Here is a 115,343-nt window from a genome sequence, read left to right as displayed (position 1 = left end):
GGACTATAACCGAATGGCGGAGAAAATATGGTAACTTTGATATAGACAACCATTCACAAAGTAAAGTTATGCAAACCCCAGAACAAAAAATTCAAGAGCTTCAAGAGAAAATAAAGTGTTTGGAACGTCAGAATGAATTCCTTGAAAGCCGTTTAGCAGAGTCGGAAGATAAAGCTTTGATTTTAGATAAGCTGATTGATCTGGCAGAAGAAGAATATTTAATCAAGGTAAGAAAAAACTTCTCTCCCGATCAATCCAATCTATCAGCAAAGAAAGCCAAAAAGCGATAAGCTATCTTTGTGGATTGGTCGGGATCAACCGACAGCGTTACTATCGTAGTTTTTGGCTTGTTAAAGAAAAAAGGACCAGAGCTGACCAGGTTATTAATCTAGTGAATAATTTACGGGTCATGATGCCTCGCCTGGGAACAAGGAAGCTTTATCATATGCTTCAACCCTCCTTGGGCAGGTTGAATGTGGGAAGAGATAAACTTTTCAGGATTCTAAAAGCTAATAATATGCTGATAAAGCCTAAAAGAAATTATCGAATAACCACTGATTCCCATCATCGGTTCAGAAAGCATAAAAATCTGATAGAAAAAATTTCATTAGACCAGCCTGAACAGGTCTGGATCTCAGATATTACTTATATTGGAGGCAGAGACCGTAATTGTTATCTTGCTTTGGTAACCGATGCTTATTCAAAGAAGATAATGGGATATGATGTTTCTGAGAGTCTGGCAGCAGAAGGAGCTCTCAGGGCATTGAATAGAGCCTTAAAGCAAAGAATGTATAGTAATAAAAGTCTGATTCATCATTCTGACAGAGGATTACAGTATTGTAGTACAGAATATCAGAAAGCATTGCAAAAGAAAAATATTAAACCTTCACTGACTGAAAGCTATGATCCATATGCTAATGCTATTGCAGAGAGGGTAAACGGTATACTAAAGCAGGAGTTCTTCTTAGAAGATTATCGTGTCAATATACAAACTATGAGATTACTGGTAAAAGATGCTATTGCTATTTACAATACAAAAAGACCACATTGGTCATGTTATATGAAAACCCCTGAGCAGATGCACAAACAAAATACGGTAAGAATTAGGACATATAAAAACAAATATAGTTGTCGGGATAATCCGACAACTATATCATAAATATTAGTATTTTTATATTATTAATCTGTAACGATTATTTAGGACTAGTCATCGATTAATGCCAAATATTTGTCCAAATCTGCTCTACCTTATCTTTAATAACTTAACAGCTATTGAATCTGCGGTTTGTTGAGCTGTTTGTGGATGGCAGCTACCTAATCCTCTTACTGATAATTTTTGCAATTCTAAATCTTGAGTTCCTACGCTTTTATTAAATTGATCAAGAGTTAATCTTTTTTCCATTGTTTTGAAAATTTGTTGTTAAAAGTTATTATTGAGGTCATCTTGACTTTTTAAATTTCTTGCAGGCGAAAGTAATGAAGGCTAAATAATTGAATCCAATCCAGCTGGATAAAGTAGTATCAAATCGATTAAGCAAAGATCTAAAGCTATCCATCCATGCGTTCGTTCTCTTAATGCTGTATCTTTCTTTGTATAATTCTGGATCAAAATATAATTCATGATCTACCCCTAAATTTCTTTTATTCTGAGCAATGTTGGCAATGATTCCCTTTTGTTCACAGATTCTACGTAAATTTTCGGCATCAAAACCTTCATCTGTATTCATGAAAATACCATCCACAGCTATACTTGCCTTCTGTAAAGTATTTATAATCTCATCAAAATGCAGCTCAATATCATAAAGGTGATGGTGATTTCCGGAAACGGGTTCCGAAATGGCCAGAGGAAGACCCTGCCTATCCGTAAAGTACAGAGCATTCGTTGTTTTATGTTTTTTTCCGTCCCTGGTATCCCATTTCCTCTCCGCCTCTTAAAACTATCGTATGACTATCATCCAAGTCGCTGCTGGATAAATCAACCTTACCTTTGTTCTGGCTTAGAAAGCCCGTCCAGCAAGCTTTCCATACATTTTCTTCACACCACTTTCGGTAATAACCAAATATGGTCTTATAATGTAGAGCGTTATCACTGAACAGATGGAGTATCGGTAACAAATGCCACTGAATACCTGTCTTCAGCTTATACAAAATACAATTAACGACTTCACATAAAGAAACTTTTGTTTTAAATCCTCTTTTTGGGATTGGCAAATAAGGTACTATTTCCGTTTCTATTGTATCTTTCCTTAGTACTTTGTACATGGGGTTGATAAGAAGTTTTTATGTTTTGTAACACAAATTTCTAAAACCCCTTTATATTTTCAAAAAGTCAAGACGGCTTCATTTTATCATCCAAGAAATAAAAAATAAAACTGTAATAAAAATAAAGTTCTAATTGGTTTTTGACTAACTCAAAATATGCACCTTTAATACAAACTAAATATTCGTGATTTCCTTGTTCTACAATTTTACCCCGACTTAAAACTACAATATTATCCGCATTTTTAACTATACTCAATCTATGTTTAAAAGAAGCCAAAGAAAAATGGTCGTTGCCTATACAGAATTGGGGGATTGTTTTCAACCAATTTATTCTTATTTTTGAAGAAAGGCTCAGATTATAAAATCTTAGCCATGACTTTTTAACTTACACACTTTATGGGATAGTGTCCATAATTTATTCAATTTTTTCAATTTTGTTTTCAGCAATATTCAATACTGAATTACTACCGGAATCACTAGATCTTTCAAACTTTAGTTCAGAACCGTTCCAATGTATCGGTTTACCTTTTGAAGAGGTATCAAATTCATTATGAAGTACTGAAGTCATGTTTTCATCATAATCTTTTGCAAGAATTTCTTTTGGTACCGATATTTTTTCAAAATCTTTACGAGTACCTACGGCAATATAGGAGAACTTACCTGTACTGTAATCGTCTGTTTTTACAATGAATCCCGATTTAGTAGGTTCATTTTCAAGATATAGCTTAGAACTTCGTCCTATAGGAGTAATTGTTACAACAATTGAATTGTCCGACACAAGGTCCGAGAAGTTTTTATCAAATGTAACACTTGCTCTCCCACTTTCATCGAGAGTTACAGTTCCCCTGGTATAAATGTCTGCTGTTGTAGAAGTAGGAACATAGGTGGTGATTCGTTCTGTATTTTTATCTACAACACTTACGTTTGCAATTATATTATTAGTATAAGTTGCCCCATCAATATACATTCCGTAACGACTTCCACTTGTATTTATCCCATAAATATTTCCTCTGAAAGCAGCCCCCATAAGATCTCCTATACCCATTACTCCAAATCCAGTTGCATCAGAGCCCAATGCAAACCTACCTGTTCCTGAAGACATTGCCGCACTTCCGTAAACTCCTGCATTAGCTGATGCGGAAGTTCGATATCCTAAAATCCCAAAAGTTCCTGATGCCTGAGAATTTCCTAAAACCCCTCCTGATCTGTCTACTGCTGCTGCACCTCCTACTGATAGAACTTCACCCAATATACCAAAAATATAAGAATCTGTCGTTGCTATGGTTGTTGCATTTCCCATTGAACCATAAACTGAAGTATGGGCCGAAGTTACCGCTGTTGAATTTGGTCCAGCATAACCACTTCCTGCATTATTTCCTGCGGTACTTCCAATTATTCTGTTCCCCCAAATCCCGGCTCTTTTGTTTGAAACTGCCGTTGTAGCATCAGAAGAACCTAGTGATGTTGTCGAATAAATTCCATTTCCGGCACCACTATGTAAAACATAAATCCCAGCATTATTATTTACTAAATTATTATTTTGAATTCTAAACCCTTCACCTGTTCCTGTATGGTTTATAAAACCTCCTAAGCCGGGATTTGTGGAACCCATTGTAATATTTAACCCTCTGGAATTTGTTGCTGTACCATTTTGATTGATCACTAGTGCTCTATCCAAAGTGTTAGAACTCATATCAATAAACAATCCTTTAGAGCCTGTATTATTTAAACTTCCCGTATCTGCCGCACTACTTGCCTGGCTTATAATAGCAGCAGCCTGATTAGTAATTCCTGATTCAGAAACATGAATTTTCGCTGTGGGAGCAGTTGTTCCAAATCCGGAGTTTCCATTATTGAGCAGTGATATTCCACTTCCTGCTATATTGCTCGGCTGCAACCTTGCAAAAATACCTGTTGCAGTCGTTGGTAAAGCATTATTAAAGATTCTTACTAAACCATTTGTTGAATTTAACATAGGATTTGCAGAAGCGATTTCCAATAAAGTTCCAGTTGTTAAAGCATTAGCTTTCAAAGTTAAAGGAGTTTGTATATCGGCTGTGTTCCAGTTCCACGTTTGTTCAAAATTTTTACTATCAATCGAGTTGTTCGCCGTTCCATCAATAAGACCAGAAATTGGTATTTTTGATGCAGTCCCACCATTGTTAACAGCAACCCACTTAGCTAATCCAAAATTGTAGTAATAAAAACCCGGTGATGTAATATCAATAGCACTTCCTGTAAGATTAACACTTGCACTTGTTGCATAGATCATCATAGAATTATGATAAGCACTTAACTGAGACTCCATACTTTTAATCTGATCACCAGTTAATCTCGGAATTAATATACCTTCTGGTTTTGCTCCATTGGTTTTTGCAACAATATCCAAAGTAGTATAGGGATTAGTAGTATTTATACCAACTTGGCAATAAGCTAGCGAAGAAGTAAAAAACATAATTGATAATTTGAATAATTTTTTTTTCATTTTATTTTATTATTATAGATTGAAAATATTTGTATAGTTATATAATTTAGCTTTAAAAAATATTCCTTTCTTAATCTGTTTTAAATTAACTTTTACAAAGTAATTGAACTTAAAATAAATCAAGAACTTCACTCCTGTATGCTTTCTGTGAGTTAAACATTTAGAATTACCATATGATATGTTTTAATCCGCAATATCTAATATCTAATATCTAATATTGACTATATTATGTAAAAATCCTATTTCTAAAGTGCAGATTTTTTTAAAATCTTGCTCGTGTCCTATTAACAATAAATAGTAATTTACTTAGATCATCTTGTTTTATCTTAATCAAAAAACTTTATTATTTTTTATTTCCATACCAAATAAAGCTAAAAATCAATTTATAATAAAGCCCATAAAACCAAATAAAATAAAATTAAAATAGAATTATTTGTATTTTAATTTTATTTTATTTGGTTAAAAATTAATTCCCTATAAAAATTCCTTTAAGCTTATGAAAAATTATCTTTTTAGTAACCTTCCCTGTCTCCATTTTGTATCAAAGTAGATGAGAGAAAAAGGATTGAGAAATTTTATAGCGGAAAGTTTAAATAAATTATTAATTTGGAAATAAATTAGGACTTATAACTGCAGGTTCGACCAAGTTGATCAGCCTCTGATTCTTGATTAAATTTGACCACTAAGAATGAAATAAAAAAAGGTGTCTAAAAGGTGATTTACAAATATAAAATAAATCTTTACTCTGAGCTGATTTTCTAATCAGCTTTTTTCTTATCGATTCTCCTTTAATATCTATTCTCAGAGAATTATGTACCATTATGTCAAGTTTTGCATCGGCAATTGTTTGTTCAGCAATAACTTTATGTCAGGCAGCTACAGGTAGTTGTGACCTAATAATAGTGGAACATTTTCCTTGTATCTCTTCTATAATCACTTACAACCTGCCTTTTGAGATTATCAAGGGATTGTAATCCAAAATTATCAAGGATAATAATATCCTGTTTTTTCTACTCGGTTAATATCTCTAAGATAAGATCAAAATTATATTTGTATAAAAATATTTGGAAAAACAAGTTCGATTCAAACAAGAATCTTTTGGGGTTTTGGTTCAATCTCATCTGTAAAGTAGCAATAGATTCATTACAATTTGTTGCTTTGTTTTCGAAAATCATTAGGAGACAATCCTATATTTTTTTTAAAAAATTTCGTAAACTGAAATTGATCTGAAAATCCTAATTTCACTGCAATAATTTTCATTGCGTCATTTCCAAATACTAGCATTTTTTTTGCCTCTATAATTCTTCTATAAATAATCAAATTTTTTGCTGTTCTGCCAGAATACTTACTAGTAATTGAGGTCAACTTTCTACTACTAATGCCCAAAAGATTACTATAATGTTGTATATCATAAATTTTAGTAAAGTCGTTTTCAAGCAACGTCAAAAATTGATTAAACTTATCATAATCAAAACTATAATTAACATTACGAACATCAAACATACAGTCTCTAATTGATTGAATTTTAATTAAAAGACTCTGTAATAGCACACATAAAACTTCAAATTGAGATGGAAAATAGGATTGTTTAAATTCTTCTGAAATAACAGTCAAACTTCTCCTAATCCCAATTTCATCTTTATCAACAACCAATGTATTAATAAGTAAGCTAGAATTAAACACATTTAGCGTATATGGCGAAAACTTTTTAAGTGAATCAAGCAAGCTTTTATCAAAACCAATAATGTATCCAGAGATTGAGTTGACATTTTTAAAATAGTGTGTTTGATTTTCTGAGATTAGAAATAAATAATTATTTTTTAGAGGAAAGCTACACCCATCGATTATATGATCACCTGTCCCTTCAGTTATAAAAATAATCTGATAAAACTCATGTCGATGAGGTAAATTATTACATGGGAAATCATTCTCCATATATTCTTTTACAAAAAGTAGCTTATGAAAAAGATTTTCGTTACTATCATTGCGATGCGATAATCTTTGGATATTCATCATAAAATATAGATTAAAAAGTGAACAATTTCCCTTTTAAAAATAAATCTAAACTTTTTATTAAAATTATAGACATAACAATAGTGACAACAAGCAAAATTAATAATGCGATAACCTTGCTAATTAGTGTTTGTTCAAACATTGCATACTTTAGAAAAGAATTACTAAAAGCGGCTAAAGGAAAACTAACAGCCCACCAAGTCAGCATAAATTGCAATTTTTGCAATAAGATTATTATTGAGACTATTATACATAAAAATAAACTAAAGCCTAGTAATATTAAAGAAAAAGTATCTAAATTTTTCTCCATAGCAGTATAAGCTAAAAATCCTACAGCAAAAGGCGCTATAAGTATCATTAATGTAGGCTTTAATCTACTAGGGAGGTTATCACAATACATTAATCTTGCAAATATTAATATAAAAAATGTTATTGCAAGAACCACCCCCACTCCAAAGCTTATAATTATTATTTCCCTTAATCCTGTAAAGGTATTATCTGGAATCGTTGCAACTATATCCAAAGTACCAACCCCAGGAATAAGGTAAGCTGGTGTTGCATTACTAAATTTTTGTTTAGTACTCAATATTTTATAAATTGCCGAAACGACCATTATTATCATTAATACTGCACCGACAAACCATATTACAGTTGACGTATATGGTATAAATTGCTTGAGGAACGAAGACAAAAGTAAAATCCCAATAGGTATTGTACCAAAAAAATTTCCAATTATAGGATGGTTAAATTCATCCATAACTTTTCGGGGATATTTTATTGCTTTTAAGATGTATAATATAAATAATATAACAAATGCCATCATAGCAATAAAACCAATGATATTTGCATATATTTGAGGAAAATCGAAGATTTCCGATGCTAATCTATAAGCCAAGGCTAATCCTGTCAAGCCCATCACACAACCAAAAAGATTTACTGGTAAATCAGAGTAATTATTTTTATGTAATTGTAACTTCATCAGTTATCTTTTAGAGTTTTGTTTCTTATATTCAATAACTTCTCTATTGAATATTTACCACCTCCTGTGAAAAATAAAGTTACCCCACCAAGTAAAAACATCACATTAAGTTCAATTATCCATCCTCCATGTTGGGTTAATGTCATAACTTTTTCAAAATAGATGAGCCATATACTAAATAGCATATTTATTGAAAAAATAAAGGAAGAAAATCTTACATAAAATCCAAATAAAATTGCTAGTGGTACTATCAATTCGCCAATATATACACCATTAGCAATTATCAAAGGTAACCCTTTAATTGATAAACTTTCATAAATGAAATCGATACCATTTGTTATTTTATCAACACCATGAAATAACATTAATCCACCTAACGAGATTCTGAGAATAAGTATTCCAATGTCTGGTCTAGTTCTGTATATTTTTAATTTTTTCATGCAACAAATATCATTTTATTGTAATTTAAAAGAAATGTTAGAACAAGCAATTTATTTGTCAAAATTGACATCATTTTGTAATCTTTTCCCAAAATTAGAAAGGTTAAAACTTAGTTTTAAAATCAGTAACAACCTCACCCTAAGTTCTTTGACACCCCTTCGTTAAGGTAAACTTCCCCGTTTTGGTAAGTCTTCTTGTTCTTCAATTTTTCTGTAAATATTCTTCTAAAAGCTATGGCATAAAATTCTTCCTGTATCTTCCTGTGAAAACGTTCGCAAATGCCATTGGGCTGAGAACTTTAACTTTGGTCTTTGTGTGATCAATATGTTTAGTGGTAAAATAAAGCTGGTATTCGTCATGTTCTTTTATTCCACAGTATTCCGTTCCTTTGTCTTTTTGAATTATAAGTAAACGAAGTTCCTGCTGTTCAAAGACAGGGACTACCTGATCATTAAGCATGTCAGCATCAGTAAGAGTATTTTTACGGTCATAAACTTTGCAAATAGTACTTTGGAATATGTATCAATAAAAGTTTTTGATAAACATGTCCAAATTCTTTGATATTTCCGACGTAATAAGTGTCTTGAGCTCCTAAATATCCAAGATGATGAGTTTTTTTCTCTTCCTTAGCCCTTTCTAGTGCTGAAAGTTGAGATTCAGTAAGGACTTGGATTTAGCTTGTAAAGCTTTTAATCTTAATTTAAAAGTATATAAATCGTGTCTTAACCAAATACTTCTAAATCCACCTGGTGATACAATCAAAACTTTCTTTTTAAGTTCATTACTTACTCTAAGTGACACAAAGCAGGGTTTTTAATAGTTATCAACAACAGCCTTTTCAATGACTTTGTCTACACGATTTCTTAATACGGGCTTTCTTCTGTAGATTTCCTGTAATGCTAATTCACCTCCCCCTGTTCATACAATTCTTTAAATCGATAAAAACTGTATTGAGAATAGCCCATTACTTTAAAAACTTTCGATACATTTACGAAATGTTATGCCAATTTAAGTACGCCTAACTTGTTTTTGATGATTTTTTGTTGGGTTGTAATAATACTTAATGTGTTTTAAAGTTATTCAATTTGATTAAACTTTAAAACACATTAAGTACTGACTAATTCAATTCAAAACTTTTAGCAAAAACTATACTTTTAAATGGATAAATTTTCAGGGAAGTTTACAGTAGCTCCAGATATTTTTGATATTCATTTCGGCCGATTTACAAATCATATCCATTTTGTGCTTTTAGACCTTAAAACGAATCTTTGATCTTACTTTATACCAAAATGGGTCATAAAAATAAATATATCCATATAATTTATTCTACAGCAAATAAATATACAAAATCACACATAATTATTTATATTCATTAAAACTTATTATAGTCTTTAAATACGGTAAATAATTCAATAATATTTCTAACTTTTAGCTTTTTAAATATCTTCTTTTTGTACGTGCTTATAGTAGACATTTGGATATTCATAATATTTGAAATTTCTAAGTTTCCGTTACCATCAATTAATAAATATGCAATCTCTTTTTCCTTATCAGTAAGATTTTCAATAGGGTTAATTTCTTTCTTTTTTTGGTTGATAAGAAACATTTCTTTTACTGTTTGCGGAGAATAGTAAAATCCATTTTCGAATATTGATTCGATTGCTTCAATAATTTTATCTGTTGTGCTTAGTTTACTTAAATATCCGTTTGCTCCTTCAGTCAAATATTTAATTACAAAACTGTCCTGGTACGCAGAAAATATAAGAATATTAACTTTAGAATCTATCTGTTTAATTTCACTAATCATAAGTTCATATTTTGTTCCAGGCATATCTATATCTAAAAATAAGAGATCGTAACTAAAAACTGCAATTTTTTTTAACAATTCTTGATAATTTTCGACCTGATCTATTCTAAAATTTGGATACTTTTTTGCAATAATCATACTCGTCCCTGCTCTTACAACAAAATGATCATCTGCTAATAATATACTTTTCATAGCTAAATCTTTATATTAATAATATTTTTATAGAGGTACCTCTGGGTTGATTCAATTCAATTACTATTTTTGCTCCTATCATTTTAGTTAATTGCAACACTAAGTGCAAACCTAATCCATATTTTTGTAATAAAAGTTTTTCATCTTGACTATTAGTTTGGAGAAATGTATAATAATTTATTTTTTCTTTGGACATACCTATTCCTTCATCTTGAATCTCAAGTATATTGGCGGAATTGGTATAATAAAAATTTATGTATATATTTCCATTTTGCGTATATTTAACCGCATTATCAAGAATATTATGAATAATTATTGAAAGAATATTCTTACTAATATTAGTGGTTACATCTTGTGATACGTGGTTAATAATTTTACTATTATTATATCTAGCTATATCATTAAAAAGAGATATCTTATTATCCAAGATTTCATTAAGAGGGTAACTTATATTATCATAAGTTTTATTATCTCTATAGATTTCCGAATATTCTTTAAGTGTCTGAGTAAACTTAAAAAGCTGCAGAGCATATTTATTTAAATTAAATAAATAAGATTTTTTTAATTTAATATCGTCGTCATTTGCTTCATAGAGCATTTCTGCTGTTAGAGCAAGATATTTTATAGGAGTTGTTATATCATGGCTTATGGTTCCGATCAATTTTTTTTGTTGAAGACTTTCATTTTCCAGTTTAGTCTTAGTATTTTGCAAATCTAAAACTATTTTGTTTAAGGCACTTGTTCTTTGCTTAATAACATTTTCAAGGACATCATTCATTTTTTCCAAGTAACTTACACGTAATTTGTATATGATAAAAATAAATAAAGAAAACAAAATAATTATTAAAATTTTAAACATCCATGTTTCATAGAAATAAGGTTTTACAATAATTAAAACTCTCTTGTAAGAATAAACTCCTTCAGAAGATATAAGGATTCTAAATAATAACTCATACTTTCCATGAGGCAAATTAGTAAAAGTAAATTTTCTATTTTGACCAATATTTTCCCATATTGCAGTTTGATTATTAAATTTAGCTTGAACTAATAAATTAGAAATATTACCATAATATGGAACATCTACTACAAGTGTCACTCTTGAAAAATTACGTTCAAGTATAAGTTTATCTGAAAAATATCTTTTATTATTATCAACTATAGCTGTTTCCACAAAGTAATTCCTACTGGGGTAGTATGCATGAATATCTTTTGGATTAAAAATAACCATACCCTCTAATGTAGGTAGAACAATTAATTTATTGTGTAGAGTGATTCCTACAGGATTGGCTCCGCCATTAAACTCATTAGTTATAAAACCATCTGATTTATTAAAAAGATAATAGTGAGGAATATACTTTTTTGAATTTACAAACTTTAACAGTTCAGATTCTTTAATCTGAAAAAGACCATGATTAGTAGTAATCCAAAAAAAACCATGATTATCTTCGATAATTGTATGAACCTCAGATAAGTACTTATAATAATCCAAAGGCAATTTTAATAAACGATTATTATCTAATAAAAAAAAACCATTACCGTAAGTAAGTATCCATACCCTATTGTCTCTACTAATAAAAATATTTCTAATGTTAGGTATATTTTTACTAACAATACTTAGTTTACCTGTTTTTATAGAGGCCCTATATAGAACTCTCCGGTCTGCAATTAATAAACTGTCGTGCGTGTAAAATTTAGCAAATTTAATTTCTTCATTTGTAAAAAAAGTCCTAAAAGGCTTATTAAATTGATTATTTAAATATAAATTCAAAATCCCTTTATCATTTTCGAAACTAATCATACACATATTATTGCCATAACCAAGAAATGAGATATAATATCCAAATTGTATTTCTCTTACAGTTTGATATTGCGAAAAGAAATTGGCAATATAAAGCTTACCATCTTGTTTATATAATAGATTTTTACGATTATCAAAAATAAAAGAGTATTTGTCAGATTTTCCTTTTAATTTTAATTGCTCTCTTTTACCATCAATAGAATAAATATTGCCAGTTGGCGATAAAATAGTGTTTCCTAACGGCAATAATGAATAAAATGAATTTAGATGAGGAGATCTTTTATCTTGTATAACTTTAAACTCATTAAAATTAATAACATATAAGCCTTTAACTAGACTTCCTATATATAATTTGTTATTTAACTTATCATAAAATATGGATGAACTGAAATTTAAATTTATATCTGCTTTATCAAAGTTAACTATTTTATGAACTTTGACCACATTATTATCCAAGTAAATACTATAAAGAGAATTTTTAAGATAAAGAAACGACTGATTATTTATTGAACTCCAAAAAAAATTTGCTTCTTTATCTTTTAAAATTTTATCACATTTTATTTCTGAAAATATTTTATCAGATAATTGGAACATTTTATTATTTTCTTTATTAAGAAAGAATATTTTTCCATCTATTCCAAATAAGTTATTAAGATTTTTGTGGTTTATCCCTGTTCTGTATTTAAAGATTCTTTTTTCACTATTAATATATTCGATACCATCGTTCAATATGTAATAAAATCCATTTTTAGTTTTCAAAAAATGTCCAACTTCTGAATTAACGTTACTACCTAAACTGTTTTTAACATAAAAAAGAAATTTTGTTTGCCTCCTATATCTACTAAAAGAAAAAGTCTTCTTAATTTCTTTCAAATTTCTTTTATTAATCAACAACATATTCTTCTCTCCATCATTTAAAGAAAAAATAAGATCTTTATCTACTTCCCCAAAAAAATCACCAAATCTATTATTTAAACCTTTTACTTCCGGGTTGACGAAATTTTGTCCATCAAATCTTACAATTCCAGATTCTGTTGATATCCATATAAAACCATACTTATCTTTAGTGATATCTTTAACGCTACTCTGAGGAAGACCGTCTTCTACATTGAGATTAGTAATACTATAAGATTGTGCATTTACAATATTTATACCTGCTACATATAGTATCATTAAAGTAATTTTCAACAAAATACAACTATAGGAAATCTTAACCATATACTAATAAAAACTTATTTATAAGTTATAAAAAAAACTCATCTAATTCTAATAAAATTTATTTATAAATATTATCAGAATTATAAATAATCTAACCATTTCATTTCATACAGCATTAATAGAAGTTTTACTTTATTTTTATTTAGTATAAAGCTTAGAATATTAATTTTTAATGTAACAGATAAAAGTAATTTTTGTTTTAAAATTTTTAGTTAAAAATTTAGCTAGCAATTTTTGTCCCTAAAATAATGTGAGGTAAATTGTGATTAGAGCAAATTAAAAAATATTATTTCTTATTTATCATTTGGAGTGATTATTGTAAATTTACTAACATTGAAATATAATTAAACATTTCCTTTAATTACAGCATGTGTTTAAAGGAATTATATAATAATTATTTAGGAAAAATTTGATAAATAAAATTTTTTTTCCATTTACTTATTGTATTACGACTAATATTCATTAGTGAAGATACTTGTGTGTTATTAAGATTATTTTTCCGCTGAAATTCAAGAATTTTTACAATAGCTCTTTCATCATAAGACCGATGTTTCTGATTATCTTCAAATTGTTTCTTAGATAATGAATCTTTAAAAATTGTCTGATTTAATTTAATTACGTCTAATGCTGTTAATTCTTTTTTACAAAGAATTTCTTTACATGCATCTAATTTATTAGGATGTTGCATTAATATAATGTCAGTATATATTTTTTTATAATTGGGTGAGGTTGATTTCATACTTATTTAATAGAAATTCTAATTAGAATAAAGACTGGGCTCTATTTTATTATTATTTTGCTTTTCTCTAAGTTTTACACGTTCTTCTTCTCTTCTAACAATTTCTCTCATGTCTGAAATTATTTTCCCATTTTCATCCTGAGTTATAAATCCTTTCATGTTTCTAATATCCCTTGAAGGATCTGAAAGATATTGTTTCCATTGTTTTTTAAACTGACTTTCATCTATTACAGGAAGTTGACCATCCGCCAAACCCAAACCTTTAATTATAAAATTTCCACCTTGTGGAGTTATAAATTCGCCGCCAGAAGCATCACTTTCAAAATTTGCTTGAATTTTGTTGTTTGCTATCATGGTCATTATATGTGATTTTGATGTATCTTCTATTTTAATAATAAGACCGGGTAGGCCATGAAATTTATAGGGTCCATCTTGAAAAGGAAGTTCAGAAAACCAAGCGATCCAATGTCTTCCTCCGAAATCAACAGTTGCTTTTTGGCAAATAAAATTACCTATTTTATTTTTTTCAGAATGTATTTTCCAATTTAACTTCTCATTCTCAATAATTTTATAAGTATCATTATAAATTTTATCTACTAAAAATGTTTTATAATGTGGATATTCTTTAATAACTTGGTATGATACTATTGCCCTTTTAAGTCGCCTATTCAATGAAAATAGTTCATTAAAATCATTTTTAGCTATTTGTTTTAAAGCAGAATCTCTTTTTACAATTTGTAAGCTTTGATATATTGATTGTTTTGAACTTATATCTAAAACCATGACCTCTTTAAATACATCTACTTTATTGGTAGAATCAGGAATAAATTGGTATTCGTAAATAAACCTGTTGATTTGAGCATTTACAAATGAAAATGCAAGTAAAAAAATTATTATAACTGTTCTCATATATTTTTCATTTTATTAAAACGTAAATTCATAGTTTATAAATTTAATAGTTCATGTTGTTCCAGATTATAATCTCGGGTAATTTTACTAAAATATCAGGAAGATTGCGTATTGCGGCTTGTATAAATTCTGTTTTCCCAATGCTTCGCTTTAGTTTCTTCAATTTCCCAAGTTTCTATTGAGGTAAATTCTGAGTGATGTGAAATATTTCTTAAGTAATAATATACGGTACACTGCTACTCGTTTTTATCAGTGTTATCAGCAAGCGCTTTCATAAATTCTTACTCTTCATTGAGTTTCTGTTTTTAGCTTTAAATTTTTATTTCTTTTCATGATATTATTGTTTTTAAAATTACAAGACATTTTACGTCATAAACGATAAATTCAAAAGCATAAATGCAATAAAAACAATTTTTGAAGATCAAAAATAATAGAGCCATATAAATCATGACTATATCTTTATTTGAATGCCACGTAATACTCAAAAAATTTGCATATTATTTAATATGTAAAAATAATGTGATTTCAAGATTACATCATTTTTCGAATTAATTTTTAACTGAAAGATTTTCTCTCCAGAAAATTTACTACAATCTTCATAACATTTTTATATATTGTTAATAAGATTGTAGATAGTAAAATTAAAAGGAATTTTCCAAAAATTCTCCTATCTAATTTACTGTATTAAACCACAAGAAATCAAAGTTACATAAGCTATTGTGAATTACACTCAATTTTTTCACCAACTTGTTTAAATATTCTGACAAACAAAAGACAAATGAAGAAAATTAGTAAATATACAACTGATAATACTATATTAACTAAATAAATGATATACTTTCATTCATATACAATCTGAAAGGAAATCAATAAGGTCTTAATTTGTCTTATACAAATCACTAAATCCACAGCACATTACTCTTACGATCAATAATGCATGTTACCTAATTTCAAACTAATAAAAGAATGAATGTACTTGTAAATTAAAAATATTACATAAAAATAAACCATTGTTTAAGCCAAGTTTTTTCTAGTGAAAAGCCTTAAATTTTAAATCTTATTTTTTTACTATTTACATTTTTCCTTTATTCTGTTTTTATATTAAAATTACAGTTTTCGATTCATAATAAATTTAATTAAATCATTCTAAAACTCATTTTATCTTAGGCAACTACAGACACTTTATTTAGCATAGCCTTAATATTTTTCTTAACAAACTATCAATAAAAATTAAAACTATTTACTATAAATCAGTAAAGCAACTAAATATATTGTAAAAAAAATCCTTAAAAATCTACTAATAATATCAATTTAAATATACACAAAGCTAATTACAATAATTTAACAATCAAAAACAAAGAGGTTAAAATATTTAAACACTGAATAGAATTATTTAAACAAAGACTTAAAATAATTAAGAATCAATGCTTTATCGTATATCATAAAAACAATTAGTCCACTAAATGCACTTACTAGTGACTTTTCCAAATTGTAATCGGTTTACTATTATTACAACAAATGACCTGATGCTGAAGGTTTTGATTATTTTTTAGTCCAACTATTTGAAAAAAAAAGCATAGACATTCTACAAAACAATGAGTCCACTTTAGGAATTACTGACTACCAAAGCTTTAAGTTGTCAAACAATCGTTCATTAAATGCTTTTGACGGAGATAAAAAAGTAAAAAGAATCAAATGGTATTTAGTGTAAGATCGAAACGGTTTTCTTTTGTCAATTATGGCAATGGTAGTTAATTTTTGTGATCCTACAGTCGTTAAATTGTACAGCACACATTTGCACAGTTTAATAAAATGTCTTTCCCTAAGGATGATGCCGTAATGAAGTAAGTATATCTCGCTTTAAAAGAAGCTACTAAAAATGGACGATGCCAATTCAAAATTGGGATATTGATCTTATCCAGTTAATGCTTATTTTTGAAGAAAGGCTCAGATTATAAAATCCAAACCTTCACTTTACAATTTACACAATTCGTGGGATAGTGCCATCAACAGAAAAATGAGAAAAGTTATTTACTCTTACTTTAGAAAGAAAAATCTAGTTTTAATCCAGTTCGAATTTTTTTTCAAAATTTTTGGTGCATCGAATCTATACCCCAAAAATACGTTAAGATATTGCATACTATTATTTACAGTAAAACCATTATCATTGTAATTCTGAAAACTAATATGATATTGTGATCCGAGGAAAAGATTTTTAAATTGATAGTTAATATTTAAGTTTAGGTTTAAATACAAAATATCCGTTCCGTAATTATTTCTATATCCATTGAAAGTGTTTTGTACATAACTAAAACCATAACCACTTCCAAGTTTCCCAGATAAAAGCAAATCACAATTTAATAAAACCCAATTGTACTGATAAGATATCTCGGGAATTATATTATATCTGTTTTGAGTACTTTTTAAATCTTCTTCCTTATTACTAAAATGGGAATAATTATAATTTGTTGTAACAATTAAGGAACCAGCACTTTTCCTCTGTATCTCTGTTTGATTGTTTACTGCTCTAAAAGATATTCTCTGGGCGTTGACTACATAGGAGGTACTGCCTCCTACATTTGTAACTTTAAAATCAGGAAACTGCATATAGGGTAAATCAAACATCCATTCTGTGGAAAAATCTTTTGTATTTTTTATGTAAAAGCCCTTTGTTTGATTGTAATATAGGGATTGCATCCAATAGTTTCTGAAAATGGTAAACGCAGCATCAAATCTAGTGGTACGACCTTTCTTTTCATTGTCCGGTTCTGTATTGGTCCACCTTTCGGGTAAGTCTATAGAGAAAGCTAAAAAATCATAATCTACAGATAAACTGTATTTCTGAGAATCATTAGGTATTATATTCAGGAAAACATCATTATTCTTTACATTAAAATTATTAGCTCTATTAAATGTAACTATTTTTAATACAATATGTTCATTAAGTCTTTTAACATAAGAAGAATCCTTTTCAAAATTCGTTTTTAATTTTGGGAATTGTGAAAATAGTGTTAAAGGAAATAAAAATATGCATACAGATAAAAATTTCATGTTAATTTTACTAATTAAAAAAATAGTTATATATTACTTTAAATTTATTTAAAACCATATTACTTATACCTGTCAAATTCGTAAAACATTAACTGTAATAAAGGACAAAAGACATAAAATTATTCAATTATTACTAACAACATAAGTAAAGATATATTATTATAAGAAAATGTATATGATGAAGAATTAATTTATTAGATGTGTTTGATATTACTTACAAATCAGAACTATCGTACCTATTTTTGTATGATTAGTAAAATCTTCCCTAAACTGATTTGAAATTGGATTGCCAGCTGCTCAGTATAATAATTTCTACATTAACAGAGTTTTTTCTCCAGAATCAAAAAACAATTACCATAGAAAGTTTGCTCATAAGTTTATATACATATACTTTTTTAAACCAGCACCTAAAAGGATACTAAGCAATGAACAGTAGCCAAAGCTGTAATAGAAATAAACTCTGGACCAATTCCTGATTAAAAAAATCATTTACATACATTTTTTTTATAATGAAACGCAGAGGTTAGAATATAAACTTTGAATATTTCTTTGCACGTTACTTAAAAAAATTCTACCTTTAAAGCGGACTTTGGAATACTAGTTACAGCTCCAAATTTTCTTGTGTGATGAATATTTTCTGTACTATCAGTATCACCGGATATCACTCCAAAAATAAGGCAAAATCTTCCTTTTCTACTTTCTAACAAATATCGTAGGAAAATAATAGAATATTTTACCGAACTAATATTATTCATTTGAAACGATAGCACAGGCTTTTGAAACTTGTAATGTAAACTACGACTGTTTTCTTGATCTATTTAATACATTGCTGTGTTTTACTTATTAAGTTCTATTTTATGTAATGTAGGCAACACTATATTATTCGCTACTAAAGAATATTTACAACTAAAATCTAGTGAATTTTTAGCTATAAGTCTATGATGTTCCATTTATATATTTAACAATATTATATACTGAAAGCGGAATATTGCAATACGATGTGCTTCATTAATTGTTGATGTGCAGCTGGTTGAAAACCGCCAATTATTATAATCAATCCCTTTATTTTGTCCAGCTGTTAGCTGAATTGTTGTTATTAAATTGGTTGAAATAGTATTTCCCGTGGCTTTAATGTACCATTTTCAAACTCCCAGTATAAGCCCTATACACCAATTCTAAATGCATTTACACCTGTAGTTGTTTGACAATCATTTTAAAATACAGATGCGACAATCAAATATGTTCCTGTAATTGGAACTGTATAGATACCAATATCAAAATATCAGGATGTTACATAGTTATTAATTACCATATGACGATAAGCTACAACTTTTTCTGAATTCTAAAATTGCGAATTTGAATCTGGATTTGTTCTATCTCGAATAGCTAACACAATTAATTGGGTAAAAGAAACTTATAGTCGCTATCTTCTATTTAAAATTTTAAAGTTATTTTACAAACTTTAATAGAGAAGCCGACCATATGTATTTCAAATTTTTCTGCTTTGCTCCTAAACATTCACTTGGAATAAATCATTGAAATCTATATATTGCCAAAAAATGAGCTCCTCCATAATTATTTAAACAATAAGCGGTAGATGCAGCGTTGTTATAGTCAATACCTACTTTATCTCCAGCATTCAACTTAACAGTAGCAAATAAATTTTGAACAATTCCACCTGAATTTAATACAGTAGTTTTTGTTTCTGCCAATCCAATACCCTGTCCAGATTTTGCTATTCTTACTGTATTAAAAGAACCAGTATTAACATTAGTACAACCGTTCATAAATAAACTAGTATTAATCTGATAAACACCACTAATAGGAGCTGTATAAATAGACGTCGAAGAATTATATCCTGTGCCAGGTGTATCATAATTGACTTCTACAATAGGAAATGTAGCCATCTTGAATTCTGCCGCAAAAGGACCATCAATATTAGTTTGTATTCCAGGCTCCCCCCCTTTGGCTAGTAAAATTAATTGACTAGTAGGAGCACTCACGATGGAGTTAGTAGATACTAATGATAACCAGTTTGTACCATTATAAACTTGAAATTGGTTTGACGTTGTATTATAAATAATAGACCCCGCAGTTCTTTTTGTATTATCTAAATTGTCCCTTTGGGTTGTAGTCATTCTTGGTATCGTAATTGCTCCATTGGTACCAGAAACATCTAATGCTCCTATAGGCTGCGCAGTCCCTATCCCGACATTACCGGAGTGATAGATATTTTCTGTAACCGTAGCTTCACCGGTGCCTGTAGTAGTGGAATGCCACGGTTGTAAAGTGGTAGTAACCATCTTTTGCCAAGCAGAGCCATCAAAGTAATAATAGCCAACAGAAGTAATATTAGATCTCTGACCTGTTACATTTCCTCCAGAAACATCCGTAATGTAAACCATAGCTCCTTTCTGGTCTGGGCCGTAAAGAGCATCGCCCTTATTCGTAAGCTCAGCTCTTGTAAGACGCGGAGCCTGAAGTCCTGCAATATCTGTAGAAACTGCAATTCCTGAAGTATCTTTTTTACCATTTATGTCAAAGGTACTTTTGGGAGTGGTTGTATTAATGCCCACTCCGGCAGATTGTGAATAAACTATCTGAGAAAATAGAACAATCACTGTAATAGAAATTTTTTTCATTATAATTTAGTTTAAAATTGTTTACGTGTGTCTTTAAAAAATACTAATTTCAATAAGAATACATTTTTTAGTCCTATAGCAGTTTTAATAATAGTATAGATTTAATTTATGATCTAAAACATATAAAACTACTATCTAATTTAATTATCTATAGCATTAAATTTATTTACAACAAAATTACTTGAATAACTAGATATTCCCGGAAGACAACTAGAACCAAATACGGTTAATTTTACTACACCTGATGTTACATTTACTTTGTAATTTACGTTATATTCATTCTGCGTAATATTAACTAGAGGAACTTTAGAAGAATTTGAACTTATAAATTGAAATGTTCCTGTGTTTGAAGAATCAGGGGACAGTACTACATCAAAATACGGAAGTCCCCCACTAACAGACTGCCCCCCAACCACCGACCCGGATATAAAGTTAGCAGAACCTGAATAAAGAATGCCACCGACATAAATGTTCCAAATTCCGACTGGTAAAGATATTGTTGAACCTGTAATCTGAGCGAAACTACACGTCACTAAACGAGACCCTATTGATCCCGTTATAATATTTGGAGTTACTGCATTTTGAGCAACCCATGAAGCATTGCCATTACCGTCAGACATAAGAATCTTGTTAGCGCCCTGCGTACCATCTGCATATCTAAAAGCACCAGAAGTAGAACTTTCTAAATGCAGTTTTGTAGTAGGCGACGTAGTCCCTATCCCCACGTTACCGGAGTGATAGATATTCTCTGTAACTGTAGTTGCACCGGTGCCTGTAGTGGTAGAATACCAAGGCTGTAAAGCAGTAGTGAGGCTCTGGATCGTCTGGCTGTCTGATGAAGACAGTACAGCACTCTCCTTAGCTTTAATGGCATACACCATGGCTACATTTCTTGAGCGGGTTTCCGTACCGCCATTATTTCTAATTGGATTACTTGAAACATATCCAGAATTTGGAATAGTTACTATACTATTATACTGACCTCTAACTCCAGACTCAAGAGGAGCAGTAGTAGCATCATAAACAGGATTTCTATATCCAACTACTTGTCCATTTCCATATTCAGTCTGGATATCATGCTTATGACTTTTAAAATCATCTGTTTGGGAAGTCCCTAAAGCTCTTCCCGTATCTACCCCTCTTCCAAGATCCAATCCCCGGATAAACTCTCCCCTAAGATCAGGAAGGTTGAACGTGGTAGAACCATCTCCCGATCCATACGTGGTTCCTATCTTTGCAAATAGTGCAGAATAGGTTGCCCTGCTTACCGCAGAACCATCACACACCAAATAAGAAGATGGGACAGAAGCATAAGAGAAAGCAGTAATAGAACCAATGTTTTGTTCCACATCTGAAGACATACCTATTTTCTGCCAAGCAGAACCATCAAAGTAATAATAGCCAACAGAAGAAATATTAGATCTTGGACCTGTTACATTTCCTCCAGAAACGTCCGTAATGTAAACTATAGCTCCCTTCTGGTCTGGGCCATAAAGCGTATCACCTTTACTCGTAAGCTCAGCTCTTGTAAGACGCGGAGCCTGAAGTCCTGCAATATCTGTGGAAACTGCTAATCCTGAAGAATCTTTTTTACCATTTATGTCAAAGGTACTTTTGGGAGTGGTTGTATTAATACCTACTCCGGCAGATTGTGAATAAACTATCTGAGAAAATAGAACAATCACTGTAATAGAAAATTTTTTCATTATAATTTAGTTTAAAATTGTTTACGTGTGTCTTTAAAAAATACTAATTTCAATAAGAATACATTTTTTAACTTTTTTATTCTTTTCAAGTGTAATGTCAATAAAAAAATTTATTTCTTTATATCGCTTAACAAATATAAAAATCTTTTGAACTACAACCATCCGTTTTTGACAGAATTTTCAGTCAGCGTTTGCATAAGCTCTAATTGTAAGCTCTCTAATTTTGCATTCTTTCAAGATGATGATTCTTCTTTTAAAACTTTGATTAAATTCGCTGTATTTAATCGTTACATTTGCAAAAGCTATAAATAAGATAAATATTAAATCCGAAATTTTTATAATAATACAAGTAGTGAAAGTATAAGAATAAAATCATCTTAAAAAAACTACTATTTTATTAAAAAATTAAAAGAGCTTTGAAAACTAATTAATCCTATTCATTCACAAACTATCTTATCATTGTCAAAACAAAAGAGTTTTCTCCCTGTGTATTTCTAGTTACATTCGAAGTACACCCTCCACCATACCTTGCCCTAAGTGTATAAACAGCTGGTGTAAGATAAGCCACACCCGAACTATAAATATAATCCGAAGTTACTGGAGAACATGTATTATGAATATCCTGGCCAACGAAAGCCTGAGCCCCAGTAGTTTGGTTAACAATATTTACCGCAACAAAAGCACCACAACCAGCGGGTGATTTATCGGTAATCAATTTAAATTAAATTAAATAGTAGCCTGCCTCCGTAACAGTTGCACTAGCACCTGTATACACTGCTTGCGCCTGTAAAGAAGTATTAGTCCCAGTTGACGATTGAATATATAAAGCAGCTGCAGATCCGCCAATTTTTTGCCAAAAAGAACCATCAAAGTAATAATAGCCAACAGAAGTAATATTAGATCTCTGACCTATTACATTTCCTCCCGAAATATCTGTAATGTAAACTATAGCTCCCCTCTGGTCTGTATTATAAAGCGCATCACCCTTATTTGTAAGCTCAGCTCTTGTAAGACGCGGAGCCTGAAGTCCTGCAATATCCGTGGAAACTGCTAATCCTGAATAATCTTTTTTACCATTTATGTCAAAGGTACTTTTGGGAGTGGTTGTATTAATACCTACTCCGGCAGATTGTGAATAAACTATTTGAGAAAATAGAACAATCACTGTAATAGAATTTTTTTTTTTTAATATCATACACTAAGGTTATTTTAATAAGTTATTTTATTCTATTCTATAAATTGTTAATCTTTGAGAATCCCCAAGGTTAGTAGAGCAATAACCGGCATTATTATAGTTATAATCTATCCATACCTTATCACCAGTATTTAAATAAACCGTTGAAGATAAAGAAGCAGGAACAGTTTGACCACCAGATATATATATTTCTGCTGCACCTGAACCTTGATTACTTAATGCCACTCTAAAAGTTGTCGTTACGGTCGTAACTGAAGGACAACTAGATAAGAATAGATTTGCATTAATCATGTAATAACCTGCTTTAGGCGCTGTATAAATTGAGGTATTAGCATCCCAAGCTGCACCATCACGATTTATAATTGTACTTTTAAAAAAAGCTATTTTTGCTGCTGCCCAATTTAAAGAAGTGCTATTATCATTAACACCGTTTCCTTTTGCTAATAAAACTAATTGTGGTGAAGGATTAGAAGATGTTACTACTTTTCTCCATTCCGTACCATTATTAAAATATTGACCTGGTGTAACATCAGCAGCCGTAGCTGTATTATAAACGATCATTCCCTGTACATGAGATGATAAAGGAGATGCAGATGATGTAGACGATAAAGCTACCCTTGGAATTAATAATCCTTTATTAGTAGAGTTAAGTTCTAATACAGCAGACGCATCAGGCGACGTAGTCCCTATCCCCACGTTACCGGAGTGATAGATATTCTCTGTAACTGTAGTTGCACCGGTGCCTGTAGTGGTAGAATACCAGGGTTCTGAAGCCGTAATAAGGTTCTGTATGGTTTGGCTTTCTGATGAAGAAATAACCGCACTCTCCTTAGCTTTAATGGCATACACCATCGCTATGTTTCTTGGACGGGTTTCTGTACCGCCTGTGTTTCCTATTGTTACAGTTTGTATTAGTCCATATCTGTTAGCACCAGTACTAACATTGTTAAGATTGTCATTAGCTGTTCCAGTACTAACAGATAACTGATTTGAACTCAAAGAATGATTATGACTTTTAAAATCATCTGTTTGGGAAGTCCCTAAAGCTCTTCCCGTATCTACTCCTCTTCCAAGATCCAACCCCCGGATAAACTCTCCCCTAAGATCAGGAAGGTTGAACGTAGTAGAACCGTCCCCTGATCCATACGTGGTTCCTATCTTTGCAAATAGTGCAGAATAGGTTGTCCTGCTTACCGCAGAACCATCACAAACCAAATAAGAAGATGGTATTGCAGAATAAGAGAAAGCTGTTATAGAACCAATGTTTTGTTCCACACTTGAAGACATACCCATTTTCTGTCACACGCTTCCATCAAAATAATAGTAGCCCTCAGCGGTAATATTAGCGGTTTTTGTACTTGATGATGTTACCGCTGCAGTAGCGTATATTATTGTCCCTTTCTGCGCAGTAGTATACTGAGCATCTCCTGCCTTGATCTGATCTCCGGTTAATCTGGGTGCAAGAAGCCCCTCCGGCTTGCTACCGTCGGTAGTTTTTGGGGTGATATCCACGGTCGCATTCGGGGTGGTGGTATTAACACCCACCTGTCCAGACAGCCCAAGAGAAGATAGCGTTAAAGTAAATATAATTTTTTTTATCATTTTGGTTGATTTTAGATGGTTAAATATGGATTTTTATTTAGCAAAAAAGCTGATTTGCAGTTCATCATTTCTAATGCTTATTGGTTATGCTTGGTTGTAAGTTCCTATTGCTGGCGTGGAAATCTTCGTTCGTGACCAAAACTCTGTCTTTTGATTTTTAAACCACCACGAGCGAGACGCTTGCGCCAGCTAGGGAAAGGAATTATAACTAATATCTTTACTAATAAATTATGAGTTTACAAAGAGACATTCAAAGAATTTATTTATTAATTTTGAAATTTTACAAAATCTAAGTAAAAATTTGGATTTCCTATATTAAATTCAGAAGGCACTGTACCGTTAGTTTTCTTGGCTAAAACATTATATGTCCCTGGAGCAGAAAAATATAAAACTCTCGTCTGGTCTCTGGGTACTAAAAAACCGTCTGTTGCTCCGCAATAAGCTTTCCAAACATCCCCAACACCAATTATGTAAAAAGAATAATCATTACAAGTAGAATTTATTGCTATACCCATTCGAATAAAATACCATCCTTTTGAGGGAATAGTTAATGAAAGACCTGTGGAGAAACCTGATCCCCCTATTGAACCTGTATACGGATTTACAAGTGTACCTGTGTACGAAGTCCAATTATCTGCAAATGAAGTTGGACTTGTAGAAGACCACGAAGCATTACCATTAGCATCAGAGACCAGAACTTTATTAGCACCTTGCGTACCATCTGCATATCTAAAAGCACCAGAAGTAGAACTTTCTAAATGCAGTTTTGTAGTAGGCGACGTAGTCCCTATCCCCACGTTACCGGAGTGATAGATATTCTCTGTAACTGTAGTTGCACCGGTGCCTGTAGTGGTAGAATACCAGGGTTCTGAAGCCGTAATAAGGTTCTGTATGGTTTGGCTTTCTGATGAAGAAATAACCGCACTCTCCTTAGCTTTAATGGCATACACCATCGCTATGTTTCTTGGACGGGTTTCTGTACCGCCTGTGTTTCCTATTGTTACAGTTTGTATTAGTCCATATCTGTTAGCACCAGTACTAACATTGTTAAGATTGTCATTAGCTGTTCCAGTACTAACAGATAACTGATTTGAACTCAAAGAATGATTATGACTTTTAAAATCATCTGTTTGGGAAGTCCCTAAAGCTCTTCCCGTATCTACTCCTCTTCCAAGATCCAACCCCCGGATAAACTCTCCCCTAAGATCAGGAAGGTTGAACGTAGTAGAACCGTCCCCTGATCCATACGTGGTTCCTATCTTTGCAAATAATGCAGAATAGGTTGTCCTGCTTACCGCAGAACCATCACAAACCAAATAAGAAGATGGTATTGCAGAATAAGAGAAAGCAGTTATAGAACCAATGTTTTGTTCCACACTTGAAGACATACCCATTTTCTGCCAAGCAGAACCATCAAAGTAATAATAGCCAACAGAAGAAATATTAGATCTTGGACCTGTTACATTTCCTCCAGAAACGTCCGTAATGTAAACTATAGCTCCCTTCTGGTCTGTATCATAAAGCGTATCACCTTTACTCGTAAGCTCAGCTCTTGTAAGACGCGGAGCCTGAAGTCCTGCAATATCTGTGGAAACTGCTAATCCTGAATAATCTTTTTTACCATTTATGTCAAAGGTACTTTTGGGAGTGGTTGTATTAATGCCCACTCCGGAAGATTGTGAATAAACTATCTGAGAAAATAGAAAAATCAATGTAATAGAAATTTTTTTCATTATAATTTAGTTTAAAATTGTTTACGTGTGTCCTTAAAAATACTAATTTCAATAAGAATACATTTTTTAACTTTTTTATTCTTTTCAAGTGTAATGTCAATAAAAAAAATTATTTCTTCATATCGCTTAACAAATGTAAAAATCTTTTGAACTACAACCATCCGTTTTTGACAGAATTTTCAGTCAGCGTTTGCATAAGCTCTAATTGTAAGCTCTCTAATTTTGCATTCTTTCAAGATGATGATTCTTCTTTTAAAACTTTGATTAAATTCGCTGTATTTAATCGTTACATTTGCAAAAGCTATAAATAAGATAAATATTAAATCTGAAATTTTTATAATAATACAAGTAGTGAAAGTATAAGAATAAAATCATCTTAAAAAAACTACTATTTTATTAAAAAATTAAAAGAGCTTTGAAAACTAATTAATCCTATTCATTCACAAACTATCTTATCATTGTCAAAACAAAAGAGTTTTCTCCCTGTGTATTTCTAGTTACATTCGAAGTACACCCTCCACCATACCTTGCCCTAAGTGTATAAACAGCTGGTGTAAGATAAGCCACACCCGAACTATAAATATAATCCGAAGTTACTGGAGAACATGTATTATGAATATCCTGGCCAACGAAAGCCTGAGCCCCAGTAGTTTGGTTAACAATATTTACCGCAACAAAAGCACCACAACCAGCGGGTGATTTATCGGTAATCAATTTAAATTGAATTAAATAGTAGCCTGCCTCCGTAACAGTTGCACTAGCACCTGTATACACTGCTTGCGCCTGTAAAGAAGTATTAGTCCCAGTTGACGATTGAATATATAAAGCAGCTGCAGATCCGCCAATTTTTTGCCAAAAAGAACCATCAAAGTAATAATAGCCAACAGAAGAAATATTAGATCTCTGACCTGTTACATTTCCTCCAGAAACATCCGTAATGTAAACCATAGCTCCTTTCTGGTCTGGGCCGTAAAGAGCATCGCCCTTATTCGTAAGCTCAGCTCTTGTAAGACGCGGAGCCTGAAGTCCTGCAATATCTGTAGAAACTGCAATTCCTGAAGTATCTTTTTTACCATTTATGTCAAAGGTACTTTTGGGAGTGGTTGTATTAATACCTACTCCGGCAGATTGTGAATAAACTATTTGAGAAAATAGAACAATCACTGTAATAGAAAATTTTTTCATTATAATTTAGTTTAAAATTGTTTAATTGTGTCTTAAAAATACTAATCTTACTAACAATAGATTTTTTAATTTTTATACAGAAAAACTACTACTAAATTAAGAAATATAGTAATAGTTACAATATAAAAAGTTAAACTAATTAATATTTGAATTAAGTCAATGTGTAAACTTACATACTAATAAAATGTAATTAGGAATCGAACATATAGGAGATTCTCTAATTTGTTTTTTATTACAAAAGTATAACTTGCTACACAACGGAATATTATTTTATTTAGCTATTTCAGTAATTTTAAACCAGTCAGAGCCTGGGTTTTTCATTTGAATAAAATCATCTCCATCTAATCTTGTAATATAGATATCTATGGTTATTATACTATCAGAATCATTAATATACTGTGTCTGTAAAGGAAAAAGAGTTCCAGATCTTGTACCTCCTCCTCCTGTATCATGATGATCCCATCGTTGATAGCCATAAGCATAAGTACTTCCATTTATCTTAAGCTCAGATTGAAACTCATCTCCATCATAGCCTGCTACAAAATAAGGAGTATTAAACTCAACAATAATTTTAGAGTTTGTAGAAATAGGTTTATATTTCAAAGTACATAGAATTCCATTTGTAATAGGATCTGTTCTTCTAGAATCTGGATTTAACAACTTTGTACTAAGTACAGTACCGGAATTAGAATAAGCAGATTTTTTAAGTTCACCTGTTGAGGCATCTATATATAATAGTAAATCCGACCCGTTAGCCAAATTCATTTCTCTTATACGCACTTTACCATTAACATCTAATGCAGATTCAGGAAAGATGTTTCCTACACCAATATTACCATTACTGTCTATTTTAAGTCTTTCTACATCACCAGTCTTAAAAACTATAGGAGTACTTTTAACGGTACCAATTTCAAGGCCTTTATCCCCGTTATTTTTTATTTGTGAAAATTGATCACTTTTAGTACTAAGTAACAGACGATCATTACTTAAACTTATACTAGAATTATAAGATGTCAATTCTAATCTATTTTCTCTATCAATACCAACCATAGTCATTTTCGTCATATCCTTAGTTAGATCAAACAACAACTGCGACTTATAATCTGGATCACGTAAACCGAATAGGCTATTATTAGTATTTATCCATCTAGCTGAAGTAAGAGTACCATTTGAATTATAGATATTTATATTTTTTTCCGAATTAAATTTTTGCCATATTTCTCCATCAAAGTAATAGTAACCCTTATCTTTAATATTTATTCGTTGCCCCTGTGCATTACCACCTGTAATATCTGTAATATATATAATGGCTCCCGTATGTTCTACCGTATATAGATTCTCACCTTTAACTGTAATTTCTTCACGAGTGAAACGTGGTGCCATAATACCTGCCGCATCTGTTAAAACAAAATTACCACTAGGATCTTTCTTTCCATTAACATCCAGACTGGTTACCGGTTTTTTTGTATTAATACCAACTCTCGAGGCGTCAACCTGTGTAAGCTGAGCAAAAATTGAACTTTGAGCTAGTAACAAAACTAATACAAATATATTTTTCATATTTTCGATTTCTATAATTATTTAATTAATGTTAATATAACAGAATTTTGATTTTCTTCAGCTTTTGTTTTATAATTATCACACTCCCCACCATACCTAATCAATAAATCGTATTTACCCACCTTAAGATACGCCGCAGTAGAAGAAAACATGTAATCATTTGGACCAAATGAACTGGCCATAATAACATCAGATACTGAAAGATAGCCATCTTGATCTCTTAAGTTCATGGCCAAATAAGGGCCACACGAATCAGGACTTTTATCTATAACCACCTTGAACTGAATTAAATAATAACCAGGTTCAGAAACATCTACTTGTGCCCCCGTTGGAAAAAATTTATCTCTGCTACTTTTCAAATCAACTTCCGCTGATCCAGTAGAAGCTATGTACAATGTTTTTCTGTTAACACCCGTACCAACCTTTAACCATACTGCTCCATCAAAATAATAATACCCCGGAGTATCTATATTAATTGCCTGTTCGAGTTCACCAATACCTCCAGATACATCAGAAATGTAAATAATAGCAGCTTTCTGATCCTCTGTATATACACTATTACCCTTAGCTACAAGTTCAGCCAAAGTTAAACGAGGCGCCTGTAACCCAACAGGATCTGTGGAAATAGATTTACCAGAAGAATCCTTAAGCCCGTTCACATCTAATGTAGTTCTAGGATTTGTGGTATTTATACCTACCCTACCTGACTGGGCTTGAAGCGCAAGTACAGCCAAAGCACTAAAAAGTGTAATAATTTTTTTTTTCATTGTTTTTTAGAATTGCCTGAATAATAAATTGATTTTGAAAAATTGAAACCAAAAATCAAACTTAAAAAATTAATTTTTCAATAATTAAATCACATACAAAGATAAAAATGCTTTATATTTTTTTAAGCAAAAGCTTATTAATAAAGGAATTTAATAAAGAATAATTAAAAAATTTAACTTTGCAAAATTAGACATGTTAAAAACAATAGCACATTCATTTTATATAGAATTAATTTCAAATTAAATAGAAAAAATTAATATAACTTTAAAGTTTTTCAGATATAAATATAAAAGGCTTTCGCCTGGATTAATAAGTCGTATTTTTGTAATGAACAAAAGAATATATGAATGTCCGTTTATTTGCCTAATCCTGTAATGTTAGCAATAATGAGCCTATCAAACAATTTTTCTCCAAAATATCTTCGATTCAGCTTATAAACAAACTCATTTAAGTACAATTGAAGGTATTATTTTTTATTTTATGATAATTTTCTACAAGATTTCTTTTGGCATTGCTTATTGCAATATGGACACATTTTAAAGTTTCTTTCGTAGTTTCTTTTGAGCTTTTTTCCATCACATGAAGTTCTACAAAATCCGCAATATCAACATACGATGTGCTTTTATCTGTAAACACGATACTTTGATTATCAATTGATTCTTGAATAATTTCGTTAATTTCTTCTGAATCATGACCTTGCAAAACCTTGGCTTTAAAGAAACGAACGTGCTTTTCCTTTTTGCCTGTTTCAACATCTTCCAAAAGGGTACTTTCTGTCATCATTACAACGTTCTGTTTTCCTACAGCTCCTTTTCCACGAATCCCTTTTTCCTGTTCTATTTCGCTTGATTCTACTGTGTAATAGGCTTCTTCAAATTCAATCATTCCTTCCAATGTGTACATAGAGTCACGGTTTCCCATAGCGGTTCTTAATTTGTGAACCATAGACCAACTGGTTCATATCTTTTTAATCCCAGTTGTTTTTGAATCTCTTTTGCCGAAAATCCTTTCTTAGTAGCACTCATTAAAAACATGGCTTTGTATCAAACTAAAAAGACAATTTTGAAAACTCCATGATCGTTCCTTTTCGCAGAGAAGTTCGGTATTTACAGTTTTTACATTCATAACTCCACTTATCTTTCTTCCAGTAATGATCTTTACTGTAACATTTATTACAAATAACCCCTTGTAAATCTCTCTGTTCTTTAAAATGAGTTCTGCAATCTTCTTCTGTACCAAAATGAGCTGTAAAACTAAATAAATTCATCGTTATTTATTTGACTAACAAAAAGATAGTAAACAGTAGGCAATTACACGGATATTCATAAAAGAATAAGATTTATTAAGTGATTTGATAGCTTTGTTAGGATATAATTTTTATATCAATTAAGAGTAATAGAAAAATGAAAAAAAATTACAGTTTAGAGCTCAAGATTTAGGCCGCATATATAATTGGTAGCGAGGCAATTTAGCCGCGGTAGCTGACGAGTTGAGGATCTTGAAAGAAAATCTTATTAAGTAGCGAAAACTTTACAAAGAATGCAAACTTAGTAAAGAAAAATAAATATCATCTGTTCCGATAAGTGATAAATTATTGGAACTTCGCAAGGAACTAGAAGAAAAAAAGTTTTAACGTTATATCTTAAACCGTTAGGTATCTTATTGGGAAGATTTACAGAGTATTAAAGGTAAGCAGTAGCAATTTTATAACTAGAAGAAATGAAAAGCAAGTCGTCAATCAGAAACAAGAGCTCTTTTAGCAGCAAAAATATTTAGTATTAATAATTGGAGCAGTTGAAAATATGTAAGCCCTCGTAATACCCAAGGACTAGAAACAAAAGTAATGAAAGCTGCTTACTTACTTGCTGCTGGCCAGATTAATTAGAGAACGCAACCTAAGAACTATTGTTAACAAAAAATTTAAGAAAACTACTAATTGACTCCTCCCAACCAGTTAGTTTAGGTTTCTTCTCTTCGATAAATATTTCTGAAAATTATTTGAATCAAAAAATTGAAGTTAAAAGCAGTAATGATCTCTGGGTGTATGATATTAAATATAGGTTAGGTTTGTTTAAGCTTACTACAGTTTGATAGAAAGTCTATAGGCTAGTAATTAAGTGAAACGATGATGGCTCAGGTAACTAGTAGAATATCGCTTCCTCGAATTACTAAAAGTGTTAGTATAAAAGAAAATTGTTATCATAATGCTTAGCAGAAAGCTTTTTTCAAAATTCTTAAAGAAGGCTGCATTCTGCTTTAGTAAATTTAATCCATAAATAATATGTAAAGTATCAATAGATCCGCTACAACAATAACTTAAATTTATAGTATAAAGTTTAAAACCTTTATAGATAAAGAAAAAGCAACAGTAAGTCAAGGCTCGCAAAGATTGGCTTAAAATCTATTTAGAATTAAGGTCTGTAACAAAAACAGCTTTACGCTGTTGAATTGCAAGATCAACACTTTATCATTAGATAAAAAGATATAAAGAAAAAGTATAACAAGGACTGTCAGATAAGTCAAGACGTCCAAAAACCCTTACCAATATTAAAGTTACAAAAGAAACTGAATCTGTTATCCTTGATTTAAGAGAAAAAAAAGATGGAGAGCTGCAAGAATCTCAACCCATCTCCTCCAAAAAGGAATCATACTTTCTGCAATGACTGTTTGGAGGGTACTTTTTAAACACAAAGTTAATCCTGTAGTAAAAGACGTACTGGCAAATCCGAATTCTGGTCGCTAGTGGATTTATCTGATCCTGATCTTAATTTAAATGCTTTAGCTTTTGAATGGCAGGAGTTTTACAATAAGAAAAGACTACACTTTTCTTTGAGTAGAAAAACGCCTTGGGAAAAATTAAAGTCTTCGGAACATCTTATCCCGATTCAGCATGATGTTACTGCTAAATTTTGGGACTCGAATGAAATAATATTGCCCAGAAATTATGCTTACTTAAGTAATATAAAACAAAAAAATATTAATTTCAAAGCCTAAGAGGAAGTAGGCTCTGCTGGGGAACAGAAAAGAAAAGAACGAAGTTCTTGCCGAAGACTGCGAGCGAAGCTTACGCCAGCAATAGGCTTTTAGTTATAGGAAAAGGGAGACACCAAAAGTCTCCTCTTTTTATTCTCTGTATCTTCTATGGCTAAGAAAACCCTCTCTTAATTTGTAGCGAATTTATTGTTATAGCACAAATAATATTCAAATTTAATGTCTAATCACTCTAAAAATTTAGCATGAAGAATATATAAATTTTGCCTTAAATAGTTACAAGTTCAATTCAATGTACTGCTATAAATATAAACCGATTGATTTTCATAAAATATATAATACACTTCATTTAAAGCACTTACTAATATTTAACAAGCTGAAAAATAGAATAAAAAATAATAGGTAAGTTATTATTTAAAATAACTTTTCGTAAATTATAATTTCAGATTAAAGTATTTGTAATCACTTTTTATCGTTTCTATGATGCTTCAAGTTATTCACGTTTTAATTACATTCAATTACTTAAAAAATTCTATTGTAAATCAATTTTTTTTCACTGTTTTTAATAAACAAAAACAAAAATAGAGTGTAAATTTGCAACGTTATTATTTAAAGATTTTATATTACGATTCTAAAACGCAATCTTCAAGCTTAAAGGCTTACATATATTATTACTGTAAGCCTTTTAAGTTTTATGACAAAAATGCAAGATATCCATAAAATCTAATGTTTTAATAAAATACTTGATAGAAGTAGAAATTATATAGTGTTATTTCTGCACGGATAGCTATAATACTTTTGCTGTCCGTGCTTTTTTTGATTCATCTGGGATAATTCAATGAAAAGGATCAAGGATCAAGCGCAAAAGTTGGGAGGGGCTAAGCAAAAAGTTTAGTCAACCTGAATAGAAAGAAAGTTCTGTCTTTTACTCCGCGGAGCTGCATTCTGAAGTTTTTTATTTTTGCATTGAAGGATTCAGCTGCTGCATTGGAGCTTCTTTGATGAAAATAGTTTAAAATATCACTGATTCATTATTGTTTTTTTAAGGTAGAAAAAGATTTAAAATCTGCTTCTTTCACCTCTTTGAACCAATGTGCAAGTTTAGTCATAGCCAAATATTTTGGAATATTCTGATTATAAATCTGTCGCAGTCCATCGGTCAATTGATAAGCTTTCTCCAGATCAGGATACTGAGCAAAGGAATGGCGGCTCTTTGCCTTTGGTAGAGGGTCCATTTTTCGTGGCTCTTATAAAGCAAATACCGACTTCTTGCCAAAAGCTGTTTGCGGGAATCACCGTTTTCAAATATTTCTGTGCGTAGAATTTGTTCTTCTCCCAATCCTTCCATTACCTTATTCTCCATTTCAATAGCATCCCAGCGATGTCGGATACTGATTTCCTGAAGCGCTTCTATAGCCAGCTTCTGAACATGAAATCGGTCAATCACCTGCATGGCATTAGGGAAGCAGCGTTGGGCAATACGCTTCATGGAACCCGCCATATCCAAAGTGATTTCAGTTACCTTTATCCGAAGTTTTCTGCTGATTTTTAAAAGGTGCTCTATGACAAAATCACTCTGGGTACCTTTTATAATGGCAACAAAACTTCCTTTTCTTCCTTTTCCTTTTTTGGGGGTAAGAACAGTATAAAGTTCTCCTTCACATAAGGCCACTTCGTCTAAGGATAAGGATGATGAGAGATTTTCAGGATAAATGATCCAATCCTCTGCGTGCCGTTTTTGTTCCCAGCTATAATATTGGCTAAGATTAATCTTGTATTGTCTCTGGAAAGTCTTGCCTTTGATCCCGAAAAATTCTGCTATAACTTTTAGGGGAAGAGCTTTAGTGTCGGCTAATTTTTTTTAAGAAGCCTGCCAGATCGTTTGTCATGCGTGTTCCTTTCGCTACCAGCTGCCAGTCTCTTGAAGAATTTCACCAGAGGATTTATCAATCCATCTTCTTCTTTTCACATGGAGTTTTACGATTTTACCACTTAATGGATAATCATCTACAATAATTTCAGGTAAAAAGCCCTTCGATTCAAGTAGTCTTTCTTTGAATTCATCTGGGATCATGTTTTTTTATTCAAAATAGATATAAAGTTCTGCATCATGGGGTTCTGCTTTGAGGATATCAAAGTGCTCAACTAAAAATTCCGGAAGTAATAATTTAAGAAGTTCGTGATCGCTTAACATTAGGCACAGATAAAGCTACTTAACATTCCCCCAAACTTTGAGACTGATCCAATGAAAATGGAGCAAGCGCAAAAGTTGGGTTAGTCTGAAGAGAAAAACGTTCTGTCTTTTACTCAGCGGAGCTATAATTTAAAGTTTTTATTTTAGTATTGAAAAGTTCTGCATCAGCATTAGTACTTATTTGATTAAGTAGTTCAATATATCTCTGTAATGATTCATTATTGTTTTTCTTAAGTTAGAAAAAGATGTAAAATTGGCTTCTTCCATATTCCTAAACCAATCTGCCAGCCTGGTCATTGCTGCAGATTTTGAAATATACTGGTATAAATTTTTCTAAGTCCATCGGTCAATTTATACGCTTTTTCAAGGTCCGAATACTGGTAGAAAAGAATAGAAACCCTTTGTCTTTGGAACATATTCCATTTTTCCCGACTCTAAAAAAGCAATTACCGGCTTCTTGCAAAAACTGTTTTCAGGTATGTCTGTTTTCAAAAACTTCTGTTTTTAAAGATTATACTTCAAAAGAATTTTCTATTTCAACAGCCTTCCAATAGTGTTTGATTCTAAGTTCCTGAAGAGCCTCCATAGCCAGATTCTGAACATGAAAACGATCTATCAACTGTATCTGGGAAACAACATTTGGCAATACGCTTCATGGAACCTGCCAGATCCAAAGTAATCTCCTTTACCCTCAGCCGTAGTTTCCTGCTGATCTTTAAAAGATGTTTGATTACAAAATCACTCTGAGTACTTTTTATGATGGCAACAATACTTCTTTTTCTTCCTTTTGCTTTTTTGGAGGTAAGAACAGTATAAAGTTCTCATTACCAAAAAAATTTAAGAGTACATAAAATATCTTTTTTCAGATTAGGAATATTGAGCATTATTATTCCATCGGAATCCTTGGAATTAAGTTTAAGCATTTTCAAGCTAATACTCCAATTAAATTTTTCTCTAAATTTACCATAAGAATTTCCTTTATTTATTGAAAATCTGTTTTATTATAACCAACTTGTTAAGAGAATTTGATCTACAGCTTTCTATTCGGTTTTTAGAAAACAAGGAATAGGTAGGGAGTATTTACGCAAGTATCAGTGCAAAGTCGGTCTGTTTCCTATTCCTTTTTCCAATAAGATTATTCTTAAAATTAAGTCTTTCTGATTTATTACAAACTTACCACAACAAAGAAAGCATCAAAAAGAACATATAGCAATCGTTAAAGTTAAACCTGCGTTTGCATACTTAAAATTGTAATGGATTTAAGAGATTTACCGTGAAAACTTTGAAACTTAACCACTTTTAACTACTCAAAATAAATTATACTTTTTACGATGTAATGACTATAAACTTTGATACAATATCAATATGATAAAAAAAACTGTTAATAGACTATCCCAAAAATTTAGACACTTTTAGGAGCATTTTTTATGTATAAAAAAGAAAAATTTAGTGTTGTTTTCAAATTAGAATACATTAACCTTTACAAAAATTCTAATCGTTCGATTGAATCTATAGCAATGGAGTGACGATTTAATAAAATTACTTAGCGCAAGTGAATCGGTTTTTATAGCAAGTATAGAATCTCGGGCTATATCCGATAAAAAAGAAATTATTATCTGAATTTCAAAGTTAAAGTTATAAAAATATTGAAACAGAAAATATCTCATAATGGGAAGCCTATCTCCGGTTCGATATCGCAGCTCAGTTTAACGTGTTAAATTGGCAAGGGAGAGATTACAAGCGTAAGAAAAGAAAATCTGACAAGTCATTGACACGAAAAGAAGAACTTTTATTAAGGCTCAGAAAAATCAATAATACTAAAAACCTCAATATCAACTCTGATCAAGGCTAGCAATATCAGATGAAAACTTATCAACATCTGTTAAAAGAAAAAGGTATTATCCAAAGTATGTACCGCAAAGGAAACAGTCAGGATAATGCAGTAATAGAAAATTCTTTGGATTTTAAAATCTTAAATATTCTATACCAAAAACTTTAAAACCATTGATGAACCCAAAAAATAATAAAAAGTATATCAATTACCACAGTAATGACAGGAAAAGACTGAATCTAAGTGTAAAGGAGTCCGGTACAGTACCGAACTCTTACATATAATAATATTGTTTAATTTTATTTAAAATTTTAGGTACAGTCTATTGTGTTATAACTATTCCTTGTAAAAACTCACTTTATTTATTAAATCACGTAAATTTCCTATGGTACAATAAAATAGGAATCTGCAAAAGAAATTCTATTTAAATTAGGAAATATTTTTTTTCCTAAAAAAGGATCATCGTAAACATTACTAAAATAAGAATCACCATATATCTTAATATACAATTTTTCTCCTGAATGGAAACCTCTGTTTAACAGATCACTTTTTGTTAATATTAAAGCATTATTATGTTTTTGTATCATAAGCGTAGGAGAGTAATAAGAATAAAAAGAATCGCTCACACTAGGTGAAGACGATAAAAAGTACCTGATATAATAAAATTTATTATTTTCGGCACCAATATAATTAGTAGTAAAAGATAAAGCAATGAAATCACCCTCTACTTTTGCAGTTATATTATTAATCTGGGTAGTAGATTTTTTACCAAGAGAAGGACTATGGGTAATAAAAGTAGAAGATGTATAATGCTTATGCTGATATTTTTTATATGTACCATAGCCTGTTTTCTCATAAATAAGAGTATATGTACCAAAAGGTACATCTTTAAGAGTAAAATAACCATTTTTATCTGTGGTTGCAGAAAAGGAAGATAATTCCTCAATCTTTATTTGCATTCCAGATTTATCTTCCATTGGAAATGTTCCTTCGTCATATAAATTAACATAACCACTTATACTAGATTTAGAAGCCGACTCTATTACATCATTAAAAAATAGCTCTTCGTGAGAACCGGAAGTACAAGATGATAAAAAAGAATTAACCAAAATAATTAAAAAAAAAAATCTCATGATATATTTTATTATGTGTTAAAAAACTTAGAATCTAAAATATTAATACAAACGGGTAATAGAAAATGTTGCGTACAAATTATTATGTCCTTTACCATCATCTACTAACATTAGAGTCCAAAATCCCTGGTAGTAACTTGCATCTCCTGTAGTAGTGTTATGAATTAATATATATGCTGTAGCATATTCTCCACCATTGTTTACTCCAGATCCCCAACCATCATTACCATCTACCATCCAACAAACGGCTCCAGGTTTTATCCAACATCCAGTAGTACTCATATTTGTATTATAAGAAGTGTCCGCTAACAGAGAATAAAACATGTTTTCTGATGAAGTGTTTACAAACTTAGGAGCATAGTAACCTCCAACATATCCTCCCGATGCCATATCCATTCTGAAAGCATTATTTGGCCCAAAAAACAAAAATTTAGAAATCGGAGCCACCTCAGAAAGAAGTTTATAACCAACATTTTGGGTACTTGATAAGCTTCTATTGTTCATCCAAACTTTATCTGTGCTTGTAGAACCCGCTTTAAAAGTCCCATTAGGACCGTTATCTATAACAATAACGGTAGCTCTCGTATCACCTATTTTCATTTCATTAAATAGACTGTTACTTTGACCCTGGCTGGCAGCTCCAGATAACTTCTGCCACGCAGACCCATCAAAATAATAATACCCTGTCTCTTTGATATTGGCAGTTTGCCCAGATCCCGTGGTACCAGAAATATCAGTAACGTACAGGAGAGCTCCTTTTTGGTCCGAACCGTATAGTGCGTTACCTTTATCTACAATTTCTTTAAGAGTAATCCTTGGTGCCTGTAAGCCAGTTGGTTCAGTTTTAGAAGAAATACCATCTATATCTTTCAAACCATTAATATCAAATGTAGATTTTGGATAAAATGTATTTACCCCAACTCTACCAAGTGTACTTGGTGTATTTTGATTTTGATAAATTTGTGCATTAAAATTATTGTATAAAAGATAGATAAATAATATACTGTATAATTTCATAAAAATGTTGTGATTCATATAAATTTTATAATAATCAATTAGCAACAGGTATAGCATATAATTGCGTGTATGGACCATAGGCCCCTGATAAATTATTTTGTGATACTATACCTATAGATGAATTAGATGAAGATGGTAGTGAGCTAAATATATCAGTACTTCCAAAAAGCCATAAATATAATGTAGTTGCAGATGTTAATATAACAGGAATCTCCCCGTTACCATAAAAATCACGAGTATTAGATCCAAACTGATAAAAAGGTGTAGCAAGTACAGATTTTATATTGGTATAATAGGTTGGAGGAGTATTTACAGTTGATGAAGTAGAAAAAAACAAAGAAGCAAATCCTGAAGAAGAAAATGTAGGATTGCCGATAGCAGATAGCCAAGCTGAAAACTTAATAATCCAGGTACCAGCAGGCAATGATATATAGCATCCTGTATAACCTATTTGTGAGGCGCTTGTAAGAGGCACAGTAACAGGAGCAGGAATTATGCCGTTAACAATAGAAACAGAAGATTTTTTCCACGATGCATTACCATTAACATCTGAAGTAAGTACATAGCCATTAGCCTGCGTACCATCTGCATATCTAAAAGCACCAGAAGTAGAACTTTCTACATGCAGCTTTGTAGAAGGTGACGTGGTACCTATACCCACGTTACCGGAGTGATAGATATTCTCTGTAACTGTAGTTGCACCGGTGCCTGTAGTGGTAGAATACCAAGGCTGTAAAGCAGTAGTGAGGCTCTGGATCGTCTGGCTGTCTGATGAAGACAGTACAGCACTCTCCTTAGCTTTAATGGCATACACCATGGCTACATTTCTTGAGCGGGTTTCCGTACCGCCATTATTTCTAATTGGATTACTTGAAACATATCCAGCATTTGGAATAGTTACTATACTATTATACTGACCTCTAACTCCAGACTCAAGAGGAGCAGTAGTAGCATCATAAACAGGATTTCTATATCCAACTACTTGTCCATTTCCATATTCAGTCTGGATATCATGCTTATGACTTTTAAAATCATCTGTTTGGGAAGTCCCTAAAGCTCTTCCCGTATCTACCCCTCTTCCAAGATCCAATCCCCGGATAAACTCTCCCCTAAGATCAGGAAGGTTGAACGTGGTAGAACCATCTCCCGATCCATACGTGGTTCCTATCTTTGCAAATAGTGCAGAATAGGTTGCCCTGCTTACCGCAGAACCATCACACACCAAATAAGAAGATGGGACAGAAGCATAAGAGAAAGCAGTAATAGAACCAATGTTTTGTTCCACATCTGAAGACATACCTATTTTCTGCCAAGCAGAACCATCAAAGTAATAATAGCCAACAGAAGTAATATTAGATCTCTGACCTGTTACATTTCCTCCAGAAACATCCGTAATGTAAACCATAGCTCCTTTCTGGTCTGGGCCATAAAGCGTATCACCTTTACTCGTAAGCTCAGCTCTTGTAAGACGCGGAGCCTGAAGTCCTGCAATATCTGTAGAAACTGCAATTCCTGAAGTATCTTTTTTACCATTTATGTCAAAGGTACTTTTGGGAGTGGTTGTATTAATGCCCACTCCGGAAGATTGTGAATAAACTATTTGAGAAAATAGAACAATCACTAATATACAATTTTTTTTTAATATCATACACTAAGGTTATTTTAATAAGTTATTTTATTGTGATAAAATATAATTTATATTAGGAAAGATATATATGTATATAAAGAATTATTATACACATAAATATTTTGGTAACAAAATAGTTCCACAAGGTTTTAAATTTTTAAATGAACAAAAAATTATTAAAATTGAAAAAATTATAAAAACAATACAACGTTTATTAATTACATATAAAACTACCTACAGAACACGGTAAAACAAACTAATTCGTATAGAAATAATTACAAATCAAATAGAAATAAAACATAGCAAACGCTATTATTTTTATAGCTAGAATATAAGTTCACTACAAGTACACCTAAAAGTAGAATTTTTAGTTAATAATCTTACATTTGTAGTTGAAAAAATTTGTTAAAATGTAGGAAGATTATTTGGTTACTCCTTAAAATGCGTTTAATAGTCTGCTTTAAATTTTAATTTTACAACTACTTTTTTTTTATATTAGGAAAGTCTTGTGTTTTCTTTATAACCTTGTAAATATGTTGGGGCAAAATCCAGAAGACAGTCACAAATACTCCACCTGATATTGGTGAATTTTATTGATAAAAAACATGAATTTATTTTGCTTTTATAAAAAATTCATTAACTATATTTAGGAAAAGAATTTTCTCCATTGTATTAAAATTACGTATCCGACACCATTTTACTCAAAGAAAATAAAAATTTAAACAAGTTTAATTAAAAAATAACGAATCTTCTTTTCTTTTCATTATTATTATAATGAAAATCGACAAAACTATTTCAAATAAACTAGAAAAAATATTGAAAGGCAATGCTTTTGCGGGAAATATTTCTAAATCTAATAATATTACCCACTTAATTAATATAAAAATACAGATCCAAGATAGTAATATTGCATACAAGAATTGGAACTTAATTGTAATTATATATATTGCTAAAGTAAAATAAAAAGATAATATAAACCAAAGCAAAAAACCTACCAGAAATTCGGGAAAAACCCATTCCTTAGTATTATAATGATCCTGCCAGATATCATTTAAAAAATCGCAATTAACTATATATTCTATAATAGTAATAATCATAGATATTAAAATAATCTTAGATAACTTCATATATGCTGTTCATTTTGTACTTTTGTTATTTTCTACTTTACTATTGTTAACAAATGTGTTTTTTAATTAAGCATTAAATAATATGGTTTTTAAAGTACTATTAATCTGAAACTATGTTTTTAAATATAATTAATCATATATATTGCTAGGTGCAGACCATACAATTACTTTTGCTGAGTAATAAATCTACTTTACTTATTGGTAATGTTTAATTTATACATTTAAGCAAAACACGAAAGACAGAACTTCTTAACCTCTTTGTTAATAACGAATTATATGCTAAATATTTGATACTATAACATTTTTACTACTATAGAAAGTCATGGTAGCAAATGGTTTAGTTAAAAAAATGATTTAATAAATCTTAGAAAAAATATCTTATAAATAAATTTTCCAAATAAAAAATATATCAATTAGCAAATTTCGATAAATAGCAATGATAATAAAAAAATTAAGGACATGAAACGTTGCTACAAAGCACACCATTTGTACTTGGATCTCCTTCTACATATGTTCCGCCAATAGAATTACCACTATCTCTACTCATTGGACCATCTAACAAAATTCTTATACCATTTATTCCGAATGGCATTGAAAACATATTATATTTCCATAGTGATTGTCTCCCGCCTATAACTCGATTTCCCTTAGTCATTTTACTACTGCTAAAAAAGCCATAACCAACATTTTCTACATCACCATTTATAAATATATTGGATTCATTCCCAAGTCCATTCCCTGGATCTTGTGGATTATTATCCTGTGCTCCGTCAAAATGTATTCCTACATATGCATTTCCATAAGAATAATTAGTATGTGTAACAAATAAGGATCTTCTTAATTGCACTGCAGTGCCACGGAAATCTGCTGTGCCATTTGAAACTATATTATTAATATACTGAGCAAATGCATTTGCTCTGCAATTATCAAAATGACTATTAACCATAAAATTAACTCTTAATGAAACAGGACTTCCAACAGAACTAGTATTAAAAAAACCGACTTGTCTGGCAGAAAAAACATTCAAAGGATCTGCAAGATCGTTTCTTCCCAGCTGAAATAGAACCCCGCCAAAACTACCTCTTATACTCAAATCTTCGATATTGACGTCAAACCAGTCATAACTTTTCATTTTACCATTTATTATCTGAACATCACCATTATGTGAATGCCACTCCCACAACGCTTTTGTATAAGGAACACCTACACTTTCCAACAACAAAGTTGTGGCACCAATACCCATTCCCCTCAAAGAAAAACCATCTTGGGCAATATCCTCAAAATCCCAAATTTCAGGAGTGTACATCTTTAAATTAATTACGCCAGCAGGAAGCCTTATTCTTTTTTTTGTCATCTTTGCTATGCTGAATAAATTTCTTAACGCTGGTAAATCATCTATGCCATCATTTGGTATTACACCGTAATTAGTCGCGTATAAGTCTCCATTATCCACATTAACTAATTGCCAAGAATTACTACTATCGTTCCAGTAATAAAAACCCTTTGAGATATAACCATCATCTTGCGATAAATAAACTAACATTCCATCTTGATTAGCAGTTGGCATAGTGTTAGGTAATTTATTCATCCTAGGTATGAGAATCCCATCGGTATATTTCGGATCATCTGGATTATTTAACTTTATATCCAATGTAGCTTGTGGATCAGTTGTGTTAATACCAACCTGACTAAAAAGTATATTAAAATTTAATAATTTAAAAAAAATTAGACTTTTTATTTTCATTTAGAGTCTGTTTAAATTTTGTTCAATAAAAGTTTTATAGCAGATAATTTGACCATGCTTCTTGATCTTTCCATTAAGAACTAATAATTTCTACACAGTCTTCTGTCATTATCAAACCTAGCGAATGTGCGCTCTACAATCCATCTCTTATGAACAGGTTAAAGCCTTCTTTTCTTCCCTCCGAACGCATGAACACCTTAATAAGATACCCGATTTTTTCTTTACAACCTTTTATAGTTAGTTATAAATTACAAAAAAACATATTTTAAACTCCTAACTGATGCAGAAATGATTATTATATGTTAAATAATATTGTTAAAAAAATCATAAAGCAAATTATAATATTTCAATTCAATACTATTTCTAATCCTAAAAGATTCGCTGAATTAGTACATATTTGAAAGCCTTAAATTACCAGTATTAAATTCTAATTAATTAATGTTATATATATTAAAGTAATTTTTATTTTATCTTTTGTTGAAGAAGACCAAAGTTAGCATCAGAAACCTTAATTCGAATAGGATAAATACAACTATAGTATGCCTTCTGTATTTGTACCATATATAGTTGTTGCTTCCACCTCTAATATAACTTTGTATTCTTTGTATTTATACCAACTTAGTCAACTTGAGAATTTATCTAAAAAAGATCGTATCTTTAGTGATATTATTTTTTTCATTAGTAACAGTTTAAAAATTAATAGTCATATCAATAAAATTTAAAGTTTAGTATTTTTAATTACACATTATAAAATAGTATTTTAACTATACTTGCCTATAAGTCTTTAATTGAATGAATTACTAGTTAACGTCTGCAAATTTAAATGTAAATTACAAATTATCCATTCATAAATAAATAGAAATAATTATAAATGAAATAAAAAAAATTAACTTAAAATGATTGTTATTTTACAAGCTGAACTATAACTATACTTATGTGAACTTTTTGTTAAATTACCGATCAAAATAGAGAGATTTTAATTTCATTTCGATGAACATATTAAGGAGGACATTGATTTATGAAAGTTTTACCACATTTTCGAATAGCCGTATCATCGCTATGGTGAGAATAATATAATAATCGATGATTTGATATTCAGCAAATCATAACTTTATCTAAATATTTTCTCTTTTCAAACGGTTAAGAAATATAAATTATCCTATAATGGGCAAAGATTCTTAAGTATATGGATAAGGAATAATTCCATTCAATGATTTATGAGGATGATTACCACTATAATCAACTACCACTCGTAAGCATTTACATTTACTTCTATTAGAGTTTTGAACAGATATGCATCCAAAACATTTCCCTAAATGTATAGTTTCATCGTACAATATTTGCATTTCATGTATGTCTTTCAGACTGTATATACTGCAGTTCAACATTATTATCTTTATAGAAATCTGCAAAAAGGAAAAAACTATCACTTGGAATAAGTACAAAATTAAGCAGCTTAGAAGAACGTGAAAAATTGGAGAATAACATCTTTTCAGCAATTATGAGTCTGTTTAAATTTTGTTCAATAAAAGTTTTATAGCAGATAATTTGACCCTGTTTTCCGATGTTTCCATTAATAACTCATAATTTCTAAACAGTCTTCTGTCTTCTGTCATTATCAAACCAAGCAAATATGCGCTCTACAATTCATCTCTTATGAACAGAATTAAAACCTTCTTTTATTTCGTCCGAACGCATGACGACCTTAATAAGATACCGTTTTTTTTCTTTACAGCCTCTATGATGTCCCTTCTGTATCCACCATCAGCGAGAATAACTTTTACAGGACATAGAAAGTAAGACAGGGTTCTCATGAATAATTCCACGGCTTTACCGTCATAAACGTTGGCTACCGTTACCATGATGGATAATAGAAAACCATTTTTGTCTACCACTATGTGCCGTTTGATTCCTTTTACTTTTTTATTGCCGTCAAAACCATTTAATGAACGGTGATTTCCCCATTTTACACTCTGGCTATCTATAATCCCCCAAGCTTGAGTCTGTGTTTTGGCCTTGGTTTAAACGTCCTTTTTCTCGGAGTTGGGCTAAAAAAAAAATCAAAATCTTCAAGCACCTGGCCATTTATTATAATAATACTAAACTAACTGCCATTTAGGAAAATCATTAGGAAGCATACGCAATTGGCATCCTGTTTTTTATGACGTATAATAACACATTCCAAATCGATAAAAGAGAATACTTTCTTTTTCTCTCTTTCAGATTCATCGTTTTCTATATACATTGCCACTGGCTTTCTGTTAATTCGGTTGGGTACATTTTATTTTTTTTCAAATACCCAACCTCGGAAAGCCTTTAACAAAATTTTCCATTAAAACTTAAACAGGCTCTACAAGTAACTATAAATAAATAATAATACATTTTTTTAAGATCCATATATTTCCATTTTCAATGATTATCTATGCGATTTATTGAATTAACACATGAAGGAAGTATATTGGTTGAAGACCTATATAAAATTCAGATAGCTCAGTGGTTAGAGAACGCTGTATTTTTTTTGCGACTTTCTGCTCAAAAAGTCAATGATGGAGATCTCCGGAATTATGAAGGTAGGTAGACTGAGGGTAACCTTATTTTTTAATGCTTGAGAACAGGCAGAAAATTTAGCACAAAAGAAGAAAACATTAAGCATTAAAGGAGGAAGAGGAGCGAAATTGAAATTAGAACCTGTCAAAGATATATTACCTGATTTAGTAAAACAAAACAGCCGTAATCTGAATGTAGTTTTGAGTATTTTAGAAAAAGAACAAGCCATAAAAATAACAAAACCTGCTCTTATATTTTTTTTAAAAATAGCCGTGGTTATAAATGGAAAAGATGCAGGAAATCTTTAAATAAAAAGCGTTGTCTGCTCTCATTTTCACAAGCTCAAAAGAAATTAGAAGAATTATCAAAAATCAATCCTCAGCAGTACGTTGGTATGTATTACAGGTGAAGCAAATTATTTCAGTTTAATTCCCTACGCATGGCAAACCAAAAATGATCCTGTTTTATTACCTTCACTTCGAGGAAAAAGCACCAGTTTTTTTGGGGGTTTGATGAATACTTTAGGATCTTGGTTTATGATTTTTTTGACAAAACAATGAACTCAGAAATGCTGATTGCTTTTTTTATAAATTTATGCAAACAATAGTCAAAAAAACAGTGGTTATTTTGGATAATTCTTATTTACACACAAGCAAAAGATTCAAAGAAAAAATCAAAGAGCGGAAACAATTGTATTTGCTGATTTATTCTATTCCGCCTTATTCACCAAAACTCAATAAAATTGAAATTTTGTGAAGATTTGTAAAATATAAGCGGTTGAAATTTGAAGCATATATTTTTTTTCAAAACCTCAAAGCCAACTTAAAGGACGTGTTAAATAACTTTAGAAAGAAATGTATTATTAATTTTTAGCAAGTACTTATGTATTACCTATTAGCACTTAAAAACAACCAACACGTAAAATAATTCTATATCCTTTAAATTTATTTTATGACTCTATATTTGCTTAATGAAAAATAAGAATATAAATTTACAAAAGTTTTTAGTTTTATAAAGTTATTTTAGTAACATTTTTAAAACAGATTTTTAATATTAAGGCTTGTAAAATTCATTGAATTTTATAAGCCTTTTTCAAAAACAAGATAATCATATGATATTTAGAGTTTATAGTCTACAATATACTGAAAAGTTCGAAGTATATTTCAAATAATATCACCTATCTTGCTTTGGGATCCACTCCATTTACTGCGATTTTATAAAGCAAATAGCAGCTTCGTACCAGAAATTGCTTGAGGGATTCTCCATTTTCAAAAATTCTATAAATTCTATATTTTCCCTTCTGGTGATTCTTTGATGGCTTTATTTTCTCTTTCAATGGTTTTTCCAACGATATCTGATCCAGATTTCCCAAAGGGCTTCTAGGGACAACTTTTGAACACAAAAGCAGTCATCACCTGTACTTCATTAGTCAAGCAGTGTTTAGCAATAAGCCTCATAGAACCTGCCATATCCAAAGTGATTTCATTTACCTTTGTCCGAAGTTTTCTGCTGATTTTTAAAAGGTATTTTGTTGCCACATCACTCTGATTTCCTTTTATAACAGCAACAATATTTCCTTTTTCTTTCATTTCCCTTTTGGAGGTAAGTACAGTTTACAGTTCTTCTTTAGTTAAAGCACTTCTTACGGGACAAGGATTCTGAAATGTTTTCAGGATAAACGATCCAGTACAGTCTTCCGCATGAGATTATTTTTCCAGTTATGGTATTAGTTGAGCTTATTCTGATACTGTCTCTGGGAAAGTCTTGCCTTTAATAATGAAAAACTCTATTACAAATTTCAGAGGAAGAGCTATATTGTAGGCTATTTTTTTAAGAAGCCTACCATATTCTTTGTCCTGCGTGTTCCTTTCGCTGCAAGTGCAACCTCTTTTAAGTATCAAATCAGAGGATTGATAAGTTCAACTTTATATTTTAATATTGATTTTCAGTATTTTACATCTAGAACATAATCTAAAACAATTAAATACAAAACTGAATTTAAATTTATCGGACAACAATGATTTTATTTCCGCATACATTTGACGATCTAATTCCTATTGGTCATCCTTTGCGGCTTGCAAATGAAGTTTTAGACAAAATCAGCATCACCACTTTATTAGACGCATACCGTAAAGAAGGTATCCATAGCTATCATCTCCTGATGATTCTCAAAATGATGTTTTTGCATATATGGAAAATATTCATTCTTCCCGTAAATAGAAAAGGTGATGCGGTAAAATATTTTGTTCATGTGTTTGAAATATGAATATTGCCGATCATAAAACCCACTTTTATTCACAAAATCTATTTAATAAGGATTCAAAAATTTAATAAATTCTATTTCCTCATAAAATATTTTAATCTTATATATTATCATTATACTATCTTTTAAGAATAAATTTGCAAACACTGTTATTATTACAAAATATTTTCACAATAATCATATGTAAAACTAAATTCATTACTTAACAAATCTTATTTAACATTCTCATATCAAATTTCAATACTATTACTGGTAATATACAAAAATAAATCAACTAATAAATTAGAGTTAAAATGACCGTAGATATAAAAAAAATACATATCGGAAATTGCATTCAGCAACAAATCCAATCTTTAGATATAGAAATGGAAAGAATTGTCAGATTTTTAAATATATCAGAATCTGAAGTCACAAGTATTTTATCTTCTGAAAATATTGATACACATTTACTTCTACGCTTCAGTAAGCTTTTAGAATATGACTTCTTTAGATTATATAGTCAGCACTTAATATTATACTCTCCACAAAGAAATATAAACTATAATGTGAAAAAAAATAAAACATCACTTCCTGTTTATAGAAAAAATATCTACACTCGAGAAGTTATTGATTTTATCATTAATTTAATTATCTCAGAAAAAAAAACAAAAACACAGATTATACAAGATTATAATATCCCTAAAAGTACATTAAATAAATGGATCTTTAAATATACTAAGCACGATTAATTTGGACCCATCCATATAAAAACAACAAATTAAATACATTAGATGTCTTTGAAGATTTTTACTATCACATTTCTATCCGTTTTTTTTTCAAGTACAGTTAATGCACAAAAAGTCCTCACACTACAATCTGCACTGGAAACTGCTGTTCATAATTAAGGAACCATTAAAGCCAAAGAATCTTACCGGTTATCATCGCAGGAATCGATAGAGTTGGCAAAACGGCAATATCTGCCTAACCTGAATATCAGCCTGCAGCAGGATTATGGAACCGTCAACGGACAAAACGGTCCACTGTATGGATTCGGAGGCTACGGAGTAGCTTCATCCGGACTTCCCCTCCCTGATCAAAACTGGAATGCTTCTTTCGGAGCTTTGTACCTGGCTAATGTCAACTGGGAATTTTTCGCTTTCGGAAAAGCCAGACAAAGAGTGAAAGTTGCAGAAACTAAAAACCAGAGGGATGCCAAAGATTTATCTGATGAAATCTTTCAGCACAAAATAAAAGTAACCGCCGCTTACCTGAATGTTTTAGCTGCAAAAAAATTAAAACTTTCTTACGCCCGGAATCTCGGAAGAACTGATACCATCAGAAGAATCGTTGAGGTTAAAGAAAAAAAACGGGCTCGTTCCCGGAGTAGATTTATCACTTGCAAAAGCGGATTACGCCAATACAGTGATCACTTACACCAAAGCAAAAGATAACGAACAGGAGCAGGAAAATAAACTTGCCCAGCTATTGGGAGTTCCCGCTCAGGAATTTGTACTGGACAGTACTTTACTGAAAAGAATTCCGGCAAGTTTCCCTACAGAAAAGAGTTCCTCTCTAGACAGTCATCCATTATTGGCTTTATACAAAAGCAGAATTGATGTAAGCGAGCAGGAAAAACAGTTTCTAAAGACACAGTATTATCCGTCATTCTCCATGGTAGGGATCTTTCAGACGAGAGGCTCAGGATTCGGAAGCAACTATGCACAAAACCAGAATGATTATTCCTCTTCCTACTGGGACGGGGTTCACCCTACAAGAAGCAACTACCTCTTTGGAATTGGCGTTTCCTGGAATTTTACACAAACCTACAGGCTCTCAAAGGAAATAAGCGCTCAGGATTATGTAAGCCAGGGTTTGAAACATGAATATGACCTCGCAGAACAACAGTTAAAAGCCCAGCTGGATTTATCCGATAACAAGTGGCAAAATGCCCTTCGAATTTATGATCAGGTTCCGGTTCAGCTCAAATCTGCCAATGACGCCTATATCCAAAGGTCTGTTCTATATAAAAACGGACTGACTGATCTTGTGGATCTGTCCCAGGCTATTTACGCTCTGATAAGAGCAGAAACCGACAGGGATATCGCCATCAGCAATGTATGGAATGCCTTACTGCTAAAAGCAGCAGCTATGGGAGATTTCTCTGTGTTTGAAAATGAACTGTAAGATTTAACATCAATTATAATCAATAGTATCTCAATGAACTTAATAAGATTCGCATTAAGAAAACCCATTACGATTTTAGTGATTGTTGCCGGTCTGTTTTTCTTTGGAATCCGGTCCGTGAACTCTATTACAGTCGATATCTTTCCAAAACTGGATTTACCGGTAATCTATGTTTCCCACCCTTTCAGCGGATATACTCCTCAGCAGATGGAAGCATTTTTTGCCAAACAATATATTAACATTTTCCTATTTGTCAACGGAATCAAAAGTATTGAAACCAAAAATATTCAGGGACTGACGTTAATGAAAATTAATTTCTACCCTGGAACCGATATGGCTCAGGCGGCGGCAGAATTGAATTCATTTTCCACAAGAATTCAGGCCGCTTTTCCTCCCGGATCAAATCCTCCTTTTATCATTCGCTTTGATGCATCCACACTTCCGGTCGGACAGCTTGTTCTAAGCAGTGATAAAAGATCAAACAATGAACTGCTTGATCTCGCCAACGTTTATGTTCGTTCCACATTTACTTCAATTCCGGGAATTGTTTCATCACCTCCTTTCGGGGAAATGTCCGGACAGTAGTGATTAATGCCAATCCGGACTTGCTTCGTCAACATAATATGACGTCAGATCAGCTCGTAGAAGCACTGAGGCTGAACAATCAGACCGCGCCGTCAGGAAACGTTAGAATAGGTGATAAATACTATATCACCCCTACCAATACGATGATTAAAAATGTAAAAGATTTTGAAAATATACCTCTCTATAAAGGTAGTGTTCAGAATCTATACTTAAGAGATGTTGCAACAGTAACCGACGGGGCAGATATGACTTCTGGTTATGCTCTGGTAAACGGACGCCGCTCGGTGTATCTGAGCATTGCTAAAAGTGCCGATGCCTCTACCTGGGATGTAGTTCAGAATCTGAAAAAACAGTTGCCACAAATTCAGTCTAACCTTCCTGATGATGTAAAGGTCAGCTTTGAATTTGACCAGTCTACCTATGTCATCAATTCTGTTAAGAGTTTATTGAGTGAAGGAACCATCGGAGCCATTCTCACCGGATTGATGGTTATATTATTCCTTGGAGATATCAGAGGTGCATTGATCGTAATTCTTACGATTCCGACCTCTATTATTTCAGCCGTTTTATTTTTAAACCTTTTCGGCCAGACTATTAATATCATGACTTTAAGCGGGCTTGCCCTTGCCATTGGAATTCTCGTTGATGAAAGTACTGTTACCATAGAAAATATTCACCAGCATCTGGATATGGGGAAACCTAAATCTCTTGCCGTCTGGGATGCCTGTAAAGAAATTGCTTTTCCTAAACTGTTGATTCTATTCTGCATTCTGGCTGTTTTTGCTCCTGCATTTACAATGGGTGGAATTCCGGGATCATTATTCCTCCCTCTTGCATTGGCCATCGGTTTCAGTATGATTGTTTCTTACTTCCTTGCACAGACTTTTGTTCCTGTAATGGCTAACTGGATCATGAAAGTGAAACACCACAAAGCAAAAGACGGCCATGTTCTGACAGACTCTGAAGAACTGCAGCAAGCAGGATCAAGCGATGAGAATGATACATGGAGCCAGAAAGAAATCTTATTGCAAAACGAAGACAGCAACCGTGACGGGAAAGTAAGTATGTTTGAAAAAATCCGATTCCGTTACCTGAAGTTTTTAGATAGAATGATGCCTTACAGAAAAATATTGGTTTCTGCCTATATTATCCTGATGATGATAATGATAGCCTTATTCTTAAACAGTGTCGGACGGGATGTTTTACCTCAGGTAAACGGAAGTCAGTTTCAGGTAAGAATGCGTATTCCGGACGGAACGAGAATTGAAAAAACTGAGCTGCAGACATTAAAATTATTAGATACTATTAAAGAAATTGTCGGAAAAGACAATGTTTCAATTACATCTGCATATGTAGGTACCCATCCCACTCTTTTTTCCGTAAGCCCTATTTATCTTTGGATGGCAGGCTCACACGAAACCGTTTTACAGGTGGGACTAAATGAAGACTATCATACCAATATGGATGATTTAAAAGATAAAATCAGAGAAAAAGCCAAAAGCATTAATCCTGACATGAAATTATCTTTTGAACCCATTGAACTGACAGAAAAAATTCTTAGCCAGGGATCTCCTACTCCCATTGAAGTAAGGTTATCAGGAAGGGATAAAAGTGTGAACGAGGCTTATGCTAAAAAAATAGAAACCGAACTTAAGAAAATCCACTATTTAAGAGATGTTCAGATAGGGCAGTCTATAAAATATCCTGCACTTGACATCAATGTAGACCGCGTTCGTGCAGCTCAGCTGGGTGTGGATATGTCAGATGTTTCACGTTCATTGGTAGCCTCTACTTCATCATCAAGATTTACAGAAAAGAATATCTGGACGGATGAAAAAGCAGACTACAGTTATAACGTACAGGTTCAGATTCCGGAGAACAAAATGAACAGCAAACAAGAAATTGCAAGAATTCCATTACAGAAAAATTCAAACAGACCGAATCTGGGTGATATAGCAACGATTAAAAACAGTTTCACATACGGGGAAACTAACAACCTGGGAGCAATGCCAACACTTACTGTTACAGCCAACCTTAACCATACCGATTTAGGAACTGCTTCAAAAGATGTTCAAAAAGTGATTGCTAACATGGGAGAGCTTCCAAGAGGACTCAATATACAGCTGATTGGTTTAAGCAAGACGTTAAATGAGACACTGAGCAGCTTACAAAGCAGCCTGGTCATTGCTATTGTTGTGATATTCCTAATGCTGGCGGCTAACTTTCAGTCCTTCAAAGTTTCAGGGGTAGTATTGGTAACTGCACCGGCAGTTCTTGTAGGATCTCTAGCATTATTGATCATCAGCGGATCTACATTAAACCTTCAATCCTATATGGGAATCATTATGTCTGTAGGGGTTTCAATTTCAAATGCCGTGCTGTTAATCACCAACGCAGAACAATTAAGAAAACATAATGGAAATGCTTTACTTTCCGCAAGAGAAGCTGCCGCCCTGAGACTAAGACCTATCGTAATGACCGCTTTGGCAATGGTTGTAGGAATGATTCCTATGGCATTAGGATTGGGAGAGGCCGGAGATCAGGTTTCACCGTTGGGAAGAGCTGTAATCGGTGGTTTGGTTGCGTCTACATTTGCCGTGCTTTTTATCATTCCGCTGGCATTTGCATGGGGACAAGGGAAAGCTACTACTCAAAGTGTTTCTCTTGATCCTGAAGATGAAGAAAGTATTCATTTTATGTCTGAAATTGTAAAATAACTTTAAGCTATTAAAAATAAAAGATGAATAAATTATATAAATATTTAATTCCGGCAATACTTATTTTCAGCCTTCAAAGTTGCACTAATGAGGAAAAGAAGGAAGTAAAAAAAATAATAGAAACTGCTTCACCAGAAACCGAAACTGTACATCCTAAACAGGAAGACTTTGCCTCATCTACTGTTATTCCTGGAGAATTACAGCCTTATCAGAAAGTGGATGTGTATGCCAAGGTAAGCAGTTTTGTTAAAAAGTTATATGTGGATGTTGGAAACGAAGTAAAGGTAGGTCAATTACTAGCTACATTAGAAGCTCCTGAGATCAGCTCCCAGCAGAGCGCAGCAGCATCAACTTTAAAATCAAAAGAAGCCTTATACATTGCCAGTAAAGCGAAATATGACCGTTTAAAAGAAACTAGTAAAACCCCCGGAACCATTTCGGCTCTTGATCTGGAGCAGGCTTTAGCAACGCAAAAATCTGATCTGGCTCAATTGGAAGCGGCCAAAGCATCCTATCGTGAAGTAGCAGATGTTAAAAACTATTTACAGATCAGAGCTCCGTTCAGCGGGAATATTGCCACGAGAAATGTAAGCGCAGGTGCTTATGTAGGACCATCGGGAAAAGGTTCTGACCTTCCGATGTTCAATCTTGTACAGCAGAACAAATTACGTTTGGTTGTTAATGTTCCAGAGTCTTATACCGGACTGTTGAATAAAAACAGTGATATTAAATTCTCTATTCAATCTATTCCAGGAGAGACTTTCACAGCAAAAATCTCAAGATTCGCAACAGCTTTAGACAACAAATTACGCTCTCAATGGGTAGAGATGGATGTTTACAACAAAGATAAAAGACTTTTACCGGGAATGGTTGCCAATGTCATTCTTCCTTTAAGTGCAAACAGTAAGTCATTGTCTGTTCCCACTTCTGCTGTACTCAATTCTACTCTGGGTGTATTTGTAATTAAAGTTGAAAAAAATACGGTTCATTGGGTTCCTGTGACAATAGGGATTGCAAATGGTGAGACTACAACAATTATCGGACATATATCACCAAACGATGTAATTGTTAAGAATGCATCAGAAGAAATCCGTGATGGTGAACATATCAGAGTTAAACTCCAAAGATAATTTTTCTATCACAATAGATTCGCTACAAATTAAGAGAGGGTTTTCCTAGCCATAGAAGATATGTCTTGTCCTAAAATAACCTTACACAATTCAATTAGTGTTACGAAACAAATTAAAAATCAGTATGTAAAACGGAATCAAAAGGATTACAATTTATCCTTTAAGCGGGTAGTATTACAAGAAGTTGAAAATGGCTTGGTTAGTAACCTTACTGCAATGCGGAAGTATGATATCTACGATCACGGGATTATACCCGAATGATGGAGAAAATAATATGGTAATTTAATATAGATAACCATTCGCAAAGTAAATATATGCAAACTCCAGAACAAAAATTCAAAGGCTTAAGGAGATAATACCTAGTCTGAGAACGGGGAAACTTTATCCTGTACTTCAACCCTCATTGAGCAGGTTGAAGTACAGGATAAACTTTTCAGGATTTTAAAAGCTAATAATATACTGATAAAACCTAAAAGAGCTTATCTGATAACCACTGATTCCTATCCTAATTTTCGGCAAACGAATTTATCTCAACTGGCTTTGAAGACTGTCATCGAATTAGAATAATCATTTAATTCGAAATAAGTAACGCTTAACAATATCAAACCAAACTGGAGGATAATCTTTCTGAGAAGTTGATGTTTCATGATCTCAATGGCTCTTTCTTTTTCCTCATTGCAATGTAACAGGTCTCTTTTGCTATTTGCAGCTGATAATCCCCTTTGGTAGAATACCCTATATACTTTACCAAGGTTCCAGCTCATAAAATCGGCGATCGCCCATTTATAATCAGTAAAGAACTGAAATCTATACTAGCCCCTATAGTGAAGATTATCTTCGTTTTTATACTGTTAGAATTTTCCAGTTGAGAAAATCCTCACTTTTTAAATAGACTATAGATTTTTCCTAGTAACCATAAGCAAAATAAGGACAGTCTTCAACAGCCTTATCACAGGCTTCCTGAAATTCACGACTGAACTGATAATATTTTTCTTCAATACCTTTAACCATTTTACAGGCTTTATACTGAAGCACATCCCAATAATATTTAGTCATTCCTCAAAATCCATTTACCGATTTGATTATTAATACATTACAGACTATTTTATTTATTTTTATTTGCAAGATTTTGTATCTTAAGTCTTTAAAACCTTGCACATATATTGGCGGAAAGTCCATAAAAACAGTCAGAACTGTTCCGCCCGATGTTGGTGGATTTTCTTGATAATAAACATGAACTTGTTTTGCTTTCAGAAAAAATTGATCGGAGCTATTTCTAAAAAGAATTTTCGCCATTGTATTAGAAAGTAGGCAATCCGAGCCATCCGATTCGGTTTATGGTGGGGTGTTTGCTTTTGAAGCACCTTTATAATTTAGGCGATGAAACTCTTGCTTCAGCTTAATTTCTCTTTTATAATAGGTTTACTGTCCAAAAAACGATTTTGATCTTTCGACCAAAGATCTGGCAGAGTATTATCGTAAAAGATGGGAGATAGAAGTGTTTTTCAGATTCTTAAAAGAGGAGCTTCGTGTAGGTCATCTGGTTTCAATCAACAAAAAGGTATAGAGGTAGTGATTTATATTACTCTTATTACAGCAATGCTTTTGCTTATCTAGAAAAAAACGAATAATATAGCATATAAAACTGCCAAAAGAAGATTTACAATGGAAATTAGAAATCTTGCTATTTCAATACTTATAGCAGGCGCAGGGGGTGATCCTGATAAAGTTTTTAAAAAACCTGTTTAAACTTTTTTACAGAAAGAGTATCCAGAAAATTAGCAATTTTGGATTGCAACTTAAAAGAACTAAAATCTGGAACTCATAAGCAAAGATAAACTGGAAAAATGGATAATTCCTCATCTGAGCAGGGGGAAACGTGGATTTCAACAAGATTTGATTTAGGAAAAATCTTTCAACTCATTATTAAGCGGTTAAAAACAGACTGCCAATGGCGCGAGCTGAGTATTAAAGTGTACTTTTCAAATCAGGGAATCAGTTGGCAACTGATTTATTATTATTTTAAGAAATGGAGTAAAGATGGTTCTTTCAAACGAATTTGGATTTTCCTTCTTAAATAGAATAGAAGAAATTTAGATCTTTCCTGTGTTCAGATGGACGGAAGTCATATGCGAAGTAAAACTGGTGTCGAATCAGTAGGTTATCAGGGAAGAAAATCATCAAAGACCAGTAATTGTATCTTTTTTTGTGATAATCAGGGACAAATACTTTCAATGGGAAAGCCAGTGAGCGGAAAACATCATGACCTTTACCAGATTGAAGAAACTTTAGAGGAGATTTTTGTTTTTTTGGATGAAGCTGATATAGAGTGTAAGGGATTGTTCCTGAATGCAGATTCAGGTTTCGACGGTAAAAAATGCAGAGATATTCTGGAGAAAAAAGAAATGATTGCCAATATTAAAGAGAATCCACGGAATGGAAATACAGAACATGAAAAATATTTTGATTCCGAACTGTATAAAAGAAGATTCAAAATAGAAAAAGCAAATGCATGGCTGGATAGCTTCAAAGCAGTATTAGTAAGGTTTGAAACTTTAAATATTACATGGGTGAGCTTGCATTATTTGGCCTTTTCTATTTTGTTTCTCAGAAAAATAAAAGTTTAAACAGGTTTAAAACATAAAATGTAAAGTATCAATAGATCCGCTACAAAAATGACTTAAATTTATGGTGTAAAGTTTAATAATTTTATACATGAATAAACAGCAACAGCAAATAAAGGCTCGCAAAGATTGGCTTAAAATCTATTTAGAATCGGGGTCCAGCTTTACGTTGTGGAATTGCAAGATCAACACTTCACCGATGGATAAAAAGGTATAAAGAAGAAGGAGAACAAGGACTGTCAGATAAGTCAAGACGTCCTAAAACCCCTACCAATACTAAGGTTACAAAAGAAACTGAATCTATTATCCTCGATTTAAGAGAAAAAAAAGATGGGGAGCTGCAAGAATCTCAACCCATCTACTCAGAACGGGAACTTCATTATCTGCAATGACTGCTTGGCGGGTAATCTTTAAACACAAAGTTAATCCTCTAGTAAAAAGACGTAAAAAATCTGATTACAAAAGATACAGCAAAGAAGTTCCAGGGGATAGAGTTCAGCTGGATGTTACTAAAATCAGGAGTAAGGCTTATCAATTTACAGCTATTGATGACTGCACAAGAATGAAAGTTATTAGAGTTTACCCTAATAAAAAAGCAGAAAGTACAATACATTTTTTAGGTGAAATTTTGGACTTATTCTATTTTCCTATACAGCATATTCAAACCGATTGGGGTACGGAATTTTTTAATTACTCCTTCCAATATGAGCTGCATGAACATTTTATCAAATACAGACCAATAAAGCCCAGATCCACTCATTTAAATGGTAAAGTAGAAAGAACCCAACAGACTGACAAATCCGAATTCTGGCCAGTAGTGGATTTATCTGATCCAGATCGTAATTTAAATACTTTAGCTATTGAATGGCAGAAGTTTTACAATAAGAAAAGACCACACTCTTCTTTGAATGGAAAAACGCCTTGGGAAAAATTACAGTCTTCGGAACATCTTATCCCGATTCAGCCTGATGTTACTGCTAAATTTTGGGACTCAAATGAAGAAATATTGCCCAGAAATTATACAGGAAGTAGGCTCTGCTGGGGAGCAAAAAATCCTTACTTTTGGAAGTAAGGAAAATATTGGATAACTGACAATTATTTTTAAACCCTAACTGTCAGATAAAGTATTGGCTATTAGAGATATACGGAAAGGGAGACCCAAAAGGTCTCCTCTTTTTATTTCCGGTATCTTTTATGGCTAGGAAAACCCTCTCTTAATTTGTAGCGAATCTATTGTTATAGCACACATAAAATGGTCGGAAATTTTCTTCCGACCATCTTTAGGACCAGACCTGTAACTAGTCCGAATTTCAATAGCTCATTTTCAATACTATATTTGTATAATTCTTAATCAAATAAACACATGTTCTTTTTGCCTTTTTTTGTATTTCCTAAGCCAAATTTTACTAAGAATTTTTCATCACTGCTGCGTATCTTTGCCAATAAAGAATGTACCCGCTACTGGATAATAATATATGGCGAGTTTAATGCTTTCTCATATTGCTTTTTGATGTAAAGACTTTAAGATTAGTCTCCTGTGACAACCAAGAGTAAAATACACTAAAAAATAATATTAATTTTTTTCATCCTTTCATTTAGTTTAACTGGTAAGCTAACAAAAGAGAAGCTAAACAATCTTAAAGGAATTTTTGTTTTAAAGAAATCATATCTTCACTCACTTTACTATCCAGAATCTTGGCATAATGCTGGGTTGTCCTTATATTTTTGTGACCGAGCATTTTACTCACACTCTCTATGGAAACTCCATTTGATAAGGTAACTGTAGTGGCAAATGTATGACGGGCTATATGATAGGTTAATTCTTTGTTAATATCACACAGATCAACAATTTCTTTCAAATAGGCATTCATTTTTTGATTGCTGAGAATAGGAAGTAATCTTCCACTATTTATACAGGTTGGATGGTTCTTATATTTTTCAATGATACATTCGGCCTGAGCAAGCAATGGGATGTTAGAAGTAATTCTCGTTTTTTGTCGTTTAGTAAAAATCCATCGAGTTCCATCTAATCCAATATTGATGTTATTGGTAGTTAATTTTCGAGTATCAATATATCCCAACCCCGTATAGCAACTGAATAAAAAGATATCTCTGACCAATGATAATCTCTCATTTTTGAAGTCCTTGGTTAAAAGCCTTTTCAGCTCCTGCTCATTAAGAAATACTCTTGTTACTTCATCAAATTTTGAATCATAATATATAAAGGGATCTTTTACCAACCAATCATGTTTCAAGCAGATTCTAATGATCTTTCCAAAGTTTATAATATACTTTACTGCTGTATTATTACTACAAAGTTTTTCAGTTCGTAGAAAAAATTCAAAATCATTGAGAAAGGTATAATTAATTTTCCTAATATCAATGTCAGAAATAGCATATTTCCACTGCAAAAATTCTTTGGCATGGCTTAGGCAGGTTTTATAACGGGTTAAGGTTCCCTTAGCGTACTCCTTTCCTACTAACTTCTCCATCCTGTCGTTATGATCCTGAAATATTGGGATCAGCATTCGATTTTTTTGATCCCTGCCCAATAGCCTGTTCTTAAGAATTTCACAACTTATCGGTTTACTTTCTCTTATTAGTGTATGATATGTATCATACACTTTCTGCTCAAATGTTTTAAGATAAAAATTAAGCGATTTACATTCTTCTGAAGACCCTTTTACACTTTGAGCCGGGGAGTTCCATTTTGAGGGCAATACGTTGCGTTTTGTACTAATCTCGGAGATTTTACCATCGATGGTTAATCTCATGTAGATGGGTGCCTCTCCCTGGGTGTTGATTTTAGCTTTTTTGAGATAAAAAAGCAGGTTGAATGTCTTATTCATATATGTCGTTTTTAAAAATTTCAAATTAAAATCATTAAAAACTTCCCACAAGATGTTCAATTTCTGAACAAGCCCATGAACAGGCTTTTTATTACTTTTCAGTGACCTTTTTCAACCTTTTCAACAGGTCACTGAATAGGGCACTTTCAGATTGTGGTTTTTTAGCTTCATTTGGAACAGGCACAAAACAAAAAATACTGTAAAACATCTATTTTACAGCATTTTGTACTATTTTGATTTAATAGTTGCGATCCGGACGGGACTCGAACCCGCGACCTCCGCCGTGACAGGGCGGCATTCTAACCAGCTGAACTACCGGATCAATTTTTTTAAAAAGAAATTGATAAAACTTCTGCGATCCGGACGGGACTCGAACCCGCGACCTCCGCCGTGACAGGGCGGCATTCTAACCAGCTGAACTACCGGATCAATTTTTTAAAAAGAAATTGAGAAAACTTCTGCGATCCGGACGGGACTCGAACCCGCGACCTCCGCCGTGACAGGGCGGCATTCTAACCAGCTGAACTACCGGATCAATTTTTTTAAAGTAAATTGAGAAAACTTCTGCGATCCGGACGGGACTCGAACCCGCGACCTCCGCCGTGACAGGGCGGCATTCTAACCAGCTGAACTACCGGATCATTATTTTAAAGAACGTCGTTTCTTTTTCGTGGTTGCAAAATTACAACTTTTTTTGTTACCTGCAAATTATTTTAAAAAAAATGCCTCCCAATACTGGAAGGCGTTCATTATCAAACTTATTTTTTTTATAAGTGAGCACTTAATTTTTCAGCAATTACCTCTTTTGGAGCTACACCTACTAATTTGTCTACTACTTCTCCATTCTTAAAAATAAGAACAGTAGGAATATTTCTGATACCATACTGCATAGAAATCTCCTGGTTGTTGTCTACATCTACTTTTCCAACTACTGCTTTACCTTCAAAATCTGATGCTACTTCTTCGATGATTGGTCCTAAAGTTCTACAAGGTCCGCACCATACTGCCCAGAAGTCTACTAATACCGGTTTTTTTGATTTTAAAACCGTATCCTGAAATGAGCTGTCTGTAATTTCTAAAGCCATTTTTGTTTCTTTTATTTTAATTAATATTATTTTCTTTTAATCCTTTATTGGATATTCAAAATTACGCTTTTTAGAGCACAAGCCTATCTATGCTCAACATTAGTTTTTTCTATAGTGTAATCGCTTGAAATTTCCTTTAATGCATTGACCAATTTATCAATCTCCGCTTTGGTCGTCATATGGCTGAACGAGATACGTAATGGAGTACAGTGATCCATTTCATCCTCAGAAAGCACCATCATCATGACCATTGAAGGTTTTGAAGCTCCTGATGAGCATGCACTTCCTTGAGAGATGGCAATCCCTTTCATATCTAATTGAAGTCCTATGAGTGGATTTTTATAAGGTAATAAAGCACTTAAAACTGTATAAAGACTGTTGTCCTTTTCAGCACTTCTTCCATTGAATTTAATTCCTTCTATTTCAGCAGAAAGTCTTTCAATTGCATAATCCTTTATACTCTGCATCTGGTTGGTATATTCCTCCATATGATTCAGAGAAAGTTCTAATGCTTTTCCTAATCCTACGATACCACAAACATTTTCAGTTCCCGCCCTAAGGCTTCTTTCCTGAGGTCCTCCGGTAATAATTCCTTTTAAACCTGTTGCTTTTCTGATAAACGCAAATCCAGCTCCTTTTGGCCCATGAAATTTATGGGCACTGCAGGATGCAAAATCCACAGGAATATCAGAGAAGTCAAGGTTCATATGAGCCATTGTCTGTACCGTATCTGAGTGGAAAAGTGCATGATGTTCTTTGCACAGCTGGGCAACCTGTTTAAGGTTGATGATATTCCCAATTTCGTTGTTGGCATGCATTAAGCTTACCAATGTTTTTTTATCTGAAGCTTTTAAAAGTTCTTCCAATTTAGCAAGATCAATATCTCCTTTTTCATTCGGGCGGATATAGTTTACTTCTACTCCTTTTCTGCTTTTCATATCCAGAATACTTTCAGAAACGCATTTATGTTCCAAGGGAGAGCTTATGATTCTTTCTACTCCAAGGTGTTCTACCGAGGATTTAATGATCATATTGTTTGATTCGGTACCACAGGAAGTGAAAATGATTTCAGCAGGAGTTACATGAAGATAGTCTGCAACCTGTCGTCTTACATTTTCAATAAGGATTTTTGCTTCCTGACCAAAACTGTGTGTGGAAGACGGGTTTCCGAAATTCATTTTCATTGTGCCCACCATTGCATCTATAACTTCTTCTGCAAGCGGAGTGGTTGCGGCATTATCTAAATATACTTTATCCATTATTATTTTGAATATTTTAATTCTACAGAGGTAAATTTGTAATCTGTGGGAACAGTAAATATAAACCAAGGGCTTGAGATCACCTGAATTTCCATTCCACCGGAAGGTTCGCCAGCCGGAACTTCTACATACAGAATCTGATTTTTCACAGATATACTTTTAATCTCCTCAATTTTGTGGCTACCAGATCTGAAGGTTCCCAAATTGTATAAAACGACTTTTTTATTTTTTGGAAACTGCGGATATTTGATATAAGATTCTTTTCCTATTTCTGAGATACCAAAACTTCCACTGATAATATTGCGGAAATCCTTTTCTTCCTTAATAATTCTAAAGCCAGGAGTATCTGCCCCTCCCTGGGATTCAGAGATAATAAGTTCAGCATTTCCCTGTCCAGGAGAAGACTTCTGAGATGAAGTGCTTGCACAGCTCATGAAAATTGCTGTACATGCGATTAACAGGCTTTTCATTTTTTACAATTTTATCTCCCAAAATTAGTGAAAAAATTGGTAATGTCCCTCATTTGCCCATTTCAACATTGGCCGATCTCCTGAAGTATCACCAAATGCAATAATTTTATCGTATTTAGAATCGTTGATTTCCTCTTTAATTCTTACCAGTTTTTCTTTCCCGTTACAGTTTTTTCCGACAAAATTTCCTGTGAAAACTCCGTTCTTAAACTCTGCCCGCGTAGAAACAAGCTCCATTTTCAGTTCATCAGCGAAAGGTTTCACCCAGATATCTAATGAAGCGGTTACCAATAAACTCTGTGTATTATTCCTATCGATATTTTTTATAAAGTCTAATGCATTTTCCCTCACTATTTTAGGATAATGCTGTTCAAAAAATTGTTTAGACTTTTGCTCTATTTTATCCTGGGTCTGTCCTTTTAAAATAGAACCGATAAAGCTTTTTTTCACTTTTTCTGTTTCAGCCAGTTTCAGCTTCAGCAGGATAAAAAGAGGTACATGTCTTAAAAATTGTATACGATATTTTGTAGAATCGTAAAATTTAAGATACATAAACATAGTATCTTTATACGTAAGGGTTCCGTCAAAATCAAAACAATACAATTTTTTCATTTTTTAAAGCTTTAATTTCTTGAATATAAACTCAGGGATATTCCTGATAATCATCATAATAATACTCCAAACCGGCAAAACATATGCCACATTCCTCTGCTTTTTGAAGGCTTTGTAAATACAGGAAGCAGCCTGTTTGGGAGTGGCTGTCAGTTTCGGATTTAAAGGCAGACCTTCTGTCATCTTAGTTTCCATAAACCCTGGTTTTATAGTAAGAACGTGTACTTTTTTATCAAAAAGATAGTTTCTCAAACCACTCAGATAAGCAGTAAAAGCTGCTTTTGCACTTCCATAGATAAAATTACTCTGCCTTCCCCGGTCTCCTGCCACAGATGAAAGCCCGATAATCGTTCCTGATCTTCTGCTTTCAAACTTATGGGCAAAATAATTCATCACAGGAACCAGTTTTGAATAATTGATATCAATGATACGTTCTGTATTTCTGTTATCATACAATCCTTCCTCGGTTCCTTCCCCTAAATATCCTACGGCACAAAATAATACATTTGAATTGATATAATCAAATCTATTGTAATCAATTTCTTTTGTAAGATCCAGTTCAATGACTTCCGCCTGCTGCAGAAACTTTACATCAATGTGTCTCGCAAAACGCTCTGTAGTTTCTTTATTTGAGGTGAAAAGATAGATTTTTTCAAACTTTTCTCCTTCCTGAAGTGCTTTTTCCACAAAAGCCTGTGCCACTTCAGATGTACTTCCCAGAACTATCATTATGAATTGTTATTTATGATTCTTTTGTGCTGTAAAGACACAAATTTAGGATTTTGAATATTTTTCAGGTAACTGGTAAGTGATGATCTGCTCATGCTGTCTTTGGTAAGATAGATTCTTCCCCCGAACTCCTGAACAATCGCATCCAGCTGATCTACCAGTTTTTTCAGTTTTGAATTAACTTTAAAATCAAGAGCCAATGTATACCCTTCCACAGGGAATGAGTTGTAAGCCTGCGGATTGTTCTTTCCAAAAAGTTTTAAAACTGCCAGGAATGATCCGTTTCCGCTTTTGGCAATCGTTTCAAGGATTCTTTTCATTCCTTCTTTTCCAGTCTCTTTAGGAATGACCATCTGATACTGTATAAAACCGGACTTTCCATAAATCTTATTCCAATCTGTGATCGCATCCAAAGGATAGAAAAACGTCTCATAGTCGATAAAGTTTTTCACTTCTTTTTTAGACTGTTTTTTATAGTACAACCAGTTGAATATTTTTACGGTAAGGACATTCAGTACAAATCCCGGAAAATAAAAAGGAACTGTAGGCTGCAGTTTTTTCTTTAACCGTAAAGGCGTTTTGGAAAAACTTTGGGGAAGCTCATGCTGAAATGCATGCTCTCCTCTCATGAGAATACTTCTTCCGATATTTTTTCCTTTCTGAAGACAATCAATCCATGCAACAGTGTAGGTCCAGTTTTCACTTTCATCGAACAGCTTAAATATCTCATCAAGATTGTCTGCTTTTATACTTTCCTGACGGATGTATGCGGACTCTATATTTTTAAGTTTAAATTTTGCGGTAAGAATAATTCCTGTAAGTCCCATTCCACCGATGGTAGCCCAGAACTTCTCTGAGTTCTCTTCTCTGGAACAGGTAATAATTTCACCTTTCTCAGTCATTAGCTTAAACTCGATCACATATTCGGAAAAACATCCTTCTGCATGATGGTTTTTTCCATGAACATCGGAAGCGATAGCTCCTCCTACTGATACAAATTTTGTCCCTGGAGTAACGTATAAAAAGTATCCCTGTGGAACTGCTATTTCCAGTACATCTGAAAGCAACACTCCGGATTCACATTCTATGATCCCGTTCAAACGGTCAAAATTGATGAATTTATTTAATTTTTTAGTTGAAAATATAGATTCTCCCAACGAAGCATCGCCATAGCATCTCCCGTTTCCTCTCGCAATAACCTCGTTGTGACTGAGTACAAATTCTTTTATTCTTCCGAAACTGTCCTCAGATCTCATCTCCTTCTCCACTATTGGGAAATTTCCCCAGTTTGTAACTTTCTGTATGAAATTCGGTTTCATTTCTTAAAATAAATTTGAATTAAAAATGCCACTACCCAAAGTAATAAAGTAACCTGTATATAGCGGTCTCTGTAAACAATTTTTGTAGGAGATTCCGTTCTGTTATAAACCAGTGTCTGCTGAAGATATCTTAGCAACGCGAATACCACAAAAATCACAGTATAAAAAACTCTTTCGTGAAACCTTGCCTGAACTTCCGGAGAGAGTGTAAACATCAGATAGCAGACAATAGCCAGAGTAATAGAAATGGATAAAGCAATATCTGCAAACTGCACGTTATAGCCATCCAGTGCTTTTCTTGTTTTTCCTGAAACCTGGGCATTGATAAGCTCACCCCTTCTTTTTCCTATAGCCAGTACCAAAGCCAATACAAACGTCAGGAGAATCGCCCATTGTGATATACTGATTCCGGTGATATAACCTCCAGCCAGTACACGCAGTACAAACCCTATGGCAATAATAAAGATATCAATAATAGGAACATGCTTCAACCTGAAAGTATAGGCAAGATTCATCATCACATAGAATCCTACAATGGTCGCAAATTTCCAAAGATACTCGTGGAAATAGATCTGTGTAAAAAATACAAGAGCAATATCTGTAATGACCAAGCCTATAAGAATTCCTATCGCTTTTGATTTTGAAATAGCTCCACTCGCTAATGGTCTTCTTCTTTTTTCCGGGTGCTTTCTGTCTGCTTCAATATCATTGTAATCATTCAGGATGTAGACAACACTTGCTGCAAGTGAAAATATAACAAATGCAAAAATGCTTTTGAGAAGCAGATCTATATTGGTAATATTACCTGAAAAGAACAGAGGGACAAATACAAAAAGGTTTTTCACCCATTGCTCCACACGGAGCAGTTTTAAATATTTCTTCATTTATGTTATTTCAAATACAAAAATAATAAATTCAAAATTTCTAGCATAAAAATACAAAAAAAACCGCCGGGGCGGTCTTTTACGAAAATATTTATATATTAAATTAACTATTGCCCTTGCTTGGCATCGTTAATCATTTTTTCATTGGCAGTAATAGCAAACTCCACTCTTCTGTTTTTAGCTCTTCCTTCATCGGTATCATTACTTGCTACAGGCATTGCTTCACCTTCACCTTTTGTAAACATTCTGCTTGATGCAATTCCTTTTCCGGATAAATATGCTTTCACAGCGTCTGCTCTTCTTTGAGAAAGTTTAAGGTTATAATCATCAGAACCTTTGCTGTCTGTGTGACCATAGATATTGATATTGGTATCTGGGTTATTAGCCAATACTTCTGCTAATTTATCAAGGTTTGTCTGTGCTACAGAAGTAAGGTTTGAAGAATCAAATGCAAAGTTAACAATACTTTCATTCATGGTTACTTTAATACCATCTCCTACCCTTTCTACCTGAGCTCCTGGTAAAGTTTCTTTAATATCTTTAGCCTGCTTATCCATTTTGTTACCGATAACGTTACCTGCAACACCACCGATAATACCTCCTAATACAGCTCCGATAGCTCCATTTCCACCTTTACCTACATTGTTACCAAGGATACCTCCAAGTACTGCTCCTGAAGCAACACCTACTGCTGTACCTCTTTGTTGATGATTTGAATTCTGAACCGCTTCACAGCTTGTCAATAATAATGCTGATGACAAGAAAAGGGCTCCTACGTATGTTTTTGTAAATTTCATTTTTTTTTGATCTTTTATGTTGATAAATTATTTCATTCCTGTTCTCTGGAAGTTGTAAACTACTTTTACATTACCTCCTTCAAAAGGAACATCCTGCTCCAGTGAAAACTGATCTGTACTCTGATTGATCATGGTAAGGCTGTAACCAGCTGTATTCTGTTTTGCTTTTGTACCTGAAGCAATTTTTTTAAACATAAACGTATTACCGCCTTTTACTTCAAATTTGATAGGCTGTGTAATTGCCGGGCAATCTCCACCACCGTTTAAAGTATACGCTCCTGTCCAGTTATTAGGAATCAATCTCCAGTGACTTCCTACGAAGCACTGTGCGTCTGCACCTTCGTCAAAAGGTTTAATTTTATAACCTTTATCATAATCTATGCTCACAATCTGCCAGTCTCCTTTCATTTTAAGGAAGTCGGCTCTTTGATTTTGAGATGTAGCTGCTTTGTTAACAGAGGAACACGAAACTGCAAAAAGTGATGTTCCCAACATCCCTGCAAGTAGTAACTTTTTCATTTTGTTGTTTATTATTTTGTTACTATAAAGTTACAAAAAACCGTGCCAAAATTTAAAATAAAAAATAAAAAGTCCGAAAAAATTCGGACTCTTTATGGTTTCTCCTTAAACAGAGGGAGATAAATTATTTTTTAACAGCCTTTTTTACGGATTTCGAAGGCTTGGCAGTGCCTGAAGGTTTCCCTTTGTAGAAATTCGTATATGCATATTCTGCTGCTTTTTTAAGGTCGATAACTCCACCAGCCTGAGATTGGTCTCCAAACCCATCTGCTGTACTTGGATTGCTGCTTTTCACAAGGGCTTCGATAATCTGGTAAGGTTTCAGATCAGGCATATAAGCCAGTAAAACAGCTGCTCCTCCTGCAACGACAGGCGATGCCATAGAAGTCCCCTGAAGGTATTTATATTCGTTTTTAGGAACGGTAGAATAGATTTCTTCTCCCGGGGCAAAAACGTTTACCATCTTTTTATTGTAATTAGAAAAATCCGCTCTCAGGGCATTGTTTTTATTAGTACTTGCCCCCACTACAAGAACGTTGCTTACAAACGGTTTTTCGTCTGTAACATTTTTAAAGTTGGTAGGATATGCCAGATGTTCTGCTACATCTTCATTTTCGTTACCTGCAGCCTTTACTAAAAGAACTCCTTTATCTTCAGCATATTTAAAAGCGTCCCAAACTACATTTTTACCAGGAGAAACAGGTTTTCCAAAGCTCATATTTAATACTTTCGCACCGTTATCTACTGCATATCTGATAGCATTCGCAACGTCTTTATCTCTTTCATCACCATTAGGAACTGTTCTTACAGACATGATCTTCGCTACTTTGGAAGCGACTCCGTACTGAACTTCTTTTCCTTGTGGAAGCCCTGCAATAATACCTGCTACATGGGTTCCATGTTCTGCATCCGGTCCTTCATAATGATTATTTCCGTAGATTTTTTCAGAATAGTCATCATAGTTGTCCCCTACAATTTCTTTTCTCGGATCGTATGAAAGGTCATATTGTTTTGCCGCAGGAGCAAAATGATCGATAGCTTCTTTCATTTCGTCCTTCATCTTTTTTTCAAATTCAGCTGCTGATTTTCCTTTGAATTCCGGGCTTTGTGAAATCTGGCCTAAAAAATCCAGGGCAATCGCGTCTCTCTGATCCGTTGGAGCTTTGATTGCAGCAATAGTTTCAGCGGTTACAGGCTTACCTCCTAACAGCTTTACCATATTAGGAATCAGCTCGTTCAACATTGAATAGGTCTGGAAGTTTTGTTTTGCCTCAACACTTTTTTTATTGAACATATCTTTGGCTTTCATGTACATCTCAAACTCATCCTTCATTTTAGCCTGGTTGGCTTTATTTTTTGTGGAATCATCTCCTTCGAAAATAGGCTTATATTTGGCAACAACTCTTGTTACTTCCATATTATCGATATCAATATCACCGTTTTTACCTCCTATGAAATTCCATCCGTGTACATCATCAATATATCCGTTTCCATCATCATCTTTACCATTTCCGGGAACTTCATTAGGGTTTGACCATAGGTTCTTTACCAATCCGGGGTGATCTACCTGTACTCCGCTGTCTAACACTCCCACCACTACGGTTTTCGGCTTCAGCCCTTTAGATTCCAAGTATTTATAAGCATTTGCTGTATTTACTCCATATACTTTCGAAGTTGCAAAATCTTTATGATACCATGTCATCAGATCTTTATCTTCGTTGGGATCAATACTTTTAGCTTTAGATTCCTGTGCAAAAGAGAAACTAAAACCTGCTAAAAAAACTGCAGCTAATAATACCTTTTTCATATGTTGATATTTAATTTTTTAAAGACATATTCCAATCGCCACCTTCATGTTTTCTATCCTGAAAATTTCATCAAAAGCGATTGTATGCTAATATGATTGTTTTATATTTTTTATATACACCAATGATTCCGGGCCTTTATTACAAATAAGGTCAAGAACCGAAAGATCTTCCAAAAATCCTAATTTATCAGAAAATGTCTGGTAATATTCTTCCATCTGAAATTCTGAAGGAAGCTTTGCCGAAAACTTTTCTCTGAAATTAATACTCTCCGGATTTTTGATATATTCTTCATTCAAAGAGTGTGCCTTTTCTGTTTTCAGTATCTGTTGGATCACTTCTATCCCTTTAAGGTTAAAATCCAGAAGGAACTTTTCTTTAAGGTCAAATATTTTTCTGAACTTATCTTCATAATACTCAAAATAAGGAGAGCTTTGATATGCGGTCTTAATGGATTTCCAATGAAGCGTTCTCCAGTCTTCGCGGTAAGAAATTTCAACATCTTTGAATTCTCTTTTCCCGTTATGATTGATGGGAATTATTAATGATAATTTTCCGTTGGCACCATAAATATTGGCTCTGTTTCTATACGTCTGCTTCGGAAAGTTTTCAAACTGTTCAAATACAATTTCATTCTCAGGATTCAAAAACACTGAGAACCATGAGATTGGGGGCATATAAAATGCCGGCAATAAAATATTTTGCATAATAATAAAATCTAGTTTTTAGGATAAAATACTCTTCCAATCGTTTCATTCTCATCAACAAAGCCTAGATAACGTGAGTCTAAGCTTCCATTTCTACTATCTCCTAAGAAAAATAATTTTCCTTTTGGAACAACTATTGGTCCAAAGTTATCGGCACTCCAATCTTTAGAATAAACTTTGTAAATATCCTCGTCTGTATTAGGGTTTATAAATCTTTCGTGAAAAAAGTTATTATTAAGCTCCTTTTCACTTAATTGAGTTATAAAATAATCATCATCAATTTGAATAATCTCATTATCTTCAACTCCTTTATAGATCAAATCGTTTGCATAACCTCTGTCAATTTTATAAGAATGTTTAACATTGAATTGATCTATCAAAGTATCATTAACATATAATTTTCCATTCTTAATCAAAATCTTATCATTTCCCACCCCTATCAATCTTTGTACATAGACTCCAGCAGGGTAATCTAAATTATTTTGATTATAAGCAATCATTTTAAATCTTTCATAAGGTAAGATATTAGTCATGAAAATAAACGACTTTCTTTTAATAGTTGGTTCATTTCCTGCCTCTGGTACAAAAGCATATTGCAAAACCCCGGAGAGTTTTGCAATAATAAAAAGAGTTACAATAAAGCTGCCTGTTAAAAGGACTCTATTAAATATTTTACTTTTAAACACTATTCTTCAGTTTTTTTCTTTCCAAATAATTTCATAAAATACTCCCATCCGAAGAATAAAATCAGGATCATCGCTGCAATCCACCAGTAAGAAGTTTTATTGGCTTCTCCTGTATTGGTAGCTTTGAACATTCTTTCCCAACGGATTTTAAATGGTGCCTGATAAGTAGAGCTGCTGTCCGAGAATGCACCCTGAAGACTCATCCATGTAAACATTGGTTTTCCAACAATATTTTCTTCCGGAACGAAACCAAAGAATCTTGCATCTAATGAAGCATCACGGTTGTCACCAATCATCATATAATAATCCTGCTGAATAGTATACTGATTCGCTTCCTTACCATTAATGAAGATCTTTCCGTTCTTTTTCTCCAAGCTGTTGTGTTCATATTCAGAAATAATCCACTGGTACATTGGCAGTGTTTCCTGATTGATCACTACTACATCTCCTTTTTTAGGAATTCTAACAGGACCATACCAATCAGGATTCCAAGCTTTATTAACTGGAAATATAGATTGTGCAGTATCTATACTTTTTGTATATGCTGTTCTATCTGAATTCAATTTATATTGGACAGCAGCCGTTCCTTTAGGCAAAATGCTTTCTTGCATATCAATTACACTTGGTAATTCTTTAATGTCTTTAGCAATTTTATTAGTTAATCCTTGGAAAGTATATCTAAAACCACTGTTTGTTTGTTCCTCATTTACAGGTAAAAAACCATAACCTTTATATAACGTAGGAATATCTAATTGTTCTTTAGTATTAACAACATATGCATGCTGTACTTCCTGATCTCCCAAAACAGTCTCCGGCTTTCCGTTAACGAAAAGTCTTCCGGCTCTCATTTCAAAAGTATCTCCTGCTGTAGCCACACATCTTTTTACGTAAGGGTCTTTTCTGTCAATAGCAGTATGTACTGAATCCTGAGGATAGTTGAAAACAACTACATCATTTTTCTGTGGTTTATTGAATTGTAAAATTCTTGTATAAGGAAGCTTCACTGCATCTACGTAAGATTTAGGATCATCTTTAGGATTTCCTTTCTGGCCTGTATCCATAATAGTTCCCTGAAGGAAAGGTATTGCTACCGGACGCATTGGAAGCCTGTAACCATAACTCCATTTGTTTACGAAAAGGAAGTCACCTACCAATAAAGTTCTTTCCATAGATCCTGTAGGAATCCCGAAAGGCTGTGTTACAAAAACGTGAATAATGGTAGCAAAGACTACGGCAAAGGTAATAGAACCAATGAATGTATCTTTCTTCTTATCATTTTTCTCTTCATCTGTAAGAAACAGATCGTTTGTATTTTCATCTTCTAACTCTACATCTTTAGAATAGTTGATGACCGCCATATAAATAAACGGCAGAATCACGGTAAGAATCTGATCTTTGAAAAGTGTTTTGCCGAACTTCTTCACTAAGTAAAGGTGGAAAACCGACATCATGATTGGTCCTACTATCGGGAGATAAGAAAGGATTGCCCACCATTTCGGATGTTTTGTTTCTTTAAGAATAATGAAATAGTTGTAGAAAGGGATAAAAGCAAATAAAGGGCTATATCCCATTTTTTTGAACAGTTTCCAAGATGAAATCCCCATCAACACGGATAGTATGATGACATATACTGTATAAGTTAAAAAATAATTCATAAATTTTTGTGCCTATTCTTATGATATAAAGATAAATGATGAGTAATAAATGATAAAAGCAGTCCGCTGTTACAATTCACTATTCATCATTTTCTGCTTATTGGTCTGCAATTTACAGAATTTGTTACAAATTAAAGCCCCAAAACGTCTTTCATTGCGAAGTTTCCTTTTTTATCTTTAATCCACTCGGCAGCGACTACCGCTCCCAGCGCAAAACCGTTTCTGTTGAAAGCGGTATGCTTGATCTCGATTTCGTCTACTTCGCTTCTATAATATACGCTGTGTGTTCCAGGAACTTCGTCTTCGCGTACCGCAAAAATTCCCAGCTGCTTGCCTTCTGTTTCTTCCAGTTTCCATGCATCGAATTTCGGGTTGTTTTGAATGATTCCTTCTGCTATGGAAATGGCTGTTCCACTTGGAGCATCTTTCTTGTGGATGTGGTGAATTTCTTCCAGCTGGCAAGAGTATTCATCTACGTTCTTCATCAGGTCCGCAAGCTTTTCGTTGAGAGCAAAGAATAAATTCACGCCTAAACTAAAGTTAGAACCATATAGGAAAGCAGTATCATTATCTATCGCTAATTTTTCAATTTCAGCTTTTTGATCAAGCCATCCTGTTGTTCCGCAGATCACCGGAATTTTATTTTCAAGACAAGCTTTGATGTTTTCAAATGCTACTTCCGGCAGTGAAAATTCAATCACAACATCCGGATTATTAAGATTCTCAGCAGTTGGGGTTTCCTTCAGACGGGCAACTACTTCATGACCTCTCTTCTGTGCGATCTCATCAATGATCTTACCCATTTTACCGTAACCGACTAATGCTATTTTCATATAATCTTTTTATTTTTTAATCTGCATCTGATCCTCAGAACTTCTGCAGGTGTATTGTCTTTTAAAATCTGTAACTTAAACTGAATCCTGTTTTTGGTGCGCTGTAGCCATACTGATCCTGAATAACCGATGGTTTAAAAACCAAATCCGGATCATGGCGGCTTTCGTAAAGGTGTGCATCTACTACAGCATCTACAATATTCAGGATATAGATCAACCCTGTAATGGCGATGGCATAATCCCTTTGTCTTTTGGCTCTGTCCTGTGCGTTACCTAAAGCTTTTTTGTCCAGCCACGGGTGACTGTCTACAAATTCATTAGGAGTTCCATTCAGTTTTGCCACGTAATACTCACGGTATTTTTTGTATTGATTGTCATTCCATACGGCAATACCAACCCCAGCACCTACGGCTCCCCAGACAATGGGAATTTTCCAGTATTTTTTGTTATAAAACTGTCCTAATCCAGGTAAAACTGCGGAATATAATCCCGCTCTGGTAGGGTTTAGCTTTATGGTTTTTGCTGTGGGACCGTTCGCTTTTTCAAGATCTTCAATAATCTTTGCTTCTGTTTTGCTTGGTTTTACCACACGAGGTTCTTCTTTCGGAAGAGTCTGCATCCGAACGGTATCTATAGGTTTTACTTGTGAGTAAGCCATTGCAGCGATACACAAGAAAAATGTGAAAAATATTTTCTTCATTTATTTAATATGGGATAAAATATATTCCAGCTCTTCTTCATTTTTGAAGTCCAGAACAATTTTACCTTTTTTACCATTTCCAGAAGATTTGATCTCTACTTTTACGTCTAAGATATCTGCTATGGTCTTCTGGGCTTTTTTATAGTTATTGGAAAGCTCGACTTTTGCTTTTTTGGCAGCAGGAGACTTCGGGTTCTTCAATGCAGCAGCAGCCTGTTCAGCCTGACGAACGTTTAATTTTTCTTTGATAATAAGATCAAATAAAACCTGCTGATCTTCTTCACTCTCAAGACTGATGATTGCTCTTCCGTGTCCTGCAGAAATCTCACCGCTTCTGATAGCATTCTGAATATCCGGATTTAATCTTAACAGTCTGATAGAATTGGTAATCGTACTTCTGTCCTTTCCTATTCTCTGGCTCAGGTTTTCCTGAGTAAGACCGATTTCTTCAAGAAGCCTGTGATAAGTCAGGGCAATTTCGATAGCATCCAGGTCTTCTCTCTGGATATTTTCAACAAGAGCCATCTCAAGAAGCTCCTGGTCATTGACTAAACGGATATAGGCAGGAATAGTTGTTAACCCTGCAATTTTAGTTGCCCTGTAACGTCTTTCCCCGGAAATGATTTCAAACTTTTCACCGTCTTTTCTAAGGGTAATCGGCTGGATTACGCCTAAGTTTTTAATGGACTGTGCAAGTTCGTTTAATGCTTTTTCATCAAAATAAGTTCTCGGCTGCGTTGGGTTCGGATAGATATCTTCAAGCGCAACTTCCACAATATTTCCCACAAACTTATCTGCTCCTTCATCAGTAGCGGAATTGATAGTTGCTTTGGATTCTGCACTTAAAATGGCGCCCAAGCCGCGTCCCATAGCTCTTTTTTTGTCCTTCATAGATATAATTGATAAATGATGTTTGAAAAGTGATGTCTAGCACTCACTTGTTGGCCATTTATTATTAATTTAATTCTTTATTAAGTTTTCATTCTTCAAAAGAACTTCTTCAGCTAACTGAATATACTGAACAGCTCCCTTACTTTCTGCATCATAATTCAGGATACTTTCTCCAAAACTTGGTGCTTCACTCAATCTTACGTTTCTACTGATAATGGTTTCAAAAACCATTTCAGGGAAATGTAAATTTACTTCTTCCACAACCTGATTAGATAATCTCAATCGGCTGTCATACATGGTTAAAAGAAGACCTTCTATTCCAAGATCTTTATTGTGAATTTTCTGAACATTTTTAACGGTATTCAACAATTTACCAAGCCCTTCTAATGCAAAATACTCACACTGGATTGGAATGATTACAGAGTCTGCTGCTGTAAGCGCATTGACGGTAATAAGACCTAAACTCGGTGCACAGTCGATGATAATATAATCATAATCATCTCTTACACTTGCCAGCGCTTTTTTCAGCATATACTCACGATCTTCCTTGTCTACCAATTCAATTTCCGCTGCTACCAGATCGATATGTGACGGAATAATATCCAGGTTCGGAGTTGCAGTTCTCTTGATACAAACTCTTGTATCTGCACTGTGCTCCAGAAGATTATAGGTAGAATACTGAACATCCTCAACACCCAGACCGGATGTTGCATTCGCCTGAGGGTCAGCATCAATGATTAATATTCTTTTTTCCAATACTCCTAATGCTGCTGCCAAATTTACAGCGGTGGTAGTTTTACCAACACCTCCTTTTTGATTAGCAATACCTATGATTTTTGCCATTATTAGAACTTTAAGTTTCAAAAATACACTTTTTTCTTTGCTCTCGGTGAGTGGGGAAAATCAAAATTGAGTTAAAATATTGTTAATAAGCAATTTAACGATAAAAAAAATTATCCACAAAAAAAATTCTTTGTGGATAACTATTTGAAATTTACTTTTCCGTATTAATTCTCAAATTTCATGGAGATAGGAAATTTGAAATAACTTCTTACGTATTCTCCTTTTTTGTTTTTGGCAGGGATCCATTTTCCTTTATTGGAAATCATTTTAATTGTTCTCATTGCCTCATTATTAAAATCGGCGTTGGTTCCGTTAGCTTTTACCCCTGAGATCGTTCCGTCCATTTCTACAATAAAGGTAACTGTCGTCTTTACAACATCTTCTGATTCAAATCCTGAACCATCGAAGCTGTTCATTACTTTATTTCTGAAGGAGTCTATTCCTCCTGCAAAACTAGCTTCTACACTAGGGTCCTTATCAATAATTGTAGGATCTGTCTTTTCCACTACCGGATCAGCCTTTACAGCGGGTGGCCCATCTCCTCCGATAACACGTGGAACAATTGGAATATAGGTTGTATTTGGTACTTCTTTGCCTTCCGATGTCTGTGTGCTTGCTACTGCATTAATTTTATCCTCAACTTGCTTTTCATTGGTAACAATCGCTTTAGGCTCTGGCAATCTGTCATCATAAGTTTTTACAGCAGGAGCCGGAGGAGTTGGTTTTACAATTTGTACCGGCTGATCTTTTGGCTTTTCTACCTCCTGAATTTCAACAACTCTCGGAAGTTCATATACCGTTCCTACAGGCTCGTCCACAGGTTTCATTGCAGAAATCACAAACGGCGTAATGGATACTGCAGCCATTAAACTTGCTCCGATAAAAAGCGCTTTGGTTAATATTCTATCTGATTCGTTTCTTAATACATAGGCACCATAGTCTTTATTGCGGTGCTCGAACAGGACCTCGTTGAACCGAAATTCCTGGTTTTGGTTATGTTGTTTCATCACTACTACTATTTAAACTGTTAAAAATTTTGATTATTAGTTTTATTGTTCTTATCGATAAGTAGTGTTTCAATATCAAAACATCTGCCAAAATTTTATCAAAACAACATAATATTAGAAAATTTTATGATAAAGTTTAAATTTTAACATTTACAAGTAAAAAGTTTATAGAAGAAAAAGGAGTTATTTCTTCTCAAGTAAATGAGGAATAAACTTAATGACCTCTTACCCACATCAAGGTTTAAAAACTTGACAAGCCTCATAAAAACAAAAAAAGAGACCATCAATGATGATCTCTTTTTATTGTATGTTCTAAGAAATATTAGAATAATTCTTTTCTGATGATGTTCTGACTTCTTTCAGGACCTACAGAAACTAAGTATACGTTGATTCCTAAGTATTTCTCAATAAACTCGATGTATTTTTGCGCAGTATCAGGAAGTTCATCATAGCTTCTTGCTTTGGTAATATCTTCGCTCCAGCCTGGTAAATCCTGGTAAATTGGCTCGTAGTTGTACAGCTTTTCTGTTGACGAAGTGAAATAATCGATGATTTTTCCGTCTTCAGTTTTGTAATGGGTTACTACTTTCAGGTTCTCAATTCCTGTAAGAACGTCAAGCTTAGTAATCACAAGGTTATTGATTCCGTTGATCATACAAGCATGCTTTAAGGAAACAAGGTCTAACCAACCTGTTCTTCTTGGTCTACCTGTAGTTGCTCCGAATTCACCACCGATCTGTCTGATTTTTTCACCCAGTTCGTTATCCAGTTCAGAAGGGAAAGGTCCGTTTCCTACTCTTGTACAGTAAGCTTTCGCCACCCCGATAAGGTTCTGAAGTGAAGTTGGCGGAACACCTGCTCCTGAACAAACACCTCCTGTAGATGGAGAAGATGAAGTTACGTATGGATAAGTACCGAAGTCAATATCAAGCATTAATGCCTGTGCTCCTTCGAATAAAACGTTTTTACCGTCTCTGATTGCTTCGTTAAGCTCTAATTCAGTATCAACAATTCTGTCCTGAAGCTGTTTTCCGATTGCTAAATATTCGTTGTAGATTTCTTCAACGTCTAACGTTGGTTTTCCGTAATATTTTTCAAAAAGAGAGTTCTTAACTTTTAAGTTTTTCTCAATTTTATCTCTTAAAATCTCAGGATTTAAAAGGTCTACCATTCTGATCCCGACTCTTGCAATTTTATCTTCATAACAAGGTCCGATTCCTTTTTTGGTAGTTCCGATCTGAGTTCCTCCGTGTTCCTCTTCACGGTAAGTATCCAAAAGGATGTGGTAAGGCATGATGACATGCGCTCTTCTGCTGATAAAGATATGATCTGTTCTCAAGCCTTTGCTCTCGATCTGACCAACTTCTTTAATGAAAGACTTAGGGTTTACCACTACTCCGTTCGCAATGATACATTTCCCTTTGCATTGAAGAACTCCTGAAGGAAGAAGGTGTAGAACGAATTTCTCATCACCCACATAAACCGTGTGACCAGCGTTGTCTCCACCCTGGAAACGTACTACATAGTCCGATTTTGCTGATAAAACATCCGTGATTTTTCCTTTGCCTTCATCTCCGTACTGAAGACCTACAACTACATAAGTTGACATATTTTACTTTTGTTTTTAGATTCGTGCAAAATTACTCTGAAAAAAAATGACGACCAAATTATAGAGGATATTTATTTTGAGTTGGGGTGAAAATCATGAGTTTGAATATTACTTCATTTCTACCTTTTTACTTTCACACCTATATAAAATGGATTATATTTACTATAAATTTATACAAATGAAAATTAAAATTCTGATTCTACTTTTAATAATCCCTCTTATTTATGTGAACGCTCAAAATAAAGTAAATGATTATCTAAATATACGTGGTCCCATTAAGCTAAATCAAAAGGAATATAATCTCGTATGGAGTTCGCATCCTAATGAAAATTATTTTAAACAGGAATATGTAAGCTCACATGATAACATCCATAAATACAACAGTATGGTATTGGTCGATTTTATAAAAGGTGATTTTAATATCAAGGATGTTGTGGATCAAAAAGTAGCTGAACTGCAGGAAATGAAAAAGACCAACCCAGTCGTCAATTACCAGATTTTTGAAAATAAGGAAGAATATATTTTAGATTTTCTTATCAGTGAAAATTCAAAGGACGGCAAGGAAATACTTATTGCAGAAAGAAATATTTATCGCTACAAAATCATTAGTAATGGAAAGAATAAAGGCGTTCTTCTTTTTGCACTGAGTGAAAGAGGGTATCCGGAAAATATTGATTCTTTTTTTAATAATTTAAAAACCAATTCTTCAAAATTAATTGAAACGGTTGGAAATTATAAACTTCCAGATATTGAAATAAAATAATATTCCAATTACTATGAACCCATCACAAAAGTCTGCCTATTTACCATCAAAAATAAACAGCAGTTCAGAACTTTTCTACACTCTGTTTTCTCCGGAGACAACAAAAGCCACCCTTCTCATTGTTCACGGTATGCAGGAACACAGCGGAAGATATGCAGAGATTGCAGAATATTTTGCGTCTCATGGAATTGCTGTATTGACCTATGATCACCTGGGACATGGAAAATCGGTAAAGGACAAAAAAGATATTGGTTTCTTCCAGCTTGAAAAACCGGATGAAAGGCTTGTAGCAGACGCAGAAATGATGGCAGATTATCTTGCAGAACAATATCCGGATGTCCCCCATTTTATTCTGGGACATTCTATGGGATCTTTTATTACACGATGTCTTCTTCAAAAAGCAAGCAGTAAATTTTCCGGAGCTATCATTACAGGAACCGGCGGACCTTTACCGGGAATCGATATATTGAGAGGTTATTTGTCATTAGCCACAGCTATCGCTCCTCGTCACCGTACTTTTTTGAATTCTGTTTTTACGAGCGTCAATAACAAACATTTTAAAAAGGATCAAGATTTCAGTGATACCAGCTGGCTCAGTGTAAATCCTAAAAACCGACAAGCTTTTGAAAAGGATGAACTTTGTGGAATTCCGTTTACTCATAATGCTTTTTATACTTTATTTACCATTTATAAAAAAGCGACAGCGAGAAACTGGGCTGCACCTATTTCTAAATCATTTCCTTTTTTATTCGTAAGCGGACAGAAGGATCCGATCGGTGATTTTGGAAAAGGAGTCATGCAAACCGTCAACAACTTAAAAATTGATGGTTTTCAAAATGTGGACGTGAAAATCTATCCGGATATGCGTCATGAGATTTTAAACGAATCCATAAGAGAACAGGTTCTGAAGGAAATCCATAACTGGATCTTAAAATAATAAGAACAAAATAAAAATTCCAGATAGCATTGATCTGGAATTTCTGTATAAGTTTCGGCTAGCCGATGGAGTTGTTTTGATTTTGAAGGCGGGCTAAAGCCCACCCCTATTGAATATCTAAAGGATTTTGTCTGATTTGCAAGAAATATAATAATTACCCCAGCATCAATTCTCTTTCAATTCCAATCTCCTGAAGAAAAACTTCATCATGGGAAATCACCAGTAGAGTTCCATGATAATCTTTTATAGAATTGGTGAGAATTTCCACATTCTGGAGATCTAAATTATTCGTAGGTTCATCAAGGATAATCATATCAGGTGCTTTATTACTAATGGAAAGACCGCAAAGAAGCAACCGTAAACGCTCTCCGCCACTTAGCATTCCACATTTTTTGTCCCAGGTATCTTTCCAAAATAAAAATCTGGACAGTAATGTTTTCACTTCGGATTCCTGCATGGCACAGTCATTGAAAGTCTGTACAAAATCGTAAAGCGTTGAATCATTATCAATAAGGGAATATTCCTGGTCAATATAGATACTGTTGAATTCTGTCTTATTTATTTTTCCTTCCGAAGGTTTAATATTTTCCAACAGAAGCTTTATCAGGGTAGTTTTTCCGGAACCGTTTGAGCCTTTCACTGATATTCGGTCTCCGCTTCGCACCTCCATACTGATGTTTTCTTTCCAGAGTTTTTCTTTTCCGTAAGTGAAATTAATATCTTCAACGGTAACAAGGATCTTTCCTGAATGTAGATTGGAATCATTAAAATTAACTTTCATCTGATCAGAATTCTTTAAGGAGGAACGCAGATCTCTTAAGTCACCGGAAATCCCACTAATTTTCTCTGCGTGTACACTTTTAAGTTTTGAACTGTTTTTTTCAGCATTATTCCGAAGCGTATTCATCATAATTCTGGCGACTCCGGATTTTTCCTGCTTCCCTTTACCTCTTGCATCAAGTTTTTGCTTTCGTTCCAGAGTTTCCCGCTCCTTTTCTTTTGCTTTTTTCAGAGCACGTTCTTTGGAATGGATATCATTTTGCAATGCTTCCTCCTCCACTTCTTTCTGTTTGGCATAAAAGTCATAGTTTCCACCATAAGTTGCAATTCCCTGATTGCTTAATTCGAATATAGTATCCACAAGATTGAGCAAAGTACGGTCGTGGCTTACGATAACCACTGTTGCATCTGTTTTGTCAATAAGATCATACAAGAGTTTTCTTCCTTCCCTGTCCAGGTGATTGGTCGGTTCATCCAATACGATAATATCAGGTTGGTTGATCTGAATTCCAGCGAGAAAAACTTTAGTCTTCTGTCCTCCGCTCAGGTCTTCCAGTTTTTGAGTTAATTCAAAATTTTCGAGCCCCCAATGCTCCAAAGCATTCTGGCATCTTTCTTCAATATCCCAGTCGTCATTGAGCGTTTCAAAATATATTTCGTCCACCTCTCCATTGGTAATTTTTTGAAGAGCATGGAGTTTCTGATCTATCCTCAGGCATTCTGCAATGGTAAGATCATTTAAATTTCCAAACATCTGCGGTACATAAAAGATATTACCCCGGATATTAGTATTGCCGTTTAGAGGCTGTATTTCTCCCGCGATTATTTTCAGCAGGGTTGATTTTCCCACGCCATTACTCCCTACCAGAGCAGATTTGGTATGAGACTGTATTGTTAAATTGATATGATTAAATAGAAGATTTCCTCCCGGAAACCCAAAGGATATATTTTGCAGTAAAATCATGATTTCTTTCTTAATAAAGGTTGAACACCAGCAACATTCTTGTTACCGTTTTATTGAGTCTGAAAGAAATGATATCCTACATGTCTGTTTTTTTGGGTTTTGAAAGAACAAAGATACTCATTTTTCTGAATATTTGTTTTCATCAATAATCAGGACATTTATCATTATCCTTTTCTTCCTTATTTCAAACACCTGCTTTTCAAAAGTATTTTTAAAATCTATTTTTTGAGGCTATACCATTCTATCTCATTAAAAAGCTTGTTGTTATGAATGTTTAAACAGACTTCATCAGGATATTGAATTTTGTGATCCGGAAAACATCAAACTTTCAAACTGATAAAAACAGGAAAGTATTTTAATCAAAAATCCGTAACTTTGCCAACTACTAAAAATTTTATGGAAAGCATTAAAGTTCACGACAAAACTTTCGTTCCTTATTTAAAGGATGCCGAAATTCAGGAAATTGTAAAAGAGACAGCGTTAAGAATTTATGAAGATTACAAGGATGAAGTTCCTGTTTTCATTGGGGTGTTAAATGGAGTGGTGATGTTCTTCTCTGATCTTTTAAAATATTACCCGGGAGAATGCGAAATTGCCTTCATTCAAATGAGTTCTTATGTAGGAACAGAATCTACAGGGATCGTTTATCAGAAAATGGAGCTTACTAAAGACGTAAGAGACCGTCATATTATTCTTGTGGAAGACATTGTAGATACAGGAAATACCGTTGAAAGTCTTTTCAAATATTTCAAAGAAACACAACGTCCAAAATCTGTAAAACTGGCTAGTTTCTTATTGAAACCTGAGATTTACAAGAAAGATTTCAAACTGGATTATATCGGAAAAGAAATCCCGAACAAATTTGTACTTGGATACGGGCTGGATTATGATGAATTAGGAAGAAACCTTCCGAATTTATATCAGTTGGAAGACGGACAAATCAACCATTAAATGCTGTTGGCTATTAGCTGATAGCTTTTAGCTTAAAATTATATAAAGAAATAAATTTAATAATAACTTAAAAAAGCTGAAAGCAAAAAAGCAAGCCGCCAAAAGCCACAAGCCCGAAGCAAAATGCCCATTGCTGGAAGCGTATCAACATTATGATAAACATTGTTCTGTTCGGCCCTCCAGGAAGTGGAAAAGGAACACAAGCTCAGAATCTAATCGAGAAATTCAATTTAAAACAGGTTTCAACAGGTGATCTTTTCAGATACAATATGAAAAATGACACTGAACTTGGAAAACTGGCTAAGTCATACATCGATAAGGGAGAATTGGTTCCGGATCAGGTAACAACAGATATGCTGATCGACGAGATCAAAAAACCTACTGATACCAACGGTTTTATTTTTGACGGATATCCAAGAACAACTGCTCAGACAGAAGCTTTGGAAACCATCGTTAAAGAAGTACTGAATGATGAGATTGACATCTGTCTTTCATTGGTAGTAGAGGACAAAATTTTGGTTGAAAGACTTCTGAAAAGAGGTGAAACCAGCGGAAGATCAGACGACAGCAATGTAGAGATCATCGAAAACAGAATTAAAGAATATTATACCAAAACAGCAGAAGTTGCCGAGCTTTATAAGCAGCAGGGTAAATATGTAGAGGTAAACGGTATTGGAGAAATTGATGAGATTTCCCAAAAACTTTTCGCTGAGGTAGAGAAAATTAAATAATCGGGATATGGCAAGCGATAAGAAGTTTCATCCCTGCAACCCGCAACACAAACTATATGTCTAACTTTGTAGATTACGTAAAGATCCATTGTAAAAGCGGACACGGAGGTGCTGGTTCTGCCCACCTTCGCCGTGAAAAGTATATTCCTAAAGGTGGTCCTGACGGTGGCGACGGAGGTCGTGGCGGACACGTCATCATGAGAGGAAATGCTAATGAATGGACTTTGCTTCCACTCCGATACACTCGTCACATAAAAGCTGAACGAGGTGAAAACGGAGCGAAAAACCAGCTGACAGGAGCTGACGGTTCTGATATTTATATTGATGTTCCAATTGGGACTATCGCTAAAAATGAAGAAGGTGAAATTATCGGAGAAATCCTTGAAGATAAGCAGGAAATCATTTTGATGCAGGGAGGAAAAGGAGGAAAAGGAAACGAACATTTCAAATCCTCTACCAACCAAACTCCAAGATATGCTCAGCCCGGAATGGATGGTGAAGAAGGCTATGTGGTCTTCGAACTTAAAATTTTGGCCGATGTAGGACTTGTTGGATTTCCAAATGCTGGAAAATCTACACTTTTAGCATCTGTTTCTGCGGCAAAACCAAAAATTGCCAATTATGCTTTTACCACTTTAACTCCTAACCTTGGGATTGTAGATTACAGAAATTACAAATCATTTGTAATGGCTGATATTCCCGGGATTATTGAAGGAGCAGCAGAAGGAAAAGGCTTAGGACACAGATTCCTCAGACATATTGAAAGAAACTCTATCCTTTTATTCTTAATTCCGGCTGACTCTGAAAATCATTTCCAGGAGTTTAAAATTCTTGAAAATGAATTGAAAGAATATAACCCAGAATTACTGGATAAAGATTTCATTGTTTCCGTATCAAAATCTGATCTTTTGGATGATGAACTGAAGAAGGAAATTGCAGCAGAGTTCCCGGAAAACAAACAGCCTCTGTTCTTCTCAGGTGTTACCGGAGAAGGTCTTATGGAGCTGAAAGATGCTATCTGGAAACAATTGCACGGATAGAAATACATTGATTTATCAGTTTTATTTTGAAAATAGAACTGCATTATAAAACAACAGCCTTAGGAGAACCTGAGGCTGTTTTCATTTATACAATTTCTTCTATTCAATATTTTAAACCATTAAGAATGGATATAAGAAATGAAGTAAAGTTAAGATGAATCATTCTGATTTCTTAAGCATACGGCAAAGCTTATCTTTATATTCTTAACACCTTAATACAATCTTAATGGTTCAAAAAAGCAAAGGCTTAAACAACTTTCCTTTTCTATATTTAACATAAAAACATAGTAAGATGAATACTTTTGGAACAATTATTGGGAGACCTTTTCAAATTGAAAAAACTATGAAATATTTGTTAGCCATTTATGCATTTGTGTTGTTGACATCGTGTATAACGTCTCAAAAAGTAAATTCAAAATATACTAAAATTGAATATGAGGCTACTCCATGTTTTGGATTCTGCCCTGTTTTTACAATGACAATCAATCCGGACAGAACTGCAGTTTTTGAAGCGGAACATTTTAATTTTAATGATAAGCCTTCAAAAGATGAGTTTTCAAAGCCCCGTGAAGGTACTTTTAAAGGAACCATTAAAGAAGAAGATTACAATAAATTAATCAGTTTACTTGATGACTTACATGTAAAAAGTTTGAATGATAAGTACGGTGAACACAATATTACCGATCTTCCAACGTCTTATTTAAGAATCAAATTTGCTGACGGAACTTCAAAAAATGTGGAAGATTATGGAAAACGTGGAAGTGAAAAGCTTTCGGAAGTGTATCAGTTTTTTGAAAACTTAAGAAAGAATCAACAATGGGATAAAGTGAAATAGCTTCACTAAAATATTTAAATTATCTTTGTAAAAGTAATTCCTTCGTTTGGAGGAATTATTTTTTTATAAAAACTTTTAATCATTTAAAAATAAATATGAAGAAGAACATTTTCTTTATCACAGTATTTGCTTTCTCAGCAATATTTAATGCACAAGAAAACACAAAAGATCAGGCATCTATGAGCTTTGGCGTCAAGGGAGGATATTCATTATCCAATATGAAGTTTTTTGGAACCGGGCTGGATTCAAAATCCTATTTTTATTTAGGTATTGCAGCAGAGCAGCCTTTATCTTCTAAATTTGGCTTACAGGCTGAATTACTATATACTCAATTGGGTGGTAAAGACGCTTATCCCTGGTATGAGTTGGTAGGCAATGAAGTAGTAGACGTGGGTGATATGCACTTTGATTACAAATTCAACCAGATACAGGTTCCCATTTCAGTAAAATATTATATTGTTCCAGAGCTTTCTGCTTCTGTAGGGATGAACTTAGGATTTAATATATCATCCAAAGTAAAAATGAATACTGTTTTTGATGAGGCTGAAACCCACAATTACGAATCTTTAAAAACCTTGAACTTATTTCCTTTTCTGGGTGCAGAATATAAGATTAATCAAAAGTTTTTTGTTGACGCCAGATACAATTTCAATTTTATAGAAATGAATAGAAGCAATGCTGTTCCTACTAAAATTGGATTTCTTCAGGCTGGTGTAGGATATAGATTTAAATAAACTGCGGATATGTAACAGAAAAAAATGGCGGCTCACATTCGGGTTGCCATTTCTATTTTTCAATAAGCAATAAGTCTAAAAAAAGTGGAATAAGATACTTAAAAATATTTAGACTACCTTTGCAGAATGTAATTCTTTCAGACTGAAGGAATTTTTATTTAAATTTTAAAATAATTCATTTGAATTTTACAGACTTAAACTTAATAGAACCTATTGCAAAAGCAATTCAGGAACAGGGATACACGACTCCTACTCCTATCCAGGAAAGATCTATTCCTGATATCCTGGAAGGCAGAGACTTTTTAGGTTGTGCGCAAACAGGAACAGGAAAGACAGCAGCTTTTTCCATCCCTATTTTACAGAATTTATCTAAAAATAAAATTCCCAATAAACATATAAAAGCGTTAATCCTTACTCCCACCAGAGAACTGGCGATTCAGATTGAGGAAAATATTAATGCTTACGGTAAATATCTTCCCTTAAAGCAACTTGTTATTTTCGGAGGAGTAAAACAAGGAAATCAGGAAGCAGCTTTGAGAAAGGGTGTTGATATTCTGGTAGCAACTCCGGGAAGACTTCTGGATTTTATTGCACAAGGAATCATCAGCCTGAAAAATCTTGAGATTTTTGTTCTTGATGAGGCAGACAGAATGCTGGATATGGGTTTTGTACATGATGTAAAAAGAATCATTAAACTTTTACCTCAGAGAAGACAGACTTTATTCTTTTCGGCAACAATGCCGACTGAAATTCAGAAACTGGCTAATTCTATCTTGAATAATCCGGTAAAGGTAGAGGTAACTCCGGTTTCTTCTACTGCCGATACCATCAAACAATCTGTGTATTTCGTAGAAAAAGACAACAAACTGAATTTGCTTTCTCATATTCTTCAAAATGATATTTCAGACTCTGTATTGGTTTTTGCAAGAACAAAACACGGTGCAGATAAGATTTCCAGAAAGCTTCAGAAAGACAATATCTCCGCAGAAGCGATTCATGGTAATAAATCTCAGAATGCGAGACAGAATGCGTTGAACAATTTTAAATCCGGAAAAACAAGAGTTCTTGTAGCGACTGACATTGCTGCCAGAGGGATTGATATTGATGAGCTGAAATTCGTGATCAATTTTGAGCTTTCTGATGTTTCTGAAACCTATGTACACAGAATCGGAAGAACAGGAAGAGCAGGAGCCGAAGGTAATTCTATATCTTTTGTAGACGGACTTGATCTTTTGAACTTAAAGAATACTGAAAAACTAATTGGAAAGAAAATTCCTGTAATCAAGGATCATCCGTTCCATACTGATGACCTGGTAGCACAGAAAAGGGATTCTAATAACAAACCTGTAGCTGCAGGGGGTGGAAAACCTAAAACAGGTAATGGTAACACTTCAAGACCGAATAACAACCGTAAAAAGCCTGCAGCGGGGGCTTCAGTAGGGTTTAAAAAACCTAAGAATAAGAATTTCACCAGAAAAAAATAAAAACGAAACCCTTTTCAAAAACGAAAAGGGTTTCTATTTATCTTAAAGTTCAGAACTTTATAATTTAAAAAGTTTCTTTGCATTTTCTGTCGTGATGCGGTCTATCTCAGAAAAATCTTTTCCATAGATATTTACCAGCTTTCCGGCAACCAGATCCAGATAAGAGCTTTCATTCCTTTTTCCCCTGTGGGGAACCGGTGCCAGGTATGGAGAATCTGTTTCCAAAACAATTTTATCCAACGGAACTTCATTCAGAAACTGGTCTATTTTTCCGTTTTTAAAGGTCACTACTCCACCGATTCCTAAAATGAAGTTAAGGTCAATAGCATGCTGCGCCTGTTCGAGATTCCCTGAAAAACAATGGAAAATTCCTCTTAGTTTCGGGTGCTTTTTTCGTTCTAAAACTTCAAAGGTCTCATCAAAGCTTTCTCTGGTGTGGATCACAATCGGAAGGTCTCTTTCTATTGCCCAGTCAATCTGCTGTTCAAAAGCTTTTACCTGAATATCCAATGTCGTCTTATCCCAGTACAAGTCAATTCCGATCTCTCCAATTGCTGGAAAATGTCTTTGATCAAGATATTTTTTTACAATTTCAAGTTCTTTTTCCCAGGATTCCGGTTTTACATAGCAAGGATGTAATCCCATCATTGAAAAAATCTGTCCCGGATATTCTTTTTCCAGCTGCAGCATTTTTTCATGTGATTCAGAATCAATAGCAGGAAGATAAAATTCTGTAATTCCTTTATCTACTGCTCTTTGAATAGCTTCTTTTCTGTCTTCATCAAATTCTTCTGCGTATAAGTGTGTATGTGTATCAATCATTTTATTTAAAATTTCAATAGATCTTCGTAAGGATTTTCAAGTCCCAGCAATATTCCGAAAGCGGGCTCCGTTTTTATTCCCTGTTTTTTAAGTTCTATTATTCTTTGTTTAAATTCTTCTCCTTTTTCTTTTAATATTTTGTATTCGGCCATCATATGAAGATAAGCGTTCTGCTGTTTTGTAGGCTTATTCTGTCCAAAGATCTCAATGGGAAACCCATCCAGCATAAAATTTAAAGTCATGCATTTTTCCCCGTTTACAATAGGATATTCCACTTCTACATCGTGAGGAATAAGCTGACAAAATAGTAAATCATCCAGAAAATCCTGTTCATATTTTAAATCCACCTCGAAAATAAGATCCAGATCACTTCCTTTGATATCAATCTCTATAGGAACAGTTCCTGCTAAAATAGGAGAATAGTCCTTCAATTTATCAAAAACACGATATTTTGTAAGAATTTCGTAAGCTTTTTTCTGTCTTTCATTTCCATCTTTCAGATAGTCAATTCTGGTGAAATCAAGCATTTAAAATATTTTATGTTTTACTTTTTTACGCTGTACTTCAATTCTCTGATCCAGTTTTTCTCTGAACTCGATAAACTTAGGATCTTTCTTATCACTGGTTTTATGTTCCAGGGCTCTCATAATCTTAAAGTTTTCTTTGATAAAATTCTGAGTTTCTTCTGAAAAATAAGATTTTCCAAACTTCTCAAAAATATAATTTACCGCCTGTGTACTAGGATGAATCATATCTTCTTTATAGAAACGATAGTCCCGGAGGTCATCCATCAAAATCTCATAGACAGGCAGATAATGACAGTCTTCAAAGAGAGAAATAGACTCGTGGATAGCAGTGATTAATTTGGACTTACTTAACTGATTTTCTACCATTCCATCTTTGGTATGCCTTACAGGTGAAACAGTAAATAAGATTTGTACTCCTTCTTTACAAATATCTTTAAGATCCAGAATCGTCTGGTAAATTGAAGTGGTGAGTTCCTGATGAGATAGCAGTCTTTTCTCAAAAAACTTTTGCGGAATTTTATGACAGTTGGCTACCAGCTTTTTCTTGGGAAGGAATTCATAAATAAATGAGGACCCGTAGGTAATAATAATCCAGTCGGCTTCCTGAAGAAAGGCATTTCCTGCTTCAATATCTCCATTAATTTTATCTAGGGTCTGATGAATATAACGGGTATCAAAACTGGTATGATGATCCAGAGAGATATATTCTTCATTGTAAGTGATTAGTTCCTCTTCTGCGTAAAATGCAGAGTCATGTAATCTGTTGACTGCATTATTGATAGAAAAAGGGTTAAAAATAGTCCCAAAAGGATTATTAAGGGTCTGAAGTTGTCCGTCCTGGAGTAAATCCGTCATTTCAGAGGCAAAACATGAGCCTATTGAAAATATTCTATCTTCAATTTCAATCTTCTTTTCTGATGCGGGAATATCAACTTCTGTTCTGAATTTCATTTATAAGGGATTAGGATTTAGGTATCAGGACTCAGGTCAACTAACTCCTAAGCCCTAATTCCTATAACCTTATTTAACTTTCTCTTCTCAACAAATAATTGGCCAGTTCAATAAAAGGTTTTTTCTTTTCTTCCGGCACATCAATTTTCTGAAGATAACTTTGTCCAATCTCATTATGTTTTTCAATCAGACGTAATGCTTTTTCATCTACTTTTGTTCTTCTGAAGATCTTTTCTACTCCATATACTTTATCAACATTTTCAGTCTTCTTAGAATACCAGTAGTCCAATTCTTTTCTTTCTTCGTCTGTAGCGTGTTCTCTTGCTAGCAGATACAGAACAGTTTTCTTGTTTTCGTAGATGTCTCCGGCATGTTTTTTACCAAACTGCGCCTGATCTCCGAATACATCAAGATAATCATCCATAATCTGGAAGGCAATTCCGATATGTTTTCCGAAATTGAAAATAGCTTTGGCATCTTTAAAATCTGCTCTTGCAATCAAAGCTCCGATTTCAAATGAAGAAGCACTTAATACCCCGGTTTTATAAGTAATCATTCTGATATAGTCATCAAAAGTAACATTTTCCTGAGTTTCAAAATTAATATCGTACTGTTGACCTTCGCATAACAGAAGTCCTGTATGGGTAAATATTCTGATACATGCCTTGAATATTTCAGGTTCCAGATCCTCAAAAAACTTATACGCTTTCAACATCAGTCCGTCTCCGGAAAGAATTCCTACATTAAGCCCGTGTAAAGTATGAATAGTAGGCTTGTTCCTTCTTAAAGGAGCCTCATCCATAATATCATCATGGATCAGGGTGAAGTTATGGAAAAACTCGATAGCCAATGCCGGCTTGATTGCCTGCTTAAGATCTCCACCGAACATATCACATGCCATTAACACCATAATAGGACGAAGGCGTTTTCCACCATGGGAAATAATATAGTTCATCGGATCATAGAGCTCCGAAGGTTTATCTTTAAAAGTATATTTAGTGATGGCATCTGCAACAATCTGCTGGTATCTGTCTAAAAATTCCATAAAATCTTATAATTTGAACAAAAATACGATTTTTCAAGGCTTTATAAAACAAAAAAACATCGTTTTGATGAGGATTTTTATGATTATTCGCTATTCTAAAAAATTATTAAATTTCTTCTTATTTTCTTCAATTCTTTTTCTGTACTCTGGAGTATTAATTTTACCCTGGGAAGGGTCATTAATGTATTCTTTACGCTTTTCTATGTATTGAGCTTGAGTAATCAACAATCCTTTTTTATATTCTATAGGTAAATTCGTTTTAGTTATAGAAAGAAACTCAAAATTAAAATATTTTTTTTCATCGCTGACCTCTAAAATCAATCCGGGAAGACCTTTAAACTTATAAGGACCATCATTAACAGGTATTTCATGAGTAAACCATGCTATATATATTCTCTTTCCAACTTTAGCAACAGCTTTTGTACATTTATATCCTTGAATAACTTTAGTTATCAAGTTATCAATCTTCCAATGAATGTTTTCTGTACGAAAGGTATAAAAGTCATTACCTAAGTGATTTGATATGTAGATAGAATCATTATCCTTATAAACACAATGTCTTACTTTCGATTGTAGTAATTTACCTGGTTCTACAATACTGCCAGTCTTTATTGCAGTTTCCAGCTGTTTCTTAAAACCATCAGAAAATGCTTTATAATTCTCACTATAATAAACAGATTTGTTACTATTAGCCAGGAGTATCATTGGTTCTGAAACAACGCTTTCTATATTCAAAGTATCCGTTATATATGAAAAGTTGTATCTGACTTCCAGTATAGAAATATCTCTTTCTAATTTAGGAGATTGACTTTTAATAAAGATTAAAAGAAAATAAAAAAATATACCTAATTTTTTTTTCATAAAAAAATAAATACAAGGTAGGTCAAACAGCTTCAGACAACATTAAACAGGCGGATTCTCATAGCTGGCATGGCCACAATCCTGTTGATTATACATTTCCCATTCATTATTTACACAATCATACGTATCGAAATCAGTATCTAGAACAGTTTGATAAGTAGTTCCACAAACAGTCTTTAGTGTTATTAAATAACGTGTAAATAAAACGGCTTGGGCTGTTTTTTCATTCTTAAAATTAAAATTATTGGCTTTAATAAGTGCTGCCAACATAAATGCTGAAAGAATTAATAGTTGTTTCATTGTAATTTGTATTAATAAACTTTTTTGTTCAGAAGTATTGCAAAGTGTTTATCTAATGTATAAAACAAATAAACTATAAAACAATAGAAATCAACAAAATAAGAAACTTATTTTAAACAAAACACAAAAACATAGATTACAACAATAAATATCTGTTCGTTGATTAATAATTTAAATTTCAACATTGCACAATAAAAAAACTTTGCCCAAATGGACAAAGTTTATATAATTGTATGATTTGTTTTTTTAGAAAAGGAAGGTTACTGCAAGATAAGTAATTGCTGCTACTATTGCAGAGATTGGAATGGTAAGAACCCAAGCCCAAAGTAAGCTTACAGTGATTCCCCATCTTACCGCTGAAATTCTTTTCGTTAATCCTACCCCGATGATAGAACCTGTAATCGTGTGTGTAGTAGATACAGGAATACCGAAGTGGTCTGTGATGAATAAGGTAATAGCACCTGCCGTTTCTGCACTTACTCCTTCTAATGAAGTTACCTTCGTAATCTTTGTTCCCATTGTTTTGATGATCTTCCAACCACCACTCATTGTACCTAAACCAATAGCAAGGAAGGAAACCAAAGGAACCCAGATATAATGCTGTGCAAAATAATCAAAACGTTCTGCAGAAGGAATATTCAAATACTGCGCATCCTGAAGCATATTTACGTGATAATAGATTACTGCTGCACCAATGATCCCCATTACTTTCTGAGCATCATTCAAACCGTGTCCCAAGCTGAATAAAGCTGAAGAAGCCAGCTGTAATCTTTTGAAAGACTGGTCTGCTTTGTGGGGGTTTGATCTTTTATAAAGATGTACAATAATCAGAGTAATAATGATCGAGATAATCATCCCTATGATTGGTGCCATGAAAATGAACAGGAAGATAGGAATTACTTTATCAAACTTTACGACACCCTGTTGTGTTACCTGGCTGAAAGCTTCTTTAATGGTATCCCACATCCCAAGCCCGGGTTGTGCTGCAGCTACATCATGATAATCCATCATGAAGGCATGCATAAGAGCCGCTCCTAAGAAACCTCCGATCAGCGTGTGTGAAGATGATGAAGGGATCCCGAACCACCATGTCAAAAGGTTCCAGGCAATTGCGGCGATAAGGCCGGAAAATATAACCTCAAGAGTGATAAAATTCTCATTAACTGTTTTGGCAATTGTATTACCAATTTTGAATTCTCCAATAATATAAGCAGCAATAAAGAACGCTGCAAAGTTCCAAAGTGCCGCCCAAAGTACAGCCTGGAATGGAGTTAAAACTTTTGTAGAAACTATAGTTGCAATTGAGTTGGCTGCATCATGGAAACCATTGATATAATCGAAGATCAGGGCCAGCGCAATAATAACTACAAGTAAAATCGGAAATTCCATTTTTTGCTATGTATTAGGCGTATTTAATCATGATGTTCTCAATCGTATTGGCAACATCTTCTGCTTTGTCTGTTACAATTTCAAGGTAGTTTAATACAGATGAAACTTTAATAATGTTGATGGCATCATTAGTTTCAAATAATTCTACCATTGAGTTGGAAAGCAAATCGTCAGCAATATTCTCAATAGAGTTCACCTTAATACAAGCTTCTTTCACCTGTTCCATATTTTTGAACCCTTTAAGGTTTTTCATTGCATTCTGAATTTCAAGACATGCTTTGTGGATTAATAAAGAGAAGTCTGAATAAGCCTTCATCTCCGGTGATTTGTAAAGGAAAATATATTTTGTGGATGCGTAGATATAATCAGCGATATCATCAAGTCCTGTTGCCAGTGTGTGAATGTCTTCACGGTCAAAAGGTGTAATGAAGTTCTTCCCTAATTCTACGAAAATTTCGTGAGTAAGTTCATCATTCTTGTGTTCAAAGTCGCTCATTTTCTTCAACATTGAATCGTCATTAAGATCGAAATCCTTGATTCCTGTGTTGAATTCTTCTGACATTGCAACTAGATTTTCAGTTACTTTTTCGAAAAGTACAAAGAAGATTTTATCTTTTGGTTGAAAAGCGTGGAAAATATTACCAATTCCCATTTTTTAGTATTTATAATTCGTGTGCAAATTTCTTAAAAAAGGATTGTACGTGAAACTATATAACATTAAGTTTTGTTAACATTCGCTTAACTACTGATTATCAAACAAAAAAACCGGCATCAATGCCGGTTTTGTATGGTATAAGAAGAGATTAGTTTGCTACTTCAGCTCTCATATCTTTTCCTTTGAACTTCATCGATTGAATATTGCTCAATACATTGTCTTTGAACGATTTTTCAACTTCGAAGAAAGAGAATTTCTCTAAGATTTCAATATCACCGATTTCCGCTCTTTTTTTGGTTTTTCCGCCAGCAGTAGCTTTGTTGATAATATCTAAAACATCAAGTTTCTTCAAATGGTCTTTTTTACCAAGGTTGAAGAAAAATCTTACCATGTTTTCATCTCTTCTTCTTGGCTTTCCACCACGATCTCTGTCTCTTCCACGGTCTCCACGATCTCTGTCGCGACCTCTATCTCTGTCTCTGTCACGTCCGCGATCTCTTCTAGAATAGTCATCGTCTCTGCTGCTTAATTTCTGCTCAACAAGGTCATGCTTGTCTTTGTAGTATAAAGCAAGATCTTTCAACTGAAACTGTAGAAGCTGGTGTACCAGTTCTTCTTTTGTAAAGTTGCTCAGATCCGGGATTAAGCTATCATCAAATTCAAAAAGATCTTCGTGTTCCGTTAATAATTTCTCGAATACACCACCTACCTGAGCTTTGATAATATCTTCACCTGTAGGGATGAATTTTTCGTTAATTTCAATTTTCGTTGCCGATTTGATCTGTTTCAGTTTTCTGCTTTCTTCAGGCTTTATTAAAGCCATAGAAATACCATCTTTTCCAGCTCTACCTGTTCTACCGCTTCTGTGAACGAATACTTCAGGATCATCTGGTAAAGAGAAGTGAATAACGTGAGTTAAAGAGTTTACATCCAATCCTCTTGCTGCAACGTCTGTCGCTACAAGAATATCAATATTTTTCAATCTGAATTTCTTCATTACCGTATCTCTCTGTGCCTGAGAAAGATCACCATGAAGAGCGTCAGCTGCATATCCGTTCTGCATTAAGAAATCAGCAACCTCCTGAGTTTCCATTCTCGTTCTACAGAAGATAATGGAGTACTGGTTAGGGTTAGCATCAATTAATCTTTTTAATGCTTCTTTTTTCTGACGGTATCCTACAACATAGTATTCGTGAGTAATGTTCTTCTTCACTTCGTTGATAGAACCTACTGAAATACGATGCGGCTTTGTAAGATAATTTTTGGAAATTCTTTCCACCTCTTTATTCATCGTTGCAGAGAATAAGAAAGTTTGTTTAGTTTCCGGAGTTTCGCTTAGAATGGTTTCCAATTCGTCTTTGAATCCCATAGAAAGCATTTCATCAGCTTCGTCTAATACTAACCAATGAATCGCAGAAAAGTCTAATGCTTTTCTGTTGATAAGATCAATTACTCTTCCCGGAGTTCCCACAATAATCTGTGGTTTGTCCTTCAAAGATCTCATCTGCTCTACAATACTACTTCCACCATAAACCGCAGTTGTCTTGATGTCTTTCATATACTTAGAGTAATTCTTTATGTCCTTCGAAATCTGAAGACATAATTCCCGTGTCGGACAAAGCACCAATAATTGGATTTTGCGACTCGTATCGTCAATCATATCCAAAATCGGAAGCGAAAACGCTGCTGTTTTGCCTGTCCCTGTCTGCGCAAGTGCGATCAAGTCGCGAATATCTGAAAGAATAAAAGGGATAGTCTGTTTTTGGATTTCTGTTGGGCTTTCGTAACCCAGTTCGCCAATTGCCTTAAGGATATCAGGACTTAAATTGGTTTCCGTAAATAAATTCATTAACTATTTTAAAATTTTTGCAAAGATACAATAAATATTTGATTTGTTTTTGAATAAAGTTTTAAATATACAATCTTAAATTCAGAATCTTTTAATATTTCTTTGATTTTTTAAAAATTAAATGTAAAAAAAACAGCCTTAAACTAAGGACTTGTTAAACATTATTTTTTTTTATTAAATTGGATTGATTTTTTCTGTGATATTAATGAATTTTCAAAAATAAAACCATAGAACATATATTTTTCTCTTTTTATATTATTATGCAAAACATTGAATCTATCACAAAAGACCACTTAAAATAACATAAAAATTTCTTCAAAAGAATAATGAGAGCTTCAGGCATCCGGTACCTGGCAGCACCTTACTTATCAACCTGTTTTGATTCCCAATCTGCCACTGCAAATTCCTTTATCATCTAATATCCGTCTATTATCCCTACTGAAAGTATAAAACCTAAATAGATTTTGTACATTTGAATTGTGGTATGAATTTCCAATTCTAAATTTCGGGATTGAATAGCCTACCCAAATCTGACTTAGCAACAACACTAAAAATACCTCACATAATATGTCTGCAAGCATTTCTTCTAAAACATTTGATTTTTTAAACAAATTAAATAAAAACAATAACCGCGAATGGTTTACTGAAAATAAAAACCTGTACACAGAATCTCAGCAAAATGTTGTGTCATTTCTTGATGAACTGATTAAGGAGATGTCTGGTTTTGATGAAGAACTTGCTAAAATAGACAGTAAAAAGGCCTTATTCAGAATTTACAGAGATACCCGCTTTTCAAAGGACAAATCGCCTTATAAAACCAATTTCGGAGCTTCTCTGGGAATGGGAAAAGGAAATCAGAAAGGAGGTTATTATCTTCACATGGAACCTGGAAAGTCCTTCTTAGCAGGAGGAATCTATATGCCGGAATCTTCTGTCCTGAAAGAAGTCCGCAAAGAGATTTCTTTGTATGGAGACGATTTTCTAAAAATTCTCAATAATAAAGATTTCAAAAAACATTTTCCCGAGCTTGACCAGGACGATAAACTAAAGAAAATACCTCAGGGTTTTGAAAAAGAAGATCCTATGGGAGAATATCTCAAACTTAAAAATTTTATTGTAGTATATTCTCTGAAAGATGAGGAAGTGCTGGACAAAAATGCTGTAAAAAACATGACCAAAGTTTTCAAACTGATGAAACCTTTCAATGATTTTCTAAATACACCTTTTCTCTAGATAGTTTTACTTTTTCAACTACCGCTCACTCGTTTTTCACAGATCATTGGGTGCATTCTGGTTGAAGTTCTATTTCTACAGAATGTCATAATCAGATGTTCAGGGGGATACAGGTGTCTCTGTGACAAATCAAAATTATAGTAAAACTCCCCAGGTTACAAAAACAAATTTCAGAAATCAATCCTGAAAATCAAGCCATTATAATTAACATTTTTTAAGAAAAGTTTTACATTTTTACGTATCTTTGCTGTTCGCCAAAAAGCCAAAGATGTCTTTATACCAAAAAATTGCAGAGAAACTACAATACATAAGCCCGAATTTCTACAAAAAAAGATATTTTAAAGCTCTAAATAATCTTAATAAAAATAACTTTTCGGAACGTAATGTAGAACCGGAATTGGTATGGATCAAAGAATACCTTCCTAAAAATGCTGTGATACTGGATATTGGTGCCAATGTGGGAACTTTCCTTTATCAGCTGGAAAATACATTGAAGCATGAGCATATTTATGGTTTTGAACCTAATAAAAAGCTTTACAGAAGACTGAAAAGACTGTTTTCTGACATGCATATTCTCCCTCTTGCTCTTTCGGATGAAAACAGGATTGCAGAATTCAAAGTACCCATCATTAATGGTAAAACTATTGCTTCCCGTGGTACTTTAAACACTTCTTACAAAGAAAAAGGAGAAGAGAAAAGCTATACGGAACAAGTAAAAGTTATTAAACTTGACGAATGGGCAGCACTGGAACATTTCAACAGACTTGATTTTATCAAAATAGATGTTGAAGGAAACGAAATAAAAACTCTTTCCGGAGCGAGAGAAACTATTAGGCAATTTAAGCCGACCTTAATGGTTGAAATGGAGCAAAGACACCATGAAACTCCTATATGGAATGAAATATCCGAAGTGATGAGCTGGGGATATGATGCCAGATATCTAAACAGAAACAGCTTTACGCTGGAAAATCTTACAGAAGATATTATAACACAAAATACAAACGACGAAAAAAATAAAACTCAGTACATCAACAATATTATTTTTATACCTAAAAACATTTAAAACAACTTATGAGTGTAGTAGCGAGACAAGGCTTCAAATATTCCATTATCGGTTATATTGGTTTTTTGCTGGGCACCGTTTCCGCAATATTTATATTTCCGAATGATTTTGAATTTTACGGAAAGCTACGCTACATTCTTCCCACAGCTGAAATGCTGGTTCCTTTTGTTGTTTTGGGTATTTCTTATTCGAATGTGAAATTTTTTCACAAAGTAGAAAAAGATGGTAAAAAACAGAATATGCTGTCACTGTCACTACTGACGGTTTTTATCAACTTTATTATTTTCACGGCTGTATTTTTTATACTTCCCTATTTTTATCCGAAATTCAGACATTCAGAAGCATGGAAGATCAAGGAAATGATTCTTCCATTGATTTTAATCCTTTCATTCTGTGCTATTTTCAATAAATACACATCCAATTACAAAAGAATTGTAGTTTCCAATATCTTCGACAATCTGTTTCCGAAAATAGCGAACCTGGGAGCATTCTGTCTTTTTTTCTTTGCTTTATCACAGAATGTTACAGCTTCTACGTCACAGATCATTGCATATGCTTTCTTTTTTGGAATTTTCTTTTTAATGCTTTTGGGATATATTTATTACACCAACAAACTGGAAAAAATCCAGCTGGATTTTAATACCGATTATTTCAAAAAGAATAATTTCTGGAAAGAGTTTTTCAATTACAGTTTCTTTGGATTCCTGGGAACTTTTGGAAATTATCTGGCGATCAACAGCTTTATGATCGGAGAATTTATGGGAATGGAAGAGGTTGGAATTTATTCTGTTCTGTATGCTCTGATCTCGTTAATTTCTATTCCCCAGCTTGGATTATTTAATATTTCAGCACCTATCATCAACAAAACTCTGGCAGACGGAGATATGGTGGAACTGGACAGGTTCCATAAGAAGACATCCTTGACCTTATATTTCCTTGGTGCCGTTTTATTCTCCTGTATTATGGTAGGATTTCCTTATCTGACGCAATTTATGCCAAAGAACGGAACCATGCTCAGAGAATATGAACCCGTAGTCTGGATCTGGGGTTCTGCAGTATTAATAGATCTTGCTACCGGATTCAACGGGAATATTATTTCACTCTCAAAATATTACAGATTCAATATTCTGGTGATGCTTTTGCTGGCCGGGCTGACTATCGGCTTGAATTATTATTTCATTAAAAACACGGATCTGAAGCTGATCGGAATTGCTTTATCTACGGCTATTTCACTTACTATTTACAATGTTGTGAAAATTGTTTTCAATTATATTGTATTTAAGGTTTCGCCGTTGAGTATTGAAATGATTTTCGTCTCTATTATCTGTACTTTAGCCATTACAGTAGCCATTGTTCTTCCCAACTTCAACAGCAATCTGCTTAATATGATATACAAACCTGCAGTGGTCTTAATACTGATCTATGTCGGAAATTACTTCACCAGGATTTTCCCTGTTGAGGATTACCTGAATATGAGATTTATTAAGAGTGTATTTAAGATAAAATAATTGCTTTTAAGACAGAAAATAAAATAATCTAAAGCTTTTTATAGCAAGCCTTTGAGAAATTGCTCCAGTTTTTTCTGAACTTTTTTCCTGCTGTATGTTGTATAAAAATCAAATGGATTTTCAGAAACGGTTTTTAACTGTTCGAGAATATTTTCTTTTTCAGGAATAATAAAATTCAGTTTTGAAGGATACTTTCCCGGAAAAACAGCCAGTTTTCCATAAGCTATGGCATCGCCAAGGTTTCCTGTCATTTTAGTGAGTCCATACGTTTCTTTCATACCAAAAAATTCTGTATCCTGTTGAATCGGACACCATAGGACATCTGCTTTTTGCATCCATTGTTCAAATTCTTCTGAAGAAACTCTTTCAGAAAAATAGGTGATTTTAATATTTTCAGGTAATTTTCCACACAGATTTTCAAGTTGTTTTAACTCGTGTCCGGTTGCTTTTCCAAGGAAAACAAATTGGCAATATTTATCCGGATTAAGTTTCCGAATGGTTTCGAAAATAGAATGATAATCTCTTCTTTTCTGTGAAACACCACCGGGAATCACCACCATAAGCTCTTCATTTTTTACTTTATCAAAATCTCTTGTGTAAAATAGTGGCAAATAATGATATCTCCCTGATATCAGAGCTTCATCCAGCACGAAAAGAGTTCTTGAAGTATTATACACTTTGGTTTTGTAGAACAAACCTTCTTTCAACCACAATTTTAGTCTGAAGATAACGTCTCCCTTGAAAACACTTTTCATCAGATCCAACTTGGATGCTTTTATGAAATTAAGATTATGGGAAATAACTGCCGTATTGTACCTTTTTGTGACTGCTAAAAATGTATTAAAATAACGGTGTACAGTACCTATGATCACAAGATCATATCCTTTTCCCTTTAACTGATCCAGAATCATAGAACTATCTGATAAAAACACAGCTTCATGGCGGTGGCTTACCTGATCTTTGATTCTTTTTGAAAAATAATAGTCTACCGTAAAATCCTGAGAACCTTCCATAATATCCATGAAAGCCTGGGCGATTTCTGCGTGGGTATCTATTTCTATGTAAGCTATTTTTTTCACAGTTTAACGGGAGTTATATCTTAAATTTTGGCTAAAGCCAATGGAATCTTTACTTTTTTGATTAAACGATTAAAACCCATTTCTATTGATGGGCATTTACAACGTATAAAAAATCACCTTCTACATTTTCAGCCATTTCTTTTTCAACATTCTCCAACGTTGATCATTAACGGCCTTCTGTTCTTCTTTGGTAATTTTCAGTTCTAATTTCTTTGATCTGCAGTTTTCATAAGATGTAATAATATCAAAGAAAAATGAAACAGATTTACTTTTCATAGCTTCTTTTGAAGAGGCAATATAAGCCAGAAACCTATTCAGTCCCAAGAAATAAAAATATCTTCCGTAATAATCAGCAGGACGTATGGTGTAATCGGCTCCTTTTACTTTAATCAGCTTTACATGGAGCTCCGGAAGTACAACTTCTTTCCATCCATGATTTTCCAACAGTATGGAATCAATATTATCCCAGCCCAATGTTTCCCTTAAACCACCAATCTCTACAAAGCATTCTTTACGATAAGCCTTCATAGGACCCCTCACGTGATGTTTATTGGAATTTCCTTCATACACCCAGTTCCCATCCTTTTCGATATACAAAAGTCCTCCCACAAGCCCATATTCAGGATGATTGATAAAAGCTGTTGCTACTTCCGCCAGATAATTTTCCGGAAGAATAATATCGGCATCAAATTTACAGATGATATCAAATTCATCCATAGCTTGAGTCTGAAGTCCGTTTTTAAAAGCGTGAACGACTTTAGATCCTGGCTCATGTTCAGATTTCTGTAGGTTGGTTGTTTCAAAACGGGAATCAGTTTCTGTATAGTTTCTGATGACCTCAGCTGTTCTGTCTGTAGAACCGTCATTCACTACCACTACTTTAAAATCTTTGCTGCTTTGCTGTTGCAGAGAGTTAAGAGTAAATGGGAGGTTGTCTTCTTCGTTATGGGCAGGAATTATGATTAAAAACCTCACAAATTATAGTATAAATGATGATGAATAAATGATCAATGATGAGAAGCTTTTGAGGGCATCAATTATCATTGATCATTTATCGTTGATAATTTTATTTGTTATGCGGTTTCAGCATGTTTTTCGGATCAAGAATTTCATCCAGTTTTTCCTGAGAAAGAATTCCCTTCTCCAAAACAAGGTTGTATACGCTCTTTCCTGTTTCCAATGCTTCTTTTGCAATCTGTGTTGATTGTTTGTATCCGATGTAAGGGTTCAATGCTGTAACAATACCGATGCTGTGTTTCACCATATTCAGACAAACTTCTTTATTGGCAGTAATTCCAACCACACATTTGTCACGAAGCGTATCCAAAGCATTGCAAAGGAAGTTGATGTTTTCCATGATGGCATGTGAAAGTACAGGTTCCATTACATTCAGCTGTAATTGTCCTGCTTCTGCGGCAAAAGTTACGGTAAGATCATTTCCAAATACTTTGAAACAAACCTGGTTAACTACTTCCGGAATTACAGGATTTACTTTCCCTGGCATTATAGAAGATCCTGGCTGCATTGGCGGAAGATTGATTTCAAAAAGACCAGCTCTTGGACCTGATGAAAGTAATCTTAAGTCGTTACAGATTTTGGATAACTTCACCGCAAGACGCTTTGTAGCTGAAGAATAAATTACATACGATCCCGTGTCAGGGGTAGCTTCTACTAAATCCGGTGCTGAAACAATCGGGAATCCTGTAATCTGAGCTAAGTTTTTAGCACAAAGAGTGGCATATCCTACCGGAGCATTCAAGCCTGTTCCGATAGCTGTAGCTCCCATATTTACTTCTACAAATAGGTTGGCGTTGTTATTCAGTTTGGAAATATCCTCTTCTAAAGTGGCAGCATATGCTTCAAATTCCTGTCCTAAAGTCATTGGAACAGCATCCTGAAGTTGTGTACGTCCCATTTTAATAACATCATGGAACTCCTGTCCTTTTGCACGGAAAGCCGTGATAATTCTTTCCAGTTTTTCTACCAGCCCAATGTTCATCTGAAGCAATCCCATTTTGATTGCTGTAGGATAAGCATCGTTAGTAGACTGAGAAAGGTTGATATGGTCATTGGGTGAACAGAATTCGTATTCTCCTTTATTTTTTCCTAATTTTTCCAACACGATATTGGCGATCACCTCATTCGCATTCATGTTGATGGAAGTTCCTGCACCTCCCTGAATCATATCTACCGGAAACTGCTCATGATATTTCCCTTCTACAATTTCATCACATGCTTCTGCTATTTTAAAATACAGGTTTTCGTCTAGAAGTCCTAGTTCATAATTGGTTTTAGCTGCTGCTTTTTTTACAAAAGCCAATCCTTTTATGAAGTCCGGATATGAAGACAAAAGCTGCCCTGAAATTTTGAAATTGTTAATAGCTCTTTGTGTCTGAACCCCATAATAAGCATCTAAAGGCACATTCAGTTCGCCTAATAAATCACTTTCTTTTCTGAAATTTTCCATTACAGATATTTTACTGTTTTTGATCGTTTAAAGATAGCAAAAACGCATCTAACCGATGCGTTTTAATTTGAATTATTTTGTTGGATATTTTTGATTTAAAGCCTGGAGTATTGCCCATGTTTCTCCATCCATAATTCCGTCATAATTCTGTGGACGGAAATGATATTGGAATGCTTCAATTGTTTTCTTCGTAGCATCATCCCATTTTCCGCTAAGATCAAGTGCATATCCGAATTTCTGCAATGACGTCTGAATAAGGAAAATAAAGCTGGAATCATTATATCTTGCTGTAATATCAGCCTGTGCTGCCTCAAGATAAGTCTGTTTAGCCGCTTCATCATACCACATTCCAATCTGGTACTCATCATAAAGCTTTTTCCATGGAAACATTGGCCCGGGATCCTGTTTTCTTGTAGGTGCAATATCGGCATGTGCCAATACATTCGTAGGCTGGATCTGATATCTCGTCACAATATCTTTAACCAAAGCCGCTACTTTTTTCACCTGGTCATCGCTAAAAGGAGCAAAGGTTCTTTTCCCGGTAGCATCCGTGGTATACCCTGTATTTACAATTTCAATACCGATAGAATTATCGTTGAGATTTTTGTCATTTCTCCACGCGCTTACTCCTGCATGATAGGCTCGCTTATTTTCATCCACCAATTGATAGATCTCGTTATCTCCTGTATTATTTACCAGATAATGGGCACTCACCGCCTGTTGGGTAAGAACGGTAAGAGATTTATCGTCCGGAAGGGCTGTATAATGTAATATAAGATAACGTTGTCTGAAATTCTGGGCTACCGCAGGAAAATAAGTTTTCACCACTTTATATCCGGCTGGTTTCGCAGATACAATAGAACCATAACTTGCCGTATTATCATTTTTTGTTGGGTCTGCTATATTAGTAGTAAAAAAGTCTACTCCATGATCAGATACAACTTTTGGTTTTGAAGCCACCGGAGGAGTTGTTTGAACCGTCGGTTTCGCCTGTGTTATTGGGGTTTTCGGTTTGTAAGTATTTTTTTTCACATTTTGTTGGGAAGTACATGAAAAAACAAAAGTGCTTAATCCGATGATATATAATGTTTTACGCATCAGTTTGGTTTTTGAATGATTTATTACCTCAAAAATACACAAAAATTTCTTGAATTTTATTTGGTAAATAAAGAAATCTGTTCTATATTTGCACTCGCAATAACGGAACAACGATCATTAAAAAATAAACAAAAAGGAGGGTTGCCGGAGTGGTTAACGGAGCAGTTTGCTAAACTGTCGACGCGAAAGTGTCGCAAGGGTTCGAATCCCTTACCCTCCGCTCTTATTATATATTCGGGGCGTAGCGTAGTCCGGTCATCGCGCCTGGTTTGGGACCAGGAGGTCGCAGGTTCGAATCCTGCCGCCCCGACTTTTTAATGTGCTTATTTACTAAGCGAGAATCAACTTCTAAGGGTGCGTAGCTCAGCTGGATAGAGCATCTGCCTTCTAAGCAGACGGTCAAAGGTTCGAATCCTTTCGCGCTCACAAAGACCTCACAATTTTTATTGTGAGGTCTTTTGTTTTTAGAAGGCTACAGATCTTATTTTACAATCAAACAATATCACAGAGAAATCGTACTCTTAATTTAAAACTGAAAAACTTCTATTTAATCCCTGATAAGCTGTTTAATTTCGTCATGATATTTCTTATTCTGCTTTCTGATTTTCATAACAAAATAGAAAAAGATACTCAGTATAAAAAGTCCAAGAATTATCATGCCAGCCATAAAATAATTATATCGGGTGGCTAGCTTTTTACTTTTCTTTTGAGTTTCCATATTGTGGACATCAATAGCGTGATTGATGGAGCTTAGTTCGCTCTGCTCTCTCTTAAATTTTGTTTCAAAGTATTTTCTGCTGTAGACCTGATAAAGATTAGGATTTCCCATCGCCAGATAATTATCCGCCATTTCTTTATAAATCCCTTCATTGAGGGACAGATCACCTGCTTCCTTACCTAAGTTTTCAGCTTTTATTAACAGTTTCAGTGCTTCCTGATTCTGATGTTTTTGCTTGTTCATCTCTGCAAGGCCTTTTAAAGCAAACGCTTCAAGACTTTTTGCCTTGATCATACCTGCAAGATTCATAGATTTCATAAAAGCCGTTCCGGCATTGTCCGGCTGGTTAAGATTGAGATAACAATGACCAATATTGTAATAAATGATACTCTGGTTGAAATAGGTTTTCTCTTTTTTCTCTTTTATTTTTTCAAAGTTTCTGATCGCGATTAAAAACTCCTGAAGAGCGATTTCCGGATTCGACTGGCTTTTATAGATCATTCCGCGCAGGGCAAAGCTTCTGGCTGTTTCAAAATTTTTCAGATAGGAATCTTCAGGCAGTTTTACCAAATATTCGTCAGCTTCGTCCAATGTTTCAAGGCTTTTGCTGAAAAGTTCCATCTGTTGGTACTGCACAGCTGCTGCAATTAAAAAACTGGTTTGGATCTTAGGATCATTGGTTTTCTGAACCAGTTCTCTTGCTTTCAGAATATATTGCAGAGATTCGTCAAAGTTTCTCTTGGCAATTCCTGCAGTAGATAGAATCAGATATATTTTAATGGATTTATTGAGGTCTCTTTCTTTTCGGAGCAGTTTCTTTCCAATGTTTATAGCATTGTCCGGATTATTATAAATTTCCAGATTGGCAATCTTCATCAGGGAATCATCAGAAATTTTCTGTCCGGCAAGAGTTGTCTGAAAAAGCAGAAGACTCATCAAAACAATATGGATCAAGAATTTCATCAGTTTTTATTTTTTATAATTTCCTGGATGTAGGTATTGGGAGACATTCCTGTAATAGATTTGAATACGTTCGTAAATGCACCATGAGATGAAAATCCTGCATATTCTGCCAGATAGCTTACTTTATAATTAAGATAAGCAGGATCTGTTTTCAAAAGACGCGCAATATGATCAATTCTCAGCTCATTAATGTAGCCGTTAAAGTTCTTTCCTTTATTGTTATTGATGACTTCAGATAGATATTTAGTATTTATCCCCGTCTGTGCGGAAAGAATAGCCAGTGACATGTTTTTATTCAGGTAGCCGTCAGATTTTTCCCAGTCTTTAAGCTTCTGTAAAATTTCATCTTCTTTTTCTTTTGAGATTTTAGAAGGATCCTTTTCCTTATTTTTATTTTCTTTTACAGGATCTTCTCTCGGCCCGCCAACCTCTACAGCTGAAGGCTCTTCTTTTATTTTCAGTTTTTCAAAGAAATCAAGCTGTTTTTTGAGGTGTCTACTTCTTGATGATTCGCTCAGGAGATAAGCAATCATTCCCGCAATAAGAATCAAGATAGCAATACCGGCAGTTTTAAGCTGCTTTTCTTTCTTCTGTTCCTGGAATTCAAGGTTTTTGTGATGGTAGGTTTCAAGCAATTTCACAACATATTGTATTCCTTCCTTTTTATTGGAATCCAGTTTTGCTTTTAAACCGGTATATAAATTATTGTAATAATAGTATTTCTCATCATTATTGAGGGCCAGATAGCTCCGTGCAAACAATTCATAAAATATGATTTTCAGATCATTATAAGGAAGATTTTCAATTTGAGCAAATCCTTTTTCCAATTGTTTTACAGCTTCGTTGTAATCTCCTTTTAAAAAATAATATCGGGACATACTTTCATAGGCAAATGCAGAGATAAAGGCATTATTTTCATATTTTTCAACGTCCTGAATAACATCATCAAGTAATTTCTTTGATTCTCCCAGCCTGTTCTGCCGCATCAGAAATGTAGACCGGAAAATGATATTTTCCCATTTGATAATCATGTTTTCTGCGTTATGACTGTTCAGGTAGGAGTTACTTTTATCTATATTCTGTAAAGCAGAATTATAGTTCCTCACAATCCCTGCATTTATAGCCTGAAGCTGGAATAGTTTTGCAAGCACCATCCGTTCTTTGGGATTATTGGTTTTTAACAATTCTGAATCCTTTAAAATATCTGCAATGATTTTCTTCGACTGTCCGTACAATCCTAAATTCTGATACTGATCAGCCAGATTATAATCATCAAACAACTGAATAAAATGGGAAAGACTTCCTTTTTTATCATCATCCTCTTTCTGATTGGAAATACTCACAGACTGCACATAGTTTCCCTGAAGGGCATAAGCCTGGGAAATAATGTTCCGCAGAATGACTTTATGCTCCACATTTTTATCACTGATCAGAAGGCTCTGTGAATAGCTGATACACTCTTCGGGATTCTGATATAATTTCTGAAAAGCTTTGTCGGTTAAAATACTGAAATCCGGAATCGCCTGCCCCTTTATAAAAACCGGGCACCACAGAATGAAAAACAATATTGCTATATTACTTTTCAGTATTTTTTTGAACATAAGGATCATTTCCCCACTGTTTTTATCTGATATTTCTATCATTACTCCTTTTAAAACACTCAAATACAAATTACTGATTTACAGTATTTTACTTTTCAAACTCTTGTAAATTCAACGAATTATGCAAGCGTATTCCTTGACGAAGGGCAAATATAACGCTAATATTGTTCAAACCTTTAAGTTGATTCAAAATATTAGACTTATTCTCAAATTTCAATGAAACCATCACACTTATTAAGCATTATCATTATAAAAAATTAAAGATAATCTTCTAATCATCTAAGATATGATTTTTAAGATATAATTCAATGAATCAATATTTACTGATGTAGAAAAAAGAAGTAAAAAAAATACACTGCACAATTAAGTATACCGCCCAAAATCTGACGATAAAGCCGGTACATCTAACCCTTAAAAATAGAAATAAAATGAGAAAACACTACTTATTATGGATGATTTTCCTCTTTTCAGTTTTTCAACTGAATGCACAGACCTACTGTGTTCCTACAGCCGGTACTTCCAGCCAGTCTAACTATTTAAAGAATGCCATATTTTCTGATCAGGGAGCTTTATACTATACAGCATCTTCATATCAGGCTTATGTTGACAATTCTTCCAGCCAAACAGTATCTTCATATCCTGGAGGGACAGTGAACGTTCATCTGGATTTTGCAGGATCGGGAGTAAAGTCTTATGTCTGGATCGACTGGAATAATGATGGAGATTTTGATGATTTTTATGAAAATCCACTAGGACCTTCAAGCTATTCAGTTGTGGATGATCTGTTTTTTATTCCACCTTCTCAGGCCTCTGGAATATATAGAATCAGGGTACAGAGCGGCACTTCATTCCCGAACCCTGTAACCCCATGCGGGCCTAACAATTATGGAAATTTTGTAGATTTCAGTTTGAAGATCGATGCTTCACCAACCTGTTTTGTTCCTTCAACACTTACTTCTTCCAATATAACCAACAATTCTGCAATGATTTCCTGGACTGCTCCTGCAACAGCACCGGGAAGCTATGAATATTATTATACTTCTTCCACCACTATTCCGGATACCTCTACGCCAATATCAGGGACAAGTAATACAATCTCAGCACCCATCAGCGGACTTTCACCTTTTACAACTTACTATTATTATGTAAGATCAGTTTGCAGTACATCTAATAAAAGTGCATGGTCTTTAAGGGGGATATTTAAAACCAAGTGCGATGCTAAAACTTCAATGTTTGAAGACTTCGAAAGTGCAGTAAACGGGCCTAATAATGCTGACTGCTGGGATAGAATTATTTTAGGATCAGGATACCAGACAATTGGTTCCGGTAGTGGTGTGAACAGTAGCAAAGCGATGTATCAGAGTGCCAATGGTGCAGCTAACACAGTAATTGCTGTACTTCCGATGTTCAGTAATGTAAATGCGGGAACCCACTGGTTAAGATTTAAAGCAAAAGTAAGCAGTACTGCCGGTGTATTAGATATTGGTTACGTAACCAATGATACGGATGCTTCTTCTTTTGTGAATATCCAATCTGTGAATATCAGTAATACTGTTTTCGATGGATTTGAATATAGTGTTGTAATTCCCAATACCGTTCCTGCCAATGCAAGGCTGGCCATAAGACATGGAGGTGTTCCTTCTGTAAATATTTACTGGGATAATGTATATTGGGAGCCTAAACCAACGTGCTTTACTCCAACAAATATCGTTTTATCCAATGTAACCAGCGCAACAGCGAATATAGCATGGACAGTTCCTTCACCAGCACCAGCAATGGGGTACGACATTTATTACAGTACCAACAACACCGCGCCAACCTCATCTACCGTACCTAATATAACAGGGGTAACAGCTAATCCTTATACTATCCAGGGATTAAACTCTGCAACAACCTATTATATATGGATAAGATCAAGATGCAGTGCTTCAGATCAGAGTCTATGGAGCAATATTGCATCGGTACAGACTCTTTGTGCACCAGTTGCAACACTTTCAGAAAATTTTGATTCTTATGCTACGGGATTATTAACCAATGCTCCATGCTGGGGAAGAATTGTGACAGGAATAGCAAGCTTAAATATTAATGGAAATGGTGCTCTATCCGGAACGAAACATATTTTACAACGCAGTATTTCTGCAGGAGATATATCCATTGCTGTATTACCTGAGTTTACCAACATCAATGCAGGAACTCATTCTCTGAAGCTGAATGCTTATTGCAGTGTGAATACAGGAAAATTAGAGGTGGGATATATGACCAATCCTACTGATGCTTCTACTTTTACATTGATCCAGCAATTGAATATTACCAATACCTCGTATACTCCAGCTATAGGAAGTGAGTACACTATTGTCATTCCTAATACTGTTCCGGCAGGGGCAAGACTGGCTATCCGGGATACATATGCAACCTCAGGGAATGCATTGTATTACTGGGATAATGTTTCATGGGCTCCCACACAAACAATGAATGTACAGGACAACGTAGTGAAATCAAAAGCAAGCATTTCCCCTAATCCTTTCACTGATGTAATTATGATGACTGACCATAAAAACATGCAATCCGTTATGATATATGATGCTTCGGGTAAATCCGTCACTGAGATCAGAAATCCTGACCATACAATTTCATTAAAAGATCTGGCGTCAGGCATATATTTAATAAAAATGATCATGAAAGATGGTACTTCCCACACCGTAAAAGCTATAAAGAAATAAATGTTGTCTCTGTCATCAAAAGCGGTGGAAACTTGTTCATCGCTTTTATGACAGTTTTATCCTCCTTAAACTTATTCAATGAAAGATTTTTACTTCGTTTATAAGCCTGCTTCCGAAACAGGAAAGCACTGGCTTTTATTGCTCAGAAAGCTTCTTTTTACAGTGCTCATTTTATCATTTGGAAGCAATATGCTTTTTTCCCAGAGAGATACGGAACATTGGTTTGCCCCGATGATGTCCAGACTTAATGATTCCAATAAACAGGCTTTATTTTTATCGACAGATTCTACAACTCCATTTCCCGTCACGATCTATAACAATAATACAGCCATTGGAAATGTAACAATCAGCAAAGGCAATCCCCAATCTTTTGACATTCCTATGGATAAAATGATTACGGGGTCACAATCAGAAGTTTTTAAGGTAACCGGACGAGGCATTTATGTTAAAGGAGAAAAACCTTTTTTCTGTACTTTCAGATTCTCTACAAAAAATCATGGAGAAATCCTTACGTCCAAAGGAAAAGCTGGTATTGGAAACAAATTTTATGTTGCTTATGGGCCTATTGCTACAGCTTCTTCCAATAACAATTTCACCTGTGGAGTACTTGCTACTGAAGATAATACAATGGTAACAGTATCTAATTATGGAGCTTCCGTTCAATTCTCCAATGGGACTACTGGTACCAATACGCCTTCAATGACTTTTACCTTACAAAAAGGGCAGTCGTATATTATAGAAGGTACAGGAAACCAGACAGGAAATCAAAGCGGTTTTATTGGAGCTAAAATTGAGTCTAATAAACCTGTAACTGTTACTAACGGAAATTTCAACGGTCAGATTGTTAACTCCAATAATGGCGGTGATATTTTAATGGACCAGTCGATACCGGTAGAACGTTTAGGGGATGATTTTGTCCTTGTTAAGGGCATGGCTCCGATCGCATCAAATGTAGAGGGTGCTGTAGTAACCGCTACAGAGAATAATACACAGGTATATCTCAATGATGATGTGAACCCGATTGCCACTCTTAATGAAGGGCAGTTCTATCGGATCGGCTCTTCTTCTTATATGAATCAAAATAGTACCGGACATTATAACATGCACATCCGGACTACCAAAAAAGCCTATGTTTATCAATTGATGGCTGGAACAGCAACATCATTTGTTGAAATTACCATCGGGGCTAATTATATTCCTCCTCTCAACTGTTTTCTTCCTAAGAAGATTGATGAAATAGGTATGATCAATGTATTACCTTATTATACTGCTATCACTCCTGCAGTAAAACTCAATATCATCACTGAGACAGGAGCTACAGTAACTGTTAACGGAATACCTTTACCTCCTGCACAAGGACCGTTCCCCGTAACCGGAAATACTAATTGGGTTACTTATTCTGTACCGAATGTTACAGGTAATATTACCGTAGAATCTACTAAAGCTGTGACGGCTGGTATTGCTGCCGGTGAAGGAAATGTAGGCTACGGTGGTTATTTTGCCGGATTTTCTTCTATCCCTGTTATTGCCAAGAAAAACGGAACCTGTATTCCGGGAATGACACTGGAAGTAGATGATAGCTATACAACTTATCAATGGAATTTTAACGGAAATGCTATTCCGGGAGCGAATACCAACACATATACTCCTACTCAACCGGGAAATTACACCGTTACCGTATCTGTGGGTGGAAGCTGTCCCTCTGTCACAACACCGGTTTATAAGGCATTTTCATGTCTAGCTCATACCACAAAAGCATTAACGGTGTGTTCAACAGGAACCCCGGTAAACATAACGCCTTCATTTACGAATTCATCCCAAACTCCGATTCCGGGAACGGTACAAATCATCAGTCCGCCTGCCAATGGTACACTCACAGTAAACCCTACAACAGGAATACTTACTTATACAGCCAATACCGGAGCTGCAGATACTTTCACCTACAAATTCTGCGGCAATGTTCCTGAATTTACAGATTGCGAAGAAGTAAAAGTCAATATCACCGTCCAAACAGTCACAGTAACGAATACCTCCATTAAAGCATGCAGCAATAACGGAAGCGGACTTTTTGATCTCACTTCTGCCAATGTGGGAGGACCATCGGGAAGTAGTAAGAAATATTATCCCACCGCCGCAGATCTGGCTGCCGGTACTAATGAAATTATTCCAGCCAATGCTTATGTATCATCTGTTCCTAAAGACATTTATGTAAAAGTAACAACGCTTGAAGGGTGTTCTGCCCAGGCAAAGATCAGTCTCCTGTTTAGTCCTTCCCCGCAGGTTCGGAATACATCTTTAACGTCATGTTATATTGCTTCCGCTCCGGATAAAGGAAGCTTTGATCTCACCCAGGCATCTGTTACCAGCGAAACAGGTATTGCAAAAGAATATTATAAAACACTACAGGATGCTGGAGCAGGTATCAATGCTATCCTGAACCCCAGTGTTTACATTTCCTCCGGCGGAACGGTATACATTAAAATCATCAATGCTACAGGATGTTACACTATTGCGACAGTAACTCTTACCGTCACACTGCCTCATCCTTCCCCATTGCTTAAAGATCAATTCATATGTTTTAATGCTACAACAACACTGGATGCAGGATCCGGCTATGAGTCTTATGAATGGAGCACAGGAGATACAACTTCTTCTATTTCTAATGTAAGAGTAGGAAATTACTGGGTGATTTTAGGACATGACAACTGTTTTACAAAGCAGCATGTTTCTGTAAAAAAAGCACCTGACGTTGTTATCAGGCAAATTGATTTCGACAATAATAAGGCAACACTTACTGTAATAGGAGGAAATCCACCCTACTTATATTCCATTGATGGGATTAACTGGCAAAATTCAAATGTGTTTACAGGCCTGCCTAATGGTCAGAATAAGTTTTATGTAAAGGATTCTTACAACTGCGAGCCGATACAGGTAGAACTGACAGTGATGAACATCATCAATGCCATTACACCTAATGGAGATAATGTTAATGATAGCATTTCTTACGCAGAATTTGCTTACAAGAAAGAGTTATCCTTTACGGTACATGACAGATATGGAAACAATGTTTTTACAGGTACACGTTTTAACAATTATACTTGGGACGGCATGTTCAATAATAAAAAACTGTTCACCGGAACTTACTGGTATGTAATCACCTGGAAAGAACCCACCCTGAAAGACACCATCATCAAATACACAGGATGGATCTTACTGAAAAATTAAAGATTAATCTAAACACAATCAATCAACTGTAACAAAGCTGGCTTTCATGAAAAGCTGTCTGCCTCATTTAATCTAATCTTCCTTAAAGCTTATGAAAAGGATCTTATTTATCTTTATATTACTATTTGTATCATCATCTGTTTTTGCACAAAGGGATACAGAGCATTGGTTTGCTCCTATGGTGGCGAGTTCTTCGAATGGTTCACCCAAACAGGCATTGTATCTTTCTACAGACAATACAACACCGTTTCCTGTCAGTATTTATAATAATAACACTGTAATAGGAACAGTGACTATCAGCAAAGGAAATCCGCAGACATTTGATGTCCCGATGAATCTGATGATAGGACAAAATACAACCGATGCAATGAGTGTAAAAACAAGAGGGCTTTATCTTCATGGAGACCTTCCTTTTTTTGCCACCTACAGGTTTTCGGAAGTTAATCATGGAGAAATTCTGACGTCCAAGGGAAAAGCCGGTATTGGTAATAAATTCTATGCAGTATATGCTCCATTGATGAATAACCAGTCTTCACAAAATTTTTCCTGTGGTATCCTGGCAACTGAAGACAATACCCAGATCAAAGTTTCAGGATATGGTATGACAACGTGGTTCTACAATAATTTTAACGGACTTACCCATCCCAGTATTACAATCACTCTGAATAAAGGACAGTCTTATATTTTTGCAGGCTACGCCAATAAGCCCGGAAATAAAGATGGTTTTATCGGAGCTAAAATAGAATCTACAAAACCTGTATCTGTTACCAATGGAAATTATCATGGTCAGTTTGGAATGACACCTCCTTATAA

At 33.9% G+C, this 115,343-nt stretch carries 93 protein-coding genes, 7 tRNA genes and 4 pseudogenes (2 of these 104 only partly in view); 32 read left to right on the top strand and 72 right to left on the bottom strand.

What is annotated here, in order from left to right; all coding sequences use genetic code 11:
- A protein-coding gene (locus tag RHP76_RS21365) for a hypothetical protein (protein ID WP_311229007.1) crosses the window boundary here: on the top strand, positions 1 to 290 show its 3' portion. It extends 142 nt beyond the left edge of the window; only the last 290 of its 432 coding nucleotides appear in the window; its start codon lies off the left edge, out of view; the stop codon is at positions 288 to 290.
- Between the two features lie 14 nt (positions 291 to 304).
- Positions 305 to 1,159: an IS3 family transposase gene (locus RHP76_RS21360; protein ID WP_311229006.1), complete on the top strand. Its 855-nt coding sequence runs from the start codon at positions 305 to 307 to the stop codon at positions 1,157 to 1,159.
- A gap of 84 nt (positions 1,160 to 1,243) precedes the next feature.
- Here the strand turns inward: RHP76_RS21360 and RHP76_RS21355 are convergent, their stop codons facing one another.
- The 22 genes and pseudogenes from RHP76_RS21355 to RHP76_RS21250 form a co-directional block, all read right to left on the bottom strand.
- A complete protein-coding gene (locus tag RHP76_RS21355) occupies positions 1,244 to 1,402 on the bottom strand; it encodes a hypothetical protein (RefSeq protein ID WP_311229005.1) in 159 nt (52 codons plus the stop codon).
- Positions 1,403 to 1,439: 37 nt separating this feature from the next.
- Positions 1,440 to 2,262 (bottom strand): annotated as a pseudogene (locus tag RHP76_RS21350) (transposase).
- Positions 2,263 to 2,677: 415 nt separating this feature from the next.
- Entirely contained in the window at positions 2,678 to 4,747 is a 2,070-nt protein-coding gene (locus tag RHP76_RS21345) for a hypothetical protein (protein WP_311229004.1), read from the bottom strand.
- A 1,143-nt stretch (positions 4,748 to 5,890) separates the two neighbouring features.
- Positions 5,891 to 6,763, bottom strand: a complete 873-nt coding sequence (locus tag RHP76_RS21340) for an AraC family transcriptional regulator (RefSeq protein WP_311229003.1) — start codon at positions 6,761 to 6,763, stop codon at positions 5,891 to 5,893.
- Between the two features lie 10 nt (positions 6,764 to 6,773).
- The gene (locus RHP76_RS21335) at positions 6,774 to 7,739 is read right to left on the bottom strand and encodes an SLAC1 anion channel family protein (RefSeq protein WP_311229002.1); all 966 of its coding nucleotides are present in this window, start codon (positions 7,737 to 7,739) and stop codon (positions 6,774 to 6,776) included.
- Complete coding sequence (locus RHP76_RS21330) at positions 7,739 to 8,179, bottom strand: DoxX family protein (protein WP_311229001.1); 441 nt, start codon at positions 8,177 to 8,179, stop codon at positions 7,739 to 7,741. The genes RHP76_RS21335 and RHP76_RS21330 overlap by 1 nt, the downstream gene beginning before the upstream one ends.
- 232 nt (positions 8,180 to 8,411) lie before the next feature.
- The gene (locus tag RHP76_RS21325; protein ID WP_311229000.1) at positions 8,412 to 8,639 is read right to left on the bottom strand and encodes a hypothetical protein; all 228 of its coding nucleotides are present in this window, start codon (positions 8,637 to 8,639) and stop codon (positions 8,412 to 8,414) included.
- A 913-nt stretch (positions 8,640 to 9,552) separates the two neighbouring features.
- A complete protein-coding gene (locus RHP76_RS21320) occupies positions 9,553 to 10,179 on the bottom strand; it encodes a response regulator transcription factor (RefSeq protein WP_311228999.1) in 627 nt (208 codons plus the stop codon).
- Positions 10,180 to 10,189: 10 nt separating this feature from the next.
- Complete coding sequence (locus tag RHP76_RS21315; RefSeq protein ID WP_311228998.1) at positions 10,190 to 13,150, bottom strand: sensor histidine kinase; 2,961 nt, start codon at positions 13,148 to 13,150, stop codon at positions 10,190 to 10,192.
- 439 nt (positions 13,151 to 13,589) lie between these two features.
- Positions 13,590 to 13,934, bottom strand: a complete 345-nt coding sequence (locus RHP76_RS21310) for a helix-turn-helix domain-containing protein (RefSeq protein WP_311228997.1) — start codon at positions 13,932 to 13,934, stop codon at positions 13,590 to 13,592.
- A gap of 18 nt (positions 13,935 to 13,952) precedes the next feature.
- Complete coding sequence (locus RHP76_RS21305) at positions 13,953 to 14,843, bottom strand: GLPGLI family protein (RefSeq protein ID WP_311228996.1); 891 nt, start codon at positions 14,841 to 14,843, stop codon at positions 13,953 to 13,955.
- 2,037 nt (positions 14,844 to 16,880) lie between these two features.
- Positions 16,881 to 17,894, bottom strand: a complete 1,014-nt coding sequence (locus tag RHP76_RS21300) for a DUF4421 family protein (protein WP_311228995.1) — start codon at positions 17,892 to 17,894, stop codon at positions 16,881 to 16,883.
- 1,532 nt (positions 17,895 to 19,426) lie between these two features.
- A complete protein-coding gene (locus RHP76_RS21295) occupies positions 19,427 to 20,536 on the bottom strand; it encodes a phage tail-like protein (protein ID WP_311228994.1) in 1,110 nt (369 codons plus the stop codon).
- 140 nt (positions 20,537 to 20,676) lie between these two features.
- Positions 20,677 to 22,242, bottom strand: a complete 1,566-nt coding sequence (locus tag RHP76_RS21290) for a phage tail protein (protein ID WP_311228993.1) — start codon at positions 22,240 to 22,242, stop codon at positions 20,677 to 20,679.
- A gap of 721 nt (positions 22,243 to 22,963) precedes the next feature.
- Positions 22,964 to 23,437: a phage tail-like protein gene (locus RHP76_RS21285; RefSeq protein WP_311228992.1), complete on the bottom strand. Its 474-nt coding sequence runs from the start codon at positions 23,435 to 23,437 to the stop codon at positions 22,964 to 22,966.
- Positions 23,438 to 23,464: 27 nt separating this feature from the next.
- On the bottom strand, positions 23,465 to 24,724 hold the full coding sequence (locus tag RHP76_RS21280) for a phage tail-like protein (protein WP_311228991.1): 1,260 nt from the start codon (positions 24,722 to 24,724) through the stop codon (positions 23,465 to 23,467).
- A gap of 12 nt (positions 24,725 to 24,736) precedes the next feature.
- Positions 24,737 to 24,949, bottom strand: coding sequence for a phage tail-like protein (locus tag RHP76_RS21275; RefSeq protein WP_311228990.1), 213 nt, complete (start codon positions 24,947 to 24,949; stop codon positions 24,737 to 24,739).
- A 356-nt stretch (positions 24,950 to 25,305) separates the two neighbouring features.
- Positions 25,306 to 26,772, bottom strand: coding sequence for a tail fiber protein (locus tag RHP76_RS21270; protein WP_311228989.1), 1,467 nt, complete (start codon positions 26,770 to 26,772; stop codon positions 25,306 to 25,308).
- A gap of 447 nt (positions 26,773 to 27,219) precedes the next feature.
- A complete protein-coding gene (locus tag RHP76_RS21265; RefSeq protein ID WP_311228988.1) occupies positions 27,220 to 27,957 on the bottom strand; it encodes a phage tail-like protein in 738 nt (245 codons plus the stop codon).
- A 270-nt stretch (positions 27,958 to 28,227) separates the two neighbouring features.
- Positions 28,228 to 29,517 (bottom strand): phage tail-like protein, encoded by a 1,290-nt coding sequence (locus tag RHP76_RS21260; protein WP_311228987.1) that lies wholly within the window; start codon positions 29,515 to 29,517, stop codon positions 28,228 to 28,230.
- A gap of 17 nt (positions 29,518 to 29,534) precedes the next feature.
- Complete coding sequence (locus RHP76_RS21255) at positions 29,535 to 30,284, bottom strand: phage tail-like protein (RefSeq protein WP_311228986.1); 750 nt, start codon at positions 30,282 to 30,284, stop codon at positions 29,535 to 29,537.
- A gap of 356 nt (positions 30,285 to 30,640) precedes the next feature.
- Positions 30,641 to 31,552: pseudogene (locus RHP76_RS21250) on the bottom strand (IS1595 family transposase).
- A gap of 1,475 nt (positions 31,553 to 33,027) precedes the next feature.
- On the opposite strand from RHP76_RS21250, the gene RHP76_RS21245 reads away from it, so the two are divergent.
- Positions 33,028 to 33,279: a hypothetical protein gene (locus tag RHP76_RS21245; RefSeq protein WP_311228985.1), complete on the top strand. Its 252-nt coding sequence runs from the start codon at positions 33,028 to 33,030 to the stop codon at positions 33,277 to 33,279.
- An 875-nt stretch (positions 33,280 to 34,154) separates the two neighbouring features.
- Here the strand turns inward: RHP76_RS21245 and RHP76_RS21240 are convergent.
- The 8 genes and pseudogenes from RHP76_RS21240 to RHP76_RS21205 form a co-directional block, all read right to left on the bottom strand.
- Positions 34,155 to 34,948 (bottom strand): annotated as a pseudogene (locus RHP76_RS21240) (transposase).
- A gap of 231 nt (positions 34,949 to 35,179) precedes the next feature.
- Positions 35,180 to 35,350, bottom strand: a complete 171-nt coding sequence (locus tag RHP76_RS21235; RefSeq protein WP_311228984.1) for an ISAon1 family transposase N-terminal region protein — start codon at positions 35,348 to 35,350, stop codon at positions 35,180 to 35,182.
- 297 nt (positions 35,351 to 35,647) lie between these two features.
- Positions 35,648 to 35,737 (bottom strand): hypothetical protein, encoded by a 90-nt coding sequence (locus tag RHP76_RS23485; RefSeq protein WP_409193537.1) that lies wholly within the window; start codon positions 35,735 to 35,737, stop codon positions 35,648 to 35,650.
- Positions 35,738 to 37,684: 1,947 nt separating this feature from the next.
- On the bottom strand, positions 37,685 to 38,434 hold the full coding sequence (locus tag RHP76_RS21225; RefSeq protein WP_311228983.1) for a peptidase associated/transthyretin-like domain-containing protein: 750 nt from the start codon (positions 38,432 to 38,434) through the stop codon (positions 37,685 to 37,687).
- Between the two features lie 42 nt (positions 38,435 to 38,476).
- Complete coding sequence (locus RHP76_RS21220; RefSeq protein WP_311228982.1) at positions 38,477 to 39,469, bottom strand: phage tail-like protein; 993 nt, start codon at positions 39,467 to 39,469, stop codon at positions 38,477 to 38,479.
- A gap of 16 nt (positions 39,470 to 39,485) precedes the next feature.
- Positions 39,486 to 41,099 carry a phage tail protein gene (locus RHP76_RS21215; RefSeq protein ID WP_311228981.1) on the bottom strand — a complete coding sequence of 538 codons (1,614 nt, stop codon included), beginning with the start codon at positions 41,097 to 41,099 and terminating at the stop codon, positions 39,486 to 39,488.
- A gap of 1,557 nt (positions 41,100 to 42,656) precedes the next feature.
- On the bottom strand, positions 42,657 to 43,949 hold the full coding sequence (locus tag RHP76_RS21210; RefSeq protein WP_311228980.1) for a phage tail-like protein: 1,293 nt from the start codon (positions 43,947 to 43,949) through the stop codon (positions 42,657 to 42,659).
- A 1,679-nt stretch (positions 43,950 to 45,628) separates the two neighbouring features.
- On the bottom strand, positions 45,629 to 45,934 hold the full coding sequence (locus tag RHP76_RS21205) for a transposase (RefSeq protein WP_311230274.1): 306 nt from the start codon (positions 45,932 to 45,934) through the stop codon (positions 45,629 to 45,631).
- A 690-nt stretch (positions 45,935 to 46,624) separates the two neighbouring features.
- Here RHP76_RS21205 and RHP76_RS21200 point away from each other — a divergent pair.
- Together RHP76_RS21200 and RHP76_RS23480 are read left to right on the top strand one after the other, a co-directional pair.
- On the top strand, positions 46,625 to 46,804 hold the full coding sequence (locus RHP76_RS21200; RefSeq protein ID WP_311228979.1) for a hypothetical protein: 180 nt from the start codon (positions 46,625 to 46,627) through the stop codon (positions 46,802 to 46,804).
- A gap of 286 nt (positions 46,805 to 47,090) precedes the next feature.
- Positions 47,091 to 47,252, top strand: coding sequence for a transposase (locus RHP76_RS23480; RefSeq protein WP_409193504.1), 162 nt, complete (start codon positions 47,091 to 47,093; stop codon positions 47,250 to 47,252).
- 623 nt (positions 47,253 to 47,875) lie between these two features.
- Here the strand turns inward: RHP76_RS23480 and RHP76_RS21195 are convergent.
- Complete coding sequence (locus RHP76_RS21195; protein WP_311228978.1) at positions 47,876 to 48,085, bottom strand: transposase; 210 nt, start codon at positions 48,083 to 48,085, stop codon at positions 47,876 to 47,878.
- 967 nt (positions 48,086 to 49,052) lie between these two features.
- On the opposite strand from RHP76_RS21195, the gene RHP76_RS21190 reads away from it, so the two are divergent.
- The 5 genes and pseudogenes from RHP76_RS21190 to RHP76_RS21170 all read left to right on the top strand — a co-directional run bounded on the left by RHP76_RS21190 (position 49,053) and on the right by RHP76_RS21170 (position 55,354).
- Positions 49,053 to 49,487, top strand: a complete 435-nt coding sequence (locus RHP76_RS21190; protein WP_311228977.1) for a transposase — start codon at positions 49,053 to 49,055, stop codon at positions 49,485 to 49,487.
- A 210-nt stretch (positions 49,488 to 49,697) separates the two neighbouring features.
- Positions 49,698 to 50,189 (top strand): TolC family protein, encoded by a 492-nt coding sequence (locus tag RHP76_RS21185; RefSeq protein ID WP_311228976.1) that lies wholly within the window; start codon positions 49,698 to 49,700, stop codon positions 50,187 to 50,189.
- Positions 50,086 to 50,922, top strand: a complete 837-nt coding sequence (locus RHP76_RS21180; RefSeq protein WP_311228975.1) for a TolC family protein — start codon at positions 50,086 to 50,088, stop codon at positions 50,920 to 50,922. The genes RHP76_RS21185 and RHP76_RS21180 overlap by 104 nt, the downstream gene beginning before the upstream one ends.
- Before the next feature lie 33 nt (positions 50,923 to 50,955).
- Positions 50,956 to 54,224, top strand: a pseudogene (locus RHP76_RS21175) (efflux RND transporter permease subunit).
- Between the two features lie 23 nt (positions 54,225 to 54,247).
- Positions 54,248 to 55,354 carry an efflux RND transporter periplasmic adaptor subunit gene (locus RHP76_RS21170; RefSeq protein ID WP_311228974.1) on the top strand — a complete coding sequence of 369 codons (1,107 nt, stop codon included), beginning with the start codon at positions 54,248 to 54,250 and terminating at the stop codon, positions 55,352 to 55,354.
- A gap of 906 nt (positions 55,355 to 56,260) precedes the next feature.
- Here RHP76_RS21170 and RHP76_RS21165 read toward each other — a convergent pair.
- Positions 56,261 to 56,410 carry a hypothetical protein gene (locus RHP76_RS21165; protein ID WP_311228973.1) on the bottom strand — a complete coding sequence of 50 codons (150 nt, stop codon included), beginning with the start codon at positions 56,408 to 56,410 and terminating at the stop codon, positions 56,261 to 56,263.
- 406 nt (positions 56,411 to 56,816) lie between these two features.
- Between RHP76_RS21165 and RHP76_RS21160 the strand changes: the two genes are divergently transcribed.
- The 5 genes from RHP76_RS21160 (at position 56,817) to RHP76_RS21145 (ending at position 59,050) form a co-directional block, all read left to right on the top strand.
- Positions 56,817 to 56,921: a transposase gene (locus RHP76_RS21160; RefSeq protein WP_311230273.1), complete on the top strand. Its 105-nt coding sequence runs from the start codon at positions 56,817 to 56,819 to the stop codon at positions 56,919 to 56,921.
- Positions 56,922 to 57,201: 280 nt separating this feature from the next.
- Positions 57,202 to 57,435 (top strand): transposase, encoded by a 234-nt coding sequence (locus RHP76_RS21155; protein ID WP_311228972.1) that lies wholly within the window; start codon positions 57,202 to 57,204, stop codon positions 57,433 to 57,435.
- A 33-nt stretch (positions 57,436 to 57,468) separates the two neighbouring features.
- Complete coding sequence (locus RHP76_RS21150; protein ID WP_311228971.1) at positions 57,469 to 57,981, top strand: transposase; 513 nt, start codon at positions 57,469 to 57,471, stop codon at positions 57,979 to 57,981.
- Positions 57,982 to 58,154: 173 nt separating this feature from the next.
- On the top strand, positions 58,155 to 58,370 hold the full coding sequence (locus RHP76_RS23475) for a helix-turn-helix domain-containing protein (protein WP_409193536.1): 216 nt from the start codon (positions 58,155 to 58,157) through the stop codon (positions 58,368 to 58,370).
- Positions 58,367 to 59,050 carry an integrase core domain-containing protein gene (locus RHP76_RS21145; RefSeq protein WP_311228970.1) on the top strand — a complete coding sequence of 228 codons (684 nt, stop codon included), beginning with the start codon at positions 58,367 to 58,369 and terminating at the stop codon, positions 59,048 to 59,050. The genes RHP76_RS23475 and RHP76_RS21145 overlap by 4 nt, the downstream gene beginning before the upstream one ends.
- Before the next feature lie 565 nt (positions 59,051 to 59,615).
- Here RHP76_RS21145 and RHP76_RS21140 read toward each other — a convergent pair.
- The 24 genes from RHP76_RS21140 to RHP76_RS21025 form a co-directional block, all read right to left on the bottom strand.
- The gene (locus tag RHP76_RS21140; RefSeq protein ID WP_311228969.1) at positions 59,616 to 60,827 is read right to left on the bottom strand and encodes a site-specific integrase; all 1,212 of its coding nucleotides are present in this window, start codon (positions 60,825 to 60,827) and stop codon (positions 59,616 to 59,618) included.
- Between the two features lie 248 nt (positions 60,828 to 61,075).
- Positions 61,076 to 61,149, bottom strand: a tRNA-Asp gene (locus RHP76_RS21135).
- 33 nt (positions 61,150 to 61,182) lie between these two features.
- Positions 61,183 to 61,256, bottom strand: a tRNA-Asp gene (locus tag RHP76_RS21130).
- Between the two features lie 32 nt (positions 61,257 to 61,288).
- Positions 61,289 to 61,362, bottom strand: a tRNA-Asp gene (locus RHP76_RS21125).
- A 32-nt stretch (positions 61,363 to 61,394) separates the two neighbouring features.
- Positions 61,395 to 61,468: transfer RNA gene (locus RHP76_RS21120), tRNA-Asp, on the bottom strand.
- A gap of 126 nt (positions 61,469 to 61,594) precedes the next feature.
- Complete coding sequence (trxA, locus tag RHP76_RS21115; protein ID WP_311228968.1) at positions 61,595 to 61,912, bottom strand: thioredoxin; 318 nt, start codon at positions 61,910 to 61,912, stop codon at positions 61,595 to 61,597.
- Positions 61,913 to 61,995: 83 nt separating this feature from the next.
- Positions 61,996 to 63,171, bottom strand: coding sequence for a cysteine desulfurase family protein (locus RHP76_RS21110; protein WP_311228967.1), 1,176 nt, complete (start codon positions 63,169 to 63,171; stop codon positions 61,996 to 61,998).
- A gap of 2 nt (positions 63,172 to 63,173) precedes the next feature.
- Positions 63,174 to 63,641 carry a hypothetical protein gene (locus tag RHP76_RS21105; RefSeq protein WP_311228966.1) on the bottom strand — a complete coding sequence of 156 codons (468 nt, stop codon included), beginning with the start codon at positions 63,639 to 63,641 and terminating at the stop codon, positions 63,174 to 63,176.
- 24 nt (positions 63,642 to 63,665) lie between these two features.
- A complete protein-coding gene (locus tag RHP76_RS21100) occupies positions 63,666 to 64,253 on the bottom strand; it encodes an HAD-IB family hydrolase (protein ID WP_062676406.1) in 588 nt (195 codons plus the stop codon).
- A 3-nt stretch (positions 64,254 to 64,256) separates the two neighbouring features.
- Entirely contained in the window at positions 64,257 to 64,982 is a 726-nt protein-coding gene (locus RHP76_RS21095; RefSeq protein WP_062676407.1) for an SDR family NAD(P)-dependent oxidoreductase, read from the bottom strand.
- Positions 64,982 to 66,301 carry an FAD-binding oxidoreductase gene (locus RHP76_RS21090; RefSeq protein ID WP_288442049.1) on the bottom strand — a complete coding sequence of 440 codons (1,320 nt, stop codon included), beginning with the start codon at positions 66,299 to 66,301 and terminating at the stop codon, positions 64,982 to 64,984. The genes RHP76_RS21095 and RHP76_RS21090 overlap by 1 nt, the downstream gene beginning before the upstream one ends.
- Positions 66,298 to 67,185: a decaprenyl-phosphate phosphoribosyltransferase gene (locus RHP76_RS21085; protein ID WP_062676409.1), complete on the bottom strand. Its 888-nt coding sequence runs from the start codon at positions 67,183 to 67,185 to the stop codon at positions 66,298 to 66,300. The genes RHP76_RS21090 and RHP76_RS21085 overlap by 4 nt, the downstream gene beginning before the upstream one ends.
- Positions 67,186 to 67,292: 107 nt before the next feature.
- Entirely contained in the window at positions 67,293 to 67,982 is a 690-nt protein-coding gene (locus RHP76_RS21080; protein WP_062676410.1) for a YiaD family glycine zipper/OmpA-like lipoprotein, read from the bottom strand.
- 27 nt (positions 67,983 to 68,009) lie between these two features.
- Positions 68,010 to 68,501 carry a lipocalin family protein gene (locus RHP76_RS21075; protein ID WP_047433063.1) on the bottom strand — a complete coding sequence of 164 codons (492 nt, stop codon included), beginning with the start codon at positions 68,499 to 68,501 and terminating at the stop codon, positions 68,010 to 68,012.
- A gap of 124 nt (positions 68,502 to 68,625) precedes the next feature.
- On the bottom strand, positions 68,626 to 70,308 hold the full coding sequence (locus RHP76_RS21070) for a S8 family serine peptidase (protein ID WP_062676411.1): 1,683 nt from the start codon (positions 70,306 to 70,308) through the stop codon (positions 68,626 to 68,628).
- An 87-nt stretch (positions 70,309 to 70,395) separates the two neighbouring features.
- The gene (locus tag RHP76_RS21065) at positions 70,396 to 71,013 is read right to left on the bottom strand and encodes a WbqC family protein (RefSeq protein ID WP_062676412.1); all 618 of its coding nucleotides are present in this window, start codon (positions 71,011 to 71,013) and stop codon (positions 70,396 to 70,398) included.
- Between the two features lie 11 nt (positions 71,014 to 71,024).
- A complete protein-coding gene (gene lepB, locus RHP76_RS21060) occupies positions 71,025 to 71,699 on the bottom strand; it encodes a signal peptidase I (RefSeq protein WP_183037444.1) in 675 nt (224 codons plus the stop codon).
- Positions 71,699 to 73,354, bottom strand: a complete 1,656-nt coding sequence (gene lepB, locus RHP76_RS21055) for a signal peptidase I (RefSeq protein ID WP_311228965.1) — start codon at positions 73,352 to 73,354, stop codon at positions 71,699 to 71,701. The genes lepB (RHP76_RS21060) and lepB (RHP76_RS21055) overlap by 1 nt, the downstream gene beginning before the upstream one ends.
- Positions 73,355 to 73,485: 131 nt before the next feature.
- Positions 73,486 to 74,187, bottom strand: a complete 702-nt coding sequence (dapB, locus tag RHP76_RS21050; RefSeq protein WP_062676415.1) for a 4-hydroxy-tetrahydrodipicolinate reductase — start codon at positions 74,185 to 74,187, stop codon at positions 73,486 to 73,488.
- 61 nt (positions 74,188 to 74,248) lie between these two features.
- On the bottom strand, positions 74,249 to 74,887 hold the full coding sequence (locus RHP76_RS21045) for a DUF5683 domain-containing protein (RefSeq protein ID WP_034697458.1): 639 nt from the start codon (positions 74,885 to 74,887) through the stop codon (positions 74,249 to 74,251).
- Positions 74,888 to 75,778: a ParB/RepB/Spo0J family partition protein gene (locus RHP76_RS21040; protein ID WP_034697457.1), complete on the bottom strand. Its 891-nt coding sequence runs from the start codon at positions 75,776 to 75,778 to the stop codon at positions 74,888 to 74,890.
- Between the two features lie 69 nt (positions 75,779 to 75,847).
- Positions 75,848 to 76,621, bottom strand: a complete 774-nt coding sequence (locus RHP76_RS21035) for a ParA family protein (RefSeq protein WP_002981269.1) — start codon at positions 76,619 to 76,621, stop codon at positions 75,848 to 75,850.
- Between the two features lie 164 nt (positions 76,622 to 76,785).
- Entirely contained in the window at positions 76,786 to 77,628 is an 843-nt protein-coding gene (locus RHP76_RS21030; RefSeq protein WP_311228964.1) for an energy transducer TonB, read from the bottom strand.
- Between the two features lie 322 nt (positions 77,629 to 77,950).
- A complete protein-coding gene (locus RHP76_RS21025) occupies positions 77,951 to 79,237 on the bottom strand; it encodes an adenylosuccinate synthase (protein WP_062676417.1) in 1,287 nt (428 codons plus the stop codon).
- A gap of 178 nt (positions 79,238 to 79,415) precedes the next feature.
- Here RHP76_RS21025 and RHP76_RS21020 point away from each other — a divergent pair, with 178 nt between their 5' ends.
- The gene (locus RHP76_RS21020) at positions 79,416 to 80,000 is read left to right on the top strand and encodes an HI_0983 family protein (RefSeq protein WP_065119740.1); all 585 of its coding nucleotides are present in this window, start codon (positions 79,416 to 79,418) and stop codon (positions 79,998 to 80,000) included.
- A 13-nt stretch (positions 80,001 to 80,013) separates the two neighbouring features.
- Positions 80,014 to 80,937, top strand: a complete 924-nt coding sequence (locus RHP76_RS21015; protein WP_311228963.1) for an alpha/beta fold hydrolase — start codon at positions 80,014 to 80,016, stop codon at positions 80,935 to 80,937.
- A 154-nt stretch (positions 80,938 to 81,091) separates the two neighbouring features.
- On the opposite strand, the gene RHP76_RS21010 is transcribed toward RHP76_RS21015, so the two are convergent.
- A complete protein-coding gene (locus RHP76_RS21010) occupies positions 81,092 to 82,681 on the bottom strand; it encodes an ABC-F family ATP-binding cassette domain-containing protein (protein WP_311228962.1) in 1,590 nt (529 codons plus the stop codon).
- 396 nt (positions 82,682 to 83,077) lie between these two features.
- Between RHP76_RS21010 and RHP76_RS21005 the strand changes: the two genes are divergently transcribed.
- The 6 genes from RHP76_RS21005 (at position 83,078) to RHP76_RS20980 (ending at position 88,456) form a co-directional block, all read left to right on the top strand.
- A complete protein-coding gene (locus tag RHP76_RS21005) occupies positions 83,078 to 83,632 on the top strand; it encodes a phosphoribosyltransferase (RefSeq protein ID WP_047374145.1) in 555 nt (184 codons plus the stop codon).
- 152 nt (positions 83,633 to 83,784) lie between these two features.
- The gene (locus RHP76_RS21000) at positions 83,785 to 84,363 is read left to right on the top strand and encodes an adenylate kinase (RefSeq protein ID WP_311228961.1); all 579 of its coding nucleotides are present in this window, start codon (positions 83,785 to 83,787) and stop codon (positions 84,361 to 84,363) included.
- 56 nt (positions 84,364 to 84,419) lie between these two features.
- The gene (gene obgE / locus RHP76_RS20995) at positions 84,420 to 85,403 is read left to right on the top strand and encodes a GTPase ObgE (protein ID WP_076596748.1); all 984 of its coding nucleotides are present in this window, start codon (positions 84,420 to 84,422) and stop codon (positions 85,401 to 85,403) included.
- Between the two features lie 343 nt (positions 85,404 to 85,746).
- Positions 85,747 to 86,238 (top strand): DUF6438 domain-containing protein, encoded by a 492-nt coding sequence (locus tag RHP76_RS20990; RefSeq protein ID WP_311228960.1) that lies wholly within the window; start codon positions 85,747 to 85,749, stop codon positions 86,236 to 86,238.
- 95 nt (positions 86,239 to 86,333) lie between these two features.
- Complete coding sequence (locus RHP76_RS20985; RefSeq protein ID WP_062676422.1) at positions 86,334 to 86,972, top strand: porin family protein; 639 nt, start codon at positions 86,334 to 86,336, stop codon at positions 86,970 to 86,972.
- Positions 86,973 to 87,151: 179 nt separating this feature from the next.
- Positions 87,152 to 88,456: a DEAD/DEAH box helicase gene (locus tag RHP76_RS20980; RefSeq protein WP_311228959.1), complete on the top strand. Its 1,305-nt coding sequence runs from the start codon at positions 87,152 to 87,154 to the stop codon at positions 88,454 to 88,456.
- Positions 88,457 to 88,513: 57 nt separating this feature from the next.
- On the opposite strand, the gene RHP76_RS20975 is transcribed toward RHP76_RS20980, so the two are convergent.
- The 9 genes from RHP76_RS20975 to RHP76_RS20935 form a co-directional block, all read right to left on the bottom strand.
- Positions 88,514 to 89,278, bottom strand: a complete 765-nt coding sequence (locus tag RHP76_RS20975) for a TatD family hydrolase (RefSeq protein ID WP_311228958.1) — start codon at positions 89,276 to 89,278, stop codon at positions 88,514 to 88,516.
- 5 nt (positions 89,279 to 89,283) lie between these two features.
- The gene (locus RHP76_RS20970; RefSeq protein WP_311228957.1) at positions 89,284 to 89,805 is read right to left on the bottom strand and encodes a DUF4269 domain-containing protein; all 522 of its coding nucleotides are present in this window, start codon (positions 89,803 to 89,805) and stop codon (positions 89,284 to 89,286) included.
- Entirely contained in the window at positions 89,806 to 90,756 is a 951-nt protein-coding gene (locus RHP76_RS20965) for a GSCFA domain-containing protein (RefSeq protein ID WP_311228956.1), read from the bottom strand.
- Positions 90,757 to 90,829: 73 nt separating this feature from the next.
- Complete coding sequence (locus tag RHP76_RS20960; RefSeq protein ID WP_062676428.1) at positions 90,830 to 91,801, bottom strand: polyprenyl synthetase family protein; 972 nt, start codon at positions 91,799 to 91,801, stop codon at positions 90,830 to 90,832.
- 90 nt (positions 91,802 to 91,891) lie between these two features.
- Positions 91,892 to 92,662, bottom strand: a complete 771-nt coding sequence (locus RHP76_RS20955) for a GLPGLI family protein (RefSeq protein ID WP_280212696.1) — start codon at positions 92,660 to 92,662, stop codon at positions 91,892 to 91,894.
- Positions 92,663 to 92,704: 42 nt separating this feature from the next.
- A complete protein-coding gene (locus RHP76_RS20950) occupies positions 92,705 to 92,962 on the bottom strand; it encodes a hypothetical protein (RefSeq protein ID WP_311228955.1) in 258 nt (85 codons plus the stop codon).
- A gap of 246 nt (positions 92,963 to 93,208) precedes the next feature.
- Positions 93,209 to 94,351, bottom strand: a complete 1,143-nt coding sequence (locus RHP76_RS20945) for an inorganic phosphate transporter (protein WP_034700227.1) — start codon at positions 94,349 to 94,351, stop codon at positions 93,209 to 93,211.
- Positions 94,352 to 94,364: 13 nt separating this feature from the next.
- Complete coding sequence (locus tag RHP76_RS20940) at positions 94,365 to 95,003, bottom strand: DUF47 domain-containing protein (RefSeq protein WP_027374906.1); 639 nt, start codon at positions 95,001 to 95,003, stop codon at positions 94,365 to 94,367.
- Positions 95,004 to 95,154: 151 nt separating this feature from the next.
- On the bottom strand, positions 95,155 to 96,855 hold the full coding sequence (locus tag RHP76_RS20935) for a DEAD/DEAH box helicase (protein WP_062676431.1): 1,701 nt from the start codon (positions 96,853 to 96,855) through the stop codon (positions 95,155 to 95,157).
- A gap of 567 nt (positions 96,856 to 97,422) precedes the next feature.
- On the opposite strand from RHP76_RS20935, the gene RHP76_RS20930 reads away from it, so the two are divergent.
- From RHP76_RS20930 to RHP76_RS20920, 3 genes are all read left to right on the top strand, one after another.
- Entirely contained in the window at positions 97,423 to 98,088 is a 666-nt protein-coding gene (locus RHP76_RS20930) for a DUF2461 domain-containing protein (RefSeq protein ID WP_062676432.1), read from the top strand.
- A 268-nt stretch (positions 98,089 to 98,356) separates the two neighbouring features.
- Positions 98,357 to 99,151, top strand: coding sequence for an FkbM family methyltransferase (locus tag RHP76_RS20925; protein ID WP_062676433.1), 795 nt, complete (start codon positions 98,357 to 98,359; stop codon positions 99,149 to 99,151).
- Positions 99,152 to 99,159: 8 nt separating this feature from the next.
- Positions 99,160 to 100,659 (top strand): lipopolysaccharide biosynthesis protein, encoded by a 1,500-nt coding sequence (locus RHP76_RS20920; RefSeq protein ID WP_311228954.1) that lies wholly within the window; start codon positions 99,160 to 99,162, stop codon positions 100,657 to 100,659.
- 38 nt (positions 100,660 to 100,697) lie between these two features.
- Here RHP76_RS20920 and RHP76_RS20915 read toward each other — a convergent pair whose 3' ends face one another.
- The 4 genes from RHP76_RS20915 to RHP76_RS20900 form a co-directional block, all read right to left on the bottom strand.
- Positions 100,698 to 101,738: a hypothetical protein gene (locus RHP76_RS20915; RefSeq protein WP_311228953.1), complete on the bottom strand. Its 1,041-nt coding sequence runs from the start codon at positions 101,736 to 101,738 to the stop codon at positions 100,698 to 100,700.
- A gap of 120 nt (positions 101,739 to 101,858) precedes the next feature.
- Positions 101,859 to 102,713, bottom strand: a complete 855-nt coding sequence (locus RHP76_RS20910) for a glycosyltransferase family 2 protein (protein WP_311228952.1) — start codon at positions 102,711 to 102,713, stop codon at positions 101,859 to 101,861.
- A 91-nt stretch (positions 102,714 to 102,804) separates the two neighbouring features.
- On the bottom strand, positions 102,805 to 104,205 hold the full coding sequence (aspA, locus tag RHP76_RS20905; protein ID WP_062676437.1) for an aspartate ammonia-lyase: 1,401 nt from the start codon (positions 104,203 to 104,205) through the stop codon (positions 102,805 to 102,807).
- Between the two features lie 72 nt (positions 104,206 to 104,277).
- On the bottom strand, positions 104,278 to 105,303 hold the full coding sequence (locus RHP76_RS20900; RefSeq protein WP_120232964.1) for an N-acetylmuramoyl-L-alanine amidase: 1,026 nt from the start codon (positions 105,301 to 105,303) through the stop codon (positions 104,278 to 104,280).
- A 135-nt stretch (positions 105,304 to 105,438) separates the two neighbouring features.
- Here RHP76_RS20900 and RHP76_RS20895 point away from each other — a divergent pair.
- The 3 genes from RHP76_RS20895 (at position 105,439) to RHP76_RS20885 (ending at position 105,729) form a co-directional block, all read left to right on the top strand.
- A tRNA-Ser gene (locus RHP76_RS20895) sits at positions 105,439 to 105,523 on the top strand.
- Positions 105,524 to 105,538: 15 nt separating this feature from the next.
- Positions 105,539 to 105,613, top strand: a tRNA-Pro gene (locus RHP76_RS20890).
- 42 nt (positions 105,614 to 105,655) lie between these two features.
- A tRNA-Arg gene (locus tag RHP76_RS20885) sits at positions 105,656 to 105,729 on the top strand.
- 121 nt (positions 105,730 to 105,850) lie between these two features.
- Here the strand turns inward: RHP76_RS20885 and RHP76_RS20880 are convergent.
- Together RHP76_RS20880 and RHP76_RS20875 are read right to left on the bottom strand one after the other, a co-directional pair.
- On the bottom strand, positions 105,851 to 106,984 hold the full coding sequence (locus tag RHP76_RS20880) for a tetratricopeptide repeat protein (protein WP_311228951.1): 1,134 nt from the start codon (positions 106,982 to 106,984) through the stop codon (positions 105,851 to 105,853).
- Positions 106,984 to 108,627 (bottom strand): helix-turn-helix domain-containing protein, encoded by a 1,644-nt coding sequence (locus RHP76_RS20875; RefSeq protein WP_311228950.1) that lies wholly within the window; start codon positions 108,625 to 108,627, stop codon positions 106,984 to 106,986. The genes RHP76_RS20880 and RHP76_RS20875 overlap by 1 nt, the downstream gene beginning before the upstream one ends.
- A 386-nt stretch (positions 108,628 to 109,013) precedes the next feature.
- On the opposite strand from RHP76_RS20875, the gene RHP76_RS20870 reads away from it, so the two are divergent.
- From RHP76_RS20870 to RHP76_RS20860, 3 genes are all read left to right on the top strand, one after another.
- A complete protein-coding gene (locus RHP76_RS20870) occupies positions 109,014 to 111,305 on the top strand; it encodes a fibronectin type III domain-containing protein (RefSeq protein WP_311228949.1) in 2,292 nt (763 codons plus the stop codon).
- A gap of 78 nt (positions 111,306 to 111,383) precedes the next feature.
- On the top strand, positions 111,384 to 114,530 hold the full coding sequence (locus RHP76_RS20865; RefSeq protein ID WP_311228948.1) for an FIDD domain-containing protein: 3,147 nt from the start codon (positions 111,384 to 111,386) through the stop codon (positions 114,528 to 114,530).
- A gap of 91 nt (positions 114,531 to 114,621) precedes the next feature.
- Positions 114,622 to 115,343: the 5' portion of an FIDD domain-containing protein gene (locus RHP76_RS20860; RefSeq protein ID WP_311228947.1), read on the top strand. The gene runs 2,365 nt beyond the window's last position; the window shows 722 of its 3,087 coding nt (coding positions 1–722); its start codon is at positions 114,622 to 114,624; the stop codon falls past the right edge of the window.

The organism is Chryseobacterium sp. SG20098 (assembly GCF_031844745.1).
In the GTDB taxonomy this organism is placed as follows: domain Bacteria; phylum Bacteroidota; class Bacteroidia; order Flavobacteriales; family Weeksellaceae; genus Chryseobacterium; species Chryseobacterium cucumeris.
Note: the sequence above shows the minus strand (reverse complement) of the source record. Positions and strands in the feature narration are given on the sequence as shown.

Bases quoted from the DNA above. Each gene is read 5' to 3' on its own strand.
- RHP76_RS21355 (WP_311229005.1), bottom strand. From the start codon at position 1,402: ATGGAAAAAAGATTAACTCTTGATCAATTTAATAAAAGCGTAGGAACT.
- RHP76_RS21345 (WP_311229004.1), bottom strand. From the start codon at position 4,747: ATGAAAAAAAAATTATTCAAATTATCAATTATGTTTTTTACTTCTTCG.
- RHP76_RS21340 (WP_311229003.1), bottom strand. From the start codon at position 6,763: ATGATGAATATCCAAAGATTATCGCATCGCAATGATAGTAACGAAAAT.
- RHP76_RS21335 (WP_311229002.1), bottom strand. From the start codon at position 7,739: ATGAAGTTACAATTACATAAAAATAATTACTCTGATTTACCAGTAAAT.
- RHP76_RS21330 (WP_311229001.1), bottom strand. From the start codon at position 8,179: ATGAAAAAATTAAAAATATACAGAACTAGACCAGACATTGGAATACTT.
- RHP76_RS21325 (WP_311229000.1), bottom strand. From the start codon at position 8,639: ATGCTTAATGATCAGGTAGTCCCTGTCTTTGAACAGCAGGAACTTCGT.
- RHP76_RS21320 (WP_311228999.1), bottom strand. From the start codon at position 10,179: ATGAAAAGTATATTATTAGCAGATGATCATTTTGTTGTAAGAGCAGGG.
- RHP76_RS21315 (WP_311228998.1), bottom strand. From the start codon at position 13,150: ATGATACTATATGTAGCAGGTATAAATATTGTAAATGCACAATCTTAT.
- RHP76_RS21310 (WP_311228997.1), bottom strand. From the start codon at position 13,934: ATGAAATCAACCTCACCCAATTATAAAAAAATATATACTGACATTATA.
- RHP76_RS21305 (WP_311228996.1), bottom strand. From the start codon at position 14,843: ATGAGAACAGTTATAATAATTTTTTTACTTGCATTTTCATTTGTAAAT.
- RHP76_RS21300 (WP_311228995.1), bottom strand. From the start codon at position 17,894: ATGAAATTTTTATCTGTATGCATATTTTTATTTCCTTTAACACTATTT.
- RHP76_RS21295 (WP_311228994.1), bottom strand. From the start codon at position 20,536: ATGAAAAAAATTTCTATTACAGTGATTGTTCTATTTTCTCAGATAGTT.
- RHP76_RS21290 (WP_311228993.1), bottom strand. From the start codon at position 22,242: ATGAAAAAATTTTCTATTACAGTGATTGTTCTATTTTCTCAGATAGTT.
- RHP76_RS21285 (WP_311228992.1), bottom strand. From the start codon at position 23,437: ATGATATTAAAAAAAAAAAATTCTATTACAGTGATTGTTCTATTTTCT.
- RHP76_RS21280 (WP_311228991.1), bottom strand. From the start codon at position 24,724: ATGTCTTCAAGTGTGGAACAAAACATTGGTTCTATAACAGCTTTCTCT.
- RHP76_RS21270 (WP_311228989.1), bottom strand. From the start codon at position 26,772: ATGAAAAAAATTTCTATTACATTGATTTTTCTATTTTCTCAGATAGTT.
- RHP76_RS21265 (WP_311228988.1), bottom strand. From the start codon at position 27,957: ATGAAAAAATTTTCTATTACAGTGATTGTTCTATTTTCTCAAATAGTT.
- RHP76_RS21260 (WP_311228987.1), bottom strand. From the start codon at position 29,517: ATGAAAAATATATTTGTATTAGTTTTGTTACTAGCTCAAAGTTCAATT.
- RHP76_RS21255 (WP_311228986.1), bottom strand. From the start codon at position 30,284: ATGAAAAAAAAAATTATTACACTTTTTAGTGCTTTGGCTGTACTTGCG.
- RHP76_RS21235 (WP_311228984.1), bottom strand. From the start codon at position 35,350: ATGATCCCAGATGAATTCAAAGAAAGACTACTTGAATCGAAGGGCTTT.
- RHP76_RS23485 (WP_409193537.1), bottom strand. From the start codon at position 35,737: ATGGAAGAAGCCAATTTTACATCTTTTTCTAACTTAAGAAAAACAATA.
- RHP76_RS21225 (WP_311228983.1), bottom strand. From the start codon at position 38,434: ATGAGATTTTTTTTTTTAATTATTTTGGTTAATTCTTTTTTATCATCT.
- RHP76_RS21220 (WP_311228982.1), bottom strand. From the start codon at position 39,469: ATGAATCACAACATTTTTATGAAATTATACAGTATATTATTTATCTAT.
- RHP76_RS21215 (WP_311228981.1), bottom strand. From the start codon at position 41,099: ATGATATTAAAAAAAAATTGTATATTAGTGATTGTTCTATTTTCTCAA.
- RHP76_RS21210 (WP_311228980.1), bottom strand. From the start codon at position 43,949: ATGAAAATAAAAAGTCTAATTTTTTTTAAATTATTAAATTTTAATATA.
- RHP76_RS23480 (WP_409193504.1), top strand. From the start codon at position 47,091: ATGCAAACAATAGTCAAAAAAACAGTGGTTATTTTGGATAATTCTTAT.
- RHP76_RS21195 (WP_311228978.1), bottom strand. From the start codon at position 48,085: ATGAAAGAAAAAGGAAATATTGTTGCTGTTATAAAAGGAAATCAGAGT.
- RHP76_RS21190 (WP_311228977.1), top strand. From the start codon at position 49,053: ATGACCGTAGATATAAAAAAAATACATATCGGAAATTGCATTCAGCAA.
- RHP76_RS21170 (WP_311228974.1), top strand. From the start codon at position 54,248: ATGAATAAATTATATAAATATTTAATTCCGGCAATACTTATTTTCAGC.
- RHP76_RS21165 (WP_311228973.1), bottom strand. From the start codon at position 56,410: ATGACTAAATATTATTGGGATGTGCTTCAGTATAAAGCCTGTAAAATG.
- RHP76_RS21155 (WP_311228972.1), top strand. From the start codon at position 57,202: ATGGATAATTCCTCATCTGAGCAGGGGGAAACGTGGATTTCAACAAGA.
- RHP76_RS21150 (WP_311228971.1), top strand. From the start codon at position 57,469: ATGGACGGAAGTCATATGCGAAGTAAAACTGGTGTCGAATCAGTAGGT.
- RHP76_RS21145 (WP_311228970.1), top strand. From the start codon at position 58,367: ATGACTGCTTGGCGGGTAATCTTTAAACACAAAGTTAATCCTCTAGTA.
- RHP76_RS21140 (WP_311228969.1), bottom strand. From the start codon at position 60,827: ATGAATAAGACATTCAACCTGCTTTTTTATCTCAAAAAAGCTAAAATC.
- trxA (WP_311228968.1), bottom strand. From the start codon at position 61,912: ATGGCTTTAGAAATTACAGACAGCTCATTTCAGGATACGGTTTTAAAA.
- RHP76_RS21110 (WP_311228967.1), bottom strand. From the start codon at position 63,171: ATGGATAAAGTATATTTAGATAATGCCGCAACCACTCCGCTTGCAGAA.
- RHP76_RS21105 (WP_311228966.1), bottom strand. From the start codon at position 63,641: ATGAAAAGCCTGTTAATCGCATGTACAGCAATTTTCATGAGCTGTGCA.
- RHP76_RS21100 (WP_062676406.1), bottom strand. From the start codon at position 64,253: ATGAAAAAATTGTATTGTTTTGATTTTGACGGAACCCTTACGTATAAA.
- RHP76_RS21095 (WP_062676407.1), bottom strand. From the start codon at position 64,982: ATGATAGTTCTGGGAAGTACATCTGAAGTGGCACAGGCTTTTGTGGAA.
- RHP76_RS21090 (WP_288442049.1), bottom strand. From the start codon at position 66,301: ATGAAACCGAATTTCATACAGAAAGTTACAAACTGGGGAAATTTCCCA.
- RHP76_RS21085 (WP_062676409.1), bottom strand. From the start codon at position 67,185: ATGAAGAAATATTTAAAACTGCTCCGTGTGGAGCAATGGGTGAAAAAC.
- RHP76_RS21080 (WP_062676410.1), bottom strand. From the start codon at position 67,982: ATGAAATTTACAAAAACATACGTAGGAGCCCTTTTCTTGTCATCAGCA.
- RHP76_RS21075 (WP_047433063.1), bottom strand. From the start codon at position 68,501: ATGAAAAAGTTACTACTTGCAGGGATGTTGGGAACATCACTTTTTGCA.
- RHP76_RS21070 (WP_062676411.1), bottom strand. From the start codon at position 70,308: ATGAAAAAGGTATTATTAGCTGCAGTTTTTTTAGCAGGTTTTAGTTTC.
- RHP76_RS21065 (WP_062676412.1), bottom strand. From the start codon at position 71,013: ATGCAAAATATTTTATTGCCGGCATTTTATATGCCCCCAATCTCATGG.
- lepB (WP_311228965.1), bottom strand. From the start codon at position 73,354: ATGAATTATTTTTTAACTTATACAGTATATGTCATCATACTATCCGTG.
- dapB (WP_062676415.1), bottom strand. From the start codon at position 74,187: ATGAAAATAGCATTAGTCGGTTACGGTAAAATGGGTAAGATCATTGAT.
- RHP76_RS21045 (WP_034697458.1), bottom strand. From the start codon at position 74,887: ATGAAGAAAATATTTTTCACATTTTTCTTGTGTATCGCTGCAATGGCT.
- RHP76_RS21040 (WP_034697457.1), bottom strand. From the start codon at position 75,778: ATGAAGGACAAAAAAAGAGCTATGGGACGCGGCTTGGGCGCCATTTTA.
- RHP76_RS21035 (WP_002981269.1), bottom strand. From the start codon at position 76,621: ATGGCAAAAATCATAGGTATTGCTAATCAAAAAGGAGGTGTTGGTAAA.
- RHP76_RS21030 (WP_311228964.1), bottom strand. From the start codon at position 77,628: ATGAAACAACATAACCAAAACCAGGAATTTCGGTTCAACGAGGTCCTG.
- RHP76_RS21025 (WP_062676417.1), bottom strand. From the start codon at position 79,237: ATGTCAACTTATGTAGTTGTAGGTCTTCAGTACGGAGATGAAGGCAAA.
- RHP76_RS21020 (WP_065119740.1), top strand. From the start codon at position 79,416: ATGAAAATTAAAATTCTGATTCTACTTTTAATAATCCCTCTTATTTAT.
- RHP76_RS21015 (WP_311228963.1), top strand. From the start codon at position 80,014: ATGAACCCATCACAAAAGTCTGCCTATTTACCATCAAAAATAAACAGC.
- RHP76_RS21010 (WP_311228962.1), bottom strand. From the start codon at position 82,681: ATGATTTTACTGCAAAATATATCCTTTGGGTTTCCGGGAGGAAATCTT.
- RHP76_RS21005 (WP_047374145.1), top strand. From the start codon at position 83,078: ATGGAAAGCATTAAAGTTCACGACAAAACTTTCGTTCCTTATTTAAAG.
- RHP76_RS21000 (WP_311228961.1), top strand. From the start codon at position 83,785: ATGATAAACATTGTTCTGTTCGGCCCTCCAGGAAGTGGAAAAGGAACA.
- obgE (WP_076596748.1), top strand. From the start codon at position 84,420: ATGTCTAACTTTGTAGATTACGTAAAGATCCATTGTAAAAGCGGACAC.
- RHP76_RS20990 (WP_311228960.1), top strand. From the start codon at position 85,747: ATGAAATATTTGTTAGCCATTTATGCATTTGTGTTGTTGACATCGTGT.
- RHP76_RS20985 (WP_062676422.1), top strand. From the start codon at position 86,334: ATGAAGAAGAACATTTTCTTTATCACAGTATTTGCTTTCTCAGCAATA.
- RHP76_RS20975 (WP_311228958.1), bottom strand. From the start codon at position 89,278: ATGATTGATACACATACACACTTATACGCAGAAGAATTTGATGAAGAC.
- RHP76_RS20970 (WP_311228957.1), bottom strand. From the start codon at position 89,805: ATGCTTGATTTCACCAGAATTGACTATCTGAAAGATGGAAATGAAAGA.
- RHP76_RS20965 (WP_311228956.1), bottom strand. From the start codon at position 90,756: ATGAAATTCAGAACAGAAGTTGATATTCCCGCATCAGAAAAGAAGATT.
- RHP76_RS20960 (WP_062676428.1), bottom strand. From the start codon at position 91,801: ATGGAATTTTTAGACAGATACCAGCAGATTGTTGCAGATGCCATCACT.
- RHP76_RS20955 (WP_280212696.1), bottom strand. From the start codon at position 92,662: ATGAAAAAAAAATTAGGTATATTTTTTTATTTTCTTTTAATCTTTATT.
- RHP76_RS20950 (WP_311228955.1), bottom strand. From the start codon at position 92,962: ATGAAACAACTATTAATTCTTTCAGCATTTATGTTGGCAGCACTTATT.
- RHP76_RS20945 (WP_034700227.1), bottom strand. From the start codon at position 94,351: ATGGAATTTCCGATTTTACTTGTAGTTATTATTGCGCTGGCCCTGATC.
- RHP76_RS20940 (WP_027374906.1), bottom strand. From the start codon at position 95,003: ATGGGAATTGGTAATATTTTCCACGCTTTTCAACCAAAAGATAAAATC.
- RHP76_RS20935 (WP_062676431.1), bottom strand. From the start codon at position 96,855: ATGAATTTATTTACGGAAACCAATTTAAGTCCTGATATCCTTAAGGCA.
- RHP76_RS20930 (WP_062676432.1), top strand. From the start codon at position 97,423: ATGTCTGCAAGCATTTCTTCTAAAACATTTGATTTTTTAAACAAATTA.
- RHP76_RS20925 (WP_062676433.1), top strand. From the start codon at position 98,357: ATGTCTTTATACCAAAAAATTGCAGAGAAACTACAATACATAAGCCCG.
- RHP76_RS20920 (WP_311228954.1), top strand. From the start codon at position 99,160: ATGAGTGTAGTAGCGAGACAAGGCTTCAAATATTCCATTATCGGTTAT.
- aspA (WP_062676437.1), bottom strand. From the start codon at position 104,205: ATGGAAAATTTCAGAAAAGAAAGTGATTTATTAGGCGAACTGAATGTG.
- RHP76_RS20900 (WP_120232964.1), bottom strand. From the start codon at position 105,303: ATGCGTAAAACATTATATATCATCGGATTAAGCACTTTTGTTTTTTCA.
- RHP76_RS20880 (WP_311228951.1), bottom strand. From the start codon at position 106,984: ATGAAATTCTTGATCCATATTGTTTTGATGAGTCTTCTGCTTTTTCAG.
- RHP76_RS20875 (WP_311228950.1), bottom strand. From the start codon at position 108,627: ATGATAGAAATATCAGATAAAAACAGTGGGGAAATGATCCTTATGTTC.
- RHP76_RS20870 (WP_311228949.1), top strand. From the start codon at position 109,014: ATGAGAAAACACTACTTATTATGGATGATTTTCCTCTTTTCAGTTTTT.
- RHP76_RS20865 (WP_311228948.1), top strand. From the start codon at position 111,384: ATGAAAGATTTTTACTTCGTTTATAAGCCTGCTTCCGAAACAGGAAAG.